At 49.7% G+C, this 115,343-nt stretch carries 93 protein-coding genes (1 of these 93 running past the window's edge); 40 read left to right on the top strand and 53 right to left on the bottom strand.

What is annotated here, in order from left to right:
• Positions 1 to 68 carry the 3' end of an alpha/beta fold hydrolase gene (locus tag AB4Z33_RS03745; protein WP_442048621.1) on the top strand. It extends 664 nt beyond the left edge of the window, so the window shows 68 of its 732 coding nt (coding positions 665-732); its start codon lies beyond the left edge, outside the window; it ends in the stop codon at positions 66 to 68.
• 103 nt (positions 69 to 171) lie between these two features.
• The gene (locus tag AB4Z33_RS03740; protein ID WP_442048620.1) at positions 172 to 1,617 is read left to right on the top strand and encodes a DEAD/DEAH box helicase; all 1,446 of its coding nucleotides are present in this window, start codon (positions 172 to 174) and stop codon (positions 1,615 to 1,617) included.
• 267 nt (positions 1,618 to 1,884) lie between these two features.
• Here AB4Z33_RS03740 and AB4Z33_RS03735 read toward each other — a convergent pair whose 3' ends face one another.
• Genes AB4Z33_RS03735 through AB4Z33_RS03725 form a run of 3 tightly spaced genes read right to left on the bottom strand, consistent with a single transcriptional unit; the run spans position 1,885 to position 5,096 of the window.
• Positions 1,885 to 3,648, bottom strand: a complete 1,764-nt coding sequence (locus AB4Z33_RS03735; protein ID WP_442048619.1) for a carbohydrate-binding domain-containing protein — start codon at positions 3,646 to 3,648, stop codon at positions 1,885 to 1,887.
• A 27-nt stretch (positions 3,649 to 3,675) separates the two neighbouring features.
• Positions 3,676 to 4,353, bottom strand: a complete 678-nt coding sequence (locus tag AB4Z33_RS03730; protein ID WP_442048618.1) for a DUF4956 domain-containing protein — start codon at positions 4,351 to 4,353, stop codon at positions 3,676 to 3,678.
• The gene (locus AB4Z33_RS03725; RefSeq protein WP_442048617.1) at positions 4,350 to 5,096 is read right to left on the bottom strand and encodes a polyphosphate polymerase domain-containing protein; all 747 of its coding nucleotides are present in this window, start codon (positions 5,094 to 5,096) and stop codon (positions 4,350 to 4,352) included. Before AB4Z33_RS03725 ends, AB4Z33_RS03730 begins: the two co-directional genes overlap by 4 nt.
• Before the next feature lie 202 nt (positions 5,097 to 5,298).
• Here AB4Z33_RS03725 and AB4Z33_RS03720 point away from each other — a divergent pair, with 202 nt between their 5' ends.
• Both AB4Z33_RS03720 and AB4Z33_RS03715 read left to right on the top strand, forming a co-directional pair.
• On the top strand, positions 5,299 to 5,976 hold the full coding sequence (locus AB4Z33_RS03720; RefSeq protein WP_442048616.1) for a response regulator transcription factor: 678 nt from the start codon (positions 5,299 to 5,301) through the stop codon (positions 5,974 to 5,976).
• Positions 5,976 to 7,244: a sensor histidine kinase gene (locus tag AB4Z33_RS03715; RefSeq protein WP_442048615.1), complete on the top strand. Its 1,269-nt coding sequence runs from the start codon at positions 5,976 to 5,978 to the stop codon at positions 7,242 to 7,244. The genes AB4Z33_RS03720 and AB4Z33_RS03715 overlap by 1 nt, the downstream gene beginning before the upstream one ends.
• Before the next feature lie 124 nt (positions 7,245 to 7,368).
• On the opposite strand, the gene AB4Z33_RS03710 is transcribed toward AB4Z33_RS03715, so the two are convergent.
• Positions 7,369 to 8,220 carry a helix-turn-helix domain-containing protein gene (locus AB4Z33_RS03710; RefSeq protein ID WP_442048614.1) on the bottom strand — a complete coding sequence of 284 codons (852 nt, stop codon included), beginning with the start codon at positions 8,218 to 8,220 and terminating at the stop codon, positions 7,369 to 7,371.
• A gap of 180 nt (positions 8,221 to 8,400) precedes the next feature.
• On the opposite strand from AB4Z33_RS03710, the gene AB4Z33_RS03705 reads away from it, so the two are divergent.
• On the top strand, positions 8,401 to 10,788 hold the full coding sequence (locus tag AB4Z33_RS03705; RefSeq protein WP_442048613.1) for a glycoside hydrolase family 2 TIM barrel-domain containing protein: 2,388 nt from the start codon (positions 8,401 to 8,403) through the stop codon (positions 10,786 to 10,788).
• A gap of 61 nt (positions 10,789 to 10,849) precedes the next feature.
• Here AB4Z33_RS03705 and AB4Z33_RS03700 read toward each other — a convergent pair whose 3' ends face one another.
• Together AB4Z33_RS03700 and AB4Z33_RS03695 are read right to left on the bottom strand one after the other, a co-directional pair.
• Positions 10,850 to 12,475, bottom strand: coding sequence for an S-layer homology domain-containing protein (locus tag AB4Z33_RS03700; protein ID WP_442048612.1), 1,626 nt, complete (start codon positions 12,473 to 12,475; stop codon positions 10,850 to 10,852).
• 69 nt (positions 12,476 to 12,544) lie between these two features.
• Positions 12,545 to 13,261 (bottom strand): tautomerase family protein, encoded by a 717-nt coding sequence (locus tag AB4Z33_RS03695; protein ID WP_442048611.1) that lies wholly within the window; start codon positions 13,259 to 13,261, stop codon positions 12,545 to 12,547.
• Positions 13,262 to 13,372: 111 nt separating this feature from the next.
• Between AB4Z33_RS03695 and AB4Z33_RS03690 the strand changes: the two genes are divergently transcribed.
• Entirely contained in the window at positions 13,373 to 14,248 is an 876-nt protein-coding gene (locus AB4Z33_RS03690; protein ID WP_442048610.1) for a LysR family transcriptional regulator, read from the top strand.
• Here the strand turns inward: AB4Z33_RS03690 and AB4Z33_RS03685 are convergent.
• Positions 14,240 to 14,848 carry a TetR/AcrR family transcriptional regulator gene (locus tag AB4Z33_RS03685; RefSeq protein WP_442048609.1) on the bottom strand — a complete coding sequence of 203 codons (609 nt, stop codon included), beginning with the start codon at positions 14,846 to 14,848 and terminating at the stop codon, positions 14,240 to 14,242. The two genes, AB4Z33_RS03690 and AB4Z33_RS03685, sit on opposite strands and share 9 nt — an antisense overlap.
• 147 nt (positions 14,849 to 14,995) lie before the next feature.
• Here AB4Z33_RS03685 and AB4Z33_RS03680 point away from each other — a divergent pair, with 147 nt between their 5' ends.
• The 3 genes from AB4Z33_RS03680 to AB4Z33_RS03670 all read left to right on the top strand — a co-directional run bounded on the left by AB4Z33_RS03680 (position 14,996) and on the right by AB4Z33_RS03670 (position 17,619).
• Entirely contained in the window at positions 14,996 to 15,640 is a 645-nt protein-coding gene (locus AB4Z33_RS03680; protein ID WP_442048608.1) for a peroxiredoxin-like family protein, read from the top strand.
• A 54-nt stretch (positions 15,641 to 15,694) separates the two neighbouring features.
• Positions 15,695 to 15,967, top strand: coding sequence for an alpha/beta-type small acid-soluble spore protein (locus AB4Z33_RS03675; protein ID WP_442048607.1), 273 nt, complete (start codon positions 15,695 to 15,697; stop codon positions 15,965 to 15,967).
• Between the two features lie 293 nt (positions 15,968 to 16,260).
• Entirely contained in the window at positions 16,261 to 17,619 is a 1,359-nt protein-coding gene (locus AB4Z33_RS03670; RefSeq protein ID WP_442048606.1) for a catalase, read from the top strand.
• 52 nt (positions 17,620 to 17,671) lie between these two features.
• Here AB4Z33_RS03670 and AB4Z33_RS03665 read toward each other — a convergent pair whose 3' ends face one another.
• Positions 17,672 to 18,856 (bottom strand): ATP-grasp domain-containing protein, encoded by a 1,185-nt coding sequence (locus tag AB4Z33_RS03665; protein WP_442048605.1) that lies wholly within the window; start codon positions 18,854 to 18,856, stop codon positions 17,672 to 17,674.
• Positions 18,857 to 19,009: 153 nt separating this feature from the next.
• Between AB4Z33_RS03665 and AB4Z33_RS03660 the strand changes: the two genes are divergently transcribed.
• The gene (locus AB4Z33_RS03660; RefSeq protein WP_442048604.1) at positions 19,010 to 19,759 is read left to right on the top strand and encodes a YheC/YheD family protein; all 750 of its coding nucleotides are present in this window, start codon (positions 19,010 to 19,012) and stop codon (positions 19,757 to 19,759) included.
• A gap of 60 nt (positions 19,760 to 19,819) precedes the next feature.
• Here AB4Z33_RS03660 and AB4Z33_RS03655 read toward each other — a convergent pair whose 3' ends face one another.
• The 7 genes from AB4Z33_RS03655 to AB4Z33_RS03625 form a co-directional block, all read right to left on the bottom strand.
• Positions 19,820 to 20,320 (bottom strand): hypothetical protein, encoded by a 501-nt coding sequence (locus tag AB4Z33_RS03655; RefSeq protein WP_442048603.1) that lies wholly within the window; start codon positions 20,318 to 20,320, stop codon positions 19,820 to 19,822.
• The gene (locus AB4Z33_RS03650) at positions 20,310 to 22,070 is read right to left on the bottom strand and encodes a sensor histidine kinase (RefSeq protein ID WP_442048602.1); all 1,761 of its coding nucleotides are present in this window, start codon (positions 22,068 to 22,070) and stop codon (positions 20,310 to 20,312) included. The genes AB4Z33_RS03655 and AB4Z33_RS03650 overlap by 11 nt, the downstream gene beginning before the upstream one ends.
• Complete coding sequence (locus AB4Z33_RS03645; RefSeq protein ID WP_442048601.1) at positions 22,067 to 22,747, bottom strand: response regulator transcription factor; 681 nt, start codon at positions 22,745 to 22,747, stop codon at positions 22,067 to 22,069. Before AB4Z33_RS03645 ends, AB4Z33_RS03650 begins: the two co-directional genes overlap by 4 nt.
• A 217-nt stretch (positions 22,748 to 22,964) precedes the next feature.
• Entirely contained in the window at positions 22,965 to 24,101 is a 1,137-nt protein-coding gene (locus AB4Z33_RS03640; RefSeq protein WP_442048600.1) for a response regulator, read from the bottom strand.
• Positions 24,098 to 25,900, bottom strand: coding sequence for a histidine kinase N-terminal 7TM domain-containing protein (locus tag AB4Z33_RS03635; RefSeq protein ID WP_442048599.1), 1,803 nt, complete (start codon positions 25,898 to 25,900; stop codon positions 24,098 to 24,100). Before AB4Z33_RS03635 ends, AB4Z33_RS03640 begins: the two co-directional genes overlap by 4 nt.
• Before the next feature lie 129 nt (positions 25,901 to 26,029).
• Entirely contained in the window at positions 26,030 to 27,733 is a 1,704-nt protein-coding gene (locus AB4Z33_RS03630; protein ID WP_442048598.1) for an S-layer homology domain-containing protein, read from the bottom strand.
• A gap of 22 nt (positions 27,734 to 27,755) precedes the next feature.
• A complete protein-coding gene (locus AB4Z33_RS03625) occupies positions 27,756 to 30,083 on the bottom strand; it encodes a hemoblobin-interacting domain-containing protein (RefSeq protein ID WP_442048597.1) in 2,328 nt (775 codons plus the stop codon).
• Between the two features lie 684 nt (positions 30,084 to 30,767).
• Between AB4Z33_RS03625 and AB4Z33_RS03620 the strand changes: the two genes are divergently transcribed.
• Entirely contained in the window at positions 30,768 to 30,899 is a 132-nt protein-coding gene (locus AB4Z33_RS03620; protein WP_442048596.1) for a hypothetical protein, read from the top strand.
• A 97-nt stretch (positions 30,900 to 30,996) separates the two neighbouring features.
• Positions 30,997 to 31,710, top strand: a complete 714-nt coding sequence (locus AB4Z33_RS03615) for a DUF4386 domain-containing protein (protein ID WP_442048595.1) — start codon at positions 30,997 to 30,999, stop codon at positions 31,708 to 31,710.
• On the opposite strand, the gene AB4Z33_RS03610 is transcribed toward AB4Z33_RS03615, so the two are convergent.
• The 4 genes from AB4Z33_RS03610 to helD form a co-directional block, all read right to left on the bottom strand.
• On the bottom strand, positions 31,685 to 32,263 hold the full coding sequence (locus tag AB4Z33_RS03610) for a Crp/Fnr family transcriptional regulator (RefSeq protein WP_442048594.1): 579 nt from the start codon (positions 32,261 to 32,263) through the stop codon (positions 31,685 to 31,687). The two genes, AB4Z33_RS03615 and AB4Z33_RS03610, sit on opposite strands and share 26 nt — an antisense overlap.
• Positions 32,264 to 32,279: 16 nt before the next feature.
• Positions 32,280 to 33,830, bottom strand: coding sequence for a tetratricopeptide repeat protein (locus AB4Z33_RS03605; RefSeq protein ID WP_442048593.1), 1,551 nt, complete (start codon positions 33,828 to 33,830; stop codon positions 32,280 to 32,282).
• 5 nt (positions 33,831 to 33,835) lie between these two features.
• Complete coding sequence (locus tag AB4Z33_RS03600; protein ID WP_442048592.1) at positions 33,836 to 34,288, bottom strand: helix-turn-helix domain-containing protein; 453 nt, start codon at positions 34,286 to 34,288, stop codon at positions 33,836 to 33,838.
• Between the two features lie 171 nt (positions 34,289 to 34,459).
• A complete protein-coding gene (gene helD / locus AB4Z33_RS03595; protein WP_442048667.1) occupies positions 34,460 to 36,880 on the bottom strand; it encodes an RNA polymerase recycling motor HelD in 2,421 nt (806 codons plus the stop codon).
• A gap of 322 nt (positions 36,881 to 37,202) precedes the next feature.
• Here helD and AB4Z33_RS03590 point away from each other — a divergent pair, with 322 nt between their 5' ends.
• Together AB4Z33_RS03590 and AB4Z33_RS03585 are read left to right on the top strand one after the other, a co-directional pair.
• Positions 37,203 to 37,790: a TetR/AcrR family transcriptional regulator gene (locus tag AB4Z33_RS03590; protein ID WP_442048666.1), complete on the top strand. Its 588-nt coding sequence runs from the start codon at positions 37,203 to 37,205 to the stop codon at positions 37,788 to 37,790.
• A 159-nt stretch (positions 37,791 to 37,949) separates the two neighbouring features.
• A complete protein-coding gene (locus AB4Z33_RS03585; protein ID WP_442048591.1) occupies positions 37,950 to 38,906 on the top strand; it encodes a DMT family transporter in 957 nt (318 codons plus the stop codon).
• 312 nt (positions 38,907 to 39,218) lie between these two features.
• On the opposite strand, the gene AB4Z33_RS03580 is transcribed toward AB4Z33_RS03585, so the two are convergent.
• Complete coding sequence (locus tag AB4Z33_RS03580; protein ID WP_442048590.1) at positions 39,219 to 39,956, bottom strand: SDR family NAD(P)-dependent oxidoreductase; 738 nt, start codon at positions 39,954 to 39,956, stop codon at positions 39,219 to 39,221.
• A 180-nt stretch (positions 39,957 to 40,136) separates the two neighbouring features.
• Between AB4Z33_RS03580 and AB4Z33_RS03575 the strand changes: the two genes are divergently transcribed.
• Entirely contained in the window at positions 40,137 to 40,739 is a 603-nt protein-coding gene (locus AB4Z33_RS03575; RefSeq protein ID WP_442048589.1) for a TetR/AcrR family transcriptional regulator, read from the top strand.
• Positions 40,740 to 40,744: 5 nt separating this feature from the next.
• On the opposite strand, the gene AB4Z33_RS03570 is transcribed toward AB4Z33_RS03575, so the two are convergent.
• Entirely contained in the window at positions 40,745 to 41,422 is a 678-nt protein-coding gene (locus AB4Z33_RS03570; protein ID WP_442048588.1) for an MgtC/SapB family protein, read from the bottom strand.
• Between the two features lie 254 nt (positions 41,423 to 41,676).
• Between AB4Z33_RS03570 and AB4Z33_RS03565 the strand changes: the two genes are divergently transcribed.
• Entirely contained in the window at positions 41,677 to 41,877 is a 201-nt protein-coding gene (locus tag AB4Z33_RS03565) for a hypothetical protein (RefSeq protein WP_442048587.1), read from the top strand.
• Between the two features lie 41 nt (positions 41,878 to 41,918).
• Positions 41,919 to 42,905: a helix-turn-helix domain-containing protein gene (locus AB4Z33_RS03560; protein WP_442048586.1), complete on the top strand. Its 987-nt coding sequence runs from the start codon at positions 41,919 to 41,921 to the stop codon at positions 42,903 to 42,905.
• Between the two features lie 147 nt (positions 42,906 to 43,052).
• Here AB4Z33_RS03560 and AB4Z33_RS03555 read toward each other — a convergent pair whose 3' ends face one another.
• Entirely contained in the window at positions 43,053 to 44,729 is a 1,677-nt protein-coding gene (locus tag AB4Z33_RS03555) for a hypothetical protein (protein WP_442048585.1), read from the bottom strand.
• Positions 44,729 to 46,945 carry a glycoside hydrolase family 88/105 protein gene (locus AB4Z33_RS03550; protein WP_442048584.1) on the bottom strand — a complete coding sequence of 739 codons (2,217 nt, stop codon included), beginning with the start codon at positions 46,943 to 46,945 and terminating at the stop codon, positions 44,729 to 44,731. Before AB4Z33_RS03550 ends, AB4Z33_RS03555 begins: the two co-directional genes overlap by 1 nt.
• Before the next feature lie 239 nt (positions 46,946 to 47,184).
• Between AB4Z33_RS03550 and iolD the strand changes: the two genes are divergently transcribed.
• The 8 genes from iolD to AB4Z33_RS03510 all read left to right on the top strand — a co-directional run bounded on the left by iolD (position 47,185) and on the right by AB4Z33_RS03510 (position 56,018).
• Positions 47,185 to 49,047: a 3D-(3,5/4)-trihydroxycyclohexane-1,2-dione acylhydrolase (decyclizing) gene (gene iolD, locus AB4Z33_RS03545; RefSeq protein ID WP_442048583.1), complete on the top strand. Its 1,863-nt coding sequence runs from the start codon at positions 47,185 to 47,187 to the stop codon at positions 49,045 to 49,047.
• Between the two features lie 28 nt (positions 49,048 to 49,075).
• Complete coding sequence (iolE, locus tag AB4Z33_RS03540; protein ID WP_442048582.1) at positions 49,076 to 49,987, top strand: myo-inosose-2 dehydratase; 912 nt, start codon at positions 49,076 to 49,078, stop codon at positions 49,985 to 49,987.
• A gap of 1 nt (position 49,988) precedes the next feature.
• Positions 49,989 to 50,999 carry a 5-dehydro-2-deoxygluconokinase gene (gene iolC, locus AB4Z33_RS03535; RefSeq protein WP_442048581.1) on the top strand — a complete coding sequence of 337 codons (1,011 nt, stop codon included), beginning with the start codon at positions 49,989 to 49,991 and terminating at the stop codon, positions 50,997 to 50,999.
• A gap of 30 nt (positions 51,000 to 51,029) precedes the next feature.
• Positions 51,030 to 52,475 (top strand): CoA-acylating methylmalonate-semialdehyde dehydrogenase, encoded by a 1,446-nt coding sequence (locus AB4Z33_RS03530; protein ID WP_442048580.1) that lies wholly within the window; start codon positions 51,030 to 51,032, stop codon positions 52,473 to 52,475.
• Positions 52,476 to 52,514: 39 nt separating this feature from the next.
• Positions 52,515 to 53,546 carry an inositol 2-dehydrogenase gene (gene iolG, locus AB4Z33_RS03525; RefSeq protein ID WP_442048579.1) on the top strand — a complete coding sequence of 344 codons (1,032 nt, stop codon included), beginning with the start codon at positions 52,515 to 52,517 and terminating at the stop codon, positions 53,544 to 53,546.
• A 9-nt stretch (positions 53,547 to 53,555) separates the two neighbouring features.
• Complete coding sequence (gene iolB / locus AB4Z33_RS03520) at positions 53,556 to 54,368, top strand: 5-deoxy-glucuronate isomerase (RefSeq protein ID WP_442048578.1); 813 nt, start codon at positions 53,556 to 53,558, stop codon at positions 54,366 to 54,368.
• A gap of 79 nt (positions 54,369 to 54,447) precedes the next feature.
• A complete protein-coding gene (locus AB4Z33_RS03515) occupies positions 54,448 to 55,461 on the top strand; it encodes a LacI family DNA-binding transcriptional regulator (RefSeq protein WP_442048577.1) in 1,014 nt (337 codons plus the stop codon).
• Between the two features lie 26 nt (positions 55,462 to 55,487).
• Complete coding sequence (locus AB4Z33_RS03510) at positions 55,488 to 56,018, top strand: HAD family hydrolase (protein ID WP_442048576.1); 531 nt, start codon at positions 55,488 to 55,490, stop codon at positions 56,016 to 56,018.
• Between the two features lie 96 nt (positions 56,019 to 56,114).
• Here AB4Z33_RS03510 and AB4Z33_RS03505 read toward each other — a convergent pair whose 3' ends face one another.
• The 8 genes from AB4Z33_RS03505 to AB4Z33_RS03470 form a co-directional block, all read right to left on the bottom strand.
• Positions 56,115 to 57,695 carry an ABC transporter substrate-binding protein gene (locus AB4Z33_RS03505; protein WP_442048575.1) on the bottom strand — a complete coding sequence of 527 codons (1,581 nt, stop codon included), beginning with the start codon at positions 57,693 to 57,695 and terminating at the stop codon, positions 56,115 to 56,117.
• A 53-nt stretch (positions 57,696 to 57,748) separates the two neighbouring features.
• Positions 57,749 to 58,630, bottom strand: coding sequence for a carbohydrate ABC transporter permease (locus AB4Z33_RS03500; RefSeq protein ID WP_442048574.1), 882 nt, complete (start codon positions 58,628 to 58,630; stop codon positions 57,749 to 57,751).
• Between the two features lie 21 nt (positions 58,631 to 58,651).
• Positions 58,652 to 59,572, bottom strand: coding sequence for an ABC transporter permease (locus AB4Z33_RS03495; RefSeq protein ID WP_442048573.1), 921 nt, complete (start codon positions 59,570 to 59,572; stop codon positions 58,652 to 58,654).
• Between the two features lie 154 nt (positions 59,573 to 59,726).
• Positions 59,727 to 61,463 carry a sensor histidine kinase gene (locus AB4Z33_RS03490; RefSeq protein WP_442048572.1) on the bottom strand — a complete coding sequence of 579 codons (1,737 nt, stop codon included), beginning with the start codon at positions 61,461 to 61,463 and terminating at the stop codon, positions 59,727 to 59,729.
• Between the two features lie 100 nt (positions 61,464 to 61,563).
• Complete coding sequence (locus AB4Z33_RS03485; protein WP_442048571.1) at positions 61,564 to 62,355, bottom strand: GNAT family N-acetyltransferase; 792 nt, start codon at positions 62,353 to 62,355, stop codon at positions 61,564 to 61,566.
• 154 nt (positions 62,356 to 62,509) lie between these two features.
• The gene (locus AB4Z33_RS03480) at positions 62,510 to 62,884 is read right to left on the bottom strand and encodes a hypothetical protein (RefSeq protein ID WP_442048570.1); all 375 of its coding nucleotides are present in this window, start codon (positions 62,882 to 62,884) and stop codon (positions 62,510 to 62,512) included.
• A complete protein-coding gene (locus AB4Z33_RS03475; RefSeq protein ID WP_442048569.1) occupies positions 62,881 to 64,077 on the bottom strand; it encodes an Alp7A family actin-like protein in 1,197 nt (398 codons plus the stop codon). Before AB4Z33_RS03475 ends, AB4Z33_RS03480 begins: the two co-directional genes overlap by 4 nt.
• A 320-nt stretch (positions 64,078 to 64,397) precedes the next feature.
• On the bottom strand, positions 64,398 to 65,714 hold the full coding sequence (locus AB4Z33_RS03470; protein ID WP_442048568.1) for an alpha-L-fucosidase: 1,317 nt from the start codon (positions 65,712 to 65,714) through the stop codon (positions 64,398 to 64,400).
• Positions 65,715 to 65,831: 117 nt separating this feature from the next.
• On the opposite strand from AB4Z33_RS03470, the gene AB4Z33_RS03465 reads away from it, so the two are divergent.
• Positions 65,832 to 66,692, top strand: a complete 861-nt coding sequence (locus AB4Z33_RS03465) for a helix-turn-helix domain-containing protein (protein WP_442048567.1) — start codon at positions 65,832 to 65,834, stop codon at positions 66,690 to 66,692.
• A 7-nt stretch (positions 66,693 to 66,699) separates the two neighbouring features.
• On the opposite strand, the gene AB4Z33_RS03460 is transcribed toward AB4Z33_RS03465, so the two are convergent.
• The 14 genes from AB4Z33_RS03460 to AB4Z33_RS03395 form a co-directional block, all read right to left on the bottom strand.
• On the bottom strand, positions 66,700 to 67,830 hold the full coding sequence (locus AB4Z33_RS03460; RefSeq protein ID WP_442048566.1) for a GDSL-type esterase/lipase family protein: 1,131 nt from the start codon (positions 67,828 to 67,830) through the stop codon (positions 66,700 to 66,702).
• 107 nt (positions 67,831 to 67,937) lie between these two features.
• Complete coding sequence (locus AB4Z33_RS03455; RefSeq protein ID WP_442048565.1) at positions 67,938 to 69,869, bottom strand: AraC family transcriptional regulator; 1,932 nt, start codon at positions 69,867 to 69,869, stop codon at positions 67,938 to 67,940.
• Between the two features lie 116 nt (positions 69,870 to 69,985).
• On the bottom strand, positions 69,986 to 70,294 hold the full coding sequence (locus AB4Z33_RS03450; RefSeq protein ID WP_442048564.1) for a putative quinol monooxygenase: 309 nt from the start codon (positions 70,292 to 70,294) through the stop codon (positions 69,986 to 69,988).
• A 9-nt stretch (positions 70,295 to 70,303) separates the two neighbouring features.
• Positions 70,304 to 71,299: a helix-turn-helix transcriptional regulator gene (locus AB4Z33_RS03445; protein WP_442048563.1), complete on the bottom strand. Its 996-nt coding sequence runs from the start codon at positions 71,297 to 71,299 to the stop codon at positions 70,304 to 70,306.
• Positions 71,300 to 71,376: 77 nt separating this feature from the next.
• Entirely contained in the window at positions 71,377 to 71,874 is a 498-nt protein-coding gene (locus tag AB4Z33_RS03440; RefSeq protein ID WP_442048562.1) for a DinB family protein, read from the bottom strand.
• 129 nt (positions 71,875 to 72,003) lie between these two features.
• Positions 72,004 to 72,435 (bottom strand): hypothetical protein, encoded by a 432-nt coding sequence (locus AB4Z33_RS03435; RefSeq protein ID WP_442048561.1) that lies wholly within the window; start codon positions 72,433 to 72,435, stop codon positions 72,004 to 72,006.
• A 10-nt stretch (positions 72,436 to 72,445) separates the two neighbouring features.
• A complete protein-coding gene (locus tag AB4Z33_RS03430) occupies positions 72,446 to 72,985 on the bottom strand; it encodes a LytTR family DNA-binding domain-containing protein (RefSeq protein ID WP_442048560.1) in 540 nt (179 codons plus the stop codon).
• A 32-nt stretch (positions 72,986 to 73,017) separates the two neighbouring features.
• Entirely contained in the window at positions 73,018 to 74,178 is a 1,161-nt protein-coding gene (locus AB4Z33_RS03425) for a serine hydrolase domain-containing protein (RefSeq protein ID WP_442048559.1), read from the bottom strand.
• Between the two features lie 202 nt (positions 74,179 to 74,380).
• Positions 74,381 to 75,184 (bottom strand): carbohydrate ABC transporter permease, encoded by an 804-nt coding sequence (locus AB4Z33_RS03420; protein ID WP_442048558.1) that lies wholly within the window; start codon positions 75,182 to 75,184, stop codon positions 74,381 to 74,383.
• Entirely contained in the window at positions 75,181 to 76,131 is a 951-nt protein-coding gene (locus AB4Z33_RS03415) for a carbohydrate ABC transporter permease (protein ID WP_442048557.1), read from the bottom strand. The genes AB4Z33_RS03420 and AB4Z33_RS03415 overlap by 4 nt, the downstream gene beginning before the upstream one ends.
• Before the next feature lie 24 nt (positions 76,132 to 76,155).
• Positions 76,156 to 77,502: an ABC transporter substrate-binding protein gene (locus AB4Z33_RS03410; protein ID WP_442048556.1), complete on the bottom strand. Its 1,347-nt coding sequence runs from the start codon at positions 77,500 to 77,502 to the stop codon at positions 76,156 to 76,158.
• Between the two features lie 113 nt (positions 77,503 to 77,615).
• On the bottom strand, positions 77,616 to 79,352 hold the full coding sequence (locus AB4Z33_RS03405; protein WP_442048555.1) for a sensor histidine kinase: 1,737 nt from the start codon (positions 79,350 to 79,352) through the stop codon (positions 77,616 to 77,618).
• A 13-nt stretch (positions 79,353 to 79,365) separates the two neighbouring features.
• Positions 79,366 to 80,922: a response regulator transcription factor gene (locus AB4Z33_RS03400; protein ID WP_442048554.1), complete on the bottom strand. Its 1,557-nt coding sequence runs from the start codon at positions 80,920 to 80,922 to the stop codon at positions 79,366 to 79,368.
• Between the two features lie 136 nt (positions 80,923 to 81,058).
• Positions 81,059 to 81,805 (bottom strand): glycoside hydrolase family 16 protein, encoded by a 747-nt coding sequence (locus AB4Z33_RS03395; RefSeq protein ID WP_442048553.1) that lies wholly within the window; start codon positions 81,803 to 81,805, stop codon positions 81,059 to 81,061.
• A gap of 150 nt (positions 81,806 to 81,955) precedes the next feature.
• Here AB4Z33_RS03395 and AB4Z33_RS03390 point away from each other — a divergent pair, with 150 nt between their 5' ends.
• The 5 genes from AB4Z33_RS03390 (at position 81,956) to AB4Z33_RS03370 (ending at position 88,980) form a co-directional block, all read left to right on the top strand.
• Complete coding sequence (locus AB4Z33_RS03390; protein ID WP_442048552.1) at positions 81,956 to 82,852, top strand: ABC transporter permease; 897 nt, start codon at positions 81,956 to 81,958, stop codon at positions 82,850 to 82,852.
• Positions 82,853 to 82,870: 18 nt separating this feature from the next.
• Complete coding sequence (locus AB4Z33_RS03385; protein WP_442048551.1) at positions 82,871 to 83,755, top strand: carbohydrate ABC transporter permease; 885 nt, start codon at positions 82,871 to 82,873, stop codon at positions 83,753 to 83,755.
• 37 nt (positions 83,756 to 83,792) lie between these two features.
• A complete protein-coding gene (locus tag AB4Z33_RS03380; protein ID WP_442048550.1) occupies positions 83,793 to 85,454 on the top strand; it encodes an extracellular solute-binding protein in 1,662 nt (553 codons plus the stop codon).
• A 113-nt stretch (positions 85,455 to 85,567) separates the two neighbouring features.
• Positions 85,568 to 87,406: a sensor histidine kinase gene (locus tag AB4Z33_RS03375; RefSeq protein WP_442048549.1), complete on the top strand. Its 1,839-nt coding sequence runs from the start codon at positions 85,568 to 85,570 to the stop codon at positions 87,404 to 87,406.
• A 2-nt stretch (positions 87,407 to 87,408) separates the two neighbouring features.
• Positions 87,409 to 88,980, top strand: coding sequence for a response regulator transcription factor (locus AB4Z33_RS03370; protein WP_442048548.1), 1,572 nt, complete (start codon positions 87,409 to 87,411; stop codon positions 88,978 to 88,980).
• Between the two features lie 103 nt (positions 88,981 to 89,083).
• On the opposite strand, the gene AB4Z33_RS03365 is transcribed toward AB4Z33_RS03370, so the two are convergent.
• Positions 89,084 to 90,616 (bottom strand): lytic polysaccharide monooxygenase, encoded by a 1,533-nt coding sequence (locus AB4Z33_RS03365; RefSeq protein ID WP_442048547.1) that lies wholly within the window; start codon positions 90,614 to 90,616, stop codon positions 89,084 to 89,086.
• 615 nt (positions 90,617 to 91,231) lie between these two features.
• Between AB4Z33_RS03365 and AB4Z33_RS03360 the strand changes: the two genes are divergently transcribed.
• The gene (locus AB4Z33_RS03360; protein WP_442048546.1) at positions 91,232 to 93,859 is read left to right on the top strand and encodes a family 16 glycosylhydrolase; all 2,628 of its coding nucleotides are present in this window, start codon (positions 91,232 to 91,234) and stop codon (positions 93,857 to 93,859) included.
• Positions 93,860 to 93,928: 69 nt separating this feature from the next.
• On the opposite strand, the gene AB4Z33_RS03355 is transcribed toward AB4Z33_RS03360, so the two are convergent.
• Positions 93,929 to 94,654, bottom strand: a complete 726-nt coding sequence (locus AB4Z33_RS03355) for a 3-ketoacyl-ACP reductase (RefSeq protein ID WP_442048545.1) — start codon at positions 94,652 to 94,654, stop codon at positions 93,929 to 93,931.
• 94 nt (positions 94,655 to 94,748) lie between these two features.
• Positions 94,749 to 95,108 carry a winged helix-turn-helix transcriptional regulator gene (locus tag AB4Z33_RS03350; protein WP_442048544.1) on the bottom strand — a complete coding sequence of 120 codons (360 nt, stop codon included), beginning with the start codon at positions 95,106 to 95,108 and terminating at the stop codon, positions 94,749 to 94,751.
• 146 nt (positions 95,109 to 95,254) lie between these two features.
• Here AB4Z33_RS03350 and AB4Z33_RS03345 point away from each other — a divergent pair, with 146 nt between their 5' ends.
• Positions 95,255 to 95,608, top strand: a complete 354-nt coding sequence (locus AB4Z33_RS03345; RefSeq protein WP_442048543.1) for a DoxX family protein — start codon at positions 95,255 to 95,257, stop codon at positions 95,606 to 95,608.
• 67 nt (positions 95,609 to 95,675) lie between these two features.
• Here AB4Z33_RS03345 and AB4Z33_RS03340 read toward each other — a convergent pair whose 3' ends face one another.
• Genes AB4Z33_RS03340 through AB4Z33_RS03330 form a run of 3 tightly spaced genes read right to left on the bottom strand, consistent with a single transcriptional unit; the run spans position 95,676 to position 99,197 of the window.
• Positions 95,676 to 96,647 carry a metal-dependent hydrolase gene (locus AB4Z33_RS03340; RefSeq protein ID WP_442048542.1) on the bottom strand — a complete coding sequence of 324 codons (972 nt, stop codon included), beginning with the start codon at positions 96,645 to 96,647 and terminating at the stop codon, positions 95,676 to 95,678.
• Between the two features lie 28 nt (positions 96,648 to 96,675).
• Positions 96,676 to 98,010 carry a UDP-glucose dehydrogenase family protein gene (locus AB4Z33_RS03335; RefSeq protein ID WP_442048665.1) on the bottom strand — a complete coding sequence of 445 codons (1,335 nt, stop codon included), beginning with the start codon at positions 98,008 to 98,010 and terminating at the stop codon, positions 96,676 to 96,678.
• 11 nt (positions 98,011 to 98,021) lie between these two features.
• On the bottom strand, positions 98,022 to 99,197 hold the full coding sequence (locus AB4Z33_RS03330; protein ID WP_442048541.1) for a glycosyltransferase family 4 protein: 1,176 nt from the start codon (positions 99,195 to 99,197) through the stop codon (positions 98,022 to 98,024).
• Between the two features lie 300 nt (positions 99,198 to 99,497).
• On the opposite strand from AB4Z33_RS03330, the gene AB4Z33_RS03325 reads away from it, so the two are divergent.
• The 5 genes from AB4Z33_RS03325 to AB4Z33_RS03305 all read left to right on the top strand — a co-directional run bounded on the left by AB4Z33_RS03325 (position 99,498) and on the right by AB4Z33_RS03305 (position 104,050).
• Positions 99,498 to 100,589: an iron-siderophore ABC transporter substrate-binding protein gene (locus AB4Z33_RS03325; protein ID WP_442048540.1), complete on the top strand. Its 1,092-nt coding sequence runs from the start codon at positions 99,498 to 99,500 to the stop codon at positions 100,587 to 100,589.
• Positions 100,582 to 101,622 carry a FecCD family ABC transporter permease gene (locus AB4Z33_RS03320; RefSeq protein WP_442048539.1) on the top strand — a complete coding sequence of 347 codons (1,041 nt, stop codon included), beginning with the start codon at positions 100,582 to 100,584 and terminating at the stop codon, positions 101,620 to 101,622. Before AB4Z33_RS03325 ends, AB4Z33_RS03320 begins: the two co-directional genes overlap by 8 nt.
• Positions 101,619 to 102,650: a FecCD family ABC transporter permease gene (locus AB4Z33_RS03315; protein WP_442048538.1), complete on the top strand. Its 1,032-nt coding sequence runs from the start codon at positions 101,619 to 101,621 to the stop codon at positions 102,648 to 102,650. The genes AB4Z33_RS03320 and AB4Z33_RS03315 overlap by 4 nt, the downstream gene beginning before the upstream one ends.
• A complete protein-coding gene (locus AB4Z33_RS03310) occupies positions 102,650 to 103,453 on the top strand; it encodes an ABC transporter ATP-binding protein (RefSeq protein WP_442048537.1) in 804 nt (267 codons plus the stop codon). The genes AB4Z33_RS03315 and AB4Z33_RS03310 overlap by 1 nt, the downstream gene beginning before the upstream one ends.
• 87 nt (positions 103,454 to 103,540) lie before the next feature.
• Complete coding sequence (locus tag AB4Z33_RS03305; RefSeq protein ID WP_442048664.1) at positions 103,541 to 104,050, top strand: pyridoxamine 5'-phosphate oxidase family protein; 510 nt, start codon at positions 103,541 to 103,543, stop codon at positions 104,048 to 104,050.
• Between the two features lie 107 nt (positions 104,051 to 104,157).
• Here AB4Z33_RS03305 and AB4Z33_RS03300 read toward each other — a convergent pair whose 3' ends face one another.
• Positions 104,158 to 107,721 carry an S-layer homology domain-containing protein gene (locus AB4Z33_RS03300; RefSeq protein ID WP_442048536.1) on the bottom strand — a complete coding sequence of 1,188 codons (3,564 nt, stop codon included), beginning with the start codon at positions 107,719 to 107,721 and terminating at the stop codon, positions 104,158 to 104,160.
• 222 nt (positions 107,722 to 107,943) lie between these two features.
• Between AB4Z33_RS03300 and AB4Z33_RS03295 the strand changes: the two genes are divergently transcribed.
• Together AB4Z33_RS03295 and AB4Z33_RS03290 are read left to right on the top strand one after the other, a co-directional pair.
• On the top strand, positions 107,944 to 108,123 hold the full coding sequence (locus AB4Z33_RS03295) for a hypothetical protein (protein ID WP_442048535.1): 180 nt from the start codon (positions 107,944 to 107,946) through the stop codon (positions 108,121 to 108,123).
• Between the two features lie 227 nt (positions 108,124 to 108,350).
• Entirely contained in the window at positions 108,351 to 112,769 is a 4,419-nt protein-coding gene (locus AB4Z33_RS03290; RefSeq protein WP_442048534.1) for a helix-turn-helix transcriptional regulator, read from the top strand.
• 66 nt (positions 112,770 to 112,835) lie between these two features.
• On the opposite strand, the gene AB4Z33_RS03285 is transcribed toward AB4Z33_RS03290, so the two are convergent.
• Positions 112,836 to 114,755 (bottom strand): putative bifunctional diguanylate cyclase/phosphodiesterase, encoded by a 1,920-nt coding sequence (locus AB4Z33_RS03285; protein WP_442048533.1) that lies wholly within the window; start codon positions 114,753 to 114,755, stop codon positions 112,836 to 112,838.
• Between the last annotated feature and the right edge of the window lie 588 nt (positions 114,756 to 115,343).

Below are 115,343 nucleotides of genomic sequence, written 5' to 3'. Positions count from 1 at the left end.
TCCCCATGCTCAGCGACCCGAATGGCGTGAGACATGCCATAGAAATTTTTTTGCAGACCGTGGAATGACCTTCTGCAGCCAAATTCAGAGTATAATAGATCAGAATAGGGTTGTTGCAAGGTGGAAACCTGTAGATATAGGTATTCAAATATAAGGTAGAAGAGGTCAGCAATGAGCGAGAAACAGTTTACGGATTACGGACTAAGTGAGGAAATAATGAGGGCGCTGAACGGCCTCGGCTACGAGAAGCCTACGGAGGTCCAGACGGAGGTTATCCCCGTTGCGCTGGAGAAAAAGGATCTTGTCGTCAAATCGCAGACCGGCAGCGGCAAGACAGCGGCATACGGCATTCCGCTCTGCGAGCTCGTCGATTGGAACGAGAATAAGCCGCAGGCGTTAATTCTGACGCCAACAAGGGAGCTCGCCGTGCAGGTTAACGAGGACTTGACCAATATCGGCCGATTCAAGCGAATTAAATCAACGCCTCTGTACGGGAAACATCCGTTCCATATGCAGAAGGCGGAGCTCAGACAACGAACGCATATGGTTGTCGGCACGCCGGGGCGCGTGCTGGATCATATCGAACGCGGCTCGTTATCGCTTGATCGCATCGCCTATCTCGTTATCGATGAAGCCGATGAAATGCTCAATATGGGATTCATCGAGCAAGTTCAGTCGATTATCGGGGCATTGCCTAGGGAGAGAGTCACGATGCTGTTCTCCGCTACTTTTCCAGAGGATGTAGCCAAGCTGTCGCGCAAATATATGAGCGATCCTGCCCAAATCGAGATCAAAGCAAGCGGCCTCACGACAGCGACCATCGAGCACGCCCTTATTCAGGTGATGGAAGCGGACAAGCTGGCTGTGCTTCAAAATCTGCTTATCGTCGAGAACCCTGACAGCTGCATCGTTTTTTGCCGTACGCAGGAGCATGTCGATCAATTATTCCGCGAAATGGCCGAACTCGATTATCCTTGCGACCGCATTCACGGAGGAATGGAGCAAGAAGAACGGTTCGAGGTCATGAATGCGTTCAGAAGAGGGCAATTCCGTTATTTGATTGCGACGGATGTAGCTGCCAGAGGGATCGATATTACGAACATTACGCATGTCATTAACTATGATATTCCGTTGGAAAAAGAAAGCTACGTCCACCGCACAGGCCGTACCGGACGAGCCGGCAAGACGGGCAAAGCGATTACGTTCGTCACGCCTAGAGATTACAGTCGATTAGCAGATATCGAGGCTTATATCGGTTTCGAGATTTCGAAAGTGAAAGCCCCGTCCGAAGAAGCGGTGGAGCGACGCAGAGATGAATTCGAGCAGAAGATCAATATCGGACCGGAGCTCAAGAAGGATAAGCGCGAGCAGTTGAGCAAGCAGATCATGAAGCTTAACTTCAACGGCGGCAAAAAGAAAAAGCTTCGCGCCGTCGACTTTGTCGGAACGATCGCCAAGCTTGACGGTGTGTCTGCGGACGATATCGGGATCATTACGATTCTCGATCATGTATCCGATGTTGAGATTCTGAACGGCAAAGGTCCTCTCGTGCTTGAGCTGATGAAGGACACTACCGTTAAGGGCAAGCTGCTTAAAGTACGCAGAGGCAAGAAATAGACATCTCACATATAACGGCATTTCGTCGAACTAAATAGGTTGGTTGGTGAACAAGCTAGCGTTTAGCGGCATTTCGTCAAACTAATTAGCCACTTTCTGATCAAAAGTCCAAAACCTCCATTTTAGCGGCCCGAAATCGAACTATATGAAGCTGTTTATATGTAAGCCCAATATTAGTTGCCCAAAATGCCACTATAACATTGCCATAGAAAAAAAGCCCTTCACCGCGCCATCAAGGCAGGTAAAGGGCTTTTCGCATTTCCTAATTTACTGAGCTGCAGCGTCCTGCGGAGGCTCTCCGCCTTGCGGCATCGTGCCATCCTGCGGCATTTCGCCGTCCGGAGGCATCCGATCTCCGCCGCCTTCGCCGCGTTGTCCGCCGCCGCCGCCGAAGCCGCCGCCGCCTCTTCCGCCAGGGCCTCCCATTCCGCTTTGCGCTTCGGTAACGCCTGATTCATTCACCCAAGTAACAATCGTGGCATTCTCGAAGGATACGACTTTCGTTCCCCCTTCGTATGTGCCGCCTTCGTACAGGCCGTTCGTTTCGGAGCCTGTCGATGTGCCGCCCGAATAGATTGTGTACGAGCTGTTTTGCTTCAAATCAGGGGAACTGACGAATATTGCTTGATACGATTTGGACGGCGCGAATGTCATGATCGCGTTGCCGTCGCTATCTTCCAGATGGACCAAGGTGCCAGCTTGCTGCGCAGCTGTAAACGTCATTAGGATGCCTGGCTGCGTCGAAGTATCAGCCGTCCCCTGCACCATGCCTGAGCTGCCGGCAGAAATGAGGTAGCCGCCCGTCATGACGAAGGAACCGTCGTAATCCAAAGATCCGTTGCCGTTATTGGTCGGGCCGTTCACGATAACTGTACCGCCGCTCATCTGAACCGAGCCGTTCGAATCGAGCCCGTCGCCAGCAGCATCAACGCTCAGGTAGCCGCCGCTAATGACCAGCATGTTCGAAGAAGAAGCTCCCGATCCTGGAGCACCTCCAGCAGCCCCCCCTCCCTCGGCTGCCGTCCCTGCGTCTCCGCCGGCTACGTTAATGCCGTCATCGGTCGAGACTACGCTTGTCTCACCGCCCGAGATTGCAATCGTCGGGGCTTCGATGCCTTCGTTACTTTGAGTAATATCAACCTTGCCGCCTGCAATCGCAATTGCGGTCTCGGAGTGAATGCCGTCATCGCCGGCATCGATACTAAATGAGCCGCCTTCGATAACGATATAACCTTTGGTCGTATCGGTATCGTACGTCGTCTTAACCGCATCGCCCTCCGACTTAATCGTGATCGAGCCGTCATTCACAGCAACGAGGTCACGGCCCATGAGTCCGTCATCGGCAGCAGTAATGTCAATCGTGCCGCCCGTAATTTTCAACTTATCCTTGCTCGTGATGCCGTTATTGAAGTTTCCTTGTACCGCGAGCTTACCCGTGCCGTTAATCGTCAGATCATCATGGCTGAACAGCGCCGCATTCGGCTCGTCAGTCGTTGCGTCCGGATATACATAAGTCTCGCCATCGGACAGCGTATTCTCCGTACCCTCTTGAAGCGAAATGATCGTCTTGCCTGCCTCTTCAACATAAATGGCCGAACTGCTGCTATTGTGAATGTCGACTCCGTTCAAGACGAGACGAACGACGCCTTTATCCTGCACATTGACGACAAGCTGTCCTTCTTCAAGCTTGCCGCTAACCACGTAAGTGCCCGCAGCTGTTATCGTAATTTTACCTCCGTCGACCGTTGCTCCCTCACCGCTAATCGTCGCGCCTGTCCCGGTCAGCGCAATGGCTACCGAGTCGCCCGCTGTCCAATCCGTATAAGCGTCATCCTCCTCATACTCGACCTGCTCCGTCAGATCGACACCGGCCAGCTCAGCCGCGGCGGTATCGCCGGAATCCGTCGTTGCGGCCACCGCTGTCCCCTCGGTTCCGTCATTAGCTGCGCTGCCTGTATTGTTGCTGCATGAAGCGAGCAGCGCCGCACATAATAAGAGTGTTCCCAGTTTTATTTTCCATGGATGTTTCATTGTTCATCTTCCTCTCTTTGTTTCGGGTTAGTAATCCGACACCGTCGGAGCCATCGTCAACGTCACGTCTAAGTTGCCGTTTCTGCTTCTGACAGCGTCAAGAAATTCCTTCTGATTCATCAGGTGATCAATCGTCACCGCGTATACAAGCTCATATAGGCTGCCTAGCTCTGTTGTTCTCACTTTGCGAAGCTCATAAGGAATGTCGAACATATGGAACAACTCCTCGAACGCTTCCTCGTACCCTAGATCCTCTGGGATCGTAACCTTAAGCAGCTTCTGCGTCGATTTCTTGGAGCCGAATTTGATAGCCTTAAGGACAAACATCAGGGCACACATAACGACCGTGAACAGGACTGCGTAAGCGAATGATCCGACACCGCAGGCGAGACCGGCAGCCATCGTGAATAACACGAACGCAATATCCTTCGGATCTCCAGGCGCGCTTCGGAACCGAATAATGGAGAACGCTCCGGCTAAGCTGAAGGCGCGGGCAATGTTGCTACCGATCAAAAGAATAATGATAGCGACGATAATAGGCAGAACGATCAGCGTCAAAGCAAAATTTTGCGTATAGCCCGTTTGCGTTTTCATATAGGTAACACTGATCATCGTGCCTAAAACGATGGAAATAAAAATCGTAAGCAAAGCGTCTGTTAACGTTAATTCCGTTGCCGTCGAAGCGGCGAATAGGGATTCGATCATATTAAAATACTCTCCTTTGTTCTTTGTCCAATACCGTAACGTACCGTTTTCTTATATTCATTGCCGTACTTGGAGAAGCTTGTTCGATACATGCCAAGCTCGGACAGCAATTGGGACAACCAAAGCGGAATCGTCTTCTCCGCCTTTACCTCCATGAGCCATTGTCCCTCCTCCATCAGCTGTTCTCCGTAATCTCCCGCTTCCAACCTCACATCGTAACGTCTTGACCGGATATTCGTGTCGAACGTAATGCGAAGATCGCGGCTGTTTTTGCAAAATAGGGCAAGTCGGTCATAAGCTAAGTACACTTTGGGCTGTAGATCATAACGCCGCAAAAAGTATTCGATTTCCATCATCACCTGCTTATTCATATACGGCTGAAGCTCAGGCACAGCGCCCGTTCCGGCGAATGCATATGCCTCGTTCAGCCTCAGCGAAGTCCTTCGCTTGTTCACCAAGCCGAACACCTTTTTCTTCAGCTCCAAATATACCTTTGCGTTAGCCTCCGGTACGCCGTATGCTCTGATTCTGAGCTTCTCCTTGTACTTCGGCTTCGACAAGCTGTTGCGGATGAGCGTATCGTGCTCGGTATCGTAATAAATGTTGCTGATTGAATAAAATCTTTCGTTTTTGTTGTGTTCATCAGGTTCCATATATTCGAGCAAACGGTTATAAATCATATGAAAAGCTTGGTTATCCATTAGGTACTTGCTCTCGTAACGGTTGAACACCTCAATCGCCATCGGCCCGCACGCTCCTCTCTTTCTTGTGGCGAATGCATCGCCGCTTCCATGACTGTATCTTAGAAAACGAACCTTTAATGAATCTTAAACATTTCTTAACAATCGACCTGTGGTACGATTAAGGTTAATTAAAGGTTCGCTTCCTATAGTAAAGACATAACGCTGCTGGTCAGCTTTCATAGAGGTTAAGGGGGAAACAACAATGCGTTTATTAATAGTAGAAGATGAAGTTCATCTGGCGGAGGCGCTGTCCCAAATATTGAAGAAAAACAATTACTCCGTCGATGTCGTGCATGACGGCGAATCGGGACTCGACAACGCGCTAAGCGGAATATACGATCTGCTGCTGCTCGACATTATGCTTCCGGAAATGGACGGCATTACGATATTGAAGACGATTCGGGAAAAGGGGCTGGCGACGCCCGTGATCCTGCTGACCGCCAAGGGAGAAACGTCCGATAAGATCGCCGGACTTGATTACGGGGCCGACGACTATGTCGCCAAGCCATTCTCGACGGAAGAACTGCTGGCAAGAATAAGGGCAGCTCTAAGGAGGAAGGGCGAGGTCGTGCCCGATGATGCGATTAAGTTCGGCGATATCGAATTAAATACGGCGACCTTGAAGGTATCCTGCAAGAACAAAGAGCTTAAGCTGATTCTGAAAGAAAGCGAGCTGTTGGAATTGCTGGTCTCGAGGAAAAGCGCAATTACCTCCAAAGAGCAGATCATCGAGAAGCTTTGGGGCTTCGATTCGGAGGTCGAACATAATAACGTGGAGGTGTACGTCTCGTTTCTAAGGAAGAAGCTGGGCTTCCTGCAATCGACGGTGAAGATCAATACGATCCGGGGCGTAGGCTACGTGCTTGAGGTGACTTCCTAATGTTCAATCGACTGCGCAATCGATTCCTCGTCGTGAATATGGCCATTATTACGATTATCATGCTCATCGCCTTTGCTTCGATCTACACCATCACGTACCGGAACGTGCACAATGATATTACGATGGATCTTAATCGGGTATCCGATTTCTTCAAGCCGTCAGACGGCATGATGGGCGGCGAGCCGCACGCTGACGGCGACGGCGGGCCTCCTCATGGAGGCAAAGACAAAGATATGATGTGGCAGCCTGATCGCACCGTCTCCTTCTCGCTTCAGACAGACGAGGAGTGGAATATGACCGCAACGGATTCGCGTTTCGATATGGATGAAGCTTTCTATACGGATGCGATTAATAAAGTCAGAGCTTCGAGCTCGGATCGAGGCCAATTCAGCTTGGAAGGCAACGAGTGGGCTTTCTCGGTGCAGAATACAATGAGTGGCTATAACATCGTATTTCTAGATGTTACGGCTCAGCAGACGATCTTGACGAATCTGATTTATACGTTCCTTGCGGTCGCGCTGGTGATGCTCATCGTCATTTACTTCACAAGCCGTTATTTCGCCAATCGTTCCATCACCCCTGTTAAGGAGGCGTTCGACAAGCAGAAGCGATTCATCGCCGACGCTTCCCATGAATTGAAGACGCCGCTTGCGGTTATTAACACGAATGCGGATGTCCTGCTAGCCAATCGGGACGACACGATACGCGAGCAAGCGAAGTGGCTGCACCATATTAAGTCGGAGACGGAACGTATGAAGACGTTGACCAATGATCTTCTCTATTTGACGGAAATCGACGATACAAGGGAGAAAATGCTTTACACGCCGTTCAACTTGAGCGAAGCTGTCGAGAGCGTAATTCTAACGATGGAAGCCGTCATTTTCGAAAAAAATATAGAGCTCAGCTATGAGATCGAACCGGAGCTCGTTATGAGCGGCAACGGCGAGCAGATTAAGCAGGTCGTTATGATATTGCTCGATAATGCGATCAAGTATGCCGGAAGCCAAGGCTTGATCATACTGGCGCTCAAGAAGCGCGCCACCGATATTCAGCTGGCGGTGACGAATACAGGCGAAGGGATCGCCCCCGAGCATCTGGATCGCATCTTCGACCGTTTCTACCGCGTCGATCGTTCGAGATCCCGCAAGCAAGGCGGCTACGGCCTTGGGCTAGCTATCGCGAAGTCGATCGTCGAGCAGCACAAGGGCAAAATCTACGCGAAGAGCGTACTGGGCAAGACGACAACGTTCTACGTGCAGCTTGTATAACTGAAATGTAAAATAAAGGACTGTCTCACTTTACCTTTGAGACAGTCCTTTCGTGTAGAAACGGGATATTCCTATGTCATGATGCTTGTCATTGTTTTGATTGGAAATCATCCAACCTAATCGCCTACTGAAACTGTTTCTTATATTCGCTAGGCGGTAAACCAACCGTGCTTCGGAATATCCTGCTGAAGTAAAGCGGATTGTCGTACCCGACAATAGATGCTACTTCCCGCACATGAAGAGAAGACTCCGACAGCAGCTTCTTCGCTTCATTCATGCGGATATCGGTCACATATTTAAGCGGCGTCGAACCCGTTACGGCTTTGAACTTATGGATGAACCGGAAGGGACTAAGGCTGATCTGCCTCGCTAGATCGGCAATGACAAGCTGCTCGCTGTACCTCTCGTGCATAACGCCAATAATCATCGTAATATCCGCATGCTGTCTCCCCTTGTGATGCTCCTCCGCGTGTTGGAGCTTCCTCCCGAGCAGCGCAAGCAGCTCCAGAAGGTAGGCCGTTGTCACATGGCCGCTCAGCGGCTTATTTGTATTCAGCTCGTAGATGATTTTGTTATACAAAGCGACGATCTCATCCATCATGCCTATATCATGAATGGGCTCGCCGAGCAGCCCGAATTGCTCCAAATAATCGTGAACGGCATGCCCGCTGAAATGAATCCAATAAACCTCCGTCGTCTCTTCGGCATAATAACAATAATTTTGCGGCTCGCCCGGCGCATAGAAGACCATATGTCCGCCGCCCACCTCTATCTCCTCTTCGCCGAAGCGAAACACGGCCTTCCCCCTGACGATGTAGATGAGCTGATAATCCACTCTGCCTTGATCGCGATTGCGCTCCAAGTTTTTCGTCATCAGCTTCTGGTAGCCGCAGCAGTTCACGGTTAGAAAACAATCCGTATTCGCCACTCCGAACTCATGCCACTCTCTCATCGCATTACCCGATATACTGATCATGCTTCGTCCTCCGACAACAATTTTGTCCATGTTTATAGCAATATGCGATATTCTCCCATGCTCATTATAACCTTATAATGAAAGCGCAGCCATCACAAAGAACTGTTTATGATGAGCAATTTTGTGAATGTCCCTAATATAAGAGTTCCTACAGCTTAGGAAGCGAAAAGGAGACTGACGATGAGCAAAGGAAGACGCATTGAACGGATGAATCTGGATTGGAAGTTCCATAGAGGCGACGAGCCTGGCGCATGGTACAAAGGCTTCGACGACGCAAGCTGGCGGAGTGTGACCTTGCCTCATGACTGGTCCGTCGAAGAACCATTTTCCGAGGAGCATTCCAGCGGAACCGGCTACCTGCCCGGCGGTATCGGATGGTATCGAAAAAGGTTCGATTTGCCGCAAGATCTGCAGGGCAAGCGCGTATATATCACCTTCGAGGGTATCTATAACAACGCCCAGGTATGGTGCAACAGCTATTATTTGGGGAAGAGACCTTACGGTTACAGCACGTTTACGTATGACATTACGGACTGTGTGTCTTTTGGAGATATCGACAATGTCCTTTCGGTAAAGGCGGATCATAAGGACATCGCGGATTCCAGATGGTTCACCGGCTCGGGCATATACAGGGACGTCTATCTAACGGTTACGGATCAGATTCACATCGATCAATACGGCGTATTCGCAACGACGCCGGACGTCTCCTCGGAGCAAGCGACGGTAGCCGTCCAAGTTCGACTGTCTAATGAGGCCCTCCAGGACGAGACGATACAAGTGACGAATGTGCTAGTGAACGGTGACGGAGAAGTCATCGGGCAAGCAACTGATGCATGGACCGTACTTGCCGAATCGGGGACGGAAGGCCACGCGACTATTGTTGTCGATAATCCGAAGCTATGGTCGCCGGATAGCCCTTCCCTGTATACGTTGCGTACGGAGCTTAGCAAGGACGGCGTGCTGATTGACGAGGTACAGACCGTTGTCGGTATTCGCTCGATCCAGTTCGATGCTAACAAAGGCTTCTTCCTGAATGGCGTCAATATGAAAATGAAAGGCGTATGCGTGCACCATGACGCAGGCGGCCTCGGAGCTGCAGTGCCCGCGAAAGTATGGGTTCGCAGACTTACGGCCCTGAAAGAGATGGGCTGCAATGCGATTCGCATGAGCCATAACCCGCCGGCGCCGAATTTGCTTGATTTATGCGACTCCATGGGATTCCTCGTCATCGACGAAGCGTTCGACGAATGGGAAGGCGTGAAGAACAAGTGGTCAACCGGCCACAATGTATATCCGCCTAAGCATTTTGGCTATTACGAGGACTTTCCGCAATGGGGCGAAGCCGACTTGAAGGAGATGGTGCTGAGGGACCGCAACCATCCTTCCATCATTATGTGGAGCATCGGCAATGAAGTCGACTATCCGAATGATCCGTATTGCCATCCGTACTTCGAGACGATGACCGGCAATAACGATGCCAACAAACCGGCAGCGGAAAGACAATACGATCCGAATAAACCGAACGCCGAGAGGCTTGCAACGATTGCGAGACGCCTCGCGAAGTACGTCAAAGAATGCGACACGACAAGGCCTGTGACGGCAGCGCTTGCGTTTCCCGAGTTGTCCAATCTGACCGGCTATGCGGATGCCCTCGATGTAGTAGGCTACAATTACAAAGAGCAATTCTATGAGGAGGATCATCAGAAATATCCGGACAGAGTAACCCTCGGCAGCGAGAACAGCTCCAGCTTGGAAGCATGGCTAGCCGTCAGGGACAATGACTATATAAGCGCCCAATTCATATGGACCGGCATCGATTATTTGGGAGAAGCGAAGGGCTGGCCCGTTAGAGTCGCGCAGGCCGGATTCATGGATCTAGCCGGGTTTAAAAAATCGAATTATTACTATCGTCAAAGTCTATGGAGCGACAAACCAATGGTCCACCTTACTTCAATGAAAGTGGACAATTCCGAGCATGGAGCCCGCGGAAGGTGGGCAGGCGGCGTTCCCCATTGGAACTGGGCGGAAGGTGATCAACTTAAGATCGCCTGCCATACGAACTGCGAAGAAGTCGAGCTCTTCCTTAATGGCCGTTCGCTCGGCATAAAACATCTTATCGATGCTCCGAAGCTCTACTTAACGTGGGAAGTCGCCTATGAAGAGGGGATCTTAGAAGCTGTTGCCAAAGGTGCTGACGGGAATCGATATACGTGTATGCTTCGTACCGTCTCGAAGCCGGAGCAGATCGCGATGCATGTGGATAGTTCGGACCTGAAGGCAGACGGCGAAGATATTGCCCATGTCGAAATCCAGGTGACCGACAGCGAAGGTCGTTTTGTATACGGATCTGATGATTTGATCGAGCTGTCCGTCGATGGGCCGGGAGAAATCATCGGCATCGAGAACGGAGATAGTCAGGACCTCACGCCGTATAGCTCCAAATCCAGAAAAGCGTTCAACGGCAAGCTTCTTGCCTACATTCGAACGCAACAGGCGCCGGGACGAATCGTTGTGAAAGCGGCGTCTCGCGGACTGCAGCCTGCACAAGTGGAGATAACGACCGTATAAAAGCAAAAAGCACGTTCGACGCTTAAGGGCGCTGAACGTGCTTTTTTGTTATGAAGCAACTTCAATTGGTGCTGCCGAAGTCATAGTCTTCATATTTCTCTGCGTTTCTGAGACTGGCCCATATATCCGAACTTTCGCCGCCGATATGCCAGTAGGCAACGCCTGCTAAACCGTTCTGCACGACCAATCGATACTTCGCGATCAAGGAGCGTCCGTCCTCAATCCATATCGTATGATTAATCGATCCCTTCGTATAGCTGGCCACATATTGCCCCAAAGTCGGATTCCATATCGGCTTCATCGCATAGCTGGACAATAATTGGTTCTGCTCGGTCAACGAAACGTAAGCGGAGGACGCAACCGTGCCATTCGAGTTTAACGACCAGTCGCGGTTATAGAACGGAAACGCCAGTATGACCTTCTTGCTTGACACGACTTTCGTCAGTGTCTGAATTGCGCCCCGATCATACGGAAGAGAAGCATTCGGACCGGGATATAAGCTGCCGCCGTAATGCTCATCGTAACCCATCAATACCATGTAATCGGCTTGCTTGCCGAGCGCGGCATAATCGAATGCGTCGGTCCAGTCGGTGCCTAGATCGGGCGAGACGTCAACGGACAGCACGGCACCCAGCGCATGAAGCTTAACGGCTAATTGCGTCACGAACGTTGTGAAATACGCGCGGTCAGCCGGAGCTGCGTTTTCGAAATCGATATTAAGTCCATCCAGCCCATACTTGTTTACAAGGGCGCCCAGCGCATCAACCGCCTTCGTTCTTGCAGACGCGCTAGATAATAATTGATGAGTAGCCTCTTGATCGGAGCGGTTGCCGACCATGACCCAAACCTTCTTGGCGTTCTTCTTCGCCCATGTGACAAGGGCGGCATCCGTCCCATCCGATACAGCACCCGTGCTCCCCACAAAATACCAACGAGGGGACAGCGTGTTCACATTCGACTTTAGAATATTACTCTGGTACTGCGCAGTCGTCTGTCCATACTGCCACCCCAATACAATACGTTCGTCAGGCTTAGCCTCAAGCTCCGACGCCCAGCTTGCCTGCTTCAGCACGCGAGCCAGAAGGACGGCCGTTTCCTGCCTCGTAATCGGATTCGAAGGCCGGAAGCTGCCGGTTTCATCGCCTTTCATTAGATCTAGCCCGCTCACCGAAGCTACAGCTGAGCTTGCCCATTCGGCAATTTGGTCTTGATCCTTGTAAGCGGAACTGGACGCGGCCACAGTTCCTGTCTGCTTGAGCGCCCTTGCAATCATGACGGCCGCCTCCTGGCGGGTAACGGGCTTCGTCGGGGCGAAAGCCGTAGCAGACGTGCCGCTGACAAGCTCAAGCTGAACAGCCGCTTGTATCCAGCCGTAATACCAGACACTCTTCGCGACATCCGTGTAAGGAGACACCGGGCTTGTCACAGGCTCAAGCTTCAGCAGACGATCCAGAACGGTAATAAACTCAGCTCTCGTAATCGACTTCTTGGGCGAAAAGCTCRTAGCCGATGTACCGCTAATAATCTTCTTATTATATAAATCTATGATTTCATTGCGTGCATAGCTCGTACTAATATCATCAAACGGCAGCGCCTTCGCGGCGGCAGATGCTGCCTGCGACAATGTGCTCGCCGCTAGAAAGCCAGCGATTGCTACGGTTACGAATTTACTTACAATAAGCTTCACGAGATTTGTAATCCTCCTCGGATTATTCCAATCGTGGAATTATACCAAGGATACTACTATTAATCATCGCTAAAATACTGGTAGAGTAGGGAACACATTCTTCGCCGTCTCCAGGGCAGACGCCGCGCGCGGCCAGCCTGCATAATAGGCAAGATGCGTGATCGCTTCGATGATCTCCTCGCGGGTCAATCCATGATCGATCGCTAATCGAAGGTGATACGGCAGTTGTTCGGTCTGTCCGCTAGCAACTAATGCGGATAACGTAACGAGACTGCGGTCCCGCAGCGACAGCCCTTCTCTCTTCCATAAATCTCCGAAAAGTACGTTTTCCGAATAGTCGACGAAGGCAGGCGCAAGTTCTCCTAACGATGCGCGGACGTTCGTTGCAGCCATTTTTTTGCACTCAAGCATCTGGGCTTGGCCGTTGCCAAACGACCAATCTTCGAATTCCGTGCCGACAAGGACAACGAATACATCTTCTTGCCTAATGCCAACGACAATCGATAATTGCTCTGCCAGTAACGTATAGAAGCTCGTTTTCTGTTGAATCGTTCTTCCGGATTTAAGCGTGATCTGGATATAGAGCAATCTGTCGCTTCTTTCGATATCCAAATAGTTCGTGTCATAGACGAATTCACTGCTTTTATGCRCATGAAACACCTGAAAACAATCGTCTACCGGCACATGGAAGTGCTGAATGAGCGCGTTCATAATCGTTTTGCTTATCGATTCGAGCTGCTTTGATTCGTATTGCTTTTCACGGTAACTGACTCTGATGAATGGCATGAATAACCCTCCCCCAAGATGATGTCACCATTGTAATCCTCGCATCTTCATTTGTATAATTGAATAAAATGATAAACTCATTCAATAATATCGATATAGGTGGTGCGAATAGTGGACTTAAAAGAACTGACTGCCTTCAGAACGATCCTTCAAGAAGGCAATTTCACTCGTGCGGCGGAGAAATTGAATTATGCGCAGTCAACCATAACGAATCAGATCCAACGACTAGAGAAGGAGCTCGGCTTGCAGCTTTTCAAACGGGGATGGGATATGGAGCTTACGGATGCGGGGAAAGTGTTAGCGGATGAGATCGATGGACTTATTGCCCATTGGAACTACGTATCTGAACAAGCAAAGGCGCTGTCGGAGGAGGAGATCGGCGAAGTGCGGGTTGGGGCGCTTGAAAGTATGATGACCTCCGTGCTCCCAAATGCTTTGCGCGAATTTCAAGCTTTAAAACCAAACCTATCCTGTCATTTCGTCATAGGAAATACCGATTCCCTCTCGCAGTCCATTCTGCAAGATGAGCTGGATTTCGCGCTCTGCGGCGAGCCGCCGGACCCGACTCCGTTCCGCTTCGAACCGCTTTATAATGAGCATATTGCGTTTGTTGTGAACAGCGGCCATCCCTTAAGCGATCGAAACAGCATTCCTTTCGAGGAGCTCCTGGGCTACCCAATCGTTATCGGAGGTCGTACCTGTCTATATCACCTGCGGATAGCAAAGCAATTATCTCGCTACGCGAGATCTGCCGCTCTAAGCACGGTCAATCAGATCTCCGCCATCCCTTATTTTATAAGACAAACGACTGCCGTTGGGGTCGTGCTCGACTCGACGCTCCTACCGCCCGATGTTGTGAGGGTTGAAGTAGAGATGAACGAATCGACCATTCAGGTCGGCCTGCTTCAGCTGCGCAAAGATGAATATATATCTGCCTCGAAGAAGCTTCTGATGAAGCTCATAACGGAGCAAATCACCTTACATTGAAGGTTGACTGCGTAAGCACATTCCCTTCAAGTAGGCCGACAAGGTTTCGATGTTCATGCGGACATGCCGATTGTCGCCCTCCAGCTTGCTGAGCATGATGCCGCCTTCCATTATGGACAACGTGAAGGTTGCTAATGCCTCGATGTCCAGTTCTGCCTTAAACTCTCCGGATTCAACACCTTCCGCGATGATCCGCTTCATCGTATCCAACGTGTTGTCCATCCCCTGACGCGCCCTCGCACGCAAGACCGGATGGCTGTCATCGCTCTCCGTAGCTAGGTTAAGCAACGGGCATCCGCCTACAAATGGCGGATCTTCCACTACGTTCGCATACACCCTTAGATACACGAGCAGCTTGCCCATCGCCGTAGATTGTTCATCAAGCGCCTCATTGATGGTGCGGCTCACGATACTTCCCGCATATTGGTAAGCCTCTATGGCGATTTCGTCCTTGCCGGTGAAGTAGCGGTAAATACCTCCTTTCTTGATGCCCGTCAGCTCTGTAATATCCGACAAGGAAGAACCTGCATAACCCTTTTGGTTAAACAGCTCGGCGGACTTCGCAATAATATGTTTGCGGGTGTTTTCTCCCTTAAGCATGTCCAATCCCCTTTGCGCTTGCGAATCCTAATTAGCTTCATTATACCAAAGGAAATTATGCTTGCGTGGCAGGAAGCTGCTATGCTAATGTAAAAATWCCGATCGGTATCTTTTCCCAAAAATGAATGTACAGGAGGAGAATAACCTATGTTACTTAGCGAGATGCTGGACGAAGCTAAAAAACAGTTTACAGTTAAAGTGCCTGCAGACGTTCAGGATGAAATCTATCGCCTAATGGTCGAGCAGAAGCAATCAGAAGCGGTTTACGGCTTACAGGAAGGGCAGCAAGCGCAAGATTTTACGCTTAACAATGCGCAAGGTGCTGCTGTAAACCTGTATGAACAGCTTGAACGAGGTCCCGCCGTATTAACCTTTTACCGCGGAGGCTGGTGCCCTTTCTGCAATCTGCAGCTTCGAGCTTATCAGAGCATTCTGCCCGATATAGAGGCACTGGGCGCTCAATTAATTGCCTTAAGTCCGCAAAGCCCTGACAATACGCTGTCGCAGCAGCAGAAAGAGGACCTTCGTTTCCACGTCCTCAGCGACACGGACGGCGTAGCAGCCGACCGTTATGGCGTATTATTCGATGTTCCTTCTGCCCTGCAGCATAAGATGGCAAATACACTCAAAGTGAATCTCACCGATTATAATGCAACCGACCGCTGGATTCTCCCCATTCCTTCGACATTCATCATCGATACAACCGGCCTCATCCGCTTCGCTTATGCGAATCCGGATTTCATGCAGCGGCTTGAGCCTCACGCCATTGTCGATCAATTGCAGAAGCTTTAATCAACTTCCGATCATAAGGGCACACTACAAGCAAAATGAAAGGAAGTGTCCATAATGGCTAGAAGAAGATATACAGTACCCGGTGCGGAGCAAGCCATGCAAGCGTTCAAAGCCGATGTTATGAAGCGCGAAGGCTACGCCGTTAATTCGAATCGACCAGACGATGTGAAATTCGAGGTTGCCAAGGAGCTCGGCATCCCGCTCCAGCCAGGCTACAACGGTGAATTATCAACCGAAGATGCAGGGCATATCGGAGGCAAAATCGGCGGCTCAATGGTTCGGGAAATGATTCGGCTTGCGCAAGATAAACTGTCTAAGCAGGATTAACGTTACTCCAGATCTYAATTTTGTATGATTTTTCACATAAAGCCAGTTAAACAAGAGGTGAACTGTCAAAGCTTATACGATTTATCATACAAAAGTAGCTAATCCATCCACGCAGCCGATGATTTTGTACGATTTTTCGATCAAAACCCTTGATTTGAACGATCCGTAAAGTTGGTTTATACGATATTTCGAACAACTCTAATTTCATTCCCCTTATCTTGTACTAATAGATGCCATCCGAGAATAGGATAGCAAGGATCAGGGGATTGAAATTTTTTCGGGAGGTTCGGATCATGGAAGACAATCATAAATCTTCTCCACGGGCGGGCGATATACCAGCCCCCTTTCACTCGCAGACGGTCGGAGACCGAGGACCTGTGTTGGAACAAGATCATATTTTGCACGAAACACTCGAAACTTTTGTACATACGAAAATTACGGAAAGACCGGTCCACGTCAAAGGTTATGGCGCTTTCGGATACTTTCAAACCGTTCATTCCATGGCTCCGTATACGAAGCTTTGCTTTTTGCAGCAGCCTGGACAGCAGGTTCCCGTTACGGTACGGTTTTCCCTTGCCGTAAGCAACAAAGGTACACCGGACACTTCTCGCAATGTGCGCGGATTTTCCACGAAGTTTTATACCGAGCATGGCGTTTTCGATTTGCTTTGCAATCATATTCCCGTTTTTCTAGTACGTGACGCGATACGCTTTCCCGAGTCCATCAAAGCCTTCTTGCCATCGCCCGTTAACAATCTGATGGATCCCGAGCGATTTTGGAGTTTCATAGCCATAGCGCCAGAGGCGACCAACTTTCTCGTATGGCTATACTCGGATAGAGGAACGGTCAAAAGTCTCCGCCACATCCCGGGCCACAGTGTAAATACGTACGTATGGCGAAATGATCAAGGCGTGCACTCCTACGTAAAATATCACTGGATTCCGTTGGCAGGCGTCCAATATATCGATCGTCATGAGGCTGCTAAGCTCGCTTGCGACAATCCCGATTACGCGGGCAAAGATCTGTATGACACGCTTGCAGCGGGAAAAACCGTTGAATACGGACTTTATGTACAGCTTATGAACCCTCAGGATGAAGCTGCACTCCCTTATGATCCGCTCGATGATACGAAGATCTGGGACGAGCAGCAATATCCTTTGCTCCCGGTTGGCCGTCTCGTATTGAACCGTAATCCCGATAACTATATGGAACAAGTTGAAAAAATTGCCTTCTCCCCTTCTAATCTGCTGGAAGGCGCCGAGTTATCGAATGATAAGATGCTGCAAGGCCGCGCCAATATTTACGGGGACTCGCAGCGCTATAGAATGGGACCTGATTACCGCAAAGTTCCGATCAATCATCAACAACACTGGACTCCCGCTTCCCTTGTGACCAGCGGTAACGGCGAATATGTCCAAGGGCGTCTTACGCGTTCCGAAATACCCAAACCGGATAACTTCACGCAAGCTGGCCAATATTATCGCGCTTTGGATTCGGTACAGCAAGACCACCTGGTAAGCAACCTTTCAGCTGACCTCGCCGGCATCTCGCACGAAACGCAAAATATCGTCTTAGGATACCTCCACCAAGCTTCGGCAGAACTAGGAGCGCGGGTAACCCAGCAAATTCAATCCCACAATAAAGGCATATAAATATAATACAGCCCCCGCCTTGATAACAAGTCGGGGGCTGCTTCATGCAGCCTTATTCGAATCCCAGCGTTAGCATATGCCGTTCCGTTTCCAACACATCCGCCTTGGACTTGCCAACGACTGCGCCTGATAAGAAGATCGGCTTATCCGCAGTCTGCATCGCCGGGTTGTAGATACATAGCGGCAGCAGCCGTTTATCCGCTATCAACGATCGAGCATGCAGTTCGAATTCATCGAAGCTCAGATTCGACTTCCATTTCCTCGCTTTCATCACCGTCGCCCCCCACTCCACTGCGACACTATTCTGAAAGAGAAGCGCCACCGTCGACCCGTTCTGCCGGAAGTTCAGATCGATGATATAAATGTCATTATCCTCCGTAATAACCGTATCAATACCCGCGAATCCGTAGTAACCCTGTGCTGCCGCTTTGCGCATAACCTGCTTGCATAGATCGATCGCTTCGGCAGGCGGCTGGTCATGCATATCCATCCAGTTCCCCGAATATTTCCCCTGTTTATTTATAATCTGCTCGGCCGAGCCCAAATACACCAGTTCCCCCTCAACCGTTTGTGCGAACTGAATGCAGAAATTTTTACGGATATCGAGATACTGCTCCATAACAACGTAAGAACAGGAGGCGAAAAGCTCCTTAGCCTRCTCTAAATTCGCAGGTGAATAACAAATAACAACCTCGATTCCCCCGCCGTTAGGCTGATCGGTAGCTGCTTTGACTACATAGGGATAATCAAAAGCATCTCGGTCCTTGTTCAAAAATTGTTCTATCGATAATAGAACGCGGTTTGGAACATGTCGCCCTGGTACGAGCTCAGACAAATTCCGCTTATTGTTGAGAAATAATAGCAGCTCCCTCTCTATCCAATATTGTTCCGCCTCGAATTCATTCGGCAGATGCGCGTAATTGAATATGACGTTTTTGCCGTCTTGCTGCAATTCATTCAATAATGCATAGTAGCTGTCAGCATTCGTGTAAGTAAGCAGTTTGGCCCCGACTTGGTGGCCGGCGGCTTGGAGCACGTCGAGACAGCAATCTCTCCCCACATCCGTATGACACAACATCGGTATGTCTCCGGCTATCGTCAGCAAGCTGCCGGAGGATGAGTCCTGGCCAAGCTCGCCAGGAAGCCACTGGCTGTTATGATACGAGCCTCTGCCATTCATGACATATCCACGGCCGAAAACTTGTTCAAGCGTAAGAAGCGGCTCCAATTCTACCATTCCCTTCGATTCACATTACTCAGAAGCTAGTTTATTCGATCTAGCAGAAATGAACCGTAGGTTACAATCTATTTTCTAACAATCGGGCGAACGACCAGTCATGCGCGATCGCTCTCTCGTATAGTAAATAGACTATGGAGCGAGGGTGTGGTTATGATAGCAAGCGAATTGCGAAGGAATAAGTGGTATAAGCATCAGCTATTAATGAACAGTCCAGCGTTGGTCGGATTTCTTCCTAAATCATACAGATACTCGTCCGCTAATCTATGGAAATTGCTGAATCTTTATCCGGATATTATTTTGAAGCCGGTTGTCGGCTCCGGCGGCGTCGGCATCATTAAAGTGTCGACAGTAAGTGACGGGGTTTACCATGTACAGACATCGGGGGTTAATGAAAAAGCCGCCGGACGCGACGCACTGATCGCCTTAATCACTAGATTAAAGGGGAAGCGGACGCTCATTATCCAATATTGCATCGCGCTCGCTAGCGTCGAAGGCAAGCTGATCGATTTTCGCTACATCGTACAGCGCGAGAAAGGCGAATCCAAATGGATCATTACCGGCAAGTATGCCAAGATCGGCAAGAAAGGCTCAATCGTCACGAACCTCCAGCAAGGGGCGAATGTCGAAACGGTTCGAAGAGCGCTCCAGCAAGCGCATATCAAAAACATCGGGAAAACGATGGCCGACCTCGATTATTTGTCGCTCAAAGCGTCCAAAGTATTCTCTCGTACCTTCAAAGCGCAGACGATCTGGGGCTACGATCTCGCAGTCGATGTGAACGGCCGCGTATGGATGATTGAAGCCAACTGCACACCGATGGTAGGCGGCTTCCGCTACTTGAAGGATCTCAGCATGTATCGAACGATTCGAAGATACCAAGCTATGAATCGAAAGCAATAATGAATACAGCGAAAGGCACCCGTCAGCCGGGTGCCTTAGTTGCGTTATGAAGCTATGATATCAGTTCAACGTGATCTCTTTCTTCCAAGTCAGCTCCTTGCCCGCTTCATTTCTGAAGATGAAGATAACCTCGCCCTTCTCATCCTTCATCGTATCCGGATAGAAGAAACCCATGAATTGTCCGTCTCCGCTAATATAAAATCCGTCTTCTCCGTTGCCTCCATGGGCAATTGCATCCTGGATGGAATTAATGATTTTGTTAGACCCGGAAACCCACTGCATTTCTGCTAGAGCATATCCTTCAGGAAGCTGCTTCACTGTAAAATCAAAGCTATTCCCTTCGATTGGCTTCGGGGTCTGATCAATGATGATCAAAATTTCGTTATCTGCGTCTGCCTTATCGTCGTCGGCTGGTTTATCGGTATTCGCCGGACTGGAAGCCTCCGGCTTCGACGTCGCCGCGTCCGCAGGCGCTTCGGCGCCCGTTTTCGTGCCGCATGCACTGGCTAGAAGAAGCACCAGCATAGTGAATACGAGTAACATATATTTTTTAGCTTTCATTGGGATTTTCCCTGCTTTCGTTTAAGTTAAAAGAAAAGGCAACGCCTGATATCGTGTTCGTCGCACCATACTCGCTCCCGTGCAGCTCTAGAATATGCTTCACAATGGCAAGTCCAAGACCCGTCCCGCCGGATTTGCGATCCCGGGAACGCTCGGCCCGGTAGAATTGATCCCATATTCGGCTCAAATCTTCCTCGGCAATGGGCGACCCTAAATTTTCAATCGTTGTCGATACTTTACCTCCGGATGTTCGTCTAACACTGATTGTAATGGTACTATTCTGCGTCGCATGACGGATGGCATTGCTCAGTAAGTTTAATACGACCTGCTCCATCCTTCTAGCGTCCGCCATAACGAACATTGGTTTCTCTTCATCCACGATGAATCGAATGGCTAGCTGCCTGCTCTCCAACTGCTGGTCGAACGAATCGGCCGCCTTCCGAATGAGAGTCGTCAGCAATAGTCGTCTAGGCTGCAACTGGACAGCCTTCACCTCGAATTTGGAAAGCTCCAGCATATCCATTATGAGCGCATTCATCCGATCCGTCTCATTCACGATTAAGGCTAGATATCGGTCTCTCTTGTCGCTTGCCACCTCGTCCTGCAGCCCTTCCGCAAACCCTTTGACGATACCAAGCGGAGTCTTGAGCTCATGGGATATGTTCGCGATCAGCTCTTTGCGAAGCTCCTCGGACCTTTCCTTCTCTCTCATATCCTGCTGCATCTGCACATTGGCAAGCGTAAGCTCTTGCAAGGCGCTGTCCAGATTTCGAGATAATAAAGTCATATTGCGCGATAGCTCGCCGAACTCATCCTTCGAATGAATCGAGGGCTGCTCGGTAAAGTCCAGCCGTGCGAGGCGCTCTGCCGTGTGGCTTAGCTGCACGAGCGGACGCGAGACGATTTTCGAATAGACCATGGACAGAAGAATGACGAGCACGACGATGATCGGCGCGATATAGAAGACGTATTGCTTCAATATCCCGACCGCTTCCCCGACAGGCTGGAGGGAGGTCATCGCAATAAAGTAACGCGCTCCATGGCTGTCATCCGGCAATGCTCGGATGAGCACGGCATACTCAACTCCGCTCCAGTCATCCCTCCAATTCATCTGTATGACTGAGCCGCTTTGGAGACGAGTAAGATAAGAGTCTACTTCCGGCACCCAATCGCTAAGCGCATCGTCAATTATCGTATCTTGATAAAGAGGGTTGTACGAGCGTTTCTCGGGCAGCAGCACATCGGTAATTTTCCCTGTCACGCGTACCATACCGACTTCAGGCTCGGAGCTATTCGGACTTATAACGACCGGATGCAGTACGGTATCCTTCTCATCCATGAAGATTCCGTCTACCGCCAGCTCATCCCCGGGCTGAAGCCCTTGCGGGATTGCATCCATCGTCATCCCTGCTGTCGGAATAAGGATCGTAACGAGCTTGCTCCCCGTCTCCAGCTTCACATAATAAGGATTCAACGTTAAACGTTCGAACCGGCTATTCAAGACCGCCGTGCTCGCATCGTTCTCATTCATGAATGTGCCGAGCAGCGGCGAGACGAGACGTTCATTCTCTTCAGATTGACGGTACCGTTCGGCGAATTGATTCATATTCCGCTCAAGGGCATCCACCTTGGATGCGCGGTAGAACCGTTCGAAAAACAAGCCTTCCGCAAGCATGACTAAGGAAAAAACAAGTAAGATATGAACGGACGTGACAACGAACAGCTTACGAACGACACTATGCTTTCTCATGCTTCCAGCTCGAACTTGTAGCCAACACGAATGACGGTACGAATGTATCGACCTTCATCTCCGAGCTTGGCCCTAAGCTTCTTAACATGCGTATCTACCGTGCGCAAGTCGCCATAATAATCGTAACCCCATACCGCATCCAAAATATATTCTCGGGACAATACCTTTCCATAATGCTTGGTGAGGAAGAGCAGCAATTCATACTCCTTCGGCGACAATGGAATCGCCGCTCCCGCTACGGTTACCGTATGAGCCATTCGATTGATGAGCAGGTCGCCATAGGCGAGCACATTGCCTTGCTGCCCCATCGTTCCCTCCTTCCGCTTCATTAACGCGGTTGCCCGAGCAACCAGCACTCTCGGACTCAAAGGCTTCGTTACATATTCGTCTGCTCCAAGCTCAAAACCCATCATTTGATCATCGTCTTCCGACCGTGCCGTAATAATGATGATCGGAACATCGGATTTCTCTCGAATGCGCCTGCATAACGACCAGCCGTCCATTTCCGGCATCATAATGTCTAGGACGACAAGGTCGACGGAAGTCCGTTCGAATAATTCCAGCCCGACTCTCCCGTTCTCCGCCTCGTACACCTGCCACTGTTCTTTTTTGAAATAGTCCGTTATAAATTCACGCATAAGCATATCGTCTTCGACTAATAGTATCTTCCGATTCATGGCAGTACGCTCCGTATCTACACGCTATCTTTGTTCCATAATGTAAGCCTGGACAGCAATTCTTATACCCTATCTATTAAACCGATCCTTATTTGACTGACTCACCTCCGCGTGTTCTTCTAAGTGTAAATATAGAGGACTGCTGTGTACATCGTGTGTACGTTGCAAGAAGGTTGGATGTACAACCAAAAAGGCCACCTCGCGGTGACCCCATCTCTTACAAATCCATATTGTCCAACAACTGCTCGTACAGCACCGTAACCTCTCTGGACGGTGCTACACCTATTTCTTGCTGCAGCCTTTCAACGAATTGCAGGTAATGCAACGTTAGCGCTTCTTTGTGTTTCTGCATGGCCAACGCCTTCATAAGCTGCATAATCGTTTCTTCATCTATCGGATTGCGCCCCTTGAGCTTCAGAAGGAGCCGAACGGCTGTATCCATATCTCCGTTATCATAGAGGGCCTGACATAATCGTCGACAGAAGGAATGATACATCAATGATACTCGCTCCACTTCGTTCAATGCCCAATTAAAAGCATACTCTCCGAAAAGCTCTCCCGTATATGACTGTTCGAGCTGCAAAGCCTGATCGATATTCACTTCATTGACGATAGCCATCTTCCTAATATCCTCTTCAAAGATATGAAAATCGACACGCACACGGCTAAGATTAAGTCCGTAATGGCTAATATCCGAATGCAGGCTTTCCTTTAACCCGTACTGATCCAGCACTTTGCGCAGCTTATATACCGTTGTATTTAAGTATATTTCCGCGTTTTTCTGCTCCATGCCGCTGAATATATCGTCGATCAGTCTCGCCCTGGATACAAGCCTGCCTCTGTGCATAAGCAAATAACCGAATAGCTCTGCGCTTTTACTTGATTTCCATTTGACCCTGTTACCCTGCTCGCTTCGAATATCGATTCCGCCCAAGCAATTAAATAAAACGGTCTCGGATATCTGCTTCGAATCCGCATGGAGCACGCGCTCAGAATGACTCTCTGCCAGAGCCCTTTGAACGGTTTTTTGAAGCCTTTCCTGAACAACGGGCTTCACAATATAATCAAAGGCATATACGTCGAAAGCGTGCAGCGCATAATCCTTGTGGGAGGTTATAAATACGAGCTTCGTTTGTTTGCCGCTCTCCCGCAGCCTCTCGGCAAACTCTAATCCGCTTTCCCTTGGCATGCTGATATCTAGAAAGACGATGTCTACCTCATGGTTCTTCATATATGTAAATGCGGTTCCCGTCTCCAGAAAGAAACCCGCTATTTCAATGCCTTCCATTTTACCCAGCATTCGCTTCAGAATTAAGTGCATCGCCTTCTCATCGTCGATCACAATAACTTTCATAGGGCTTCTCCTCCAATGCTCAAGGCTCGCGCTGGTAATGATTCCCGGGAAGCTGGAATAGAGAAATAAAACGTGCTTCCCTGCTCAGGAGCGCTGTCGAACCATATTTCCCCGCCGTTTAATCGGACGAACTCCCTGCACATGGCCAGCCCTAGACCTACACCCCGCTCTCCGGCTGTCCCCACAGATGAGCTCGGATACGTTTCGTTAAGTAACGTTCGGGCTTGATCAGGGGATATCCCTTCTCCCGTATCGCTTATAGCTACGATCATTTGATTGCCCTTCACGCTTGCTTTCAACGTAATTCTACCGCCGAGATCTGTAAATTTAATCGCATTGGACAGCAGGTTTCGAATAATTAAATCAAGCATTTCCTTATCGGCATACACGTACGAGCGGTCTGGTATATCAGATACGATTTGGATGCGCTTTCCTTCGCTGCGAACATGCAGTAAACGCAAGTTTTGCTGCACCACATGACCTAAATCCCTTTCCATGGGGTGAAAAACAAAACCCTTTTGTTGACTGCGAAACCAATCCAGCAAGCTCTCCACTAAAATAAACGTGTTCTCGATTTGTTGTTTCATTTCCAACACGATTTCATCCGGGCTTTCTCCCCGTGCATGGATTTCTTCCTCCATTAATTCCATCAAGTTGATGAGTACGGCGAGAGGATCGCGGATATCATGCGCGACCACATTGAACATTTTATCCTTGAACGTATTCAGCTCACTCAGCTTTCTTGCATTCTCCAGCACTTTCTCCTCGGAGCGCACCATTTCCGTCACATCGCTTAATAGAAGCGCTTTGCCGACCGGCTTTTGATTTTTATTATTGAAATAAAATAGATGGACATTATAAAAAGCGACGGCCTCCGAATCTACAAGGCGCACTCTGCTTTCTAAGGAAGGCTTTTGAATCGTTTTGGCTAACAACACGGGGTATTGGGCTAATATTTGGTCAGCAGGCTGGCCGATTAACAATTTGTTCAATCCACCAATTATACGTTCCGCCGACTGATTATAGCTTGTTAGAATATTGTCCATATCCATTATGATAACTGCATCCTGCATCGATTCGAATACCTTTTGCGATGCCAGAGGAGCTAGTCTCAGCATGTTGAATTGATAAATACCCCACATATAGAATACACCTGACAATACAAATCCAAAGGGTGATAGATCGATAGGCATATCAATCAACCCGCTTAAGTAAACCAAAGTGAATCCGTAGGGCCCCCACGAACCAATAATCATAAAGGCGATTTGTTTTTTCATACGGGGCGTAGCTTTCATGAACATTTGGATCAACATAACCATGCCTATTACAAATAGGGAATAGGCATATACAACATGAATATAGTACAGCGGTCCCTTTGCCAAGACGGCGAGCGGCATGCCTCTCCATTCATCGATCGTCATACTCGTATAGAAAAAATGATGCCACTCGTTCGTCAAATGAGCGATATAGGTAATAATAGGACTGACCATCAGCCATGCAACAACTTTTCTGCTCACCCATGCTTGCCGGCCCGTATATTGCAGCACCATTATTCCCCAAAATACAGTAGAGAAAGAAATTCCGATGTATTCCAGACGAAGCCAGAAACGAATATGCTCCAAATTGATGCTAATGATCTCAAAGGCATATCCCAACGAATAAAACGCGCTGACCAGCATACCCAGTCCATAGCTTCTTGCAATGGGAAGTTCTCTCTTATTCCAGGATAGGTAGGAAATAATTAATGTACAGCAGGTAGCTGCGATGAGTAGAGCTGATAAATACAAGTTATATTGCACCGATGCCAGCTCCCGACAAAATATGTGATGTTTCGCTATGCAACTAATGTTAACAGAATATAGAATTTAATCTACAAAAAAGAGTGCCAACCAAAGGCTAGCACTCCCTTTCAACGAACTTTCTGCCGTTTAGTTTATAAAGGCTGCATATTGCAATAACCGCTTCAGCATGACAACCGCTTCAGCACGAGTAGCATTTGCCGAAGGAGCAAACGACCCGTCTGTCCGACCTGTAATGATCTTCGCTTCAATGGATTGCGCTACAGACTTCTGCGCCCAGCTGCTTATGTCTTCATAATCAGTGAATACAGCCAAAGATTGATTGTGCTGCTCTTCGACATGAACCGTTTTGCCTGCTGCTGTTATAGCTCTTGCCACCATAACGGCCATTTGTTCACGAGTAATCGTATCGTTTGGCTTGAAGCTGTTATCGTTATAGCCTTCAACCAGCTTAGCTTTCACAGCTGCGCCGATGGCGCCAGCGAACCAATCGTCCGTGCTTACATCCTTGAAATTAGTGGAAGGCGTTTCCACCGACAAGCCTAAGGAACGGACTAATAATGCTGTGAATTCCGCTCTCGTAATTGGTTTGTTCGGAGCAAACTGGTTATCCGAAACGCCCTTAACGATCAGCTTGGAAGCCAGCAGTTCAATATCCTTGTTAGCCCAATGGGTGCTGGTATCATTAAATGTTCTCGTTAGGGAAAGGGCGGTATATATACTGTTGCCGTTCCGTTTAAACGTAATCTTTGTCGTGCCGTCTTTCTGCTTTTCGAACGTAGCCGGTACGAAGGAAAATTGACCTGTCACCGGATCGTACAGAACAACGGTTGCATGAGCATTATCCGCCGTGCTGTCCAATACGATGTTTCTATCGACATAGACAGATCCGAATTGGTTCAACTCGATTGATTTTCCATTACCTGCAACGGTGATCGTGAATTGAATAGCCACTCCAAGCTGGGAAGCGTCCAAATCAAGCGCCTTTTCTTTAATCTGGGCATTGATATCCGCCGCAACTGTCGAAATATTCACTTGGATACTGATCTTATCCAGTGTAGTGCCCAAACTTTGCGCAAGTGCAGCAAAATCGATAATACTTAGAGGCAAAGAATACTCCCCGTCCATCGTTTGCAAGGAAACAATCGTGTCCGGCGCGCCTTGTGCAGCAGCAGCCAGGATTGCTGCCGATAGATTGAACTCAACGCCCTCTCCTGGTTTATTGCTGTAAGCAATATAAACAATCGGAGTATCACCATGGTTATCCTGACGCGCCGCTTCGGCGAGGGCAGCAGCAAGAGCAGCATCGTCTTGCTTAACAATGTTTGTTACTCGACCATTCGCATCCTTTGAAGGATCGACAACATTGTTGCTGGTATCAACGACAACCGGATTGGCATTCGTTTCACCCGGCGTTACAGGACGGCTCGTATCAGGTGCTGTTTCAGGAGGCGTAATCGTTCCTATCGGATCACCGCCACCACCTGTACTAGCCGACTTAACAACAAAGTCCACCGTGTCGACTTGGTCCGCCTGTCCGGCAACGACCTTATACGTTCCTTTAGCCTCGCTGTCGGCAAGAGTAAACGAAACGGAAAATTGTCCGCCGCTTGTTTGTACGATATCGTAAAACAAAACGCTGTTGCTAGGACGCAGCACTTTAACAATGACTTCAGTCAGCGTAGTTGTGCCGGAAATAACAACGGAGTCGCCCTGCTCAACTGCTGCAATCGGATTTAACTCGATCTCAGAACTGCTCGCATAAGCTGCAACAGGAACTAGAGATAAACAAAGCATAAGAGCTAGTAGGATACTTAGCTTGCGGAATTTCACTTGTTGGTTCCTCCTTTTCCAATTAGTTAGGATAGTTGTTTTCGGCCGCTTGGATTAGAGCCAGTTCAAATTCGCTTTGCGTCTTCACCGTAGCTAGATTTAATCCGACATAAGCAGGATCGTTGTTATAATGGCTGACTACATAAGCTTTGACCGTGTAATCTGAATTTGTAGCCGCATCGCTCACGTTGAAATTGGCGGAATACGTGCCTGTGCCGATTTTCAAATCTGCTGCTACGATGCTAACCGGCGTTTGTCCGTCGAACAATTCGAAGATAATCGTTTGATTGCCGATGGTGTCGTCATTATAGGCATTGCTAAGCAAATTTAATGTAGCCGTAATGCCGTTTGTTGCGGTTACTACCGGAGCCGTAATATAGAATAGTTCGGACGATCGATAGCTGTTTCCGCTGAGCTCTTTTTCGCTATAGCCCGCCGCATTAATTCGAATATAATAATAGCTGCCCTCTTGGAAAACACCTTGCTTAACTATGAACTTACCCTCAGATAAAACATATTCCGAGCTGTTTAACTGTCTATATGTGTCGTAATTATTATCATAAATCATGACCGAGCCTACATTGGATCTCCAATCGGAATTGTCCTCGAATACGAATTCGCTTGCTGCGTTGCTAAGGAAATAGCCTGTCATATCAGGMGTGTTATAAGCAATCGCTTCATTTAATTCAATATTGGCGTCTCCATATCCATGAACATCCCTTACTGTATTCGCAGCGATCTTGACTCTTATCGAGCCGCCTGTTTTCCGCTCGGCAAAAATAATCATTATTTTATCCTCTGCCATCGTTACAACATCATCTGCTTCTAAGGGCGAGAAGGTTAATCCGTTATCCATTGATAGGGTAATACGATCTTTCAAGTGCGAGCCCTGTGCATCAAGAGTAAGATCGACTAATTCGCCCGAGCGCGTGCTGATATCAATACTTAAGAAACGGCCGTCTTTCGAGAAATATCCTGAATTAATATAAGGATGTATATAGTCGTCCACGTTAACCCATTGAGTCTCAATCTGACCATTATACATATTTCCAGCCCTATCACTCATGACGTTCATTCCATAGAAGTAAAAAACACTGACACTGCCGGCTGGTAAAGTTGGGAAGTGAATGTTTACGACAGAACCGGAGATGGTCACCGTCGCATCCGCAGGAAGCCCGTGATAATATCCGTAGTAATTTAGATACAGCCTTACACTTTGTTTGAAATACGCGATGTCTTCTTCATTGATCGTTACCTCTTCGTCAAAGATCAAAGCTAAATCATGCAAGGAATTGGTAAATAAATAATTCACAAGCTTAGGCGGCGTTTGATCGTCTTCCAGCTCATGGGCTTGAATCAAAGCCGATGCTCGGGAGCTATTCTGAACATTCCCGTAAGCGTCCTTAAGCGTATTGCCCTGTATAATGATTTGATTGGAATCCCCGTACAAAGCCGTTGCAAAGTGAATATGCAGTTGGTTGGCAACAATCGATACGGTATCGCCTTCTGCTAAGCCCTCGCTGTTTGAATTGGTGTTTCTTGCTAAGTAAATATAGTTCTTTAAGTAGTTATTTGTATGGTCAAACACATTCTTATTGAAAGTAATCGTTACATCACGATTGTCGCTGCTAATTTCGGCGCTTTCGATGACAGGAGGACTAACCTGTACATTCATTTCCGCATTCAGGTTGCCTGCTTCATCTATTAAAGTGCCGGCTGCGATTTTGATAACCGTATTCGGGCCTGCAATGATGCTCACATCGTTATCATAGGACAAGTAAATTTGAGCTGCATCTTCTTGGTAGGCCTGGCCAGCTTGCGAAGTAAAGGGTACGAACGCTCCCCCCTCAGACGAAATACTAATGCGGCTTGCTAAGAAAGTATCGGCATTGCCCCCGTTAGGCACATTAATCGTAAAACTCTCATCAAATTTCAAATACACATCATCGCCATCGGACGATTCGGCGCCCACAAAAGCTGGCGGAGTAATATCGTGTGCCGTGATATTGTTGACGGTTATGTCAGCAACCGAGCTGACGCTGTCTCTATTCATAACGGAGCCCGCCTTAACCGTAACGGCATTGGAGGCACCCTCGAGCGCCGTATCGAGCGTAATAACTAATCGGCTGACTTCCTCTTCCTCATCCTCTATTATACTGATTTCATTGTCAGCATCGTCCGTTAAAAGACTAACAGCTGTATCGGAACCCGAACGTTCAATTTCAATGTTCGATATTAGATCGACCAAAGAAACCGTTGGAGTCGCATACGTATTAAACGTAACGGTTACAGTAGTGTTGTCGCCGCTTACTGCTGCTGTTGCCGATGTAATAGAATCAGCTCCAGCCATTGCGTGACTTGCTCCAGGAAAGACCGTCAAAACTGTGGTCAATACCATGACAACTGCCATCCATTGTGACATCATTCGCTTAATGCTTGAATTGCTTTTCCCATCTCTTATTACCATGTCTTTTCTCCACTCCCAATTAATAAAAATTAAAAAAATTTGTTTTGTACCCATGATGTAGACAAGTATATTGCTTCCCGATGACTACAAAATGACAAACTACGACATAAAAACATGCAACAAGACAAGGCGAATTAGCTTATGCCGTCCTTTGGTGGCGGGTCAAAAAACGATCTCCCACATTCTGTTGAGAGGGAGATCGCTTAGTGGTAGCCCTTTTGTACGTATGCAGCTAGCCGTTAGCCAGACTGCTATGTTGGATTTTTGCAGTAACTTAAGTGGAAATTCATGGTGGAGAAGCTGAGTCCGTATACTTGTGTAATAAGCTAGGATCTCATCGGAAGAGGGCCAAGCGGGCCGTCGAGGCCGGCGAGCAATTAGTGAGGATCGCGGAGGAAAGAGCAACTCTCCATATGGTCGGCTATCACAAACGTTCCGACCCCGCGATGGAGCACGCAGGAATGGAAGCAAAGCGTTGAATACGGCAAACTGCAATAAACGGGGAAAGCGACAGCGGCATCACCGTTGCGCTGGAGATGGCCCCTTACCACACCTCGATCGAGTGGCATGAAAGCTTGCTCGTCTGCTTCGATCGCTGCCGTACGCGGCGAGCGCCCGGCCCCTTGCGAATCGAAGGAAGCGCTGGAGGACCTCAAGATCGCCAGAGAGTATATTCGTTTGATGCGGCAATACCGATAGAAATGATTTTTTGTTGTCCGTCTTGATTTAAGTCAATGCCTCCCTATGATCCTCCAAGTATGATGAAACCATATTGGATAATAGGGAGGTTGTTTAAATGATTCATATTCAAGCCGAAAACTCCGGTCATCGACCATCCGCTCTAGCTGCCGGCATAACGCTAATCATTATGGCCATCGCGGCGTTTTTTTGTTATGGCTATGCTCATGGAAGTCTGGTCGTACAGGGGGACCCCGCCGCTACATGGGATAATCTCCTATCGTCGGAGCTCCTGTTCAAAGCCGAGATCCTGGGCTGGCTCCTGATCCTGATTTGCGATATCGTAGTCGCCTGGGCTTTCTACGTTCTGCTTAAACCGATCAACAAGAACATTTCCTTGCTAGGCGCCTGCTTCCGTCTTATTTATACGGCTATATTGGGCGTTGCCCTGCTCAATCTCATTTTTGTCATGCTGCTCGCTTATAATCCTTACTATTTATCCGCACTAAAGACGGATCATCTCCAAGCATATGTGATGCTTTCACTGGAAGCCTTCGAAACGATGTGGTCGATCGGCTTAGTTATTTTCGGCGGACATCTCATGATTGTCGGTTATCTGGCTCTGAAATCAAACCATATACCTAAGATCCTCGGTGTCCTCATGCTGCTTGCTTCCTTCGGCTATATAACCATTCACTTAGGCACCGCGCTTCTACCACAATACGATCAAATGATATCGATCCTTAATTATGTATTTATCGCTCCCATGACAGCCGGAGAATTGGGTTTTGGGATATGGCTGCTGTTCAGAGGATGGAAACCCGCTTCTTAATTCGGCTTAATGACTCCGGAGTCATTCCGAGATAACTCGCTAATTGATGCTGGGGCACGCGATCGATCAGCTGGGGGCGGTTTCGCAATAGAGCTTTAAACCTTTCTTCGGGCGTAGAAGCGACAAACGAAGCGAATTCCTCCTGTACAAGGCCAAAAAACTGCTCTACCATGATGCGGGTCATCGATTCCAATTGGTTGTATCGGCTGTACATGTCCCTTTCATGTTCAAGTATGCCAACAACTAATACCGAATCTTCAAGGCATGTAAACGTGTAATCCGAAGACTTATCCTGCTTATGGTGATTGAAGACCGAGATCGCTTGCTCTTCGGTATAAAAATTAGACGTAACCTCTTTCCCAAACTCATTAACGGAATATTGCCTGATGCAGCCTTTCAACACGAAATAACATTTGGAAGGAACGTCTCCCTGCGCAAGGAGAACGGTTCCTTTTTTGTATGACTCGATGGGGATTTGTTGGGCGATTTCCCGCTGTTCTTCGTCGCTAAGCGTTGTAAACTTGGTCATGTACTCGAACAATATACGCTCCATGCCCGACTCCCTCCTCCTACTTCAACCGGTTCAACAACGCCAAACCCTCATCATGATCAGGTTCCAGCTTTAACAATTCCCTCGTGTAACGCGAAGCCTCTTCATCCATCTCAAGCTCCAAACAACAAATAGCCAAATAATAATATAAGGTTGAAATGCGTTCAGCCTGGTCTTCATGGACCGATACCTCCAAGAAAAACATGGCATCTTCGTACATTTCCATCTCGAACAGCACCATTCCGGCATTGAGCGCCAGATCGTTGCGATGCTCGATGTCATAATACGATGACCACATGAGCTGTATGCCTCTCCATATATCCTGCATTTCTTCATCGTTCGCATCCGGCAACAGACGGGAGAGCTGCTTTTTACTCTGAATGAAAAATTCCGCATCATAGCCGCCCAAGCGCCAAAAGCTTAACAGCTGCTGGAAACCCATGCTTCCTAGATGAAGATCTACCCATTCCTTCAGGCTGAAAAATTCGTCCGGGCCAAAACGTTCGATCGACCGTCGATAAGCTAATCTTGTATTGCCATATCCCGTCGGCTCATCGGTGTGTATCAGGCAGCCCACATTTATGTTTTTATAATGATGCGAGGGAAACAAAACGGCAGCACCCTGTTGTTCGAATACATGATTTATCGCATGGTAGTTGGCTGTAAGCGAGAAGCTTCCATGTACGACCAACTCAGGCGGATCTGCGAACTTCCAGTTATCAAGCAAGTGATCGCCTTTGTCCGCCGTCAGCAACAGAAAGCCCTCACGGGAAAGCAAATTCATTCTTTCCAAACAAGTGATTCCAACCTCAGGGAACAAAATATGCGAGTCCTCTAGCTGCTCCTGATACACCCTAATCACATCGCGGTATGGATAATCCTCTGCTTCGTACTCCGGTGTACGTCTATGCTCATAATGCAGCTCTATTTGATCCAATAGCTGTGTCGGCGTAAGAGACTCTCTATCCTCTGGATATTCAACAAACACATCTGCCTCATAAATCTGGCCGTCACCGACATAAAGCAGCTCTTGCGGAATACTGTCAAAGAAGTAGTTGGCAACGATAACTATCGGTTGCTGCAGATCGCCCTCACTAACGGTTGTGCCGGACATCACGAGGTTTAATTCGGTATCGTGAACCGCATCGAAACGAGCAAAGTCGAGCAGCCCTTCGGCAATAAAAGCTTGCAGAGCAGGATGCTCCTTCCAAGCCATCACGTTGTGCATCGCCAAATCCGTCATAATATAACGGAACGAGGGCAATGAAATGCCTGCGTAGTCCCTTAATTGACATAGCTCATGCAGCACATGGTAAGCAAGACGTCCCGCCCCCGCTCCAAGCTCCACAATAAGTACAGGCTCTGAACGATATTTCTTAGCAGCCCGGTCTTGAAGAAAGCCAAATATCATTTCCGCATAAGCGGCAGCAATCATCGGATTACTCGTTATATATTGAGGCACCTGGTCATTATTCCATGCCCTTATTCCTTTTTGCTCATAATAGCTCCGCTGTATCTCCCATATAGGAGCTTCACTGAAGCGATATCGTTGTTGTTTCTCAATCGTCATATGCGCTAACCCTCTTTATATTTTTCTTTCAATACGCCGGAACCAATCCCCGCACCGATCATCAAGATCAACGGCCCAAAGTTCCAAATAAACCACCCGCCGTACAACACCATATCGAAGCCCGCCAATTTATTCAGTATGACAACCGCCAGCTTAATAATCAACAGAACGACGCCAATCAGAAATAAAACATCAAACATAAATTTCAGCCTTGGATATGCTAATTGCTTCCCGTCATGAATCACTTTTTTCGTCAACTCCTCATCGCTCCTTAATAGCTCGTCAATGGTCACTCCGAATAGATCGCTTACTTTAATAATGATTTCAATGCTCGGATAATTTTGATTGTTCTCCCACTTGGACACGGACTGCCGACTGACGAACAGCTTCTCGRCCAATTCCTCTTGCGACCAGCCTTTGTTTTTTCTCTCGATCTTCAACTTATCGCCAAATATCATATCAGCTATCACCTTCCCGCAATCTGTACCCCATTATTGTAAAATCCGATCCCAAAAGTAAAGCTACCTTTCGTTGCCGCCCTCCGCAACCTGCAGTTGCTATCAAGAAAAAAGCCTATTTGTGGGCTTCCTTCGAGGAATGCCTTACAAATAGACTCCTTACTTCATTTATTATTCCATCTCATACAGAGACGGATTCAATGATGCGATGTACGGTGTCCAATCTCCTGTCGTGTAAAGCAGAAGACGATGCATCGCTCGTGTACATGCCGTATAGAAGAGCTTCCGCTGGCTCTCCCGTTGGTACGACTCGGAAGAGGCATCGTAGATCAGCACCGCGTCGAACTCGACACCTTTGGCTAGATACGCAGGAATAACCATTACGCCTTTCTCAAAGGTAAGAGTCTCTTTCGTAATAAGCCGCAGCTCCCCACCGCCCTGTGCCTTCAATGCTTCATAAGCTTCACGGCTTTCCGCTGCAGTCTTCGTAATGATAGCGATGGAGTCGAAGCCTTCAGCTTGCAGTGCCGCAAGATCTTCATTGATTCGCGCCGCCCTCCTTGCATCATCGCCAGTCCTTAAGAGGTACGGCTTCGCACCGCTCCGCTCGAAAGGCACAATCTCTTCGCCAGGCAGCAGCGCCTTCGTGAACATTACAATCTCGCGGGTTGAACGATAGCTCCGAATAAGACGGATCAAGCTCGTGTCCTCTTCGCCGTAAAGCCGAATCAATGGCGAATCCGACTCGTGCAGATTCGTCGCTTGGGGGAAGATCGCCTGACCGAAATCGCCCAGCACCGTCATACTGGCCCTAGGAAACAGCTGCTTGAGGAACGAGAATTGGAAGGACGAATAGTCCTGACCTTCGTCGATAAATAGATGCCGAACCTCCATATTCATGCGAGTACCCTCTACGAGCTCTTTCAGATACAAGAACGGAGTCGCATCCTCGTAAAACAGTTCGTTCCGTTCCAGTTTCTCCTTCGTTTGCTTGCAGATTTCCGGCCAATGCGCAGGCACTTCAATCCCGCTTGTCATCTCCTGATAAGCGGCAGCATCACGGAACAACTGATTATAAAGCCCTACYACATCTATGAATACTAGCCTCTTCACGTCCCGTCTGAGCGGTTTGAAGGACTCCTTCACGATCATCCGGCGCAGCAGTTCCTCTTCTTCATCCTGCATTCGAAAGTCCGAATCATCGTCTTCATCCGCCTGCATTGCCTCCAGCATCTCCCTGTATTGTTCGTCGAAGGGCAGAACGACCGTTTCTTGCCCGTACTTCTTGCGCAGCATGCTGTAAGCCTCGGCATATTGGTCGTTGTCGAGATAGTCCAATTCATCCTGGACCCAGTTCGCGTCCTGCTCTTTACGTTCAAGTGACCGCAGCTCACCCATCAGCCATTCCTGCAGCAGAGCAACGCGATTAGCCAGTCGAATCGAACTGTCGTAGCTGTAGAACTGCAATTCGATTTGCTCCGTAGTGATCAGCTCCCGATCTCGAAGGCTAATGCCGCGGAATAACATGCCTTCCTTGCACAACCACTGCCCATAGCTTTGGAGTGCAGTCAGGAATGCTTCGGATGTCTTATATCGGATTCCGCTAAGCCGCGCTTCATAGCCCTCAGTACCTTCCCAACTTAGTACATACTCCATCTGCTCGAATGGGCTCTCTAGATTGAACGCAGTCCCTAACCAATGATCGAGATATTCCTGGAACGTCGTCTGCTGCATATTCTCTTCCCCGAGCTCCGGAAGAACCGTCGATACATAGCTGTTGAACATCGGATTAGGCGAGAAGAGGACAATTTGATCCGCCTTGAGCCTATTGCGGTATTTATATAATAAGTAGGCTACCCTCTGCAGTGCCGCAGACGTCTTTCCGCTGCCGGCTGCCCCTTGCACGATGAGCATTCGGCTCTTTACGTTGCGGATGATGGCATTCTGCTCCCTTTGGATGGTTGCTACGATGCTTTTCATTTGGTTATCGGCGCTCTTGCCAAGCACCTGCTGAAGCAACTCGTCGCCGATCGTTATGCTCGTATCGAACACATTGCGCAGCTGCCCGCCTTGGATCTGGTATTGCCGCTTCAGCGTCATCGTCCCCGAGACGGTGCCGCCCGGCGTTTCGTAGGCAGCCACCCCCGGCGAATGGTCATAATACATACTTGCAATAGGTGTTCGCCAGTCATACACCAGGAAGTCGATACCGTCTGCATCAACGAAGGATGCAACACCGATATAGATAGACTCGCTGGAACTTAGACCATCCTCATGAAAATCAATCCGGCCGAAATAAGGCGTCGGCAGCAGTCGCTTCATGCTCTTAAAGCGCAGCAGCCGTTGCCGATGGCTGCGCTCCCGCTCCGTCAATATTGCTTCTTGCTGCTTAATACTGTAGAAGCTGTCTTCGAAATCCTCATACGTGCTCGTGTTGATCGTAACTTCTTCCCAGAACCGCTTGCGAATGTCAGCTACCTGGTTCCGAAGGCCTGTCACCTCCGGCTCCAATTCGGCGATTGCCGATCGCAGCTTCTCCGTAACCAGATCCAGCCGCTCCTGCTCTTGCTGCCAATCGTTCTCGTTTACCATGTTCACGACCACGCTCCTTGCTTAAGTAGAATGAAGAAAATAACGTTTGACAAACAACGATTCCACATGCTACAATTATATTGTAGTTAAGATGCAATAAATCCGTTTCATTTAGAAATAAGGCAATCGTTTTGTAATCATATCACGTTATTCGTTAACGTGCAATATATATGAGTGAAGAATCGGCAGACGTTGCCGGTTCTTTTTTTGATTTATATGCAGGACTTGTACGTTTCCGTGATGCCCCTTGACAGGTGGATGTGACTGGTATACGCTGATGTCAGTAGTCACTGACATTTGCTTTTTGAAAGGTACGGGGCATATGAATAACAGCAAGCTGGGGAGCAGCGACAGACTCTTATTGGCTGCGATCAACCTGATCTCCGAGAAGGGCTATAACGGTGTAACGACGCAGGAGATCGCCACGGCCGCTGGCCTAAGCGAGAAGACGTTGTTCCGCCATTTTCAGAGCAAGCAGAATCTCCTGGAGTCGGCCTTCGACCGGTATCATTACGCCGAAGAGATGCGGAAGCTTTTCGAAGAGAAGCTGGTGTGGGAGCTGGAGGAAGACCTGCTTACGATCAGCAAGACGTACCATACGATCATGAACCGCAATCGGAAGCTTATCGAGATCAGCACGAAGGATGAGTCCAGATTGCCCGGATTCAAAGAACGGACGCAGCAGCACCCGCTGCAGCTGCTCGAGTTTCTAACGACTTATTTTGTCACGATGGGCGAGCGAGGCAAGATGATTCGAACCAATCCGAGAATGCAGGCCTTTACGTTCATGATGTCTCAATATGGCGCCTTCATGAATGATCTAAATGCCGGGAAGAATTATCCGAACATCGAGCTAGAGCCTTTCATGCATGAAAGTGTGAACCTATTTGCTAGGGGTTTGACCCCCTAGCTATTATTACAAGGTATATGTCAGTAAGCACTGACAGACAATTTCCTAATTTAACTAGGAAAACGGCGATAAGACGCATGGAATTGATTCTTAGAAGAGGGATGAGTGAGATGAAGAAGTTGGAACTAACAAAAAAACGTTCACAGGAGGTGCTGAGTCATGAGTAACGGCGCTTCGTCCAAAAGCTCCAAAGGAGTAAAGCTTGCCTATATGCTGGCTGTTATCAACGCCATCGTTATCGGAGCATCGTTCCTGTTCGTCAAACTGTCGCTCAACTACGCCAGCCCGTTCGATACGCTTACCTTCCGCTTTGCCGCGGCGTTCATTATTTTGTCCATTCCGACAGCGTTCGGCCTGTTTAAACTGAATTATCGGGGCAAGCCCATATATAAGCTGCTTCTGCTCGCAACGATGTACCCGATTGGATTTTTCACCTTGCAGACGTTTGGGCTGCAGCATGCCACTTCCGTAGAAGGCGGAATCATCAGTGCGTTTTCGCCGGTAGTTACGTTGGTACTCGCCAGCGCTTTTTTGAAAGAAGCAACGTCCTTGCTGCAAAAGCTGTCTACGCTGTTATCCGTATTCGGCATTGTATTTATTTTTATGATGAAGGGGAGCAGCTTCGATTTTTCCAACCTGAAAGGCATCGTCCTGCTGCTTCTGTCATGTACGGCTTTTGCCGGATATAGCGTGTTGGCCCGCTCCATCACCAAACATTTTAGCCCCGTGGAAATCAGCTATTTCATGGTAAGCGTCGGATTTGCCGCTGCGCTCGTGATTTCATTCACCGTGCATGGCACAAGCGGAACGCTTGGCAGCCTGTTCGCACCGCTTGCAAGCCTAACTTTTATCGGGCTGATTCTCTTTCTAGGCTCAGTCCAGCTAGCCACCGCGCTGATGGGAAGCTATATTTTATCCCGAATCGAAGCCTCGAAGATGGGCGTTTTCCTCAACCTGTCCACCATTGTGTCTATCGCTGCCGGCGCTTTGGTTCTCGGGGAGACGATCGCTTGGTATCATTTAGTCGGTTCGTTGCTCATTATCGTCGGAGTGATCGGTACGAATCTCCCGGCTAGGCAGCGCGGCACGAGAAAGATAACGACCACGACTGCTTAAAAGCGACCAAGTTTGAGTATGTAACGGCATTTCGTCGAACTAAATTAGGAGGTCTGCCGAAAGGTATGCGATTAGCGGCATTTCGTCAAACTACTCAGCCACTTTATTGACTAGACAGCAAAACCGCCTCATTAACGTCCCGAAATCGAACTAAATGAGGCGGTTTAGGCGCAACCCATAGATTAGTTTCCCAGAATGCCGTAGCACAAGGTGAAACGCCTGGCGTCGTCCATTTCTATAGACGTCATCGTTTCGTCGAAAAAAGGAGCAGCACGAAGCTGCCCCCCTCTAGATCCTTCAATTCGATTGCAATTATTGAGCCGTATAGCCGCCGTCAACGATCAAACTATTGCCTGTCATGAACGAGGAATCGTCGCAAGCCATGAATAATACGGCTTTCGCCATTTCTTCCGCTTGTCCGAGACGTTTCATCGGAGTCATAGCAGACAAAGCCTGCTTGCTTTCTTCCGGAATAATCGGCGTGTCGATGAATCCTGGACATAATGCGTTAACGCGAATATTGTGTTCCGCATATTCAAGACCGAGCGAACGAGTCAAGTTAACTACGCCGCCTTTGGCTGCATTGTACGCCGCTGAACCCGGTGAGCCTACCCATCCGTACATCGATGCGGTATTTACGATTGCGCCTCCGCCCGTTTTCAACATCTCGCGAATCGACTCTCGTGCCACCAAGAAGACGCCATCCAAGTCAACATTAACCGTGTTGCGCCACTCGGAGAATTCCAACTCATGCGAAGGATGAACGCGGCCTATTCCTGCATTGTTGAATACAACATCGACTCTGCCGAAAGCTTCTACGGTTTGTTTGAAGATGCCCGCAACCTCTTCTTCGCTCGTAATATTCGCTTTAACGAACAGCGCCTCGGCATTCAGCGCTCTAAGCTCGCTCTCAACCGCCTTGCCCTTTTCTTCATTCAAATCAACAAGAACCACTTTGGCTCCTTCTGATACAAATAAACGCGCAGTAGCTGCGCCGATCCCGGATGCTCCACCAGTAATAACAGCTACTTTGTTTTGCAATTTGCCCATCGTTGATTCCTCCAGTACAATATTTTTAATAGCGCTAATGGATACGTTCACTTAGCGATATTTTGTTTACAACTTAATTGTACTATTCTGTTCACAATTAACAATCAGCAACAAATGATGAAATGTCCACCTAGTAGACACTTCATGCGAGAATGTCTTTTTTGCGAAGGAGGGCTATACATGAATAACGAACAAACGGTGACAACACAGCGGCGGATTAGGACCCAAGAGCATTTCAAATCGGCTCTCATTAAACTGATCAAAGAAAAAGGCTACCATTCTATATCTGTAAAGGACATCGTGGATGCCGCCTCTTATAATCGCAGCACCTTCTATGTTCATTACCAAGATAAAGTTGAACTGGCTGAACAATTGCTCACTTCCATGCTTCAAGGATTGGAAGATGCCGTTGGCAAACCCTACGTTCCCGGCCAGAAGGTATATACGTCCAAGCTAAACCTGCCGTCTTTTAATATCGTTACTTATATTTTCGAGCATCGGGATTTTTTCGAGCTTGTTCAATTGGACGAGACGTTGCCAAGGCTGCATACGGCATTCCCGCAAACGATACTCAAGATTTACAAGGAGCAGTTTGTATTCGAGACGATCAACAATATGCCCGTTAACATGGACTATTTCAAACACTACACGGCTTACGGCTTCTATGGACTTATTCTGAATTGGATCAATTCCGATTTCAAAGCCKCCCAAGAGGAGTTTATCCATGAAGTGATTGAATTAACCAAAACCCATATGCACTCGATTAAATATGTCGGGCAATAGGTTGCTCAGATACTTTCCACTTCCACCGCATGAACGCGGTTCATTCGCTTGATTTCATGATACAGCTTGGTCGCCGGATCACCTTTTCCTGCTAATGAAAGAATGAGATGAAGCTCCTGGCTTCTGCCCTCTACCCCTTTAATTTTAGTATGCTTGATTTTGTGGCTTAACCGAATACCCTCGACAACCTCCTGCACATCCTGATAGTCCTCCACAATAATGTGGACGGACAAGTCCCGCTCCTTCAGCTTGGAAGGACCGATCAAACGAATGGCCCATGGCACGACGTTAACGGAAAGCATAATAAAGAACGCCGCAGCTAACGCTTCTCTGTAGAATCCCGCTCCCGTCGCAATGCCGAGTGCCGAAGCGCCCCAGATCATGGCCGACGTCGTTAATCCGGAAATAACGTCGTTATTTCGGCGCAGGATGACGCCCGCCCCGATGAAGCCGACGCCGCTGACAATTTGGGCCGCGAGCCGCATCGGGTCCATCGTCGTCAAGCCTGGAACGGCGAATTTCGCTACCGATTCGATAGATACAATCGTAACGAGACAGCTGCCGATGGCAATAACCATGCTTGTTTTGATCCCGAGCGGCTTATGACGGAGCTGCCGGTCGATCCCGATTAACAACCCCAACAGCAATGCTATAGCCAGCTTTATTGCATAATCATCGAGCATGACAGTCCCCCCTGTTAAATAGAAAAAACCGGCTGAGCAGCATACGTTAACGCTGTTTCAGCCGGCTTTGCTTTATAGACGTTTATAGATCACACCGAGCCGATCGATTTCAGCCTCTGCTTTGCCGTAAAATCCGGCAATATACCAGCCATCGGGCGCCGTACAATCGCGCATCACCGTTCACGCTGGAGCTTCACGGCACCGAGGGCAGCGCCATCTACAGCGCGCAAGATGCCAAGCTGCGATACAAGAGCTTGACACTAGAAGGCAGCGAAGCTAAGCTATGGCATGAATATCCGCTGCCGTCCGCCCTGCCATCTGCGTTCGAGCAGTGGGTTAGCCACATTCGGAACAGCACCAGAGACGACAACCATATTCAGCTTGCGACTCAACTGACCACGTTAATGGAAGCTACTTCGCAGGCCGCCAAAACGGGAGCGGCCGTAGCTTTATAGACGTTATATGTACACACATTTTTGAACTGGAGGTCCCGATTATGTCTGATTCCTTATCGCCCCCATCCGGCCTGCAGACTGCCAGCCAAAAGACATATCCTTATGAATTAATGAACGAGCAGCAGCATGTCCTTGAGCATTTGCAGGCCGATTTCCGATGGGGACCGTATGGCATCCGAGTCGTTCGGTTCCACCACGTATCATTTCCGGCAGGCAAAATCGTTCCCTTCCATAAACATTCGGATGAGTATGAATTTCATTTCATTCCCCGCGGCAAAGGTATGGTCATCATGGGTGACCAGCCTTTTGCGCTTTCGGAGGGGATGATGTATGTAACCGGTCCGCAGGTGATGCACTATCAAGAAGCCGACGGCCAAGACGGTATGAACGAGCTATGCCTGCGCGTCCAGATTGTACCGCTCGAAGGGGAAACGCGGAAGCCTGGCGACTGGGGCGCGGAAGCCGAATGGCGGGAGGCCGAGAACTGCGTGCAGCAGCTGAGACGCATCCCGCTTCGGCCGATCCCCGACCGCTTTCGGGCGATGGACTGCTTCCTGACTGCTTATCGCGCTTGGTTCGAAAGCCAGCCCGGACTGATGAYCCTGATCAAGCAGTCTATTATCCTCATTCTGCTGCGCGCGACCCGCGCTTATTTTCCCGAAGCGCAGCCGCAGCAGCTGCCTGCCCGGAATGTGAATCGGTTCCGCTACAAGTTGGCCGAACAGTTCATTAAGGACAATTATCAGGAGCCGCTGTCCTTAGAAACCGTCGCCGAACGAATCCATATTAGTCCGAGGCAGCTGCAGCGCATCTTCAGCACCGTCTCGGATACCACCTTCAGCGAATATGTCGAGCATATTCGACTATCGCATTTGTGCAGCGATCTGAAGAACGGCAATGAGCAGATAGAGACGCTGGCTGTTCGCAATGGCTTCGGCAGCTCCAATTATTTGCACCGTGTCTTCAAGCGCAAGCTTGGCATGACACCAAAACAGTATCGGGATGCCCAACGGCAAGCCGGCGAATAGACGCATAAGAGGCTCAGACGCATTCCCATGGAGCGCTAAGCCTCTTTTTTATTGTTCGCTGCTTGCTTGAGACCGCGTGTAAGAGCATATGTGAGCTTACAGGGGTCGGATGGGTTTGTGTCTACGGCTGTAAGAGCACATATGCTCTTACGGAGCGGATTCAGAAGCTAGAACTCGCTCAAGCACAAACCGCATCTGTTCATTCTCAGAAGCTGGAAGATAGGTGTAAATGATTTCTAGACGATCCCCTGCTGCGTCGACAATAGGCTGCGGAGCCTCGGCTGTGACGTGCAAGGTCAGTCCCGGAAGCCGCCAACGGCGCCCCGTAATCTCCGCTGCGAATGGTGCCGATCCGCTAATTTCAAACACCAATTCAATCAGCTTATCCGTTGTAAATTCGACTTGAATGGACAACTTGTCATTCTCCGCTTCCGCATTCGTTACAATACCCCGCATATGCTTGCTCCATTGGCCCCCGGTCTCCCTGCGAACCATACGCATGGAATACCGCTCACCGTCTTCCGATTGCCAATGCATCGTCGCAGGATGAAGCTGTCCGCTCGTATTCCGGCTCCCCCACATCGCTCCAATCATGAGATGCTCGCCAAGCCAAGCGGTTGCGGTGCATAAATGACTGTTTGCCTGCGGATCATCCCGTTCGCACAGCTCGCGGTATTGCTTGCGCACCAGCCTCTCTCCGCCAAAGCTCCGCAGAGCCGACACAATATGCGAAGGCACGTTAACGCCGGCCAGCGCAATTAACGGATCATGGCTTGTCTCGCAATTCACCCCGGTTAAATGCTTGCAGCTCTCTCCTAAAGCCAGATAGAGAAATACGCCGAGCGAGCTATGTGCCGTCATCTCCATTTCGTAGCCTCTTGAGTAAGGTCCGCAAAGGTTCTCAAGCCCGGCATGGTAGAACAATCCGATATTGTCCCATAATCCGCTCTCCACTTCGCTGCCCATTCGGCGCACTTCGCTGGATTGGCCATAATTCCGTATAAATCCAAGCACGGTAAGGTCGACCCCGTAATACGTACTGGAGTTAAATTCGGCGAACGTGCCAAACTCGGAGAAGGACTTGCGGAATTGCTCAGCGAAGCTATCCGCATGGGCGATCCACTCTGCACGGTGAAGACGGTGCCCGAAATAATCGCATATAAACAGATGCATCAGCTCAATATTCGTGTTCATCGGAATGGCATCGGACAGCCGTCTCTCAACCGAGCCAATAACCGCGCGCTCCATAGCAAGATCCATTCGGGACACGACAGCTTCCGGAAGATAACTCTCGAAATGCTCTAGAATGATGGCGAAGGCACAAGCAATGAACTCTCGCCAGTTCGGATCGTAGCTTGCCCACACAGGCGGCAGAATGCTGGCTGCTGCTGATTCGAAGGCTGATTGCACCTTATCCCGTCCCGCAACCGCAGCCAGTTCTCCCGACAGCTTGTCGGCGATACGCTCAAGAGTGCTGGTCAAATAATACGAGAAGCCTGGACCAAACGATTTCCATGGAAAATGTCCTTTGGGCGGCACTTTCGCCTCTGGAGATGTACGGAATGTACCGTAATAAATCTCTTCCGGATCGTCGAATTGCATATCCATGACTCTATGCAGCACCTCGCAAGCCCGCTCCCTATCGCCGGGACCGCCTCGCATCAGCAACCCGACTGCATAATGGGCGCTTGCACGGGTAGAGTGGCTTTCTCTATCGCCATCCTCCTCGTTCCAAAGCATCGCAGCCCGTTCATCATAAATGGCATCCATCATCGACATAGACTGCGCCAACAAAAACTGTTGCTCCTCCGACATCGGCTTCATTAGGCTAGCCCTTTCTTCAGCCGCATCATCTCCACGCCTGCAAGCATCATAATGCCAATGCCATGATTATCATTCAGGACCGTTCGCAAATCCTCCATGTAATATAGAGGTGAGAAGGCGTAACGCGAGCCGCTGCATACGCCGTGTACGTTGCCCTTGCGGTCGATCGCATGCTCCGTTAGTCCCTGCCATCCCTTCAAAGCCGCCTCGGCATATGGACCGTCCGCGTCAAGCCAGCCGAACCGAAGACCGCGGGCGAAAGCGTAAACGAACATCGCCGTACATGACGCCTCCTCATAGGCATCGGGCTGATTGAGAACCTGACGCCATAATCCTGAAGCGGCTTGCAGCTTGGCTATGCCGGCGCAATGCCCGCGGAACATGGCAAGCAGCGCTTCCCGATCCGGATGATCCCCCGGCAACCGCTCCAGCAGCTCGGTTAGAGAGAACAATACCCATCCRTTGCCCCGGCCCCACGGCACGCGGGTAGGCTTGCCGTATTTGAAGTCGAATACATGCGACATGACGCCTGCATCCTCCATAAACAAGTAACGTTTATACAGCAAAAACTGTTTAGCCGATTCGTTCAGCGCCGAAGCATCGCCAGAGGCCAAAGCATATCTCGTCAGAAACGGTCCGCTCATATACAGATCGTCTGCCCACATCGTATCGGCGGAGTATTCCCCCTCGCACAGCCGATAGAAGGCGCCGTCCTCGCGGCGTTCCAGCTTCGCCAACATGAAATCTGCAATCCGATCGGCGATTTTGCGAACGGAAGCGCGGTCTTGGTACAGATCAGCCTCGAGCATAGCAGAGCCGAACGAGCCGCAATTGTCCAACATTTTCATAAGCACAAGCTGATGGTTGATTGCCGGAAAACCGTACTCTGCAAAATCCCACATGGAATAGTCGTACATATCGGTGCAAGCTTCAATATGACGAATCGCATAAGCGGATATATCGGCGCGCTGCAATTCGCGTGCGGTCTGAAGCAGACCGTACATCGTAACGCCAAGCGGATAATCCCATCTTCCGAAGTTAGTCGCCGTGCCGGTCGTCCATTTGTTGCTGAGCATCGCATTCTCATAATAAGGACGAACGCGCGTCTCCGGAGCGTCAATCGACCAGTATACTTGTCCGTCGATGCCTTCCAGCGTTGTTGCTAACGACCGCACCTGCGCCGGCTCTAAGCCGAGTTCAGCTGACAGCGGCCCTGCGAGCAGCCATGCTCCCGGATTTCCGTGGACTTGAACGGGCTGCTGGAGCGTAAGGCTTGCACCGTTAGCCGATGCATGGAGCTCGAACCCCCATCCTACACTGGAATTAACGGTCTTAACGACGATTTGCTTCGTGCCGGGCATGACCGATACATGGAATTGATAGGAGCCTGCCTCATCGAGCACGCCGGCAACCACGTCATCCACCCAAATTTGCGTCGGACCAGAGGCTCTACCAGCCAGCTCAAGCAGACGTGCGGATAACGGCACCGATACAGAACTCCATCCATAACCGGCCGCTTGCCGCTCCTGTTTCCCGAACAGCCTCTCCAGCGGCGAAAACTGACGCTCCTCCTCATTCCACTTCGTCCGTGGAAACCACTCCAGTCCGCTCGCCGTCTCATCCTTCCGCCATTCTGGAAATTGACCTGTACGATCCCCGAATAGTGACGTAGTCGCAGGCTCCGAATAAACCCAGCCCGCACTGCCCTCCCGGTTTGTAAACGGTGTCAAAACTTGCAAAATGCGTACCTTCGCTTCGTCTGCGCCGAAACGGCAGCCAAAGCCCGAAGCGGTCTTCCTTGCCTCGATCAGCAAGCTGTTCCAGCCTTTCTCGAAGCTAAGCGGAATAATTGCACGCGAATTAGGGTTCAACTCGTCCACGACGGTAGACCGATATTGCAGCGTTTCATTTACATATAACTTCACCGGGCCAAGCGCCTGCATCACACTGTCAATGGAACGCTCATCATCGCTCCATACCAGACCATAGGCGTAAGCGTAATCGCCTTCCTCGGCACTCGTTAATCTATCGGAAAAATCAAGTTCATATAATCCTTCGGCATTTTGCAATATACCTGCTTTGGAGAATGCACGCCATGCAAATGGCAACGGCGGGTTCGCCCCTATATATCGTCCTGCAAGCAATTCCAATATACGATGATCGTCATTGCCGAACCAATAGCGCGAGCTATCGCGTTGCTCTACATAGATTCCCATTCTGACTCCCCCTTTTAAGTTAAGCGCTTTACCCATATTCTATTCGATTGCCGGCTTGTTTTCAATATCCGTATTGACGATTCACAAAAATAGGGATTGATTTTAATCCCCGTTGTAGGTAATATCGGATTAAGCGCTTTACCTTTTTGGGGACATATTTATTTTATATAGCAAATATTAATTGTAAGTAACTGAAGGAAAAGCGCTTAACTTTGAAGCGAGGGGGATAACGATTAACGATGGGAACAATTCGTTTAACGATGGCTCAAGCCTTACTGAAGTTTCTTGATCAGCAGTACGTCTCTTTTGATGGCGAGGAAACGAAATTAGTTACCGGCGTGATGGGGATATTCGGACATGGAAACGTAACCGGCATTGGCGAGGCGCTGGAGAGAAGCGCAGGAAGCCTTTCCTTCATCCAAGGAAAGAATGAGCAAGGCATGGCTCATGCTGCAACCGCTTACGCCAAGCAAAATAATCGCCGCAAAATCTATGCCTGCACGACCTCAATCGGCCCCGGTGCTCTGAACATGGTAACGGCCGCCGGGACGGCAACCGTCAATCGTATCCCGCTTCTGTTGCTGCCGGGAGACAACTTCGCTTCCCGTCAGCCGGACCCGGTTCTTCAGCAACTGGAAGCCGGACATGATTACACCGTATCGGCGACCGATTGCTTCAAGCCGGTCAGCAAGTTCTGGGACCGCATCGTAAGGCCCGAGCAGCTAATGAGTTCGGTCACGAATGCGATGCGCGTGCTGACTGACCCTGCGGAGACGGGGACTGTCACGCTGGCGCTGCCGCAGGATGTGCAAGCGGAAGCATACGACTATCCGGCCGCCTTCTTCGAGAAGCAAGTCCATTACATTGAACGGAAGCAGCCTTCCGTATCCGCTCTTCAGCGGGCTATAGACTTAATCGCCTCCAAACGGCGACCGCTTATTATCGCCGGGGGAGGCGTCAAATATGCTGAAGCTACGGCTGTACTGGCCGACTTTGCCGAGAAATTCGGCATTCCGGTAGCCGAGACGCAAGCCGGCAAAGGCTCGCTCCATTGGCAGCATCCGCTTTATATAGGCGCCATAGGGGTTACCGGAGCATTAGCCGCGAATAGGCTAGCCAAAGAAGCCGATCTCATTATCGGCATCGGCACGCGTTATTCCGACTTTACGACCTCGTCCAAATGGGCCTTCCATCCGGATGCAGCCTTTCTGAACCTGAATGTGAACCGCATGGACAGCTCCAAGCTCGGCGGCGCGGCGCTTGACGGCGATGCGAAAACGACGCTCGAGCTGCTGTCCGGCGGTTTAGCGAATCTAGAATACGCAGCCTCATACGGACCATCCGAGATTACGGGGCTAACTAGCGAATGGAATGCCGAAGTCGATCGCTTATACAGCCTTGAGCGCGAAGACGGCTTCGCGCAGACGAGAGCGCTAGGGATTATTAATGAGTTCCTTCCTCCAGAAGCGGTCATCGTATGTGCCGCAGGAAGCCTTCCGGGCGATCTTCATCGCCTTTGGAGAACGGAGCAGCCGCATGGCTATCACATGGAATACGGCTTCTCCTGTATGGGATATGAGGTAAGCGGAGCTTTCGGAGTCGCTTTAGCAGAACCTGACCGTCCCGTCTATGCCGTTACGGGCGATGGGAGCTATCTCATGCTCCATTCGGAGCTGATCACCAGCCTCCAAGAAAGACGCAAAATAACCGTTCTGTTGTTCGATAACCATGGTTACCAATGTATTCATAACTTGCAGCGCAGCAACGGCAGCGACGGGTTCGGCAACGAATTCCGCTATCGGGATGCCGCGACCGGCCATTACTCCGGCGATACGCTGCCGATCGATTTCGCCGCGCATGCTCGAAGCCTTGGAGCTGCTTCCTATAGAGCTTCTAACAGTGAAGAGCTGCGTCTTGCCTTGAAGGCAGCCGCGAGCGAAACACGCACAACCGTCGTCGTCATCGATGTTCTTGCCGGAACGAACACGGACGGCTACGATTCCTGGTGGAACGTAGGCGTGCCGGAGGTATCGGTGAGCGCGAAAGTAACCTCCGCGCATCAAGCAATGAGCAAGAAGCTGACGGAAGCAAGACCTTACTGATTTCTATGTTAGGAGGAGGAGCAATCGGATGAAACCATATCCGTTTCGACTAGGTGTCCACCCGATTAACTGGGTCGGCGAAGATGTGAAGGAGCATGGGGAGCATACGACCTATGAACAAATTTTGGACGATATCCAATCACTAGGGCTGCATGGCACGGAAATGGGCAGAAAATTCCCGACCGACACCCTGCTGTTAAAAGAAGAATTAAGCAAACGCGACATACAGCTCGTCTCGCAATGGAAGTCCGTGTTGTTCTCGGATCCGGTCTACCGCGAGCAAGAGCTGGAAGCATTCCGAAACCATGCCGCTTTCTTGCAGCAAATGGGCAGCAAGGTCATAAGCACATGCGAGGTCGGCGGCTCACTGCACTTCGATCCGCGTCGAACTCCTCATGAACGCGAAGTCATTCGTCTTGATGAGGAAGGCTGGGCCAGCTTGGCGGAAGGACTTAACGCGGCAGGGCGCATAGCGCTCGATTACGGGCTGAAGCTGACGTACCACCATCATGGCGGAACGGTCATCGAAAGTCCCGAGGAAATTGATCGTCTAATGGCGATCACCGATCCGGACGCCGTGTTCCTGCTGTTCGACTCCGGCCATGCGCTGTACGGGGGAGCCAATCCGCTCTCGCTGCTGCAGAAGCATTATGACCGAGTCGCTTATGTGCATCTGAAGGATGTCCGTCCCGATCGTCTCGATCAAGCGAGAGCAAGCGGGTCCGACTTCGTAACCTGCATCCGGGGCGGCGTATTTACCGTCCCTGGGGATGGCTGCATCGACTTTGCTCCCATTATCGGCGTACTGATCGATAGAAACTATGAGGGTTGGGCGCTTCTTGAAGGCGAGCAAGACCCGGCGGCGCATCCCGCTCGCGAATATGCGGAGAAGGCTCTCCGCTATTTATACCGTATCGCTGAGGCGAAGGAGGAAGCTTAGCATGGCGAATATGACTTTTCCATCCGGCAGAGGGTTTGATTTCACGGCAATCGGACGGCTCTGTATCGACTTGAATGCGAATGAAATTAACCGTCCGATGGAGCAGACGATGACCTTTACGAAATATGTCGGCGGCTCTCCAGCCAACATTGCGATCGGCATGAACCGCCTAGGCAGCAAAACAGCTTTTATCGGCAAAGTAGCTGACGATCAAATGGGCCGATTCATCCGCAGTTATCTGGAGAAGGAAGGCATCCATACCGGTAACATCATAACGGACGGTACGGGAGCGATGACCGGACTTGCTTTTACGGAAATCAAAAGCCCAAGCGAATGCAGCATTCTCATGTATCGCGACAACGCAGCCGATCTGCTGCTATCTCCGCTCGAGGTTGACGAGACGCTGATCGCAGACAGCAAAGCTCTGCTTGTATCTGGAACGGCGCTTTCCTCAAGCCCTTCCCGCGAGGCCGTCATGCTCGCCATCGATTATGCACGCAAGCACGGCACTACCGTAATCTTCGATATCGACTTCCGCCCTTATACATGGAAATCTGAGGAGGAAACGGCCGTCTATTACAATATGGCAGCCGAGAAATGCGACATCATCATCGGAACGCGCGAAGAATTCGACAGCATGGAACGATTCGAGGCCAATCCTGAACATAACGATCGCTACACCGCCTCCAAATGGTTTGGCTATCAAGCCAAAATCGTTATTATTAAGCACGGCAAGGACGGCTCGATTGCCTACACGGCGGACGGAGCGGAGCATCGCGCGGAATCGTTCCCGGCCAAGGTCATTAAGACGTTCGGGGCGGGAGATTCTTACGCCGCCGGCTTCATCAGCAGCCTAATGGCCGGACAGACGGTCAAGCAAAGCATGACATTCGGCAGTGCCGCGGCCTGCATCGTCATCTCCAGCCATAGCTGCTCGGATGCGATGCCGACGAAGGAGCAGGTCGAAGATTATATCGAACGCTGCAATCGCGGGGAAATCGTAGCAGGTTAGTCTGCAATCCATGAGAAAAGAGGGAGCTATATGACAATACAATTAAAAAACTGGATCGGCGGGCAATGGGTGCAAGCGAGCTCGGACCGCTACGACCATGTATACAATCCGGCAACGGAGGAGGTGCTGGCCGAGGTTCCGCTATCCACAGCTGATGATATCGAGTCGGCCGTCCAAGCTGCCGGTACTGCCTTCGAAAGCTGGAGCAAAACGCCTGTTCCGCGTCGTGCCCGGATTCTGTTCAAATACCAGCAGCTGTTGGTCGACCATTGGGAAGAGCTTGCCCGCCTCATTACGAAGGAGAACGGCAAAAGCTTCGCAGAAGCGCATGGCGAGGTGCTGCGCGGAATTGAATGCGTAGAGTTCGCCGCTGGCGCGCCATCGCTCATGATGGGCAAGCAGCTGCCGGATATCGCATCGAATCTCGAATCGGGCATGTATCGTTACCCGATCGGAATCATCGGCGGAATTACGCCGTTCAACTTCCCGATGATGGTGCCGTGCTGGATGTTCCCGCTTGCCATCGCTTGCGGCAATACGTTCGTGCTCAAACCGTCCGAGCGGACGCCGCTTCTTGCGAACCGCTTAGCTGAGCTCTTCCATGAAGCCGGGCTCCCTGCGGGCGTCCTTAATCTCGTACATGGCGCGCATGACGTCGTTAATGGACTGCTTGAGCATCCGCGCATTAAAGCGATATCCTTCGTGGGCTCGCAGCCCGTGGCGGAGTATGTGTACACCAAAGGAACAAGCCATGGCAAACGCGTCCAAGCGCTGGCCGGCGCCAAAAACCATTCCATCGTCATGCCTGACGCCGATCTTGATCTAACGGTCAAAGAGATCGTTAATGCAGCCTTCGGCTCGGCCGGCGAGAGATGTATGGCTTGCGCGGTCGTCGTAGCGGTCGGCAGCGTTGGCGACGAGCTTGTCGCTAGACTTGCCGAAGCCGCTGATCGGATTACGATCGGCAACGGATTGGACGAAGGCATCTTCCTCGGGCCGGTCATTCGAGGCGCTCATAAAGACAGAACGCTCGGCTATATTGAGTCAGGTGAAACCGAAGGCGGCTTGCTGATCCGCGACGGCAGGAAGGATGAGGCCGTGAGCGGCACCGGCTATTTTGTCGGACCGACCATCTTCGATCAGGTGAGCAGCGAGATGAAAATATGGAAGGATGAAATATTCGCTCCTGTCCTGTCGGTTATGAGAGCCGATACGCTCGATGAAGCGATTGCGATTGCCAATCGTTCCGAATTCGCGAACGGCGCTTGCCTATTCACCAGCAACGGCTCGAGCGTGCGGCAATTCCGCGAAACCATCGACGCCGGCATGCTCGGCATTAACCTTGGCGTGCCCGCTCCAATGGCTTTCTTCCCGTTCTCGGGCTGGAAAAAATCGTTTTACGGCGATCTTCATGCCAACGGCGGAGACGGCGTAGAGTTCTACACGCGCAAAAAAATGGTCACCGCACGATGGTAGCTCCGTTTTTATGACAAACAGAGGAGGTCGGACAATTAAATGAAGCAGCTTAACATAGGAATTATCGGTGCCGGACGGATTGGCAAAATCCATGCGGAGAACCTGATCCGGCACCCGCAGGCACGAGTCGTCGCAATCAGCGACCTGTTCGCGGGTCCAGAGCTGAACGAATGGGCAGCCAAACGCGGGATTCCGGCTGTCACGAACAATAGCTTGGACATTCTCGACAATCCGGACATTGATGCCGTATTCATATGCTCCTCGACGGATACGCATGTTCCGCTCATCAAGAGTGCCGCAGAGCGCGGCAAACATATTTTTTGCGAGAAGCCGGTCAGCATGGATTTGCAGCAAACCGAGGAAGCCATCGAGGCGGTTCGCCGGGCAGGCGTTCAGCTGCAGGTGGGCTTCAACCGCCGGTTCGACCACAACTTCAAGCGGGTGCGCGAGCATGTCCGTTCAGGCGCGATCGGCGATACGCACTTGATCAAGATCACTTCCCGCGATCCGGAGCCTCCTCCCGAGGCATACATCAAAGTATCCGGAGGCATCTTCATGGATATGATGATCCACGATTTCGACATGGCTCGCTTCCTGTCGGGCAGCGAGGTCGAAGAGGTGTACGCGCAAGGCAGCGTCCTCATTGATCCGGTATTCGCGGCTTACGAGGATATCGACACGGCTATCGTCACGCTGCGTTTCGCCAGCGGAGCGCTCGGCGTCATCGACTGCAGCCGTAAGGCGGCCTACGGTTACGACCAACGCGTCGAAGCCTTCGGCTCGCTCGGCTCATCGAAGGCCGAAAATGATTATCCGAATACGGCTGTCCTCACTACGGCTGGCGGCGTGCAATCCGACAAGCCGCTTCATTTCTTCTTAGAGCGCTACAGCACCGCTTATATAGAAGAAACCGATCAATTTATTAACTGCCTGCTACACGGGGAGAAGGTGCCGGTCAATGGACAGGATGGCTGGCAAGCCGAGCGAATTGCCCGAGCAGCTAAGCTGTCGCTCCGCGAAGGCCGGCCGATCAAGCTGTCCGAGCTCGAGACTTCAATAGAGGGGCTGTGAGAATAGAGCATGAGCGAATTAATCGTCAAACCGAATTACAGCGGACAATCTAGCGATATTCCCTTGTTGTCGATCACGCCGCAATCCGCCGGTTGGCATCATGTTGGTTTTGAAGTGTACCGCCTAAATGCCGGAGATTCCTTCAGCAGACCGACCGGGAATGACGAAGTATGCCTAGTCCTGCTCAGCGGCAAGGCGGATGTATCCACCGCAAACGAATCATGGACCGATATTGGACAACGGATGAGCGTCTTCGAACACATTCCGCCGTATTCCGTCTATGTATCGAACGATGACCGCTTTGAGGTTACAGCTCTTACGGCGCTTGAATTGGCGGTTTGCAAGGCTCCCGGCCACGGCAGTCACCGCGCCAGACTGATTGCGCCTAACGACGTCGGCGTGGAGCTTCGCGGACAAGGAACGACACTTCGGCATATTCATAACATATTGCCGCAGCAGCAGCCGGCTGACAGCCTGCTTGTCGTAGAGGTCCTTACGCCGCAAGGACATTGGTCCAGCTATCCGCCCCACAAGCACGACGAGGATGCGCTGCCGAACGAGTCTCTTCTCGAGGAAACCTATTATTATCACGTGCAGCCGGAACAAGGCTTTGCGATTCAGCGCGTCTATACGGACGACCGTTCTCTCGATGAAACGTTGGCGGTCAAGGACGGCGAGGCCGTGCTCGTGCCAAAGGGCTATCATCCCGTCTCGGCGCCTCCGGGCTATGAGGTATACTACCTGAACGTGATGGCAGGGCCCTCGAGAGTATGGAAGTTCCGCAACGATCCCGATCATGATTGGATTGTGAATCCTCGTTAATGTTGCAATATGATCCGAATACACGGATAATTACCGAATAAGGGAGTTTCGCCCTAATTCGATAGTAATGAGGTTGGCCATGAAAGCGACCACCATATATGATGTCGCGAAGGAGGCAGGCGTCTCCATCGCGACCATTTCCAATGCCATTAACGGCAAAGGAAAAGTGAGCAAGAAGAAACAAGAAGAAATCTTTAAAGTGATGGAGCGGCTTAACTATAAGCCAAGCATCATTGCTTCTGCTCTAATGGGCAAAAAAACGTATACGATCGGTCTGCTTATACCGGATGTATCTAACCCATTCTTCTCCGATATCGCAAGATCGGTTGAAGACTTGGCGCATAGTGAAGGCTACAGCGTCATCGTCTGCAGCACGGACAATCGCGACGAACGCGTAGAGAAGTATATACGGTTGCTGGAGCAAAAAAACGTAGACGGCATCTTAATTGGTACCGGTGCGGAGAACAGTGAAATATTAGAGCATCTATCCGAGAAATCATTCCCGATCGTCATGATCGCGAGGGAAGCGGCTGCTATGACGGCTCATAGCGTCGTGACCGACGATTTCAAGGGCGGTGCGCTCGCTGCCGAGCATTTGACCAGCCTCGGCCACAGCCGCATGGCCGTGCTGGCGGAGAACTTCAAAGTAACGAGCAGCCTGGAGAGGGTGCGGGGCTTTCGGTTCGGATTATTCGAAGCCGGCCTTTCGGTTAGCGACGATGACATCGTTATTTGCGAGTCCAGCATGAAGGACGGCAAACGCGCAGCAGCCGCGTTGCTCAGCGGCGAGGAGCGGCCCACCGCGTTGTTCTGCTGCAATGATCTGCTCGCGATCGGCGCACTGCAAGCAGCCAAGGACGCCGGCATTCGCGTGCCCGAGCAGTTGTCGATCGTCGGCTTCGACGATACGATTCTGTCCACGGTAACGAATCCAACGCTGACGACGATTGCTCAGCCGGTTGAACAGATGGTCAAGCTGGCATTCGGTTTGCTCATCGGCGGCACCGAGGACGAGAGCAGCATAAAACAGCGTATTGTCATGCAGCCGGAGCTGATTATTCGGGAATCTACCGGAGCCCTCGCCTCCATATAATCATTCAGAGAGCGGAGATGGGATGAATGGAGAACAAAAAGTTAATCGTATTTCTGGATAGCGGAGACACCATTGTCGACGAATCGACGGAAGTTAGAGATGCGGAAGGCATTGTCCGGCATGCGGAGCTGATCCCAGGCGCAGCCGAAATGGTTCGAACGCTCCACGAGAAAGGCTACACGCTGGCGCTCGTCGCAGACGGCGAAGCCCAATCGTTCAAAAACATGTTCATTCAGCACGGCCTGTACGACTGCTTCACCACGATGATTATTTCCGAAAATATTAAAGATCGCAAGCCTAGCCCGAAGATGTTCAAAGCGGCGATCGGCGCGCTTGATCTGTCAGAGAAGGACTTTTCCCGCACGGTTATGATCGGCAATAACTTAAGCCGTGACGTAAAGGGAGCGAATGCGCTCGGCATTACAAGCATTTTCATAAGCTGGACGCCCCGTTACCCGCATACGCCGGCAGACGAGTCGGAGCAGCCTGATTACACAGTCAGCGAGCCGCTCCAGCTCATTCCACTGATCGATAAGCTGAATTCCGAGCTCCAATAACTAGGCATAGGCATAATCATTATCCTATATATATTCAAACAAAAGACAACCTCCACCCTTATGGGCGGAGGTTGTCTTTCTGATTAGAATTGTTTATTACTGTTTCGCCAGGAAAGCATCGATTTGAGCTTGCATCTCGGCTTGAATTTTATCAATTCCTGCTGAATCCAGTTGCTTGTTCAGATCTTCAAGAGCTTTGTCGATATCTTTGATCACACCGTATTCGAGCGGAATTGCATAACGAAGCATGACGTTGCCAACGTTGGCGATTTCCGTTTTCACTTTGCTGTTGTCGAATACGAACGTTTCAAGCGCATAGTGGTAAACGTTGGATTCCCAGCCTTTAACCAGATCGGATGCTTCTTGCGGGAATGCTTCATTGTCGCGGTTAAGCGGCGAGTTGAAGTTCCAGTTGGAGAAGCCCGTGTAGTTAGGGTTTTTGTCGGTAGCTTTATATTTGTCATCGCCAACCGGCTCATAGTGTACGCCGCTAACGCCGTACATCATCAGGTCATGGAACTCTTTATCGTTTTGCATCAGATCAATAAACATCAACGAGCGTTCTACATTTTTCGAAGTTGCATGGATCGACGTACCGTTTTGCGTAGAAATAGCGATCGACTTCTTCTTGCCTTGGTTGATGTCCGCAAGCGCTACTTCATAAGGAGAATTCTCTTGGCGCATCAAAGCCATAAGCGCTCCAAGCGTTCCGTTGTTGTGCGTGATCGATGCCGTTTTGCCTGCTTTAAAGTCCGCTTGGTGGTCATTTTTGCTGTTTAGAACGTTTTTCGACCATGCGTTGTTATCGGCAAGATCCTTGTAATACACGAGCAGATCTTTGAACTCTTGTGTTTCATATACGTTGAATACTTGGCCTTTGTCATCCGCCAATTTGAAAGCAAACGGAAGATCAAGATCGAACATATTCCATTCTTGTTGCTGCTTCAGCAATACGCGGTCCAAGTTGTGGTATTTCCAGTCTCCCGTTTCCGGAGTGAACGGCGCAACGCCTTTCTCGTTTTGAGCAATTGCTTTCAAATAAGTCGCATACGTTTCAGGGCTGTTGATTTCAGGAAGATCGTATTTTTTGCGCAAATCTTCACGATACAAAATCAGCTTTTCTACGGATTCGCCTCTGTTTTGCGGAACCATATACACTTTGCCGTTTACTTTCGTTTGATCCCAGCTTACTTTCGGCATAGCTGCCCACGTTTGCGGCATATATTTCGTAAGCATTTCTTCAGTCAGTTCCAAGAATCCGCCTTTCAGCGCTTGGTCATTGTAGCCTGCCCAGTTAGCCGAGTAGATCAAGTCAAAATCTTCATTGGCTGCCAGCTTCAGCGGATATTTTTGAGCCCAGTCAGACCAGTCCAAGAACTCGCCTTCAACGGTTGCATTGATTTTTTCTTTCAGCTTTTTGTTAATCTCTGCAAAAACGACGTCGTAGTCTACAGGTTTAGGACCAACAAAGATCATTTTCAGCTTTACTTCTTTGGAAGTATCAATGGCGCCATCAGTGGCCCCATTGTCTGGAGCGTTAGTAGCGTTCCCTGCATCTGGAGCTTTTGTAGCCTCAGCAGGCGTATTCGTATTGTTGTTGCCACCGCCGCATGCGCTCAAGATCATTACGAAGGTTAAAAAGAGTGCCGTCATCATTAGTCTATTTTTCTTCAACATTCAAGCCTTCCCCCTATGGTGTTCATATATTGATAAACCGGGTTGCCCCGGGCTCATCCTTTCACAGCGCCAATCGTCAAGCCTTGTACAAAGTACCTTTGAACGAATGGATAAGCGAGCAAGATCGGACCGGTTGCCACGACCGTCATCGCCATCTTCAAGCTCTCGGTCGGAATGGCTGTCGTTACGACTGCCCCCGCACCCATCATCGCTTTCCGCATGCCATCCATATTGCCTAACATTTTGTATAAATAATATTGGAGCGGCATCAAGTCCTCGTTAGAAACAAACAACAGGGCATTGTACCAATCATTCCAATAGGCAAGCGCAAGGAACAATCCGATTGTAGCGAGCGCCGGCTTGGAGAGCGGCAGGATGAGACGAGCATAGATCACGAAGTCGTTTGCACCGTCAATTTTGGCCGACTCCACAATCGCTTCCGGAATGCCGCTCATAAACGACTTCATAACAATGATGTAGAAGACGTTGAGCATCATCGGTATGATCAGGACCATGAATGTATCTTTCAAATTGAGGTAATTAACAATAAGCAGATACCACGGAACGAGCCCGCCGTTAAACAACGTTGTAAAGAAGAAGAAGAATGAAAATTTATTGCGCCACTTGAAATCTCTTCTGGACAGCGCATAAGCGGTCATAGAAGTGAGAAGTAGGCCAAGAAGCGTGCCTGTTATTGTAACACCTATGGTCACCAGGTAGGCGTTAATCATCTCCTGGGGATACTTAAACAAAATGCTGTAGGCTTCCGTGGAAAATACAGTCGGTATGAATTGATAACCATCTGTAACAATCTTATTTTCATCTGTCAGAGATGACGATACGACAAGGATAAAGGGAAGAATACATAAGATGGCGAGAAAGATCAGAGATACATATCCGATTGCTGAAAATATTTTACGATCTAGTTGCTTCATATTGTTACCTCCTTTATGCCGTTAGAATAAGGCTCTGTCTTTGTCATATCTGCGGACAGCGTAGTTCACGATCATGATCGTCGCGAAACCAAGCACGGATTGGAAGACGCCTGCTGCTGCCGACATGCTTATATCATTCGATGTAATCAACGATCTGAATACGAACGTATCGATAACGTCTGTCGTTGAGAATAACAAGCCGTTATTGCCGATCATATTGTAGAACATCCCGAAATCACCGCGGAAGATGTTGCCTACCGCCAGAAGCACCAGAATGATAACGGTCGGATACAGATTCGGAATCGTTACTTTCATAATCCGTTGGAAAATGTTAGCGCCGTCGATCTCGGCTGCTTCATACATTTCGGTATCAATGCTCGTAATTGCGGCCAAGTACATAACCGTTCCGTATCCGAGACCTTTCCATGCGGAAACGAGAACCAAGATATAAGGCCAGTAAGAAGGCGTATTGTAAATATCAATAGGCTCCATGCCAATGCCTCTAAGCATCGCATTCAAAGTGCCGATATCATAGTTCAACAAGTTATAGGCAACCGCGCCGACAACGACCCATGAAATAAAGTAAGGCAGKAACAACGCCGATTGCGTAAGCTTCCGGAACCATTTGCCGCCGACTTCAAACAACATGATCGCTGCAAAAATTTGCAGGGCGTTGTTCACGACGATAAATGCAATGTTGTACAATGCCGTATTTCGCGTTACCCGCCAAGCGTCTCCCGATTCAAAGAAAAAGCGGAAGTTGTCAAATCCGTTCCAAGCGCTTCCAAATATGCCCCCGGCGTAATCGTAATGCTTGAAAGCAATAATGATACCCGCCATCGGGATATAAGCAAACAGTAGAAAGAATGCAGCGGCTGGCGCCAGCATCAATAACAGTATTTTATATTTTTTCAAATCGCTCCAAAATGTATGCTTATTCATAGTTGCTCTCCTCTCTTCTCTATATGGCTCATTATAAAACGATGAGGATAGCGAAATAATTCAGCCAAACAACTAAACATAATACTAATTCAACGATTCGCACAAAAAAATAAACTCATGTTCCATATAGGAACATGAGCCTCTTATATTAATGCTACGTTTCGTTGTCTTCCCGAATTTCCGCGTTATCCACTGGCAGAATGATTTGAACGGTCGTCCCCGCACCGAAATGGCTGCCGATATGAATGCCGAAATCATTGCCGTACCGCAGCTTAATTCGTTCCTCTACGTTTTTCAGACCGTAGCTGTCGGAATGCAAGGAACTTGACCGCATGTTTCTTAATGTGTCAGCCCGCATGCCGATCCCGTTATCAATGACCTTTAGTTCAATTCGGTCTCCTAGCCGCTTCCCTGTAATACGAATCGCAATCGTACTGCCGAACCAGGCATGCTTGAATATATTTTCCACGAACGGCTGTAAAATCAGCTTAATGATGGGGATGTGGAGAATTTCAGGATCTACATCTATATAAACCTTAAAGGCGTCCGCGTACTTAACTCGCTGAATTTCAAGATACTGCTTCACTTGCTCTAACTCATTTTCAAGCGAAATATACACATTTCCTTGGTTTAACGTCAGTCGATAAAACTTGGAGAGGCCTTGCACCATATTCGTAACCTTCTCGACTTCCCCCAAATTAGCCAAGCTGCCGATCGTCGACAGCGTATTGTACAGAAAATGCGGATTAATCTGGGCTTGAAGCACATCGAGCTCCGCTTGCTTCTTCTGAATGCCCTGCTCGTAGACGTTTCGGATCAGCTCTTGAAGGCTGGCAGCCATTTGGTTAAAGGCATTTGCAATATAGACGAACTCATCGTTCCCCGCAAATCCGATCCTTTTGTAAAAGTTGCCTTCCTGAAACGATCGTACCAAGGAAATGATACGCTTGATTTTTTTGCCGGAAATACGGGCAACCAGGAAGCCGATAAAAGCCATAACTAAGAAGCTGATCATACAAACGGTGCCGATCACCTGCTGCATTCGGCTCGCGTCTTTGTTTAAATAACTGTTCGGCACCCGCGCCTTGATGACATAGCCCGTTAACGAAATGTCCTCGCTAATGTTCAAGTAAGAACCTTGCTTCGCCTTTTCGTTCATAACGCCTTGTTCATAGATGGCCAATCCGGTTGAGCTTTCAATCAAACGAAGATCCATGCCCTGTTCAATCGGAAAAGAGCTGAAATCACCGAACAGCTCGTCGATCCTCGCCGTGACGCGAATATAGCCGATAACAGCGGTAGCTGCGTTCGAAGAAACGAGTTTCCGGAAATACGAAATGTTGCCCAGCTGACTGTCGGTATCCACTTGCAGCCAGACGCTGTCTTGGTTATTCGTAACGATCGATTTAAACCAATCCGTATTTTCGATCGCATGATGAGAAAGGACGTAATAATCGCTTCTGCCGATCGGCGTCGACATGTCGTCGCCGTCAATTTCAAGCATCGTCTCATTGACGGTATAGAGCACTAATCTCAGCTTGTTCCCATACAATTGCAACGGGGCTTTCATGTAAGGAACGATATTATCACGCATTTCGAGCATGTTCTCCAGAGGCTCTCCCCTGAACTGAAGAGCGTTCTGAAAGGTCGTGCTGTTATACAGGGAACTGGCCATTCGCACGATTTCATCCGTCTGGTATTCGAGATTGTTCCTTGTCTGCTTCAAAGACGTCCGGACATTCGTTTCCGCCATTTCCGTCCTGGAATCAATGAGCATCGTATATGCGATATAACCAATCAGCAAATCGGTCAGCAATACAAGAATAAGATAAGGAATCATCATCTTATAGGTGAACGGGATATACTTTTTACTGGACAACAGCCTTTCCATAATCATGCTCCCTTGTATCTGCGTCAATGATTTTGAATTCATTCTACATGGAAAAGAAAAGGGCTACTAGCCTTCATTTATTATTTCCATTCTCCGAACTCTAATGATCACACGAACCGATAGCTTTTACTTCGATGTTTAGTAGTCTTGTTTTCGTAACCATGCCTCCGCTTTCCAACGTTCGTTTGGAGGCCTCGTTATAATACCAGCAACCGCATATCGGCTTAATACCATGAGCATGACACCACTTGCGCAATTGTATGATCATTGCTTTTCCTACCCCTTGTTTTCTGAAGGCATCATTGGTAAACATCCCTATACTGGCTACTCCATCGAACATGTTGGACCTTTCGATTAGCCCAATTCCAAGCAAATCAGCGTTTCTGTAATAGACGAATAACTCGCCTTTGACAATCCACTGATCATACTGGTCGAGAAAATCCCCGCAAACCTGCTCAACCATCTCAAGATCGCCTTCAGAAGCAAGTCGGAACACTTCGCCATCTCCGAGATCGATTGGCATGCTAACCCCGCTATCTTGGAAAAAGTAGGCCTGCTTCTGTATTGTAAAGTCTTGATCCAACGCCAAGCTAATGAATAACTCGTCGCAGGTCGGAACGAATAGAAACGTAATTGAATGGTTTTCTATCGCTTGAAGGAACAGCTTCTGGGCGTGCATTTGATACGGGCGGCGGATATAAAACTGTGTCAGCCGCTCGTTGTTATGGATTGCAAAATAACCCGCTTCTCGCGAATCGTCGTCTTGAATCAGGTAAAAATCGGATGAAGCAATATGCTCCTCCAAAAAAGAATCGAATGGCGAAGACAGCCCCTCCAAATATTCTTTCACGAGATGGTTAACGTCCTCCATCGTGCATGCTTTAACGATCATATTTTCTCTTCCCCCTGTATCGTTCCTTTTCATTAACTTGATTCTATAATAATTCCTCCTCACTTTATAGCCATATCGACCCGCTTAGCGAGTTCATGCAAAAATAAGAGGCACCCTGGGCGAGTGCCTCTTAATCTATCTTGTCTCATCCGTTTCACTGCCGATCATGCAGCAGCTTACCGGCATTTCGCGCTGCCTGTCTAAGAATGTCCTGCGGGCTAAACGGTTTCTGCACGACCTGCGCAACGTCGCCGCGATGAACAGTATCCGGAATTTCATTGGATTCCTCAATGGATTCGTTCGGAAGATCATCCCCTTGTATAGCTGCTTCCTCGATTGCAGACGTTGCCACTGCCTCTTGTTGCCCGAGAATATGCCCGATTAGAATGTCCATAATCCCCTGACTGAAGATGCCTTCCGCCTTTAAGCGGTTCAAATAGCGTATGACCTCCGGCGGCGTATCCGTCGGTATGTATAACGTTACATCCTTCCCGGGCGCGACCATGACCATCGAACGTCTTTTTTTCAATCCTTCTCGCTCCCGCTTTGATCTTCAGCAGCCGCTTCGTCCCGCGCAGCCGCAGCACTCTCCCCCGCTCCAAGGGCATGAGACAACAAGAAGAAGGTTCCTCGCACGTTGCGGAGCTGGCTCACTTCCGATTGATCGAATCGAATCGGCAATCCCAACTCTGCATTAAGCTTCTCGATCCATGGCTGCAGAACGACAGATCCCCCTCCAATAAACCAAAATTCATTCGCGTACCTGGCATGCTTCCAAGCGTTGCGAGCATACTTTAGCACCTTTTCCGCCAAAATACGCATATGTCGGTTAACAAGCTCCGTCATATCAAAGGCCACTTTGCCTTCCGCGTAGATCGCATATTCTTTATTCACCAACATTAACGTCAGCTCGGCCGTACTCGAAATCAGTTCTTCCCCTTGTGCGTTGACCTCATTGCGGATATTTTCCAGCGCGTTGTTCAGATAAATCTTGGCACCCGTCGAATAGCGCTGGTCGAGATCGAGTCCCGGCCGGAAAAAAGCGATATCCATATCCACTCCTCCGACGTCGGCTATGCCGAACCCTTTCATCGATAGATGGGCCTTGGAGGAAGCTTCCATATCATAAACCCCGGATACGTCATCAATGCTAATGTCGCTCGGCAGCAGCATCTCCATCTCAACCGTCACCCCCTTGAATAATGGTGTGGTGATGAATGTAACACTATGCACGCCTGCCGTAATTTTATCCGCATATTCCTCGCGAAACTTCGCGATTTCTTGAATGGGCAACCCTGTACCCAAGTTGACCTTGGCCTTGATCCGATTTTTGCCCCGCTTAATGTCATCCCCATGCTTACTCGCAACTGCGTAGGCCGCAGCTGTCAACAACGTAACCATCGTTTCTTGACGCTGTGCTTTCTTTTGCACCGCCTTATCCCCGATGATCTCATGTACAATCCCTCCATCGCCGATGGCCAAATTGCCGACATAGACATGGCGGTACTGGTCTGTCTGGACTGCCGGAGAGACGATCTGCACGTCTAGAAAATCAAGCGGATCTCCTTGATCCATTAATAAATATCGTTCGCCGAAAGGCTGTGCTACAACATTRGGAAAAATGAACTGATTGCTCAAGTCGTCGTAAATGCCCTTTATGTGACTGCTTCCGTTATCGATTGCTAATACGATGGTGGTGGTAAGACTATCCGGTTTCGCCATTCTATCGATCTCCCCCAACCTTTTGATATATATAATAGGTTCGTAGGCGAGGTGGATTTTATGGGTAATATTAGAAAATCTTCATTTAGAGGGTTTCAAATCGCGGACGTGAATAAAATTTAGGCTTTAAACAGTAAACTTTAAACTTTACCTTTTAACCTTTAAACTTTAACGTTTGGACTTTGAGATTTAACCTTTAAGATTTATGCAAAAAAGCCACAAGCGGAACTCCTGATTTAAGGCGTCCTGCTTGCGGCTTATAATATAGCTTTAACCCTTTCCCAAAATGCTGTGATGCCTCCATGTTGCCGCTTATTGCATTAGTCGTTCAGCGTAATCTCAACTACGGTATTGCGCTCGTCCGGGAGCGGATACGTGTAATGCTCGGGCTGCGCGAAATTGAAGAACGCGTCATTCGTATAAAGACTGGCGTTCCATGGGCGCGTGACGAACAGCTCCGCGCCATCCGCCAGCAGCCTCGCGCTCTTCACGCGGTCTCCTAGACCGGCCAGGTTAACGGGGCCCACGCTCTCCTCAAGCAAATGCGCATACAGCTTATTGCCTTTGCGCGTATACCGTCCCCAATCCGGCTTCGACAGGCCAGCTTCACCGCAGCCGTATATGCTGTCACCGTTTTTACGGAGCCATTCGCCGACCTCCTCCAGCACGTCCAACGACTGCCGCGGAATTTCGCCCTTCGCGTCCGGTCCAACGTTCAGCAGCAGATTGCCGTTCTTGCTGACGCATTCGACCAGCTTGCGAATCACCGTCTTGGCGCTCTTATAAGTGTGATCGGTCGCGCTGTAGCCCCAGTTGTTGTTCAGCGTAATGCATGCTTCCCAAGGAATCGAGTTTCCTTCATTGTCCGTAATGCCTTGCGGAGGAATAATCTGCTCCGGCGAAGCGAAATCGCCCGAGTAAACGCTCGGCTTGTTCGTATAGATCGAACCGCCTTCTTCGCCGCTGGCATCCAGACGGTTATCGATAATGATGTGCGGCTGGATGGAACGAATCGTTTCCATCAGATCGGTCGCCCGCCACTTCTCGCCCCTCATATCGTCATAAGAGAAATCGAACCACATGATATCAAGCCTGCCGTAATCGGTCAGCAGCTCGCGTACTTGCCCATGCATAAAGTCGAGATAAACGCCGAAACGCTCAGGATCGCGTTTGTACGCTTCATTGTCGCGCATCGGGTGAATGCGATCGCCGTAAGCCGGGTAATCGGGATGATACCAGTCCAGCAGCGAATAGTACAACCCGACCTTCAGCCCTTCCTCGCGGAAAGCATCAAGGAACTCCCTCACTAGGTCACGGCCGCAGGTCGTATTGGTCGACTTGTAATCGGTGAGCTTGCTGTCGAACAGACAGAAGCCGTCATGATGTTTAGCCGTCAGAACCGCATATTTCATGCCCGCCGCCTTCGCTGCTTTGGCCCAAGCCTTCGGATCGTAACGTTCGGGATTGAATTCGTCAAAATATTTCTGGTACTCTTCATTGGTCATGCGCTCGGCGTTGCGAACCCACTCCCCGCGAGCGGGAATGGCGTACAATCCCCAGTGGATGAACATGCCGAAGCGATCTTGAAGAAACCATTCCGTGCGTTCAGTTCGTTGCTGAATAAAAGATTGGCTCATTGTCGTTTAACGCCTCCATACATCGAATATATGCTTAGTCTATCAACGATTTGTGATAAGCTATAGACAATAGATTAGCCTGTATGGGGATTAAATTAACTACTTCGAGGTGTCGGAATGCCGCATCAATCCAATTTCGCGCTGCTCAGCGAGATGCTCCAGCAGCTGCAAGTCAGTCTGGTCGAGGCGTATTATACGGAATGCACGCCGCAATGGCGCGAGCTGGATTATGTGCCGTCCTACAACAAGTTTTATTTCATCTGTGACGGAGAAGGCCGGCTCCAGATCGATGGTCAAGCGTATAGCCCGGTTGCCGGCCAATTATGTCATATGCCTGCACATGTCCTGCAGTCTTATTCCGCGGTGAGCGATCGGCCGTACAAAAAATATTGGTGCCATTTCACGGCGACGATGGGCGGACTCGATCTGTTCCAATGGGTCGACGTGCCTCATTTATTGACGGTGCCTCCGGACCGGAGGGACGAGCTGTCTGCCTTGTTCGGGGAACTGGCAGCGCTCCACGGCGATAGCGGATGGCTGGCGCGCGTTCGCGAGAAGGCTGTGCTGCTGGAGATTATCGCCTTCTTCTTGTTGGAGTCAAATCCGCAGCTCCGCATCGTGCCGGGACGCCGTGATGAAATCGAACGGCTCCGGCAAATTGAGGCGTTCATCGAGGCCAACCTATCCGAAGCTTTGACGCTGGATCAAATCTCGAAGCATGTCCATTTGCATCCGAATTATCTTGTACGTTATTTCAATAAACATTTTGCCGTATCGCCGCTGAAATATTTGAACCGCAAACGGATGCAGCACGCCAGAACACTGCTCGGCACAACCCGCTTAAGCATCAAGGAGGTTGCCGAGCAGGTGGGTTTTCCGGATACGAATCATTTCGCCAAAGCTTTCCGCAAGGAAGTGAGCTGCTCGCCAACCGAGTATCGCTTGCGGTTGACCGAGCAGAGCCGGAGACCAACCTGACCACCGTCTAACTTTCCGACAAAATTGTCTTGATATACTCCGTCAACGCCTTTGCCGCATGTTGATGGGCTAATAAGCCTGGGTGGTTTCTTGCGCCTACGGTTTCATCCGTCATAATCGGAAGCTGGAACACCGACACCTTTCGATCTCCCGTTTCCTTGACGTAAGTATCCACAGCGCGGCAGATTGCGGGCATCATTGGTATGCCTAACATCCCGTATGCCCAAACGATATGTGCGTGATTATTATATTTTCTAACTTTAACGAGGAAGTGCTCAGCAGCCCGTTCAAAGGCCCTAATGTCCTCTTCCATGTAACTGCCGTCTTCATTTAGCCGCTGTTTGAACGTTTCCCCCGTAGACTCGTCTCGCCATTCCGGCGAACGAAAAGCCCCGCCATCATTTGTTCCTAGATTGACGACCACGACATCCGGCTGCCAAGCATCAAAATCATTTTTCTCAAATGCGCCTAGCGCTTCATTTTTCGCTCCGGTAAGAAGTCCGCAAACCTGTTCATAATAATCGGGGATATTCGCTCGCGGATTGTTATCCCAGCTTGACAGCACGCCCCATCCGCTTTGGGAAAGGATTCGATATTCGGCATTTAAAGCTTCTGCGGTAATCGTGCTGTAATTGTTGATTGCGCTGAACCACATCGGAATCCAGTCGCTTTCCGCTTTCGCCCCAATAGCTCCTTCACCCGAAGTAATGCTGTCTCCAATGAACTCAAGCTTATAGGGCCTGTTCGGGACAGGCATAAATTCACCGTTGCCCTTCACGGCATGAATCTGCATCGAGCAGCCTGGATCTGCGCCCATCGCCTGCACATCTTTAACGACACGCACATTTTTTGAAGCGCTTTCATTCATGCGCCTGAATAAGCAAACCCAGTACCTTCCGGCGGTTAACATTTGTCTGCTTACGGGAACACCGTTAATTAAGATGCTTATCCAAGGCTCGTAATGATTATAGGCAACCTCGAATTCAATCCATAGCTCAGAGCCTGTTGCATTTAGCTCAATCCCGCTTCCCGTCCAGAACAACGTTAAGGGAGCGACATTTCCCGTTGTTCGGCCGTGAACCTTTAAATGATTGATATCCGATAGAGCGTGTATCTTTAATTGTGTATTTTCCATCATTGATTTTCCCTTCTATTTGTTCTCTCAGCTTAGTTTAACAGGATTTACCACGGAGTAAATAGTGCCGATGTAAAAGAAAAGACACCCGATCGGGTGTCTTTATCTTGTTAGAGGTTTGTCAGCCAGGCAGCCAACTCTTCCGTCTGACTCAGAATAGCAATCGGATCCCAGTAGTTGGAACGATCGCTTGTCCATAAAAAAACACGATCGTTTTTGACTGCAGGAAGCGTGCCCCAGATCGGGTCGGCCTTGAATTGATCCAACGTTTTGGAATCGGAGGTCAGAATAATATAATCACCCGCATACTTCGGCAATACTTCCGCAGAGATGGAAGCCCAACCCGGGTCGGCCATCTCGGCAGCGATTTCGGCGGGAGGCTTGAATCCGAATCCATTATATATCGGCTGACCGCCCTTGCCGAAGTCCGTTCCAACGGCCATGATGTCTTTATCGCTTGTTTCAATAACCGAAAACGTACTTTCTGCTGGAACAACCTTTAATACGTTCTCCTTGGCAGTAGCGATACGGCTGTCGTACTCGGCGAGCCAGTCTTTCGCCTTGTCTTCTTGGCCAAGCAGCTCGCCGAAATAAGCGACCTCCTCGTGTACCGTTTTTAGAGAAGCGTACGGAATGACGACAGTAGGGGCAATTTTCGCCATCTGTTCATTCAGCTCCGGATAGAAATCATCCATAATAATCAAATCCGGTTCAAGCGACAAGATTTTCTCTACGTTGCCATTGCCTTCCCCTATATTCTCAACGTCTTTCAAATATTGATTGAAATAAGGATTTTTAATATGATGATCGGATGTTCCGATAGGCGTAATGCCAAGCGCAATCAAGCTGCCCAGATATTCTCCTGCCACAATTCGTTTGGGCTGAGTGGGCACTTCTACATCACCGTTAACCGTGTTAACGACTTTGGTCTGCGGCTGCTCTGAAACGGCCGGCGTATCGCTTGGACTTGGCGGCTGCGATGTCGCTGTCTCCGAATTGCCATTCGTGCCGCATGCGCTTAGCAACAAAATGAGGCTTAACAGTGCCGATGCCAGCGCAGCCCGTGAATGTTTAAACATGAATAAATCTTCCTCTCCGTTACCATTATACTGATAATGATTATCAATAATATCAGTATAGTTAACTGGTTCTTGGAGGACAATGGAGGATTCCATGGTTATGGAAGGACAATCTTCTAGTTTCTTCTTCTCGGCATACACGTCTCTATAGCGTATGGGGGACACGCCTTTGTGCTTTTTGAACAGTCTGCTCAAATAGCTCGGGTCTTGATAGCCGACGCCAACTGCTATCTCCTTCAGCGTAGCATCCGTTTCAAGCAGCAGTGAAGCAGCTTTATCGATGCGCACCTTGATCAAATAATCAATCGGACTAAGCCCTGTACGGACTTTGAAGTAGGAAGATAAATGGGCAACGCTGTAGTTCAGACTTTCAGATAGTGAATCCAGCGATATGGGATCCGCATAATGTTTATGGATGATGGCGGCGATCTGGGCGGCCAGATCACGCTTAACCGAGCCTAAACCTTGAGCCTTCATTTGATGTAGCAGCTCATGTACAAACTGATAGAGTAAAGTTCGAACGCGCAAACGAACAAGCGGCTGCTGTTTGTTCCATTCCTTAAGCATTTGGCTCATTGTACGGTGCAGTTCAATTGGATTGTCCGGCATCATACTGTATGAATGATCAAAGAGGCGACCCTGCTCGAATAGCGCGGTGAGCTCTGTTGGTACTGGGGGATGTATACTGCCTTTATAATAAACGCTATAGTAATCCAGGCCCTCGCTGCCCGCGACCAGGTCGAGAACAGCGCCTTTACCTGCATGAAGCACTGTAAAGCGCTGCATGCGATGAAATTCCGTTCCCAGATTAACGGTGGCATTCCCTCGAATCGACATAAGAAACAAACTTGAGGGTACATGATAAGAGCGTATAGATTCGCCTGCTTTAACCGTGATACGACGAATATCTATGACTTTGCAGTTCACATGATTCCATAGAGCAATCAAATCATCGATGTTCATGCCACGCCCCCGCTCTGCCCTTAGCATTTCGCCTTACTTACACGGTAAGGTTCTCTGTATCACTATAACAGTTAAAGGCCAGGCTATCCATTTAGCAAGACCTATTCGTCAGGCCGTTATATGCCCAATCCCTTACCGCCAACGGGACGGAGTCGAACCGGCTCGACGCCTGCAATTAAAGGCCGTGCTCGCTGAATAACAGCCAGTACTTCTTCGTTCTTGAGAGAGTCGGCATGAGCCTCGGCATCGCGCCACAGCTCAGTGACCCAGATCGCATCGGGATCATCTACGGATTCATTGATAATATAAAGCTCGCAGCCCTCCATATGATCGAGGCTACTCGAAGCTTCCAACAATAATGCTACGAGTTCGTCCCGTTTCCCAGGGTGAGCCGTTAATTTTCCGAGCAAAGTAAACTTGTTCATCTCATTTCTTCATCCTTTCTTATCCWCTATTTTTATTTGCATCGCTTCGTAGTGCTTGTACATTTCGAGACTGACCTCGGCCATTCTGTCGATTAGCATTTGCGGTTCAAGTATTTCTAGAGACCTCCCGTACGGAAGAAGGAAATACGGCACGTATGTCTTCAGCGACAGCTCCCCTAGCTTAAAGAGGGCTTCACCGGGCTGCCTTCGTTCGATTAGCGCATGCCCGAATAGCCAATGCTTGCATAGCTCGTTAATAGCGTGTTCGTGTCCCTGGAGTCTTACACGGACTAGCGTCTCGGCGTCGAGCGAATCCGGGAGCAAAGATCGCAAGAGGAAATCCCTTGCGGAAAAAGCGGCCGGACGTTCAAAGCGGGTATCCGTCGCTTCCAGACGAACGATCCGATCCACGCGGAAGCTGCGGATCTCTTGACGTAGACGGCAAAATCCAACAACATACCATATCCCTTTCCAATGCACGATGCCATAGGGATCGATGACTCGATTGCTGGGACTAAGCTCAGGTCCTTTGGCATAGTCCATATTCAGGGACTCTCCTCGGGCTGCAGCCTCCTCTAACCGTTGAAGCAACTCAAGCTCTCTCGAGTCTGTAGGTGTCTGGATGACGGCAAGCCCATCACTATGCCTGTTAATCCATTCGAGCTGCTCATCATTGGTGTATCGCTTCAGCTTATCGACCGCGCGGGTTAGCGCGTCCGTGAACGGATAACCCGCTTCCCGGGCGAATATGGACGCGTGCACGAGCGCCTTCTGCTCTTCGTTATCGAAGAGCAGCGGGGAATCGACGAATTCGCCCAGCAGCCGGTAACCTCCGTTCGGGCCGGAGTCGGCAATAATCGGGGCTCCGCTCGCGCACAGTGAATCAATGCATCGGTATACGGTGCGAACATGAATCTCCAAATTGTCCGCCAGCTGTTGCGCCGTCACTCGCTTTCCTGAGCGAAGCAGCCATAGAATGGACAGCATATTATCCGCTTTGGACATGCCGTTCTTCACTCCCTAAGACATTTTTTAATAGAACGATATAACCTGTCACTTCCAATAGTTTCATTGTAATGAATTTAGATTAAGGGAGCTATCCCTTTCTCGATCCAAGAATCGTAAGTCGGGCCGTAGACATCAGGCAATTGAAGACCGGCCTGGCGCATGAGAACGGTCATTTGTCCGCGATGATGCGATTGGTGCATGAGCGTATAACGAAGGGAGCTTCCGTTAGGCCAAGCTTCCTCGTAAATCATAACCGATTCGCGCAACGTTTCGTCATTCCACTGCGTTCGAACCGCATGCAGCAGATCGTTGCTAATCCGCCGGTACTCCGAGGCTATAATCGCAGCGGTAGTCGGAGCCTCTTCGCCTCCGGAGGGAGCATCGAACTTCAGCCCCAACGTTGTCATGAAGTGCAGCGAACGAACCAGATGCCAGGCAATTTGTCCAAGCGTGCGTCGACCTTCAATAACCTCCTGTCCTAGCGAATCATCTGTAAGTACATCCAGCACGCTAGCGGTTAATTCGGCCTCGCTAGTCCACTCYGTCGCAAAATCTTCTACTCTTACAAACATTTTTCATTCCTCCATTCCATTATTGGCTTGAGCACCATAAGCATACAAAAAAACCACTGACAGCTACGGTCAGTAGTTTTTTCCTTGGCAAAACAAATGTTGAAGCGCTTTTCGGTTCAGAGACATCGCTTATTTATCTTTAATCAACGCCTTATAGGTTTTCAATTTAGCTTGAGCGCGTCGATACATCATATAGTCAAATAGGTTTGCTATACATATAATGCCAAGAACGGTCAACAATATGGGCATGAATTGCGCCTTATTCTCTACTTCATCACTTGTGATCATGATTAAAGATCCCATAATGAATGTCGTAACGATTAATGCAATCAAGTTGTTAATAAAGAAGTAGGTTCGAACTTTCGCCATGCTGATGGGGAGTATGGAGGTCACCCACTCTGTTATAAAACCAATAATAAAACCTATGCTTCCGCTAGCCAATACCGCCAAAACTTTATAAGAAAATAGCATATCCGCGCGGTCATAAAACAGCAGTATACCGCCGATGAAGAGACCAAGAAAAAAGGACTTTATAATATTTTCTAAATTAATTTTCTCCATCTTGGTTCTCCTATATTTTGAGTGTGTTTCTAAGCTTTTTTGAGAACATTTTTGATACTTCCAGCTCAGCGTTATTATCCATTCGAAGAACGTATCTGGAGTTAAACCAAGGGATAATTTCTTTGACGTGCAGCAAATTAATGAGCTGAGATTTGTTGATTCGTATAAATCCTTTCACTGCCCACATGTTCTCATAATACTGCAACGTTTCCTTGATACTGTAACGATTAGACCTTGTATAGGCCATCAGACCATCAGCACCCGCTTCTACATATAAAACATCCCTTGGTTCTATAACCGCATATTTATTTTCGCTAAAGCCTGTAAGAGTATTCGTCAAATGGATATCTTCTCGTACGCCGGAGACCAAAAGCTTAACAACATCCATATAATCAATGGCATCGAAAACAACACTAGTCTTTCCGCTTGGTATATCATAGCCTTGTTCAACGAGTACCAAATCACTGTCATGGATAATGTCGATTTGGTATTTGGATAATTCTTGTTTCAACTTTTCATACACTTTATTTGAACACAATAGTTGAACCATCCTGTGTCTCCTAATGACAGCTTTTGAATTGTTTACTCAACTATCATCCTATCATAAATCATTCTTATTTTTACCAATTCTTCTATACCTTTTTGCGCAAAATCAAGCGAGCCAAAATTAGCAATAAAAAAGGTGTCCTTTTCTTTGTCGTATAATACATACGTTCCTGTAGCTCCGACACCTCCATACACATCTGTCATGGTGCCTAGCAGAAATGATAACTCGCTAAAGTCGAAATACATCATGCCCATACCGTAATAAATACCCTTTTCATAACGATGATTGAAGGCAGTCATCTGTCCGTACACTTCATCAGACAGTAAATCGCCATTTTCTAAAGCTCTCATGAACACGAACAGATCATCCATAGTCGTAACGACACCGCCGCCTGCCCAGTCAACCGACAATGCGTTCTTCTCGCTTAAGTCAATATCATCCAAATAAATCCCAACAATATCGGCCGGTTCATCGTTATAAAACATTAAATAGCTATCATCCATGCCCAAAGGCTCAAATATGGTTTCTTCTAAAATTGCCGAATAAGGTTTACCCTCGATTGTCTCCAAAATAAGTCCAAGCAGAATATAGCCCGTATCCGAATAATAAAATTGTTGTCCCGGTCGTCCGACAGGCTCCTGGTTTTCTCTAGTGAACGCAATCAAATCTATTGGAGTAAACGAAAGATCAGGATTAGATCTTATCATTTCTAAGATAGGCTTCCCGCTTCTGACCGGACCTTCGAAATAATCGCCAACGCCTGATGTATGACTCAGCAAGTGTCTCACTGTTACCTGATCGCTATAATCTATGCGGTCTATCACGAATAATCCTTTAAGGATGTCATCACCCAGCCAAGTATTGATTTTATCGTCATAGTTGATTTTCCCGTCGTCAACTAGGGTGCCATAGACAGCAGCTAACATCGTTTTGCCGACGCTAGCTGAATGATAATGACTATCGGCTTGAACGGGCTGATCTGAGCTGTGATTTTTAGTACCGACGGCAAATTGTTCCGAGTAGCCCGTTTGACCGGAGGAAATGGTCAAAAGCACGCTGGATAACGAATCGTTTTTCTCCAGTACTTTGGTTAAGTGCTTCTCGATTTTTTCATTAAAGGCCTCTTTGGATATCGGCCTATTCATAATGGCTAATACTCCAAACCCAATCGCAACCAAGAGGACTACACCAATCAATACTCTAATGGCTATCTTCATATGGACCACCTTTCGCTTCATGTACTTTTCATACATTAATCTAATCGGCAGGTTAAGATTTAGAAACGCTTTTACTCTAAGCGGTCGTAATTCAAGGTTAAGACGACTTTTTGGCAGTCTAACGATGTGCATGGGTCTAGAAGCAAAAAAAAAGGAGGCGGCTTTCGCCCCCCCACTTTCATTAGCCTTTGACCGCGCCAGCCGTCAGCCCTTTCATGAACGTCTTTGAACCGAGAATGAACAGAATCAATACGGGAACCGTCGTCATCGTCAAAGCGGTCATCCGCGCCGCATAGTCGGTACGGTGCACGATGCCCAAGTTCGAGATAAAGATCGGAAGCGTATACCACTCGGACTTATTGATCGTGACGAGAGGCAGCAAATAGTTATTCCATGACCACAGGAACACCAAGATTGCGAGCGTTGCGAGCCCAGGCTTCATGATCGGCATCACGACCCGGAAGAAGATGCCCGGCTCTGAGCAGCCGTCAATGCGCGCGCATTCCAGCAAATCGTTTGGGATCGAGTCGCGCATGAACTGGATCATGAAGAACGCCCCGAACGGGAACGCCGCCCAGACGAGAATGACGGGCCAAAGCGTATTTCCGACGCCGAGATGTCTCATCTCAATGATATAGCCGATCAATCCGACTTGGGTCGGCACCATCATCGTAATAATAACGAACGTCTGAAGCCATTTACGACCGCGGAATTCGAACTTCGCTACCGCGTAGCCGATCAACGTGCTGGTCAGCGTTGCCAGAACGACGGAAGCAACGGATACGATTAAGCTATTCCCGTAGACGTGAAGGAAGTCCGCCTGGAGTACGGTCTTCAGGTTCTCTCCCAAATGATTGCCCGGAAGAATAGGAATCCCCTTGAACAGATCCTCGTTGTAATGCGTCCCCATGACGATCATGATATAGAACGGGAATAGCGAGAGCAGAGAAATGACGACCAGGAAGAACCACATGACCGCTTTCATCGTTTATCCTCCTTCGGTGCCGTCAATCGATAGCTTAGTATAGAGAAAAGAACAATCAACATGAACAGCGAGTAGGCAATCGCAGAAGCGTAGCCGAAACGCGTATTAGAAATGAATGATTCATCCACGAATTTCCAAATCATTGTAAGAGCCGTATTATCAGGACCGCCCACTTGTGCGGAGCCCGACCATCCGCCGTATAGCAGCTTCGGTTCGTCGAACAATTGCAATCCGCCGATGACGGACGTGACGACGAGAAACACGATAATATTGCGCAGCAAAGGCATCGTAATTTTACGGAACGTATGCAGCCCCGTAGAACCATCGACCTTGGCCGCTTCGTATACGTCTTGCGGTATGACCGTCATACCGGCCATGAAAATAATCATGAAATAGCCGAGATTGCGCCATATTACCATAAGAGCGATAATCGCCCTGGATCCCCACGGATCCTGAAGCCAGTAGAAACCTTCTTCCAATAGGTTGAACTTCGTCAGAAGCAGATTTACGAGACCCGTCTGCCAATCGAACAGGTATGAGAAAATAAAGCCAATCGCTACCGGTGTCGTGATATAAGGCAGCACGTTGATCGTCTGGAAGAACCTCTTGCCTCGCGTCAGATGGAATGTCCAATAAGCCAGCGTGAGCCCCACAATCAAGGTCAGCGGTATGAACATAAGCATCATGAGCAGCGTGTTCCACAAGGACTTAATGAACAACGGATCGTTCGTCCAAAGCTGTACATAGTTTTTGAAGCCGATAAACGTTTTGTCGCCTATGCCGTTCCAGTCATGCAGACTGAGCACGAAAGAGTAGATAACTGGATACAATTGAAACGCCGCATAGGTCAGCACGAACGGCAGAGCGAAAATATAGGGCCACATACGTGGCCCCCATCTGCGTTTGCTGGATGCGGCGGAAGCTGTGTTCATGCGTTCCGCTTTCACGATCATCCCTCGTTTTCCCGATATTTACTTGACGCTCGCGTCAGACGCTTTGTTTTTCGTTTCCTGAATGAACTTCTCCAGCGCGGAATCGGCGGTAACCGATCCGTCCTTCATCCACAGCGGGTACAGAGCGTTGAACACGGAATCCACGACGGAATCGTACTTGGACTGCGCCTCGCCTTTCATATCCGGAACGATGTTCTCGACGAAATATTTCGCGAGGTTCTGTCCGCCGAAGAACTCGTCGTAAGGTCCCGGCGCGTCGATAAGCGCTTTTTGGGTTTCGTAGAACGACTTCGTGCTGGTCATGTTGCCGAACGTCTTGAAGTTATAAGCAGAGCCTTCGTCGGACAAGTATGCGAACTGAATGAACGCCCACGCGGCTTCCTTGGCTTTGCTGTCTTTGTAGATGCCGATTGCCGTTCCGCCGCGCGTGAATCCGCCTTCCGGCGCTTTCACGAGACCCCAACGGCCGGAACCGTCCGGATCGTTAGCAGAGATATGCCATTTCGCTCCCCATGGCGCCATCGGATAGAACATGAACTCGCCCTTCGCCATGGAAGCAGACCAAGCCGGCGTCCACAATTCGTTCTTGCCGAGAATGCCGGCGTCGCGCATCTCGAACAGCTTATTCAACGGTCCTTGCAGCTTGCTCGTCAGATCAATCTCGTTGCCGTTAACGTAGGAAACGAAGTTCTGACCTTTCAAGGCAATATAGGCATCTCCCAGACCTGGGAACATCAGCACCTTGCCGGCGCTCTTGTCCTTCAGTTCTTTGCCTTTAGCGATGAAGTCATCCCATGTAGAGATCAATTTCTCGATTTCGGCCGGATCGTCCGTACCCCAATATTGTTTTGCCAGATCCCTCCGGTAAGCGAACCCCGCAGGCGTAAGCGATTGATCCACGGCGATGACTTCGCCCTTCGCATTGGAGACGTATGGCACGACATAATCGATAATCGAGCTCTTATCGAAGTTGTACGGCGCCGCCTCTAGGTTATCGAGAACGCCAAGGTCGAACAGCTTGCCGCGGTAGGCCGACTCGCCAAGAATAACGTCCGGTACGTCGGCACCCGAAGCGATACCGCTCTGAAGCTTCTGCAGGTAATCGTTAGGATTAACGACAGTTACTTYGACTTTGATATTCGGATATTTTTTGTTGAATTCGGCGATCATGCCCTTCTGGAACGCTTCGTCCCAATCCCACACTTTAACGGTTCCGCTAAGCTGCGTCGGATCCGTATTCTCCGTAGCCGGCGGAGATGCTTCGTTGCCCTTATTGTTGTTGCCGCCGCAGGCTGCGAGCATTCCGGTCAGCATAAGCAGCGATACGAAACCGCACACCCATTTGGCTAGCTTATTGTTGTTCACGATGGTGAGTCCCCCCAATAAAAAATGTTGTAAGTGCTTTCACCGTTATCGTACCCCAAGCCCCTGCCAGACGGTAATCGGTCAAAACGGCGATTTTGTATAAAATCCGGCGATCAATTCGATTTCCCATCCCGATTGTCCATGGGCAGCCGTATCCGTACAAGCGTACCCCGTCCCTGTTCGCTGAACACTTCAAGGCGTGCGGAAGCACCGAAATGCGAGTTCAGACGCTCTTGTATGTTGGACAAGCCTATTCCTCTCGTATGCCCCGGCCCTTCGGCACGCATTTTCCACCCATCCTCAGGCACGATCATCCCTTGGCCGTCGTCTTCAACCTCCAGGCAGAGCTGTTCGCCCGCTCGGTAAGCTCGAATGACGATCATGCCTTCCTCTCGATCCGAAGGGATGATACCGTGAACGATTGCGTTCTCGACGAGCGGCTGCAGCGCCATCCGGGGAACCGATCGGTCGAGCAATGCTTCATCTACCTCCCAGACGAGACGGAATCGTCCCGGATACCGGGTATGCTGAATGATTGCGTATTGGTCGACGATCCGCTTTTCTTCCGACAGAGGCCCGCGCATGGTTCCTTCCCCTGTCTTGATCGTATTCTGCAAGAGCGAGATCAGCGCCTGCGTCACTTCCGCCGCCTCTGCCCCCCGATTGGCATGGGACAAGTAAATGACCGTGTTCAAGGAGTTATACAGGAAATGCGGATTGATCTGAGCCATCAGAAGGTCAATCTGCATTTGCCGTTTCATGGCCTCGTTGCGCACAGAGGTTTCCATCAGGCTCTTCAGGTCTTCGACCATTCGATTAAAGCCTGTCCCTAGAATTTCCAGTTCATCACCGCTACGGATTTGAACACTGGTCCCTAGATCCCCGACAGCCACCCGCTTCATCGCGTTGGTCAGCCGGATCAGCGGCTTCGTCAGGCTGACGATAATAGGAAGCATGACAATGAGCGTCACGATAATACCGGTAATAATAATGATGATATAGAAAAAGAATACGCGGTTGATTTTCTCGAATAGCTTATTCTTGGACAGCAAGGCCGCTTGTTTCCACCCTTGGCTCATCGCATCATCGGTCAACACGATTCTCCGGTCATCTTCCGCGAACGATCCGCCGGAATGCAGAGCTTCGGCCATAAACGTCCGGTCCGAGTCCGATAGCGTATCATTTGCGGCAAGCAGCAACGCATCCGATCCGCTGTACAGCTCGATCTGCTCGAAGTCACGGGAGCTTTGCAAAAAGACGTTCGCCAGCTCGGAGTAGGCGATGTCGATGACAAGATAGCTATCCTCGATCTCGTCTTGTCCAATCGGACGGTACTTGAGCACATAGCTGAACACCTGCCTGTTACCGCTGATGAAGAAGAAAGGATGCGGCTCACTGTATCCGGCACGCGATTCTTTTATTTTCACGAACCAGTCTTTCTTCAGGTACTCGGAGAAATATTCTTCGTAACCACTGAAATTCGAGTAGGTGTCACGATTCGGCGGCGCGATCACGACGTTCAAGATGAAATTGCTGAGCGCCACGAACCGTCCGAGCTTCTCCTGCACCGCTTGCTTGCGGAAATAATTTTCCTCGATATCCTCGCTCGCCGGTGCGTAGATCAACTTGGTCAGCTCTTCGTCGGATACGATGTACTCCGCCGTCTTCATGACCTGTTCTTGGATTTTCTTAAGCTGGAACGAAGCCTGCGCCAGCTTCGTCCGACTATCCTTGATCGATTGCTCGCGGATAATATCCTTAGCGTAATCATAGATGAAGAAACCGCTAAGGATAAGCGAGAAAGAAACGACGAGCACAGTGCTTGCTATAATCTTGGTGCGTATCTTCATGCGCATTATTCGATCACCTGCGCTTCTCCATGTATTCGAGCGGGGTCATGCCCGTCGCCTTGCGAAACACTTGGCTGAAATATTGTCCATTGCGGAAACCAACCCGGTCGGCGATCTCATATACCTTGAGACTGCCTTCGTCCAGCAGCTGCTTGGCTTTGTCCATCCGAATATCCGTGAGCCGGTCGAGTATCGTCTTCCCGGTCTCATCCTTGAATAAATGGCGGAAGTGATCCCGACTGATCCCAAGCTGGCGCGCGATCGCATCCGCGTCAAGATCGGGATCGCCGTAATGCTTCTCCATATGCTCCAGCGCCTGGCGGACTTTGCGGGATACTGCGGGTTGCCCGGATTCCGCGGCTGCAATCGCGTTAACCTCCGACAGGATCCAAGCTTGAATGCCCGTCAGCGAACTCCAATCAACCGCCTCGTGAGCACCGACTATCCAAGCCTCCGCTAGGGACGGCAGTCCGCTTGCTAGTCGACTGCGATTCAATACTGCTGCCAATTGCTTGCATAGATCGGCTAAGCCGCTTGCATCCTTAGCTTCTGAAGCTTCCGCGAACATAGCCGACACCTCCTTGGCCGTGTCCTCGTATCTTTTGTCCCCCAACAGCTCTCTCACCTTCGCTAAGCTGTCGCTCCAATCCCATTGCGAGCGCACCTTCGCTTCTTCACGCCGAAGATCGTTTAATCGGAATAGATGACGCGGGCCGTAGAAGATCGCCTGCGTCAGCCACTGCAACGCTTCAGACAGCTTCTCCGGCACGTCCGCCCGGTTCAGTAGGCCGTACGCTGTCGCCATTGACACGGGATGACCGGTCAATTGCTCCATCGTCCGTCTAGCTTCCACTGCCTTCTCCTCCAGCAGCTCCCGCATCTTATTTTCTCCCCTGCTTCTATGATCCCCGTATATCAAAACAAAGTTGCTCTCGAGAAACCGCACGGACACCAATAGGTCCGCATTTCCCTCGTCCGGCCATTCAGCCGGGAATCCGGGGGCGTCCGGCATTATGTCTGGCAACAGCGGAATGTTCCGATCGATCTCCAGCACTAGCAAATGCAGCCGATCGAACTGCTCGCCGAGGCCGGCCGTTGCCGTCTTCCACTGCTCGTCCGACATGGGGCGACCGCCCAGCCAGTCGATGAGCAGCTTACCCCGGTCGTTTTTTCTAAGTCGCCTAGCGGCCTCGATTTCTTCTCTTAGTCCCCCGAGCTCGCGTCTGACCACGTCCGCATTCATCTCATGCTTGACCCAATAATTTGATACGCCCAGCTTTAAAGCTTCTTTCGCGTACTCGAATTCCTTATAAGACGTGAGCAGCACGATCTTCAGGACGATCCCCTCAGCGAGCAGATCCCTGCTAAGCGCGAGCCCGTCCATTCCGGGCATGACAATATCCATGATGACTAAGTCGGGACGGTATTCCCGCGCCAATCGAATGACCTGAGAAGGCTTGCTCGTCTCGCAAATGATCTCATAGCCGAGACTCTGCCAAGAGATCAGCTTGCGCATATGCTCGATCGCGAGCACCTCATCGTCCACAAGCATCACTTTTACCGGATTCATTCGTATCTTTGCCCCCTCTTTCCTCATATTGCAGCACCCTATCACAAACAAAGCAAAAAATCCACAACGCTTCGTGACAAGCGTCCTGGATTCAATTTTTTATTTGGTTCTCCACCGTAATCAATAACTTAATTCATTAGCTTTCGTACAACCAAATCCCCGCTATCGTCATGACCGCCGGCAGCGCTTCTTCATCCACCGCCACCTGGTCATACCAGCCGCCCACGGCAAGATTGAGCAACACATAAAACGGCTCGTCGAAAGGCATAACGCCCGGCTCCTGTCGTCGCTCCGCGTAGCAATGTCCGTCGACCAGCCACCGGATTGAAACGGCATTCCATTCCAGCGCGTAATCTCGGAATTCGTTGATTGTTCCGTTTTGGAGCTGATAGGAGAACTCTTCGACAACTTTATGGTCCCAATCCTTCCCGTAATGCAGCGTTCCGGATACTTGGCCGGGCAGACGGCCTTTGGCCTCCATGATATCGATCTCCCCGGATGCAGGCCATGGGCCGTAAGCCTGGTGCTGCGGAAGCAGCCAAATAGCTGGCCATAGCCCTTGACCGACAGGCAGCTTCGCCCGCACGACCAGCTTACCGTAACAATAGGAATGATGATCCTTCGTGTCCAATCGAGCCGAGGTATACGCAAATGACCGCCCGTCCGACTCAATGTCTTCTCGGCGCGCGCACAGGTTTAAGCCGTATTCATCGATATATAGGTTACTAGCATGATCCGTATAAAACTGCTGTTCCCCGTTCCCCCACCCCGGCATGATAGGATTGCCATCATTATCGAGCAAATCGTTGCCAAGGCGAATATTCCATGCGATTAAATCGGCATTGCCGTTCGCAAAATCTTGGTGCCATATTAACTTGTTCATCCTTTGCACACTCCTCCCATTTAACCACAGCATACTGAATTTTAGCGCCCGGTCAAACAAACCTAAAATAATGGGATAGGGTCAAAAATGGTGGCCTTTTTTTCCTATGCCCAATTTCTTACGATGGAAATGAAAGGAGGCTAAAGAGAAATGAAAACGTTTTTTCGGCAGTGGCAATTGCAAAGCATGGTCATTCCAGGCATTGTCTGGATGGTAATCTTTTGTTATATCCCGATGTTTTGGCTCATTATCGCCTTTATGGACTTCAGCATCGCGAAGCCTATGCTCCAATCACCCTTTGTCGGGCTAAAACATTTCGAGGATTTTATGACGGATGACCGCTTTTGGCGCTCGATCCGCAATACGCTCGGGATGAGCGCCATCAAGCTGCTGCTCGGCTTTCCCATCCCGATTCTATTTGCTCTAATGCTTAATGAGATACGCAATATTCGGTTTAAGCGTACCGTACAAACCATATCGTACCTGCCGCACTTTATTGCCTGGACGATATTTGGCGGCATCATGCTCAATTGGCTGGGCGAGGGCGGCGTTATCAACCAGCTTATGCTGGCACTGGGATTGCAGGATCGCGAAATCCTGTTCAATAGCGATCCGAAGTACTTCTGGTGGATTACCTATTTCTCCGACACGCTGAAGGAAACCGGCTGGAGTGCTATCATCTACATTGCTGCCATAGCCGGCATTGACCCGGGACTGTACGAAGCGGCGGAGCTGGACGGCGCAAACCGCTGGCAGCGGATGTGGCATATTACCGTACAGAGCATACGCCCTACCATCGCCATATTGTTCATTCTCGCTGTCAGCGGCATACTCGGCAGCAACTTCGAGCAAATCTTTATGCTTAAGAACAACATGAACATGAAGATGGCAGAGAGCCTGGACTTGTACATTTATAACATGGGTTTAGTATCCGGACGTCATTCCTTCTCGACAGCCGTCCTGTTTGTCCGCTCTATCGTTGCGCTGGGGCTATTGTTGCTAGCCAATTACACATCCAAAAAACTAACCGGCGACAGCATTTTCTAAAGGGAGGGGGACAAATACATGGATAGACGAAGAAGGTTGCGACAAATCGGACTGTTCGAGGTTATCAATACGTTGCTGATGCTGGCGATTTGCTTTACGACGCTGTATCCGATGTGGTTTGTATTCATCAACTCGCTTAATGCTCCGGAACAAGCCACGCTTGGCACGGTCAATTGGTTCCCTAAGGAAATGTCGTTGGCCAGTTACAGTGTCGTGTTTAATGATAAAAGCATGATGAACGGTTTCTACATTACGACGCTGCGCACAGTTATTGGAACAGCGGTTCATGTATTGTTTACCGCTATAGTAGCTTATGGATTAAGCAAGTCCAATCTGATCGGCCGCAAGGTGTATATGAAGATTGCCTTAATTACAATGCTCTTCTCCGGCGGTCTGATTCCCACGTTTCTTCTCATGACGAAGCTGGGCCTATATGATAGCTTTTGGGTATTCATCATTCCTGCTATGTATTCATTTTTCAATATGGTTATATTTATGAGCTTCTTCCGCACCATTCCCGACAGCCTGGAGGAATCCGCGAAGGTGGACGGCGCTTCGGATTACGGCGTTCTGTTCCGTATCGTATTGCCTAACAGCATGGCCGTTATTGCGACCATAGCGCTTTTCTCAGCCGTCTATCATTGGAACGATTATTACCAAGGGGTCATTTATATCCGCTCGCAGGACCAGTTGCCGTTGCAAACGCTTCTGTACAAGATTGTTGCAGAAAACTCCATGTCTTTCATGCAGCAGCAAGCGATGGCCCAATTCGGCGCAAGGCTGCCCGGCAACTCCATCAAGTTCGCATCCATGATGGTGGCGACGCTCCCTATTCTCGTGTTCTACCCCTTTATTCAGCGCTATCTCGTCAAAGGCGTAATGATCGGCGCGATCAAAGGATGAAAAAATACAGCTATCGAAAAGAAAGGGTTGATTACGTATGAAAAAAGGGATGGTCGTAACACTGGCAATCATTTTGGCATTGATCATGGCCGCATGTACCAATTCCGGGGGGAATAACGAAAATACGCCGACATCGCAGCCTGCGGACAACACGAGCACCAATCAACCGGCGACCGACGAAGCCGCGCTGGATCCCAATGTACCCGCATGGCAGCTGGATACCAGCCCTGTCGATTTGACTTGGTTCGTAGGCGCCAACTGGTATGGCCACACTTGGGGAGAAAGCTTGACCTCCAAGTATGTAACGGAGAAAACAGGCGTCAACGTGAAAATCGAAGTGCCTTCCGGCGAAGCGAACGAGCAAATTACACTGATGATGACCTCCGGTCAGTTGCCGGACCTGATCTCGATGGGCTCATGGGAAAGCGCTGTCAAGAAGCTATGGGAAGGCGATCACGTATACGCCTTGAATGAATTGGCCGAGCAGTACGATCCTTACTTCTTCAAGGTAGCGGGCGACGGCACGCTGAAGTGGTATCGTCAACCAAACGGAAATACGTATGGCGTGCCGAACGATTCTTACAGTCCTAATCTGATGCACGAAACCGGTATGACGGCTGCCAACCAAACCTTTTTGGTACGGAAAGATCTGTACGAGGAAATGGGTAAGCCAGACTTGAGCACGCCGGATGGCTTCCTGAATGCACTGCAACTCATAAAGGATAAGTATTCTGAGTATAAAGGCCAGCCGATTAGTCCCTTCTTCGCGCAGGGGAATGTCCCTTACGGCATGACCGAGTATTTGCAAAACCTGCTCGCCGTTCCGCATGAGWAAGACGGCAAAGTATACGACCGCTTAACCGATCCCGATTATATCGCTTGGTTGAAAACGTTCCGTACCGCTTACGAGCGCGGACTCATTAATGTCGATTTCCTAGTCGATTCCGATACGCAGGTGGAGGAAAAAACGAACAACGCACGTTATTTCATGATGGTTCGCGAGTGGACCGGCATGACGGCCGTCAACCCTATGCTGGCGGCGAGCGCAAACCCGGATTCTTACTACATCGCAGTCGATGGACCGCAGAACGCTAATGGCGACAGCGCTAAGCTGTTCCCAGGCAACATGGACGGCTGGATGGTTACGATGATCAGCAAGTCGACGAAAAATCCTGAACGCGCCATCCGTTTCTTGAGCTATCTAGCTAGCGAAGAAGGCCAAAAGGATCTATTCCTCGGCAAAGAAGGCGAGACATGGGACTCGGCAAGCGGCAATCCGAAGCTGAAGCCGGAAATGGTGCAATTGCTTGAAACCGACATTGCGAAGATGGAGAAGGATTATGGCATTCTGGATACGTACTGGATGATGCGTAACCCTGTTATCGTCAACCAATGGAGACCGGAGAAAGCTCCCGTCATCAAGCAAATGGAGGACTTCGCCAACGCGCAGGCCGATATCGACAGCGGCATCTACAAAGGCTTGGATCCGCTGGGCGATTCCGATGTCGCGGTAGCTTGGGCGCGCATCTCTCAGAATTGGGAGGAAACGCTGCCTGAGCTCATTACCGCCAAAGACGAAGCAGCCTTCGACAAAGTCTTCAACAGCTTCCTTGAGCGCCGCACAAGCTACGGTTTTGACCAAGTAGTGGAACACCGTCAGACCGAGCTGGATGCTCGCAAAGCCAAAATGGCCGAATAATAATACTCGTTTCTGGATTATGCCAGCCACCGTCATGGTGGCTGGTATTCCTAGTTTTCTACCAGCCGCCTTGTAATATATGGTATATTACAGTGGTGGGGAGGGCATTTTCAATGAAGGATMTGCTGAACAAGATGAGAAAGCTTTACCGCAATTCCCGCATCTCTCAAAAGCTGTTTTTAGCCTTTAGCGTGATGTTTGCCATCCCTGCCATTTTGGTATCTTTTTTATTTATACGAACGCAGGAAATCCAGCTGTACAAAGACGCAATGACCGCCGGAAGCAGCCATGTTTCACGGTTAAACGATCAGTTGCGCAGCAGAATGGAGATGCTTGAAAACGCTTCCTCGACTGCGCTGACGCAAAAAGCATTCGTCGATTTTATTCACTCCAATATGCGCGGGGATGGCCTTCGTCTTGTGAAGTTCAGGCAAAATGAATACGAACAGATGCATAACATTATCCAAAGCTATGAGATGATCAGCGAGCTCAGCTTTTATGTCGATAATCCGAACGTGCATGAAATATGGCCCGAAATTTATCATTATGACAAGTTTTGGCCTCAGGACTACTGGGTGACCCTCCGGGAAGAAGGCGGAGCGGCATACCGCTTATTTGCTTTTAAGGATGGCGATCATACGTTGTCCTACTATCGGCTGGTGCGCCTTCAAGGTCAACAGCAGCAATTTCCGACCATTATGGAAGTTCGCGCTCAGCATAACGAGGTTTTTGGGGATATGCTGGACGAGAGCGGAGGAGACTTCTTTTCCGTCGTCGTTGACGGAACCAACCCTTCCAAGTACGTATACAATCCCGAGCATGAATTTGCTCTTAACGCCGGCGAGGACTTAGGCCAAATCATTGACCATATCCATCGGCAGCTCGATGTGCTGCAGCAGGAAATTCCCGTCAAAGTTACTTTCGGGGACCATACCTACTACGCGCTGTACCGGTACATTGCGCCGCTCAACGCTTACGTGGTGGATATCGCCTCCCATGAGGAGCTAATGAAAGGCCCGCGCAGCTGGTATGCGCTTGTTGTTGCGATTACCTTGTGCGTGCTGCTGCTCATTATGCTGCTCGTATCGCATACGACCCGGCGCATGTTACGCCGGTTGGACAGCGTAATTACCTCTATGCGCCAAGTGCGCAAGGGTCAACTCGATGCGAAGATTCATACTGGTCTGGATGATAATGAAACGGGCGATGAGATCGACGAAGTAGCCGTCAGCTATAACAACATGCTGGATGAGATCAAGACGCTCATGACGCAGGTCGTAGATAAGCAGTTAATTGCCAAAAACGCGCAGCTGCACTCGCTGCATTCGCAAATTAATTCGCACTTCTTGTATAACGCGCTGGAATCCATCCGTATGCACGCGGAGGTTCAGCGGCAGCCCGCCATCGCCGACGCCCTCGTATCATTAGGCTCGCAATTGCGCTACAGCATGCAGTGGCGCAGCGATACCGTCGCACTTAGCGAGGAGCTTGCCAACATCCAAAGCTATATTGGATTTATCAACTTTATGGAGGGCGGCAGTATTGTTTTGACGGCGGAACTGCCTCCGGAGGTGCTTCGATACGCCATTCCGAAAATGTGCATGCAGCCGATCGTCGAAAATGCCGTTCGTCACGCCGCGCCTCCGGGAAGCGCTTTTAATATTCAAATTACCGTTTCGGTGGAGGACGACAGCGTGCTGCTGATCGAGATCCGAGATGACGGCGCAGGTGTCGAGCCAGACATTCTAGCCAGCCTGCAAGCTGCGCTGCAAGACGACTCGGATACGCCGATCGTTGCCAGCAAGAATGGACTCGGCTTGGAAAACGTCCATAAGCGGCTGCAGCTTCATTATGGCAAGGGCTGCGGTCTTTGGATTGAAAGCGTACAAGGTGCCTATACGTGCGTAACGATACGTTTGCCTTGGGAAAATGTGAATCTTGGAGGGTGGTAGGCATGATTAATATTTTGATTGTGGATGATCAAAAGCATATACGAGACGGCCTGCAAGCCATGATAAGCCAATTTCCTCTGCCGCTTGACAACCTTTACTGTGCCGCGAACGGAATCGAGGCGCTGGAACTATTGCGTCTACACAGCATTCAGCTGGTCATTACTGATATTATGATGCCGGATATGGATGGACTGGCGCTCATGGCGCAGACCAAACAAGAACACATCAAGGCGGATTTCCTGATCATTAGCGGTTACAGCGATTTTGCCTATGCCCAGAAAGCTATTGGACTCGGAGCCAAGGGTTATCTGCTCAAGCCTGTGAAACGAGAGGATCTGCAAGCTTCGATCGAGCATGTATGGCAGGAGATACTAACACGGCAGACGCTCTCGTTGAATATGGAGCATATCTCCCGCCGCGCTCAGGAGACGGACCGCAAAGAGCTCGTCATGTTTATGCAAGGCGCGGCCAGCGATGAAGCATGGGTGCTTCAAACCGAACAGCAAAATCGAGAGCTTTGGAACAACTACCGTCTATGCCTGCTTCGCGAGGAGAAGTGGATTAACCAACCGGGGGCCAGCAGTGCCCATAGCATGGAATCCATTGCCTATCGCGTGTATGGCGGCTTAGGATGTATATGCCTGCAGCATCGCCCGTACCTCATCCTCGCGGTTGATGCAGCCGTAGATACGGGAGCTTTGTCCGCCGCGCTTAAGGCAGGACAGATTGATGCCGTCGTGGCTATGACCGAACCACAGCATGGATTAAAGGAGCTTCCCGGCAGCTATACGCAAGTGTTGGAGCTATATCGCCACAGTTATCTATTTCCCGATAAGCGCTGCATTCAGAAAGTGCACATTGAACGCCTGGAGCAGCAGTGGCAGCTCCCCTATGAAGAGCTTTATGCGCTGTTCCAATTAATCGGCGACAAAAATAGCGGCATGGTCACCCAAGGCGTTTCCATGCTCTTTCACAAAGATGTGCTGCAACGCTATCACATCCGCTACACGCAGCAGCTATGTCGAGCCGTCGTTCAGATGCTGGAGGAATACGAGCGGGTAATTCGCCCCTACATGGGTGAGGAGGCGCTGGATATGGAATGCCTGCGTAATCTGTTCGACTACCCGGGCATTCGCGATTATATTCAAGCACTTCAGCAGCAACTGCTTCGATTGAACCAGTTTTATTACGAATACAAGTGCAGCTACCGCAACTCGCAGGACTTAAACGAAGCGATCCGCTATATACACGAGAGTTATCATAAGCCGCTGGACCTCGCGATGGTATCCAACCACGTATCGCTGAATTACGCTTATTTCTCGAACCTGTTCAAAAAAAATATCGGCAAAGGCTTTGCCGAATATCTGCGCGATGTGCGCCTGGATAAAGCGCGGCGGCTCCTAGCCGAAACCGAGCATAAAATCGTCGAGGTGGCTACCATGGTCGGGTATGAGAACTACAAAAGCTTTACGCGCGCCTTTCGCGAAGTGATGAACATGCAGCCAACGGAGTACCGGCAGCTGATGCGCCAGAAGGCGGAAAGAGAAAGAAGCTATCAGGACTGGGCACGTTAAATCGTTTAATCCGAATATAAAAAGAAACCCATGCGTTGAGAACGCTGGGTTTCTAAGATGATCTGCTCCATCCCGACTAGGAATGGAGTTTGCTTTGCTTGCATTATGCGATTAGCGTCCACACTCCGGCTTTGCCCGGAATTTCTCCTTTTGTCCACCATTTCGCTTTGTACGTATGCCCTTCATATACGACTTTGTCGCCGCCATTGTAGGCCTTTGCGTTGTTCCAAGTCGGAACGGCGTCTGTGGAAGCCGCCTTCCACACATCGGAGTTATCCGGCTGTTCGCCCTTCGTCCACCAACCGGCTGTATACTCAATTCCGTTATACATGACTTTGTCGCCAGCTAAATACGTTTTCGCGCTATCCCATGCAGCGGTTGTTCCCGGTGCAGGAGTAACTGTCGCAGCCTTTGTTGTAACCGCCATCGCGGCGCTAACCGCGGAGCGGTTATTAGCCGCATCGAGCGCAGCAACGGTATAAGAGTAAGCCGTGGAAGCTTTTAGCCCGCTGTCCGCATAGGATCTGGAAGCCGTAGTGGTAATCAGCTTGCCGTCACGATATACCTCGTATTTGGTCACGCCAATATTGTCCGTGGCCGCCGCCCATGTTAGCGTTGCTGCCGATTCGGTTACGTTGCTGGCTGCCAATCCCGACGGCCGCGATGGCGCTTGCGTATCCGGCACCGGAATGACCGCTGGCAGAGTGCTTGCCGATACCGGCACGCTAGCCGCTGAGCGATTGCCCGCGTTATCCACCGCTACCACCGTATACGAATAGTTGGCATTGGCAAGCAAGCCGCTGTCCGTATACTCGGTTTTTGTCGTTGTGCCGAGTACCTTGCCGTCCCGGCTGACTTCATAATCCTTAATACCCGATGAAGCAGTCGATGATGTCCATGACATCGTTATGCTGCTCTCCGTATGGCCGGAGCACCAGACGCTTGCCGGGAAGTTCGGCAACACCGTCGGTCCCGGATCTGGTGTCGTCGTTCCGCCGCCTTGTTTCAAATTCACATCGACTGCCTGATAAAAGGCGTTGTTCGTGTCCCCGATCTCCCAAACCCCTAGAATAATGTAATACCCCGTCCGGTCTGTCGGCACATTGCATTTATGCGTAACGGACATGGCAGGCTGCTTGTTGCCGCCATCCACAGTGCAGAATGGCTTCGATTCCAATTGGTCGCGGCTAAGCGGCTTATTAGGGTCCCAGCCAACTTTCGTTATGTAATAGTTCCAACCTTCCGTCACGTGATTGGCCGTTAGCTTCCAGGTGAACGAGTTTACTCCACCCTTCATGTCAACCTTCTTCCAACGGTCGGACGACTGGGCATCCAGTTCCGTATATTTGCCCGCTCCCGCAATCTGACCGTCCGTCGGGCCCGATACCGGGAAATCCCCTTTGCCCTCCGCGCTTTGCGGTTCGTATTGAATCGCTCCGCAGTCCTTGTTCGTTCCTTGATTGCACAGCAGTGTTCGACTAGCAGGCGATTCGATATAACCGTGTGCCGATGCTTTGCCTGCGAAAGCAAGCAGGCAGGCCAATCCGACTACCGTAAATCCGAATATAACTATTAGTTTTAATGAGCGAGTACCTAACGTCCGTTTTCCCCAAACCGATTGTTGCGTTAATACCATGTCGACTCACCTCGTATTTTGTATAATGCTGACGTTTCCAATCTTAACCAAGCGGTGATTATGTAGCCAGTTTCCAAAGACCCACGGCGGTTACTTTTATTGTTATAATCTGTAACTAGCAGATGCATGGCACAAAAATCATGATCACAGACCCATGTTTAGCGAATATATAGATCAACAAAATCCATAATTTATATTATAAAGAAAACGTTCACTGTGTTTAGTCCTACTTTGGCTTGAGCTGTAATTATCCGGTAGCACGAGAATCGTACATGTCTATTATCCTATCTTTGCTGTCGACTGCATCCATGGACTGCTCTTTTCCCCTGACAAAGCTCTTTCACAGATTACTTCAGTCCCAGGTTGATACTAAAACATTTTTTACCGATTTTTAATGGCAACTAGATAGGAAAGTATTGAGTCTCGGCACATGCCGGTATCACGAATATGGGCAAAAGCCAAAAAATTGGGTCATAACAAAAACAAATGTACCTATTCATAGGATTGTTCGATTCGATAGAATAAAGGTGTTCACTTATGTAAGCGGTTACCTTTGTGCGCACACTGGGCCAATATGCATGGTGAATCCATTATTTAAATAAAAGGAGGACAATTATGAAGCGATTTTACCATACGGAGAAAAGGTTTAAGCAGAAGGTACTCAGTTTGTTCTTAGCGGTAGCCATGCTGGCTAGTGTCGGGCTATTGCCTACCTCAGCTATTCAGAAGGTAGAGGCAGCAGGAACATCCGTTACCTCCATGGCTTATTTCTCATCGGCAGACGGTCCTGTCATCTCCAAATCAGGAGTTGGGCAAGCCAGCTACGGGTTTGTCATGCCGATCTTCAACGGAGGCGCCGCTACTTGGAACGATGTGTCGGGCGACGTGGGCGTCAAGGTAAAGGTAAGCGGCAACTGGGTCGACATCGACAGTGTCGGCGGCTACGTCTACAACCAAAACTGGGGACACTGGAGCGACGGCGGCGCTAACGGTTATTGGTTTACTCTCTCCGCAACGACCGAGATTCAGCTGTACTCCAAGACCAATCCGGTTACGCTGAATTACACGCTTGTCTTTCAGAACATCAACACAACAACCATTACAGCCATGACGCCTACGCAGGGGCCTCAGCTTACAGCTGGTTTTACGGGCGGCGCGGGCTTTACTTATCCGACCTTTAATAACAATCCGGCAATACCTTATGCGGCCGTGGCTGCTGATCTGAAGGTGTCCGTCAAACCGGTCAACAGCAGCACATGGATCGATATTAACAACAATGCAGCCAGCGGCTGGATCTATGACAGCAACTTCGGCCAATTCACCGAAGGCGGCGGCGGCTACTGGTTTACCGTAACAGAGTCCATCAACGTCAAGTTAGAATCGAAAACATCCTCAGCTAACGTCGTGTATACGATCACCTTCAACCAACCCGTCAGAAACTCCTATGTCATTACTCCTTATGATGGAACGACCTATACAGCAGACGCAAGCGGCGTCATCGGCATACCGCTGCCTAAGATCGATGGGGGCGCACCAATAGGCACCGAGCTTGGAAACTTCGTCTACCAGATTAACGTAGCCGGCCAATGGATAGCGATGAGCAATTCCAGTCAAAGCGGATTTGTATACGCCGGTAATGGCTACAACAACATGTCCGATGCCAATCAGTGGGGATATTGGGCCGATTACATCTACGGGCTCTGGTTCCAACCCATCCAAGAGGATATCCAGATCCGTATCGGCTATCCGTTGAACGGGCAGGCAGGCGGAAGCGTCGGCAACAACTACGTTACCTATACCTTTATCGGCAATCCCGATGCTCCGCGCCCGGATGTAACCGATCAAGAAGATATTACAATCGGAACGCCAAGCGATCCCGCCGTCAGCGGCATGAATCTCATTTGGCAGGATGAATTTAGCGGAACAGCGCTCGACACGAATAAATGGAATTATGAACAAGGGTATTACATCGGTAACGATCCCAATAGCTGGGGTTGGGGCAACGCGGAGCTGCAGCACTATACGAACAGCACGCAAAATGTATTCGTACATGACGGGAAGCTGAATATTAAAGCTTTGAACGATCCAAAATCATTCCCGCAGGACCCAAGCCGGTATGCGCAGTACTCCTCCGGCAAGATTAACACCAAGGATCATTTATCGTTCCAGTACGGAAGAGTAGACATTCGTGCCAAGCTGCCAACAGGCAATGGCGTCTGGCCGGCGCTATGGATGCTTCCGGAAGATTCCGTGTACGGTGCATGGGCGGCATCCGGCGAGATTGATATTATGGAAGCCAAAGGACGTTTGCCCGGCACGACGAGCGGCGCCGTACATTTTGGCGGACAATGGCCCGTGAACCGATATATTGCCGGCGAATATCACTTTCCGCAAGGGCAAACCTTCGCCAACGATTATCATGTGTATTCGATGATCTGGGAAGAGGATGATGTGAAGTGGTACGTGGATGGCAAGTTCTTCTTTAAAGTAAGCAAGGAGCAATGGTATTCCGTAGCTGCGCCGAATAATCCGAACGCACCGTTCGATCAGCCTTTCTACCTCATTATGAATCTAGCGATCGGCGGACACTTTGACGGCGGCCTGTCCCCGGACCCAGCCGATATCCCTGCAACGATGCTCGTCGATTATGTGCGTGTCTATAAAGAAGGCAGCGGCCAAAATCCTGGCAACGTATCGGTTACCGGCGTAACGTTGAATCAGACTGCTGCACAGGTGGAAGTCGGACAGAGCGTCCAGCTAAGCGCCAGCGTGGCACCGTCTAACGCAACAAATACGCAGGTTACTTGGTCCTCTTCTAACAGCAGCGTCGCTTCCGTGAATCAGAGCGGCTTAGTGACTGGACTCGCTCCGGGCACAGCAACCGTTACAGTTACGACAGCAGACGGCAACAAAACTGCCGTCTCGACCATCACGGTCGTATCGCCCCCGTCCACCGTTATCGTTATCGGCGATGCCGTTCGCGGTCTGAAGAAAACAGGCAATAACCTTCTGTTCTATGTGAATGGAGCGACCTTTGCCGATTTGCACTATAAAGTGAATAACGGCGGCCAGCTGAACGTAGCCATGACCACGACAGGGAACGGCAACTATACTTACCCTGTCAATAACCTGCAATACGGAGATACCGTCGAGTACTTCTTCACGTATAATCCAGGGCAAGGAGCACTGGATACAGCTTGGCAGACGTATGTCCATGGGGTAACGCAAGGGACTCCGGAGTAAACATCCAACAAAGAATAGTCCCCGGCCTTCTCACTGGTCGGGGACTATTTCTATTATAATGCTATATATTTAATACGGATTCGTCGCGATAAAGCTTGCCGTTTTCACGTAAATACGCGGATTTAGCTTCAACTGATTAACGATGAATTCGGCAATGTCTTCCGGCTGCATAAACTTCGAATCATTGTTTTCTTTAATCAGGTTCAAGTCCAGTGCCAGATCTGTTGCAACCGTACTTGGGTTTAGAGCGGATACGCGAATATTGTTGCGACGAACTTCTTGCGCGAGCGATTCCGTAAAACCAATCACCGCGAACTTCGATGCGCTGTAGGCGCTTGAAGTAGCTGCTCCGCTTAATCCGCTAGTTGAGGAAATATTGATAATATCTCCGCCATTTTTTTCGATTAATTGCGGTAGAACCGCACGCGTTACATAGTAGGTGCCGAGCAAATTCGTATCAATGATACGTCTCCATTCTTCCGGATCCATCTCCAATACCGTACCGAATGTCGCAATTCCCGCATTATTGATCAAAATGTCTGCGTAACCCAAATTATTTTTTATGACTTCAACTGCTGCTTCTACTTGTTCTTTCGATGAAACATCAGCAGTTGCATAGGCTGCTTTAACGCCTAGTCCTTCCAATTCAGCGGCAACTTGTTGTAGAGCCGTTTCATTTCTTGCGATCAAACCAACGTTTACTCCTTCTTTTGCCAATGCAATCGCCGTTGCTTTGCCGATACCTCTTGCCGCACCGGTTACAATTGCTACTTTACCTGTTAATGATTGCGTCATGCAGGCAGCTCCTCTCCAGTCTATATGTCCTTATTGATTATACTATGGTGCCTTGCTTTTTGAAAAAGAGACGACAGATCTCTGTCATTTTACCCTATTTATCCCCGAGTTTATCCCCTGAGCGATCTACTCCGTATAGTCCATCCATATGCTCCATGTGGGAGGCTCCCCAATCGTTCAGCGCCTGTAACACCGTGCTTAAACCTTTACCGTATTGCGATATCGAATATTCCACTTTCGGAGGGATTTGTTTGTACACCTCGCGATGAACGATATCGTTGTACTCAAGTTCTCTTAATTGTTGGGTAAGCATCTTTTTGTTTATATCCGGTATGGCTCTTTGAAGCTCGCTGAACCTCATTGTGCCGTTTGAAATAAGCTGAAGCAGAATGACAGGCTTCCACTTTCCTATTAAAATATCCAACGCCGATTCAAATTCACAATATTCTTTCATTGAATTCCCCCCGCTTCCTTTTGCTTGGCAAAGGTAACTTTTTATATACCATGTTTAGATAAAGTGCCTACTTCCTCGAATGGATGACTAGGGCTATTATACCTTTAGCGGATAGCGAATAAGTAGTCGGGAGGTTAACAAAATTTATGAATATCGCATTATGGATCGTTTCAGGACTTGCAGCATTAGGGTTTATCTACTCAGGATCGTTGAAGGCGTTTCAATATGAAAAAGCCAAAGCGTCTTGGGGCTGGGTAAAAGACGTATCCAAAGGGTTCGTCGTCTTTATCGGGTTAGCGGAGTTGTTAGGGGCAGTCGGAATTATTCTGCCTCAAGCGTTGAATGTCGTACCTGTATGGACGCCAATTGCCGCAACCGCACTTGCCGCGGTCGTTCTCTTTGGCGCCCTGCTCCATGTTAACCGTAAGGAATATCGTGAAATCGGCGTGAACATCGTTTTCTTCGCGTTAGCCGTAATCGTTGCGATCGGTCGTTTCTAATTCATTCTAGACACAATAAATCAGGGGCACTCCATGGAGTGCCCCTGAGCCTAAGCAAATCGAACCTTCAGGAAAAGGGAGGTTCCCACAGCTTCTTTTTCCACCCGAAGGTGTTTCCGGTTACCTGCAGATGGTCATTCAGCGTAATATCCATACCAAAGGGAAGCTTCTCGCCATGCCGAAAACGGACGTCCCGCAGCTCTACCGTGTAACCGTTCTGAACCTTTTGACAAGAAATGTGCACACGATGCGCAAAGGCAAGAAAGCTGCGGACACCGTCGCTTCCCATTACCGCTTGAACGACATCATCGTTCTGCCCCCCCTTTTGGAATATCGTTTCTTCCCTTAGAAAAGTGCCGCGGATCGATCCAGCAAAATAGGTCTGATCCGTTTCGTGAACGTATCCCCAATTATGGGGCAACCATTTGGGAATTAAGAAGGAATCCCCTTCGACCCCATAACGCCTTCGAACAACTTGCAGCATGAAGCGATGAAGCACAATGCGGTACCCGATGAAGAGAAAGGTGACAACGTATACGAGAGGGAATACAATCGGTGCGGCCAAGACGCCGAGCAGCCATAACAGCAAACCGGCTAAATGAAGTCCGAATAGGACAGGGTCGAAAATGGGGATCGCATCGCCGTGAAACCATTTCCTTGAGATCGGCCTGAAACATTGCACGCCATACGCATTGAAGAAATCGAGAAAAACATGCAGCACGACACCGGCCATTGTCCAGAGGAACAGCGGGATCATATAATCCCAAGCATGAAAAAGATACGCAATCATAGGAGTAAGTAAAACCGGCCAACCCGCCAGCATCGGCAAGGAGTGGCTGAATCCCCGATGATGCATTAAATAGGATTCATATCCGCGTATACGAATGGCGATGTCGAAATCGGGAGCATTCGAGCCAATGATAGCTGCCGCGAATAATCCGTACACAACGGACGAATGGTCACCGATCGCAGGATCGGCTAAACCCATTGCCAGTCCGCCTAATGTGACGCCGAGAAGTAGATGGCTTGCGGTGTCCATATCAATCACCCCTTCACCCCTATTGGTTTCAATATGATCCGCTAAGTCCTATCGTCGTTAATGGAACATCCGGTGTTATGGAAGGACGGCCCATAGATATATAGTGCAAGCCATATCGCTCGCAGTGCTCGGCCATCGCCGCGGTGTCCAGCATATTTCTAGCATCCAAAATGTACGGCGACCTCATCATCTGCCTCATTCTGCCCCAGTCCCAGTCGCGGAACTGATCCCAATCGGTTACAATCACCACGCAATCGCTCTCCGCAGCCGCCGCATACATATCCGTGGCGAGATCAATCCGCAGGTCCGGCAAGCGCGTAACAACCGGGTCATATGCCGATATACGCCCCCCTGCTTCATGCAGCATCGAACAAATCTTAAGGGCGGGCGATTCACGGGTATCATCGGTATTCGGCTTAAAGGCCAAGCCGTATATCGTAAAATGCTTATTGTCCAAAGTTCCACCAAAGACGTTTTCCAGCTTTTTGCGAATGACCTGAACACGTCGCCTGTTGATTGCTTCGGTTGCTTTCAGCAATTCCATATCCAAATGCTCTCGCTCTGCCAATGCCATTAGCGCGCGAAGATCCTTGGGAAAGCAAGAGCCGCCATATCCGGCACCGGCGCGCAGAAACTCAGAACCAATGCGGCGGTCCAGACCTATCCCTTCCGCAACAGCATCTATAGAAACGCCAAGCGCGTCGCATAAATCAGACATCATGTTGGCATAAGATATTTTCATGGCTAGGAATGCGTTGGAAGCACACTTAATCAACTCTGCTTCCCTTAACCCGCATCTTATCTTAGGCGATTGAAGGGGGGCAAAGATCTCTTCCAGCCGATTATGCGTTTCCGGACTGGAAGCGCCGAGTACCATTCGATCCGGAGCAAGAAAATCCCGGACAGCAGAACCTTGCCGCAAAAACTCGGGATTATGGGCAACAGCAATGTGAGAGGAAAGGGGAAGTCGTTGGCGGAGATAAGCTTCGATTTGTTCGCATGTTCCTGCAGGGACCGTACTTTTGATGATTAATAGTCCGTCGTCGGGCAACATCGGTGTTATTGCATGTACGGCCGACCATAAAGCGGAAAGATCAGCTTCGCCGGATTCGGATGAAGGCGTACCTATGGTTACAAAGACAGCGTCGCTGCAAGCAACGGACGCAGCTGCATCTATCGAGTAATCCAGCAGTCCTTCAAGTTCCGCATCGCGGATCATGTCCTCCAGCCCCGGCTCCCAGATTGGCATGCCTCCGGATTTGAGCATCCTGATTTTATCTTGATTGACATCCAAGCACACCACCTGGTGTCCAAGTCGAGCCAAGGCTGCCCCGGTGACCAACCCGACATATCCAGTACCCACGACGGTTATTTTCAAGCCGATTCCCCCTCTCCCTGCATGCGCCCGTTTCCGGCTTCCTCCGGATGCTGCTCCCCTCTCACAATCTGCTGACAACGAGTGTATATCGACTCCATTGCTTTCTCCCAAGTGCGCGATTGCGCATGCTCCCTCGCCTCCGTACGGAACAATTGCCATTTGTCAGGTTCGTCGAACCAGTCGGTCAATGCCGTAAGAAAGCTTTCTACATTTCCCGCTTGAGCATGTAATCCGGTCCTGCCATGCTGGACAATTTCGGTCACGCCTCCCCTGTCGGCTACTATAGCAGGAAGACCCGAGGCCGCTGCCTCCAGTACGACGTTGCCGAAGGTTTCCGTGGCAGAGGGAAATACAAATAGATCGGAGGATGCATACCATTCGGCAAGTTCTTCCCCGCGCAAGTAACCGGCAAAGGTGACATTCTGCGGAGCTTCCTTGCGACCTTGTTCCATCATTGGACCCTCGCCAACAATAAGCCAATGCACTTGACCGCGAATTCGGTCCGGCAGCCGATGCATTAATTGAAGCAAAACATCCAGGTCTTTCTCAGGAGCCAGTCGCCCAACGAATAGCAGGAGATATCGTTCCTTGATCCCGTAAAACTCGCGAACACGGTCGGAACGCTTCAATGGCGTGAATCTGTCGCAGTCAACCCCCCTCGACCATAACTGGGCTTCATTTAATCCCTTGGACTGCAATCGATGAATGGTCTCATTCGAAGGAGCGAAGATGGCGCGACAGTTACGATGAAACCATTTCATATAGGACCAATACCAGGAATGCGCGAACGGAAACCAATAAGACTCGAGATACTGGTCGAAATGGGTATGATACGAGGCAACGATGGGGATATCAAGCTTTTGGGCGGCATACATTCCGGCGAGACCTACATTAAATGGGGTGGCAATATGAACAATGTCTGGTTTGAACTCAGCAAGTTCGTTGCGTATACGCAACAAATTGGGAATAACGAATCGATGCTCCGGATAAGCCCAGAAAGGGATACTAGCCAGCCGACACACCAGTTCTTCATAGACAGGCTCCGGCTCCGTAGGTACGAACAGCTTGCAATGCGCCCCATGAGCGGCCAAGTAGTCGGTCCATCGCTTCAAGGTAAGCGCGACGCCATTGACCTGAGGGACAAACGTGTCTGAAAACACAGCAATCCTCATCCATTCACTCCCTTTTTCACCATATAGGAAAGTACCTCAAACGTTAGCTTCTGCCGCCAAAGGACGGCGCCAGCCGTTTGCGATTGGATCTATCCCAACAGTAGCACGGGTTCATTATCGCTGATTTATCGCCAAGTAATGTTTATGAAAATTTCGGACTTATCTTTTTGATTAATAAATCAGAATCGGATAATTTTTGATTGACAACCTATCTAAAAAGGATATATATTTAGTGACGATGATAATCATTATCGATTTTGTCCACTAAAAATATAACTCAAGATAAGGAAGGGTACACAAATGAACACAAAAAGAAAGTTCTCTTTAACTGCATTATTCATTACTGCTTTGCTTGCAATCGCGCTGGTAGGCTGTTCCAATAATCAGCCATCCAATTCTAATTCGAATGCTTCACCCGCTCCAACTGATGCGGCTAGTACCGAAGCTCCTCAAACGGACGCACCTGCTGCAACTGCTGAATATCCGATCACGATCAAGCATGCTTTTGGCGAAACGGTAATTGAAAGCAAGCCTGAACGTGTCGCTACCGTTCAATGGGCTAACCATGATGTTGTGCTCGCACTAGGCGTTGTACCGGTTGGCTTCTCGGCGGCGAATTACGGCGTTCAAGATGACAGCGGACTTCTACCTTGGACAGCTGCAAAGCTGAAGGAACTTAACGTCACAGACCCTAATATTTATCAAGATACAGACGGCCTTGATTTTGAAGCTATCTCCGATTCGAATCCGGATGTCATTCTCGCGGCTTACTCCGGCATTACACAGGAAGACTATGATATTCTTAGCAAAATCGCTCCGGTAGTGCCTTATCAGTCCAAGCCTTGGGCAACCACATGGCGTGATCAAGTTCTGTATAATGCAACAGGCATGGGCATGAAAGCAGAAGGCGAACAGCTTATCAAGGATACAGAGAACCTCGTTAAAGAAAAAGCAAGCGCATATCCGCAGTTGCAAGGTAAAACCGTTGCCTGGGTTAACTTCTCGGCAGAAGACATGTCCAAGTTCCATCTTTATACGCCTGCAGACCCTCGCGGCGATTTCCTGATCGAGCTTGGATTGACTTATCCTGAAAGCATTACAAGTCAGATTACGGATCCAACTAACTTCTATTTGAATTTAAGTGCCGAGAATGCTGACATGCTTAACGATGCTGATATTATTATTGGATATGGCGATGAAAGCCTATATGAGGCAGTTAAAGCCGATTCCTTACTCGGCAAAATCCCAGCTATCGAAAGAGGTTCCGTCGTGTTTATTGGCAACGGCACGCCTTTGGCAGCTTCCGGTAACCCAAATCCGCTTTCGATCTCCTTTACCATTGACGAATATTTGAAATTAATCGTAGGAGCTATCGAAAAGATCAATGAATAGTTCATCGATTCCGAACGACACCCGGTTAAGCTCGCGTTTACCGAGACATTTCACCCTGGTTCTCATTATTTGTATAGTCCTGCTAGTCTTATGCGTGTGTGCCTCACTGGTCTTTGGCTCTCGGCCAGTGAGAATCCATGAACTCATTGATGGACTATTTCACCCGGAAGCAGACTCCTACGGGGCAAATGTGGTTCGCAAAAGAATTTCCCGAACCGTCTTCAGTTTATTCTGCGGTGCGGCACTCGGAGTATCCGGTGCGCTTATGCAAGCAGTCACTCGCAACCCGATTGCCGACCCCAGTATACTGGGAGTGAATACGGGTGCATCATTGTTTGTGGTGTGCGGCATCGCGTTCTTGAACATAAGCACTGCGAATCAATATATCTGGCTAGCTTTGGCAGGAGCTGCAATAACAGCAGTGTTCGTATTCGGAATCGGCTCAATGGGGCGTGGCGGAGCCACGCCCATTAAGCTTGTCTTGGCCGGAGCTGCCACAAGCGCTGCTCTGTCTTCTCTGGTTACCGCCATTATGATTCCTCGTTCTTATGTCATGGATCAATTCAGGTTTTGGCAAGTAGGCAGCGTCGGCTCGGGATCTTGGAGCACGATTTCCACATTCATCCCGTTTCTGCTCGTCGGCGTACTAATCGGTTTTATCGCCGCTCCGGCATTAAATGCGTTGGCGCTGGGAGACGAAGTCGCGACCGGACTAGGTGTTCGGACAGGTACACTTCGGCTAATTGCAGCTCTTGCCGGTGTGTTGTTGTGCGGCGCGACTACGGCGATGGCGGGACCTATCGGTTTTGTCGGGCTCTTAGCCACTCATGTCATTCGACTTATTCTTGGACCTGACTTACGCTTGATCATACCGATGTCGGCTCTTTCCGGAGCCATTATTTTGACGATAGCGGATGTAGGAGGCAGGCTCATCGGCAGTCCCGGAGAGCTTGAGGTCGGCGTCGTTACAGCGTTTATAGGTGCTCCAATACTAATCATAGTTGCTATGAGATCGAAAGTGCGTTCATTATGACAAATCAATCTATTTCATTTATTATAGCCGGCAGACGTCAAAGACGCCGCCGATGGATACTTGTTACCAGCCTTCTGGCGGTACTTGCATGCATCCTTTGCTGTGTCATGCTTTTACTCGGGAGCACCATCTATCCGATTAAGGATGTCGTTCGAGCACTGTCGGGAGAGCAGATCAAAGGCGTTTCTTTTGCGGTTAATACGATACGTCTACCGAGAATGCTGGCAGGTCTTTTTGCCGGATTTGCTTTCGGTATTGCCGGTTACACCTTCCAAACAATGTTGCGTAATCCCCTTGCGAATCCGAATGTCATCGGCATTACCTCCGGCTCGAGCGCGGCGGCTGTTTTTTGCATAACCGTCCTTCAGACAAGCGGAGCCGTTATTTCCGTTGCTTCAGTCGTTGCAGGTCTTGCGACAGTCATATTGATTTATATATTGTCCCGAGGCAAGACATTTTCAATCGGGCGATTAATCCTAATCGGGATCGGCATCCAGGCCATGCTTGACGCGTTCATATCCTATCTTTTGCTGGTTAGCGCGGAACAGGATGTTCCCGCGGCGCTCAGATGGCTAACAGGCAGCCTCAACGGTTCTCAAATGGACGAGCTCCCGCCTCTAGTTATAACCATCATTATTTTTGCACCTATCATTATTTTGCTGGGAAAACATCTAAGTATTTTGGAACTCGGTGAGCAATCGGCTACTTCACTCGGCGTAAGCACGGACCGAACAAGAATTGCGCTTATCGTCAGTTCCGTCATCATAATTGCGATCGCTACCGCTACCACGGGTCCAATAGCCTTTGTCTCCTTCCTTGCGGGACCGATCGCGAAAAGGCTGGTCGGAATCGGCTTCTCGGGCGTTATTCCGGCGGGGCTTGTTGGCGTCAACTTGGTGCTGGCATCAGATCTAATCGGACAATTTGCTTTTGAGTACAGATTCCCCGTAGGCATCATTACCGGATTACTCGGAGCGCCTTATCTGATCTTCTTGTTAATCCGCATGAATCGAAAGGGAGAATTATAATGAAACCGACACATATTTTTCAAGCCGAACAAATCGTAGCGGGCTATGAGAATAAAACGGTTATTCACGGTATAGACCTTGTTATACCCAGCAATAAAATAAGCGTTATTATCGGATCAAACGGCTGCGGAAAGTCAACGCTTCTTAAAACGCTGGCCAGGCTTATAAAGCCCACATCCGGAACAATCACGCTGGACGACAGGCCGCTCGGCAAAATTCCGCCCAAGCAATTAGCTCGCGTGGTAGGTCTGCTGCCGCAATCGCCCATTGTTCCGGAAGGCATTTCCGTAGCGGATTTGGTTGGACGAGGAAGATTTCCGCATCAATCGTTGCTTGGCGGATGGACCAAAAAGGATTACGAGGCCGTTGACGAAGCGATGAGAATTATGGATATAACCGAATTCGCCAATCATAATATTGACGAGCTGTCAGGCGGACAACGACAACGCGTCTGGATTGCCATGGCTCTGGCGCAACAGACCGACATCTTGTTTCTCGATGAACCAACAACCTTTTTGGATATCACCTATCAAGTCGAGATTCTTGACCTGCTGACCGACCTTAATCGGAATCACGGAACTACGATTGTCATGGTGCTTCATGATATTAACTTGTCCGCCCGTTATGCAGATCATATTTTTGCGCTTCATAAAGGGAAGCTTGTCGCGGAGGGTGAGCCGTCAGAGGTTATTACAAGCACGTTGGTTAAAGACATTTTCGGACTGGATTGCACGGTAATCAAGGATCCCATCTCGGCATCGCCTTTGGTTGTGCCTAGGGGACGATATCACGTTAATTCGTAACGAATAGTATTAGGGCCATCCTTAGAAGGATGGCCCTTTTTGCATACATGCAATTGCGCAAGGGGGGGAATGCTATTGAAAAAACTTATGGAAAAGGTGAATGGATTGACGAATGCAACAACCGAAAACCAAGAAGCGATCGAAACCGTTCGCGAGTTGATCAAAGATATTAAAACGGCGATGCTGACAACGATATCGGAAGATGGACTCGTTTCGCGCCCCATGAAGACCCAAGACGTCGAATTCGACGGCGACCTGTGGTTCCTGACTAAGAAAGACAGCGGGAAGTTCCACGAATTGCTCCAGAAACGGCAAGTCAACGTTGCTTATGCAGGCAAATCCTTTGTTTCTATTCGCGGGGAAGCCGAGTTGGTGGACAGCACCGAAAAACTGAAGCAGTTCTGGAATCCGATGTACGAAGAGCTGTTGGAAACGTCCTATGACGATCCTAATCTCGTTCTCATTAAAGTGAAGGCAGAAACAGCCGAATATTGGGATTCCGGCAACAAGTTCAAGATGGCGAAATTCCTGTTCCGCAGGCTGATGGGCAAAAATACGGAAGGTACGGACATCAACAAGATCGTGGAGTTAAATTAGTCATACACGTCTATATACAAAGAAACCGTTCCTTTCGTCAATGGTAAGCTAAGCTTCCATTCTACGGAGAAACGGTTTCTTTTGTTTATTTAGAGTTAAATCGACTCTTACTTGACGATGATCAGCCGGGTCTCGCCGCTGAGATAGTGTAGCGCCTCGAACGATTGCGAAGCGGAGCGGATGGCGTCAGCCGCCCAATGGGAGGCTGGTACGTCGGACCAAGCCAGACCATCTTCCACGAGCGATGGACGACCGAGCACACCGTTCAGTACCTTAACCGCCTCGGCACGCGTCACGCTAGCATTAGGACGGAAGCTGCCGTCCGGATAACCGACTAACCACCCTTCCCGCTCGGCTGAAGCAATGGCCTCGGAAGCCCAGTGGGAATCCGCGTCTGCAAAGTCGGTGCCCCCGATCGGCTGCACCTTGCGCCACCTTACAAGCACGCTAGCCAGTTCCGCACGCGTCAGCTGATCGCCCGGACGGAACAGGCCGTCCGATCCCCCGCCCATCCAACCGGCAGCAGTCACATAGTCGATAGCCTCGGCCGCCCAGTGCGATTGCGGCACATCGCTGTACACAATAGCATCTTCACCGCTTTTAGTAACGGCTTCTGTCGTAGACAGCTTCATGAGAAGAGCCGCTAACTCCGCTCGCGTTATAGCACGCGAAGGAGCAAAGCTGCCGTCGGCATAGCCGTTAATGTAGCGTTCATGCGCGACAGCTACAGGCTCGGCTTGCAGCACCATCACGCGGCTTGAAGCGCTGGCGTCAATCGCGATACCTGTTGCGCGTCCTTGCGAATCGTAACGGATTGTGCCCGCTGAGATTGTTTTGGAATCGCTGCCGCTTTCCAAGTAGACGGCGAGCTTACGCAACGCTATGGCGTCTAGTCCTTCCGGCAAAGGAATAACCAATACATCCTTGGCAGCAGTACCTGCTGCGTTAGTTGTAAAAGATAAAGGTACACCCACTTGCTTAAGCTGCCACTCCATTGAGCGAATTACGGTTGCATCGGCAAGCAGCTGTTTGGCATCGGTTGGCTGGCGCAGCGCCTTTAGCTGCACGACTAGCTCACCGCCCCCGTTAGCCGAAAATCCGGCTGGCATTTCATAAATAGCGTCGCCAGTATCCAAAGTAAGCCTAATACCTCGCTCCTTGAGCTGGGACTGCGCCTTTACTGACAACGTAAGAGTAACCGCATCGATCTGTGGAGCAGAATCATTTGGTTTAATGCGCAGCTCGTTCTCACCGTTTGCCTGTGCAAGAGCGGCGATTGCCGCTGCATCGTCCAGCTTCAAATCATACCTAATCCAACCATCGGGGCTGCTTGTAACCGTTTCATTCAGTCCCGTCGTCAGCTTGCCGTTCAATTCCGCAATAAACACATTATTAATCACGCTTCCAGGTGCTGTATTCGCACTCCGAATATTATCAATTCGTATCTTCTCTACAGCTTCGTTGCCGGCAATATCGCGAACGTAAACCGTGTATATTCCGTTTTTCGTCACATCGAACTGCATCTCTTCCGTAATATCATCGCTTAACCCTTCACGGAAAAAGCCGGTCGGCCGATCTCCCGCTGCCCACAAAATAACGTCAATCGCATTGCCCGCGCCCAAGGCGGCGGCTTCCACTGCTACGGAAACTTTATCGCCAACAGGCGCGGTCGTCTCGGGACGCAGCAGCACCGTAGGAACGTCGTTCATTATGTTCGTTACGCTAATCTGACGAAGCGTTTCATTGCGTGCATTGTCGAAAGCAATAACCGTGTATGTTCCATTCGATTCCACGGTAAACTCGCCGTCCTCGACCTCGCTGGAAGGCCACGGACTATCAAAATCTGGTTCCGTTGCAGACCATCGCACATAACGGAGGCCGCTGTCAGAATCCTCGGCAGTCACTTTGATCGTCACGTAATCGTTAGTCGGAGCGGTAACGTCCGCCGTCAGCGTCAGCGAAGGCGCTGTAAGGTCGATATTGGTTATATTTATAATAGATATCTTCTCATTGCCAACCGTATCTCGTGCATAAACCGTATATTGTCCATTCTCGCTCGCTTCGAATGCTCGATCGGCAAGAACGTCCTGACCGCCGCCGTCAGTAAAATACGCGATCTCCTGGTCGCCCTCGGCCCAGAGGAGCGCAACAAGCGCGTTGCCTTCATCCTCCCCATCGGCCTGTGCTTCAATTTCTACCAATACCGTATCATTCGTCGGCCTCTCCGGGTAAGCCGTCAGCGTTAGTTCAGGCTCCGTCTTGAATAGATTCGACACGGTAATGGTCGTTAGCGCATAATTGCCAGCCGTATCTTCCACATACACCGAATAAGTGCCTCTAGCGGTTGCAAAAAATTGACCGGTAAACGAGGTTCCGTTCCCCGATTGAAAATACGATGCATCCCGCAAGCCGGCAGCCCATAGCTGCTTGTTTATGGCAACATCATCGGCAGCCGTCGCCGTCACTGCAATATCGGCGTTCGTCGGTGCGGTCGCACTCGCCGTAAGCGATACGGTCGGATTTGTACGGTCAATGTTTGAGACGGTTATAAAAAGGATAGCCGGGTTGCCAAGCTTATCCTGCCCATATACCGTATAGGATCCGTTAGCTGTCGCTGTAAAGCTTTCCGTAAACGCCGTACCTTCTGTTAGGACATAATAACCCGTTTGCGTGCCAGGTGCCCACTTCATCAGACCGAAACCGCTTCCCGCATCGCTTGCTGTAACCTGCACTATCACATCCTCGTTTGTCGCATCCGCGGGAGACAGCGAATGGGAAAGGGATGGCGCCGTTTGGTCAACTATGAAGGATGAACCGTCCGTCGTTCCGTACTGAACCTGTCCCGGGACCCCCTCCTCCGAATAAAACGCAGCGGATACTGACAAATTTCCATCAGGAACTTGTGATGTGGTTATAGTAAGGACGGCGTTCCAACTCGTGCCGCTTCCCGCTACCAGCATATCATTGCCGGCCATCTCCAGAACAGGTCTCGCAATCGGAATATCCGTATGCAGCGTAAGAATCACTGTATTGCCGTTCTTCACATAACCGTCTTGGCCGTTAGCGGATGTGAGCCCCAACAAAGTAACGGACGGAATCGTACGCGCAAGCGTGTATGTCGTATACGTTTCGTTTTTAATTTGATTCCAGCCGTCGGTAAAAGAAACAATCGTTGCCCACAGCGCGTTGGACGGAATGTCCAACGCATTCGTAGCGGTTAGAACTTCGGTTCCGTTAACCGAATAATGATAGACCGTATCGCCAATAGGTACCGATGCGACTTGAAAGGATGAAATCGTTACCCAAGCCGCCGTTGGCGGAATACTCATCGGGTCGGTTGTCTCATCGATTTCGCCAAAATCGCTATAAGTAAACACTTCGTCCCAGCTATTGCCCCAACCCATATCATTAATATTGGAAGGCGTAATCCAATCGGCATCGGACGGAGGAGCAGCGCTTTGCTGTACGACACCGCCCGAGCTGAACGTGTACTCAGTGACGTAGCCGTCATAAACATCGTTGGTCTCATTCTGGAAGCCGGTCATGACTTCTCCTGTAACAGCAGCTGCGGCACTAACCGGATTTACCATAGCGGCTGTCGCAAGCGAACCGATTAGCGGCAACAGCAGCGTAACGGCTGCCAGAGTGGATAATAGGCTTCTTTTTGGCATACGATTATTCCTTTCGTTTGTAAAATCATTGCACTTGCAATAGCTTCTAATTCAACAAGATTAATGCACCGCTCTGTAGAAAACTATTACCCATTTGGGGTATTTTTTCGTTTAATCCGCATTTTTCGCTCAAATATACCTCAAAGGAGGTATGGAGCTGCGTGCTTTTCTTCTTTAATATAGGAAAACAAAGACACTGCGAAGGAAGGAAATGACGACCGGATGGAAAATGCATTAATTGCTTTGGTCTCCATGATTATTTTCACCATTGTTGTTTACGTAGGGTCATGGCTGCAAGGAACAACCTTCACACGAAAGTTTTCAAAATGGTATTTTATTATCATGCTATTCGCGACCATCATCGTCACGATTGTCACCTTCGTCTTAAGCATCGGTGAGTAAGCTCTTATTGAAAATAATAGAACGCCAACGCCAGGGATTTGTCCTTAACGCTGGCGTTCTATTATTTTCTCCTTCATTAGACCTGATTCTCTCGCCTTAAATCGACAATTTACATAGTTAACCACTGACGATAAACTAGTTTATGAGGAATATTCAGTCATACCCCACAAACACAAACCCTCATTTTTCGAATATAGGCCTAGATTGCTCGAAGGATGGTTTTATAGATGTCGAATGCCCCTATTTCTCATAACAGATCAAACCCACCCATTCATCCGCCTTTTATTACGCTAAGTGAACGGTTAATCACACGTCCTAAGATGCCGCCGGACCAGTTTCTGCCGCTTGCGCGTGCAATAGCTGCCGCGATTGCCGCAAGCAGCGAGCAAGGCTATCCGCTGCCCAATTTGCGGCCAAATACGATTGCAATTGCCGCTAGCGGCGAAGTCCGGCTTCTGCAGCCTGAACGCAGCGGTCCGCTGAGCGAAGCCGACTGGCCTTACTGCTCCCCTGAGCGAACCGGCCGCATGAGGCGGCAGGAGGATGAGCGCAGCACCCTGTATTCGTTAGGCGTTATTTTCTATGAAATGCTTGCCGGTGAGCCGCCTTTTACTGCGGATGATCCGCTGGAGTGGATGTATATGCATCTGGCTCAAAGCCCTCTTTCCCTGCGCGGTCGTATTCCAGAGCTGCCGGTGGCGCTGGATCAGCTGGTGCTGAAGCTGCTGGATAAGAATCCTGACAACCGGTTTGTTTCAGCGGAAAGCCTGCTAGTGCCGCTTGAAGGTTGTGAACAGGCGAATCCCGCTCAGCACGGAGCGCCCGGATTTTACGGCCGGGAATCCGAAGCCGTTCAGCTCGAGCAAGCATTCCGTTCCGTTTGCCTCGGTTCGTCCGAGGCGGTGTATGTATGCGGAGAGGCTGGCATTGGAAAAACACGGCTCATTGAGGAAACGTTCCGTGACGGCAAGCTGGCCGATTCCTACTATTTCATTTCGGGCAAATTCGAGCAGCTTGCGGCTGGCGTTCCTTATGAGCCAATCGTCAAAGCGTTCCGCGGTCTTATACGCCGACTGCTTGGCGAATCGGAATCCTTCGTTGAGGCTTTGCGCGTTAAGCTGACGCTTACGATCGGCAGTGTTGCCAGCGTCATTACCGCCCTTATCCCCGAAGCTCGCCTGTTGCTTGGAACCGTCGCAGGAAGCGAAGAGGAACTGCCGACGGCGGAGGCACGCAAACGGTTTCTCTATGCGTTCCGCCGCTTTGCGCAGGCGCTTGCAGCCAAAGAGCATCCCCTTGTGCTGTTTATTGACGATCTGCAATGGGCGGACGCCTCCTCTCTGCAGCTGCTCGATGCGTTAATTCGCGACCCGGAATGCCAATACTTGCTGCTCGTCGGTTCCTATCGCCCCGATCTTGACCCCTCGATTAAGCTCCCAGGCTTGAGCGATCAGGGAAGCGCATCGGAGCAAACCGCCGTAAAGCAAATCCGTCTTTCCCCGCTGCCTATGGCAACATTGAACCGGCTGGCGGCAGATACCCTCGGCGCGAATGAGCAACAGACGCAGCCCCTTAGCACAGCGATTGTCACGCATACCGGCGGCAATCCGTTTCACTTCAAGCAACTGCTGCTCCGGTTGCGCGATGAACGGCGGTTACAGTTTCAGCTGGATAAAAATATGTGGCAATGGCAGCTCGACTCCATCCCTGTTGATGAAGCGGAATTCGAGATCGGCGGTCTTCTGGAGTATCGCCTTAGACTGCTTCCGCAAACTGCCTTATCACTGGCGGAGGCGGCATCCTGCATTGGCTTCATATTTACTGACGAGCTTGCCGCTCGAGTATGCGGACTCTCCGCAGAAGACCGCTTGACAGCTTGGCATGCGGTGGAAGTCGAAGGACTGGTTGTAGCACAGTCCGATGGAAGCGCCCGCTTTGCCCATGACAGCATCCAAAAGTTGATTTACGGCCGTATTGATGAATCGAAGCGTCAGGAGCTCCATTTAGCGATTGGACGAGCTCTCTCCGCTAGCAGCGCAGACGAAGGCGACGGAAATGACCTTCTGTTCGAACAGGTGCTGCATATGAATCGCGGCGCGGAACTGCTGCGCGGCGACGAAGAGAGGCTGTCGCTCGCGGTACTGAATTTAAAGGCTGGTAATCACGCATTGGCTTCTTCGGCCTATGACGCCGCGCTCGGATATTTCTTTCACGGAAGCTCGTTACTGAAGGAGCAGCATTGGAACAACCGCTTTGAATTATGCTTTGAGCTGCACGCCCGTTTGGCAGAATGCGCTTATTTGTGCGGCCAGTCGGAAGATTCGCTGCAACGGATTGAACGTTTGCTTACTCGGGCTCGCAACCCGATTGAACGCAGCCGCGTTCGAATGATTCGCATTATGCAATTGATTAATCAAGGTAAATATGCCGAAGGAACGGCGCTTGGGCTGCATAGCTTAGCTGAATTGGGTATTCGCCTGTCTTCTGACCCGGGACCGCTGCGGCTTCTAACCGAGAAGTGGAAAACAAACTGGCTGCTGTTGCGCTCACGGAAACGGTCGCATCTACTGCCTGAGATGACCGATCCGCAGCTATCCGCTGCATTAGGACAAATCGCGGCTATTGTGCCATCCAGCTTTTTTACGGACAAAAGCATTTTCTTTATGTTGACGAGCCGAGCGCTAAGGTTGTCGCTGCGCGGAGGCCAATCGCCGCTCACAGCGGTCGTCTTCTCTGCTTACGGGATGCTTGCGGAAACCGCCTGGCGCAATCATGAACAAGCCAGGAGACTCGGGGGGCTGGGCATCCAACTCGCCGAAAGCAGCGGCATGGCTTCGGTCAGCAGCATGGCGTTCACCATGTACAGCGCGGTCAGCAGCATTTTTGCCGGAGACGCCCGCGAAACCGACTACTACTTGCCGCAGGCGATGCGTCACGGCATGAACGCCGGTAATTATATTTTTGCCAGCTACGCAATGGGCGGCCACGTCAATTCCCTGTATACGCGCAGCTCGCTTAGCGAAATGGCGCGCGTCATCGCCGAGTACTTGACCGTGCTGGAGACAACAAAAGACGAGTTCGTGCAGCAAAACTTCTTTTTATATGAGCAATGGATCGCCGCGCTGCAGGGAAGAACGGAATCGCCGGTTTCCTTCAACGATGGCCAGTTTTCGGAAGAGGCGTTTCTCGCCCGCATCGGACAAGAAGAAACAGCTGCAACGACGCTTTACCAGTACAGCACTTACAAAGCGCAATTGTTCTACCTAGAAGGGCGCTACGAGGAAGCCGAGGCATGGAGCGCCAAAGCGAGGCCACACGAGCCGTATGCGACCCATCTTCCCCATATGCCGGAATGCTGCTTCTACGAAGCGCTTTCCATGATTGGCTCCTGCACAGCTGACGGACGAGCGCCGCAGCGCGTCAAAGCTGCCCGCATCCAAAAGCTGCTGCGACGATTCCGCCGATTCGCGGACGGCAGCGAGACCAACTTCCGGGCGCGTTGCACACTGCTGCATGCCACCTATGCCGAAGCGCGAGGACGAATTAAAGACGCTGAACGGCTATACGACACGGCACTTCGGGAAGCCTACGAATACGGCGATCTGCGCGTTAAGGCGCTCGGCGGCGAGCTGGCCGGAAGGTTTTACGAGCGTAGCGGACGGGACGCGTCCGCTCGCCATTACGATCGGATAGCGCTTGAAGGTTATTCGGAATGGGAGCTGCCTAGGAAGATTGCACAGCTCACCAATAAACGGAGCGGGAATCGGGAAGAGCAGAAGCTGCAAGCCGGCCATGACAGTCTGCGAGACGCACAATTAACGCCCGTCGAAGCGGCGGCTGCCAATAAGCCGGAACGTCCCGCCTCCGATCTTGAAGCCGAACTAGCCGCCATCCTTCGAGCAACTCGCGTCATTACCGGACGCGATAGCGCCGATGCTATGCTTGCCGAGCTGCTAACGGTCATTATGACCTATGCCGGCGCCGGCACAGGTGCTTTGCTGTCAACGAACGACGGCGATTTGCGTATCCAAGTCTACGCTGAGCCGAATGAAGCTGCTGTCGCTGCCGAACGCGAGCTGCAAGGCAGCCCGCTGCTGCCTGAGGGCATTGTCCGCTACGTCTACCGGACGCAAGAGACCGTTACGTATAACGGCGAGCCAGACAGTTGGGTCACTCGCAACCCATACATGGCGCTGCATCGCCCGCAGTCCATGCTTTGCTTGCCCGTCAAGATTCACGGTACGCTGCTCGGCGTGCTCTTCCTTGAGAATCGCCTCGCGACCGGCGTACTCGATGCGGCACAAACCGGCGTGCTGCTCGCAATGGCCTCGCAAGCGCTGATGATGTGCGTGTTGCGTCAATCATCGGAAGAGGAAGCTTCCGCCGTGAATAGCGATGTAGAAGTAACGTCGGAGCAAGCTGAAGCGATAGAGGAGCCATTGACCGAGCGCGAGCTAGAGGTGCTGGCGCTGCTTGCTGCAGGGCTCTCCAACAAAGAAATAGCCGAGCGGCTCGTCATTGCGGCCGGCACGGTCAAAGTGCATGTGAAGCATATATTCGCCAAACTCAAGGTAAACCGCCGAACGAAAGCAATTATGCAAGCAAAAGAGCTGAAGCTGCTTGACAAGCATCTGAACAAGCACTAACCCGTAATCCCACGCAAAACAAATCAACCCCTCGCAGCGCAGGGCCTACGGGGGGTTGATTGTCGTTTATAAGTGTGAAGCCTTACCCTTCAAAAAAACAATCAGATTCTCAGTCATCATAGGCTTAGCGAAATAATAACCTTGCAAGTAGTCGCAACCAATCGCACGAGCAAGCTTAATATGATCCTCCGTCTCAACGCCTTCAATCACAATATGTTTATTGATTTGTTGGAAAGAGCGAGATAAAGCTTGAATGATGACGAAAGTAGACTGGCTTTCCGAAGCCCGATACAACAAGGATTTATCGATCTTGATCCCCTTGAAAGGTAAATGAATAATGTTGGACAAGTTAGAATAACCCGTTCCATAATCATCAAGGCTAAAATGTATACCGTGACGATTGAAGCTATTCATAATGTTGCTAATCTTGTCAAAGTTATCGATTACTACACTTTCTGTAATTTCCAGATGAATACGCGACGGATCTACTTGTTCTCTCCGAATCACCTGTTCTACTTCCGAAACGATATTGTCATTCACCATTTGTATGGGCGAGAAATTAATATTAATATGCTGAAACGGAGTACCACTGCTCTCTAGCTTTCTGATCGTTCTACATACTTGCTCCAGCAAAACCTCACCTAATTGGTTAATAAGTCCTTTCTCTTCTGCGATTGCAATGAATTCCAGTGGAGAAATCGGTCCAAGTTCCGGGCAAGTGAGTCTTGCCAATGCTTCGAACACAGGATAACTATCAGTTTCAACGTGATAAATAGGCTGATACACAATCTCCAGTTCTCGCCCTTCGATCGTTTGTTTTAAATACTCATATACTTTATTTTTGCGATGCATGCGGTCCAATGCGTCGCTATTAATCGTAACCGTACTATTCTTGTGAAGAGATTTTTCCTCGCGAATACTGTATTCCAACACATGAACCGTATCCTCGAGCGTATCCGTCACTTCCGGAATATTGAGCTCGGCAATCGTAGCAYGAATAGAAAGATTCATTCCTTCTATGACCCACTGCTGAGACAACCGGTTACTAATCGTCCGAATAAGCTGCCGCTGGTCGGTAACCATTGTTAATAGCGCAAACTCATCACCCGAGAGGCGGAACACTTGCGCATTGGGCTGCACATTCATTAAATAAAGAGCCACTTCCTGCAGAAGGCGATCCCCGATCTGCTCGCCATAGTGATTATTGATGCTTCTAAATTCGTCTATGCTTACAACAATAATCTTAAACGGACTCTTATCCTCTAAACGCATGCTTACTACTTTGACGAATGCACGCCGATTCATCGTCCCTGTTAAATCATCTTCCAGAATTTTTTTGTTTTGAATGTACAAATAAGAAATCACCAACGATGCAGTTGCTGCAGTACTCGAAATGAGCAAATAAGGATAAATAAATTCAATCGTTACGAAGACGAGGCACAGCACAGGAAATGACAAAATAACAAGATTCAAACTTCGTGAAAGTCTATGACGCGTAAAGAATAATAAGACAAGAAGCAGCACAATATAGAAAGCAGGCGCAGCGTACATCAAGTTATACAACGGCCCTCTTACAATGGTATGGTCAACCGAAATGGTATAAATAATTCCCGAAAATGGCGAACTCATAATCATCAGCGCAAAAATAAGATAAACCCAAGCGGTGAATCGTATCCACCTGAAAAACACTTCTTTAGTCTTCCAAATAATCGAAATCGTGTAATAAAAGAAGAGCGGCGCAATAACCGTCATTGAAACTCTGCTCATCACATTGAAAAACTCGACTAGGAATAGCGGGAAGTGGGTCATCTCCATATTTAATGCTACCGAAATTAATATGCTAATCATAGAAACAATCGTAGTCATCAAGGTAATTCGAAACATCTGATTCTGAATGGTTCGTATACCGCCGTATTCTCTAGAATAAATAAGTATAATCAATGCGATTACAATTGCGCTATATATAGGTCCTGCGTTCCATTCCATGATATTCCCTCTTTAATTTTTATTGAAGTGGCCATAAAAAATGCACCCCTAGAACTATTATCGGAATAACCCGCGGTTTTTCCAATGTCTATTCTAAGAGATCAATCTGCTCCTTACGCAAAAAAATGTTCTTGTCCTTCCCTTCCCGCACGAACCGAATTAGATCGGCTTCATACATTAACTTCAGCACTAGATTTCGACGCCGCAAAAAAAATATGCGATTCCTAAAAATTTATATTGCTCCAGAAACACTATCCTGCTATTATGAAGGAGCATGATTTTTGGAAAGCTAATATTCAATGTATCTAGGATCTTTCCAAGCAGATAATCTTTGACCACTTCCACCAAGAAGTTAAGGCCATACGGACAGCCGGGTCAAATGCCGATTGGCAACTTTCGTTGCTTTATTGATTGAGTTAAAAGCTCAAATTTTATAAGTTGGTTACTTTACAACCAAGTGCATATGCACATCAACTTGTGAAACGGTCAATAAGAGTGGTAAAAGTAATTATTTGCTATATAGACTCTGATCCTACATGATATATTTGAATATGAAGGGCCTTTCCATGAAACGATACGTTTTATGGC

Origin of the sequence: Paenibacillus sp. 2TAB19, from assembly GCF_052115185.1 — a bacterium.
Taxonomy (GTDB): domain Bacteria; phylum Bacillota; class Bacilli; order Paenibacillales; family Paenibacillaceae; genus Pristimantibacillus.
The sequence above is the reverse complement of the archived record's forward strand: the minus strand, read 5'-3'. Positions and strand labels throughout refer to the sequence as shown.

Bases quoted from the DNA above. Each gene is read 5' to 3' on its own strand.
- AB4Z33_RS03740 (WP_442048620.1), top strand. From the start codon at position 172: ATGAGCGAGAAACAGTTTACGGATTACGGACTAAGTGAGGAAATAATG.
- AB4Z33_RS03735 (WP_442048619.1), bottom strand. From the start codon at position 3,648: ATGAAACATCCATGGAAAATAAAACTGGGAACACTCTTATTATGTGCG.
- AB4Z33_RS03730 (WP_442048618.1), bottom strand. From the start codon at position 4,353: ATGATCGAATCCCTATTCGCCGCTTCGACGGCAACGGAATTAACGTTA.
- AB4Z33_RS03725 (WP_442048617.1), bottom strand. From the start codon at position 5,096: ATGGCGATTGAGGTGTTCAACCGTTACGAGAGCAAGTACCTAATGGAT.
- AB4Z33_RS03720 (WP_442048616.1), top strand. From the start codon at position 5,299: ATGCGTTTATTAATAGTAGAAGATGAAGTTCATCTGGCGGAGGCGCTG.
- AB4Z33_RS03715 (WP_442048615.1), top strand. From the start codon at position 5,976: ATGTTCAATCGACTGCGCAATCGATTCCTCGTCGTGAATATGGCCATT.
- AB4Z33_RS03710 (WP_442048614.1), bottom strand. From the start codon at position 8,220: ATGATCAGTATATCGGGTAATGCGATGAGAGAGTGGCATGAGTTCGGA.
- AB4Z33_RS03705 (WP_442048613.1), top strand. From the start codon at position 8,401: ATGAGCAAAGGAAGACGCATTGAACGGATGAATCTGGATTGGAAGTTC.
- AB4Z33_RS03685 (WP_442048609.1), bottom strand. From the start codon at position 14,848: ATGCTTAAGGGAGAAAACACCCGCAAACATATTATTGCGAAGTCCGCC.
- AB4Z33_RS03680 (WP_442048608.1), top strand. From the start codon at position 14,996: ATGTTACTTAGCGAGATGCTGGACGAAGCTAAAAAACAGTTTACAGTT.
- AB4Z33_RS03675 (WP_442048607.1), top strand. From the start codon at position 15,695: ATGGCTAGAAGAAGATATACAGTACCCGGTGCGGAGCAAGCCATGCAA.
- AB4Z33_RS03670 (WP_442048606.1), top strand. From the start codon at position 16,261: ATGGAAGACAATCATAAATCTTCTCCACGGGCGGGCGATATACCAGCC.
- AB4Z33_RS03660 (WP_442048604.1), top strand. From the start codon at position 19,010: ATGATAGCAAGCGAATTGCGAAGGAATAAGTGGTATAAGCATCAGCTA.
- AB4Z33_RS03655 (WP_442048603.1), bottom strand. From the start codon at position 20,320: ATGAAAGCTAAAAAATATATGTTACTCGTATTCACTATGCTGGTGCTT.
- AB4Z33_RS03650 (WP_442048602.1), bottom strand. From the start codon at position 22,070: ATGAGAAAGCATAGTGTCGTTCGTAAGCTGTTCGTTGTCACGTCCGTT.
- AB4Z33_RS03645 (WP_442048601.1), bottom strand. From the start codon at position 22,747: ATGAATCGGAAGATACTATTAGTCGAAGACGATATGCTTATGCGTGAA.
- AB4Z33_RS03640 (WP_442048600.1), bottom strand. From the start codon at position 24,101: ATGAAAGTTATTGTGATCGACGATGAGAAGGCGATGCACTTAATTCTG.
- AB4Z33_RS03620 (WP_442048596.1), top strand. From the start codon at position 30,768: ATGAAAGCTTGCTCGTCTGCTTCGATCGCTGCCGTACGCGGCGAGCGC.
- AB4Z33_RS03615 (WP_442048595.1), top strand. From the start codon at position 30,997: ATGATTCATATTCAAGCCGAAAACTCCGGTCATCGACCATCCGCTCTA.
- AB4Z33_RS03610 (WP_442048594.1), bottom strand. From the start codon at position 32,263: ATGGAGCGTATATTGTTCGAGTACATGACCAAGTTTACAACGCTTAGC.
- AB4Z33_RS03605 (WP_442048593.1), bottom strand. From the start codon at position 33,830: ATGACGATTGAGAAACAACAACGATATCGCTTCAGTGAAGCTCCTATA.
- AB4Z33_RS03590 (WP_442048666.1), top strand. From the start codon at position 37,203: ATGAATAACAGCAAGCTGGGGAGCAGCGACAGACTCTTATTGGCTGCG.
- AB4Z33_RS03585 (WP_442048591.1), top strand. From the start codon at position 37,950: ATGAGTAACGGCGCTTCGTCCAAAAGCTCCAAAGGAGTAAAGCTTGCC.
- AB4Z33_RS03580 (WP_442048590.1), bottom strand. From the start codon at position 39,956: ATGGGCAAATTGCAAAACAAAGTAGCTGTTATTACTGGTGGAGCATCC.
- AB4Z33_RS03570 (WP_442048588.1), bottom strand. From the start codon at position 41,422: ATGCTCGATGATTATGCAATAAAGCTGGCTATAGCATTGCTGTTGGGG.
- AB4Z33_RS03555 (WP_442048585.1), bottom strand. From the start codon at position 44,729: ATGAAGCCGATGTCGGAGGAGCAACAGTTTTTGTTGGCGCAGTCTATG.
- iolD (WP_442048583.1), top strand. From the start codon at position 47,185: ATGGGAACAATTCGTTTAACGATGGCTCAAGCCTTACTGAAGTTTCTT.
- iolE (WP_442048582.1), top strand. From the start codon at position 49,076: ATGAAACCATATCCGTTTCGACTAGGTGTCCACCCGATTAACTGGGTC.
- iolC (WP_442048581.1), top strand. From the start codon at position 49,989: ATGGCGAATATGACTTTTCCATCCGGCAGAGGGTTTGATTTCACGGCA.
- AB4Z33_RS03530 (WP_442048580.1), top strand. From the start codon at position 51,030: ATGACAATACAATTAAAAAACTGGATCGGCGGGCAATGGGTGCAAGCG.
- iolG (WP_442048579.1), top strand. From the start codon at position 52,515: ATGAAGCAGCTTAACATAGGAATTATCGGTGCCGGACGGATTGGCAAA.
- iolB (WP_442048578.1), top strand. From the start codon at position 53,556: ATGAGCGAATTAATCGTCAAACCGAATTACAGCGGACAATCTAGCGAT.
- AB4Z33_RS03515 (WP_442048577.1), top strand. From the start codon at position 54,448: ATGAAAGCGACCACCATATATGATGTCGCGAAGGAGGCAGGCGTCTCC.
- AB4Z33_RS03510 (WP_442048576.1), top strand. From the start codon at position 55,488: ATGGAGAACAAAAAGTTAATCGTATTTCTGGATAGCGGAGACACCATT.
- AB4Z33_RS03505 (WP_442048575.1), bottom strand. From the start codon at position 57,695: ATGTTGAAGAAAAATAGACTAATGATGACGGCACTCTTTTTAACCTTC.
- AB4Z33_RS03500 (WP_442048574.1), bottom strand. From the start codon at position 58,630: ATGAAGCAACTAGATCGTAAAATATTTTCAGCAATCGGATATGTATCT.
- AB4Z33_RS03490 (WP_442048572.1), bottom strand. From the start codon at position 61,463: ATGGAAAGGCTGTTGTCCAGTAAAAAGTATATCCCGTTCACCTATAAG.
- AB4Z33_RS03485 (WP_442048571.1), bottom strand. From the start codon at position 62,355: ATGATCGTTAAAGCATGCACGATGGAGGACGTTAACCATCTCGTGAAA.
- AB4Z33_RS03470 (WP_442048568.1), bottom strand. From the start codon at position 65,714: ATGAGCCAATCTTTTATTCAGCAACGAACTGAACGCACGGAATGGTTT.
- AB4Z33_RS03465 (WP_442048567.1), top strand. From the start codon at position 65,832: ATGCCGCATCAATCCAATTTCGCGCTGCTCAGCGAGATGCTCCAGCAG.
- AB4Z33_RS03460 (WP_442048566.1), bottom strand. From the start codon at position 67,830: ATGATGGAAAATACACAATTAAAGATACACGCTCTATCGGATATCAAT.
- AB4Z33_RS03455 (WP_442048565.1), bottom strand. From the start codon at position 69,869: ATGAACATCGATGATTTGATTGCTCTATGGAATCATGTGAACTGCAAA.
- AB4Z33_RS03450 (WP_442048564.1), bottom strand. From the start codon at position 70,294: ATGAACAAGTTTACTTTGCTCGGAAAATTAACGGCTCACCCTGGGAAA.
- AB4Z33_RS03435 (WP_442048561.1), bottom strand. From the start codon at position 72,435: ATGGAGAAAATTAATTTAGAAAATATTATAAAGTCCTTTTTTCTTGGT.
- AB4Z33_RS03430 (WP_442048560.1), bottom strand. From the start codon at position 72,985: ATGGTTCAACTATTGTGTTCAAATAAAGTGTATGAAAAGTTGAAACAA.
- AB4Z33_RS03420 (WP_442048558.1), bottom strand. From the start codon at position 75,184: ATGAAAGCGGTCATGTGGTTCTTCCTGGTCGTCATTTCTCTGCTCTCG.
- AB4Z33_RS03405 (WP_442048555.1), bottom strand. From the start codon at position 79,352: ATGAAGATACGCACCAAGATTATAGCAAGCACTGTGCTCGTCGTTTCT.
- AB4Z33_RS03400 (WP_442048554.1), bottom strand. From the start codon at position 80,922: ATGAATCCGGTAAAAGTGATGCTTGTGGACGATGAGGTGCTCGCGATC.
- AB4Z33_RS03395 (WP_442048553.1), bottom strand. From the start codon at position 81,805: ATGAACAAGTTAATATGGCACCAAGATTTTGCGAACGGCAATGCCGAT.
- AB4Z33_RS03390 (WP_442048552.1), top strand. From the start codon at position 81,956: ATGAAAACGTTTTTTCGGCAGTGGCAATTGCAAAGCATGGTCATTCCA.
- AB4Z33_RS03385 (WP_442048551.1), top strand. From the start codon at position 82,871: ATGGATAGACGAAGAAGGTTGCGACAAATCGGACTGTTCGAGGTTATC.
- AB4Z33_RS03370 (WP_442048548.1), top strand. From the start codon at position 87,409: ATGATTAATATTTTGATTGTGGATGATCAAAAGCATATACGAGACGGC.
- AB4Z33_RS03365 (WP_442048547.1), bottom strand. From the start codon at position 90,616: ATGGTATTAACGCAACAATCGGTTTGGGGAAAACGGACGTTAGGTACT.
- AB4Z33_RS03360 (WP_442048546.1), top strand. From the start codon at position 91,232: ATGAAGCGATTTTACCATACGGAGAAAAGGTTTAAGCAGAAGGTACTC.
- AB4Z33_RS03355 (WP_442048545.1), bottom strand. From the start codon at position 94,654: ATGACGCAATCATTAACAGGTAAAGTAGCAATTGTAACCGGTGCGGCA.
- AB4Z33_RS03350 (WP_442048544.1), bottom strand. From the start codon at position 95,108: ATGAAAGAATATTGTGAATTTGAATCGGCGTTGGATATTTTAATAGGA.
- AB4Z33_RS03345 (WP_442048543.1), top strand. From the start codon at position 95,255: ATGAATATCGCATTATGGATCGTTTCAGGACTTGCAGCATTAGGGTTT.
- AB4Z33_RS03340 (WP_442048542.1), bottom strand. From the start codon at position 96,647: ATGGACACCGCAAGCCATCTACTTCTCGGCGTCACATTAGGCGGACTG.
- AB4Z33_RS03330 (WP_442048541.1), bottom strand. From the start codon at position 99,197: ATGAGGATTGCTGTGTTTTCAGACACGTTTGTCCCTCAGGTCAATGGC.
- AB4Z33_RS03325 (WP_442048540.1), top strand. From the start codon at position 99,498: ATGAACACAAAAAGAAAGTTCTCTTTAACTGCATTATTCATTACTGCT.
- AB4Z33_RS03320 (WP_442048539.1), top strand. From the start codon at position 100,582: ATGAATAGTTCATCGATTCCGAACGACACCCGGTTAAGCTCGCGTTTA.
- AB4Z33_RS03315 (WP_442048538.1), top strand. From the start codon at position 101,619: ATGACAAATCAATCTATTTCATTTATTATAGCCGGCAGACGTCAAAGA.
- AB4Z33_RS03310 (WP_442048537.1), top strand. From the start codon at position 102,650: ATGAAACCGACACATATTTTTCAAGCCGAACAAATCGTAGCGGGCTAT.
- AB4Z33_RS03305 (WP_442048664.1), top strand. From the start codon at position 103,541: ATGGAAAAGGTGAATGGATTGACGAATGCAACAACCGAAAACCAAGAA.
- AB4Z33_RS03300 (WP_442048536.1), bottom strand. From the start codon at position 107,721: ATGCCAAAAAGAAGCCTATTATCCACTCTGGCAGCCGTTACGCTGCTG.
- AB4Z33_RS03295 (WP_442048535.1), top strand. From the start codon at position 107,944: ATGGAAAATGCATTAATTGCTTTGGTCTCCATGATTATTTTCACCATT.
- AB4Z33_RS03290 (WP_442048534.1), top strand. From the start codon at position 108,351: ATGTCGAATGCCCCTATTTCTCATAACAGATCAAACCCACCCATTCAT.